The 113,447-nt window shown below is 71.3% G+C and carries 99 protein-coding genes, 1 tRNA gene and 1 pseudogene (1 of these 101 running past the window's edge); 43 read left to right on the top strand and 58 right to left on the bottom strand.

Annotation, left to right across the window (positions count from 1 at the left end; translation table 11 throughout):
• Positions 1-763: the 5' portion of a Bug family tripartite tricarboxylate transporter substrate binding protein gene (locus ACWCPI_RS27730; RefSeq protein WP_451040695.1), read on the bottom strand. Its footprint begins 242 nt before the window's first position; only the first 763 of its 1,005 coding nucleotides appear in the window; it begins with the start codon at positions 761-763; its stop codon lies beyond the left edge, outside the window.
• 97 nt (positions 764-860) lie between these two features.
• On the opposite strand from ACWCPI_RS27730, the gene ACWCPI_RS27725 reads away from it, so the two are divergent.
• Both ACWCPI_RS27725 and ACWCPI_RS27720 read left to right on the top strand, forming a co-directional pair.
• On the top strand, positions 861-2,543 hold the full coding sequence (locus ACWCPI_RS27725) for an ATP-binding protein (protein WP_451040694.1): 1,683 nt from the start codon (positions 861-863) through the stop codon (positions 2,541-2,543).
• On the top strand, positions 2,540-3,220 hold the full coding sequence (locus ACWCPI_RS27720; protein ID WP_451040693.1) for a response regulator: 681 nt from the start codon (positions 2,540-2,542) through the stop codon (positions 3,218-3,220). Before ACWCPI_RS27725 ends, ACWCPI_RS27720 begins: the two co-directional genes overlap by 4 nt.
• A gap of 63 nt (positions 3,221-3,283) precedes the next feature.
• Here the strand turns inward: ACWCPI_RS27720 and ACWCPI_RS27715 are convergent, their stop codons facing one another.
• The 4 genes from ACWCPI_RS27715 to ACWCPI_RS27700 all read right to left on the bottom strand — a co-directional run bounded on the left by ACWCPI_RS27715 (position 3,284) and on the right by ACWCPI_RS27700 (position 8,178).
• Positions 3,284-3,547, bottom strand: coding sequence for a DUF1876 domain-containing protein (locus tag ACWCPI_RS27715; protein ID WP_451040692.1), 264 nt, complete (start codon positions 3,545-3,547; stop codon positions 3,284-3,286).
• Positions 3,548-3,989: 442 nt separating this feature from the next.
• Positions 3,990-5,024 carry a rod shape-determining protein gene (locus tag ACWCPI_RS27710; protein WP_451040691.1) on the bottom strand — a complete coding sequence of 345 codons (1,035 nt, stop codon included), beginning with the start codon at positions 5,022-5,024 and terminating at the stop codon, positions 3,990-3,992.
• A 351-nt stretch (positions 5,025-5,375) separates the two neighbouring features.
• Entirely contained in the window at positions 5,376-6,737 is a 1,362-nt protein-coding gene (locus ACWCPI_RS27705; RefSeq protein WP_451040690.1) for a carboxyl transferase domain-containing protein, read from the bottom strand.
• On the bottom strand, positions 6,730-8,178 hold the full coding sequence (locus ACWCPI_RS27700) for an acyl-CoA synthetase (protein ID WP_451040689.1): 1,449 nt from the start codon (positions 8,176-8,178) through the stop codon (positions 6,730-6,732). Before ACWCPI_RS27700 ends, ACWCPI_RS27705 begins: the two co-directional genes overlap by 8 nt.
• A 416-nt stretch (positions 8,179-8,594) precedes the next feature.
• Here ACWCPI_RS27700 and ACWCPI_RS27695 point away from each other — a divergent pair, with 416 nt between their 5' ends.
• Complete coding sequence (locus ACWCPI_RS27695) at positions 8,595-9,464, top strand: ATP-grasp domain-containing protein (protein WP_451040688.1); 870 nt, start codon at positions 8,595-8,597, stop codon at positions 9,462-9,464.
• Positions 9,465-9,475: 11 nt separating this feature from the next.
• On the opposite strand, the gene ACWCPI_RS27690 is transcribed toward ACWCPI_RS27695, so the two are convergent.
• From ACWCPI_RS27690 to ACWCPI_RS27640, 11 genes are all read right to left on the bottom strand, one after another.
• Entirely contained in the window at positions 9,476-9,736 is a 261-nt protein-coding gene (locus ACWCPI_RS27690) for a hypothetical protein (RefSeq protein ID WP_451040687.1), read from the bottom strand.
• 61 nt (positions 9,737-9,797) lie between these two features.
• Complete coding sequence (locus ACWCPI_RS27685; RefSeq protein WP_451040686.1) at positions 9,798-10,415, bottom strand: hypothetical protein; 618 nt, start codon at positions 10,413-10,415, stop codon at positions 9,798-9,800.
• Positions 10,381-11,208 (bottom strand): FkbM family methyltransferase, encoded by an 828-nt coding sequence (locus ACWCPI_RS27680; RefSeq protein ID WP_451040685.1) that lies wholly within the window; start codon positions 11,206-11,208, stop codon positions 10,381-10,383. Before ACWCPI_RS27680 ends, ACWCPI_RS27685 begins: the two co-directional genes overlap by 35 nt.
• Positions 11,205-11,450, bottom strand: a complete 246-nt coding sequence (locus ACWCPI_RS27675) for a Trm112 family protein (RefSeq protein ID WP_451040684.1) — start codon at positions 11,448-11,450, stop codon at positions 11,205-11,207. The genes ACWCPI_RS27680 and ACWCPI_RS27675 overlap by 4 nt, the downstream gene beginning before the upstream one ends.
• Positions 11,447-12,373 carry a hypothetical protein gene (locus ACWCPI_RS27670; protein WP_451040760.1) on the bottom strand — a complete coding sequence of 309 codons (927 nt, stop codon included), beginning with the start codon at positions 12,371-12,373 and terminating at the stop codon, positions 11,447-11,449. The genes ACWCPI_RS27675 and ACWCPI_RS27670 overlap by 4 nt, the downstream gene beginning before the upstream one ends.
• A 25-nt stretch (positions 12,374-12,398) precedes the next feature.
• The gene (locus ACWCPI_RS27665; protein ID WP_451040683.1) at positions 12,399-13,136 is read right to left on the bottom strand and encodes a class I SAM-dependent methyltransferase; all 738 of its coding nucleotides are present in this window, start codon (positions 13,134-13,136) and stop codon (positions 12,399-12,401) included.
• Positions 13,133-14,521 carry a condensation protein gene (locus ACWCPI_RS27660; RefSeq protein WP_451040682.1) on the bottom strand — a complete coding sequence of 463 codons (1,389 nt, stop codon included), beginning with the start codon at positions 14,519-14,521 and terminating at the stop codon, positions 13,133-13,135. The genes ACWCPI_RS27665 and ACWCPI_RS27660 overlap by 4 nt, the downstream gene beginning before the upstream one ends.
• Complete coding sequence (locus ACWCPI_RS27655; protein ID WP_451040681.1) at positions 14,518-19,005, bottom strand: alpha-(1->3)-arabinofuranosyltransferase domain-containing protein; 4,488 nt, start codon at positions 19,003-19,005, stop codon at positions 14,518-14,520. Before ACWCPI_RS27655 ends, ACWCPI_RS27660 begins: the two co-directional genes overlap by 4 nt.
• Positions 19,002-19,679 carry a class I SAM-dependent methyltransferase gene (locus tag ACWCPI_RS27650; RefSeq protein WP_451040759.1) on the bottom strand — a complete coding sequence of 226 codons (678 nt, stop codon included), beginning with the start codon at positions 19,677-19,679 and terminating at the stop codon, positions 19,002-19,004. Before ACWCPI_RS27650 ends, ACWCPI_RS27655 begins: the two co-directional genes overlap by 4 nt.
• Before the next feature lie 88 nt (positions 19,680-19,767).
• Positions 19,768-20,931 carry a glycosyltransferase family 4 protein gene (locus ACWCPI_RS27645; RefSeq protein ID WP_451040680.1) on the bottom strand — a complete coding sequence of 388 codons (1,164 nt, stop codon included), beginning with the start codon at positions 20,929-20,931 and terminating at the stop codon, positions 19,768-19,770.
• A 222-nt stretch (positions 20,932-21,153) separates the two neighbouring features.
• Positions 21,154-22,140 (bottom strand): DUF3068 domain-containing protein, encoded by a 987-nt coding sequence (locus ACWCPI_RS27640; RefSeq protein WP_451040679.1) that lies wholly within the window; start codon positions 22,138-22,140, stop codon positions 21,154-21,156.
• 227 nt (positions 22,141-22,367) lie between these two features.
• On the opposite strand from ACWCPI_RS27640, the gene ACWCPI_RS27635 reads away from it, so the two are divergent.
• Positions 22,368-22,520, top strand: coding sequence for a hypothetical protein (locus ACWCPI_RS27635; RefSeq protein ID WP_163016988.1), 153 nt, complete (start codon positions 22,368-22,370; stop codon positions 22,518-22,520).
• 29 nt (positions 22,521-22,549) lie between these two features.
• Positions 22,550-23,770, top strand: coding sequence for a PucR family transcriptional regulator (locus tag ACWCPI_RS27630; RefSeq protein WP_451040758.1), 1,221 nt, complete (start codon positions 22,550-22,552; stop codon positions 23,768-23,770).
• Between the two features lie 106 nt (positions 23,771-23,876).
• On the opposite strand, the gene ACWCPI_RS27625 is transcribed toward ACWCPI_RS27630, so the two are convergent.
• Positions 23,877-24,422, bottom strand: coding sequence for a DUF2269 domain-containing protein (locus ACWCPI_RS27625; protein WP_451040678.1), 546 nt, complete (start codon positions 24,420-24,422; stop codon positions 23,877-23,879).
• Positions 24,423-24,576: 154 nt separating this feature from the next.
• Complete coding sequence (locus ACWCPI_RS27620; protein WP_451040757.1) at positions 24,577-26,643, bottom strand: TerD family protein; 2,067 nt, start codon at positions 26,641-26,643, stop codon at positions 24,577-24,579.
• A 256-nt stretch (positions 26,644-26,899) separates the two neighbouring features.
• On the opposite strand from ACWCPI_RS27620, the gene ACWCPI_RS27615 reads away from it, so the two are divergent.
• Positions 26,900-27,673, top strand: a complete 774-nt coding sequence (locus ACWCPI_RS27615; RefSeq protein ID WP_451040677.1) for an IclR family transcriptional regulator — start codon at positions 26,900-26,902, stop codon at positions 27,671-27,673.
• Entirely contained in the window at positions 27,670-28,521 is an 852-nt protein-coding gene (locus tag ACWCPI_RS27610) for an SMP-30/gluconolactonase/LRE family protein (RefSeq protein WP_451040676.1), read from the top strand. The genes ACWCPI_RS27615 and ACWCPI_RS27610 overlap by 4 nt, the downstream gene beginning before the upstream one ends.
• Positions 28,522-28,543: 22 nt before the next feature.
• Here the strand turns inward: ACWCPI_RS27610 and ACWCPI_RS27605 are convergent, their stop codons facing one another.
• The 3 genes from ACWCPI_RS27605 to ACWCPI_RS27595 are packed head-to-tail and all read right to left on the bottom strand — an operon-like array spanning position 28,544 to position 31,759.
• Positions 28,544-29,938, bottom strand: a complete 1,395-nt coding sequence (locus ACWCPI_RS27605; RefSeq protein ID WP_451040675.1) for an FAD-dependent oxidoreductase — start codon at positions 29,936-29,938, stop codon at positions 28,544-28,546.
• On the bottom strand, positions 29,931-31,157 hold the full coding sequence (locus tag ACWCPI_RS27600) for an MAB_1171c family putative transporter (RefSeq protein ID WP_451040674.1): 1,227 nt from the start codon (positions 31,155-31,157) through the stop codon (positions 29,931-29,933). The genes ACWCPI_RS27605 and ACWCPI_RS27600 overlap by 8 nt, the downstream gene beginning before the upstream one ends.
• The gene (locus tag ACWCPI_RS27595) at positions 31,154-31,759 is read right to left on the bottom strand and encodes a toxin-antitoxin system, toxin component family protein (protein WP_451040673.1); all 606 of its coding nucleotides are present in this window, start codon (positions 31,757-31,759) and stop codon (positions 31,154-31,156) included. The genes ACWCPI_RS27600 and ACWCPI_RS27595 overlap by 4 nt, the downstream gene beginning before the upstream one ends.
• Positions 31,760-32,070: 311 nt before the next feature.
• On the opposite strand from ACWCPI_RS27595, the gene arfA reads away from it, so the two are divergent.
• The 3 genes from arfA to ACWCPI_RS27580 all read left to right on the top strand — a co-directional run bounded on the left by arfA (position 32,071) and on the right by ACWCPI_RS27580 (position 35,082).
• Complete coding sequence (gene arfA / locus ACWCPI_RS27590) at positions 32,071-33,585, top strand: arabinosylfuranosidase ArfA (protein ID WP_451040672.1); 1,515 nt, start codon at positions 32,071-32,073, stop codon at positions 33,583-33,585.
• A gap of 226 nt (positions 33,586-33,811) precedes the next feature.
• Entirely contained in the window at positions 33,812-34,471 is a 660-nt protein-coding gene (locus tag ACWCPI_RS27585) for a DUF4360 domain-containing protein (RefSeq protein ID WP_388798722.1), read from the top strand.
• Between the two features lie 389 nt (positions 34,472-34,860).
• Positions 34,861-35,082, top strand: a complete 222-nt coding sequence (locus ACWCPI_RS27580) for a hypothetical protein (RefSeq protein ID WP_451040671.1) — start codon at positions 34,861-34,863, stop codon at positions 35,080-35,082.
• A gap of 61 nt (positions 35,083-35,143) precedes the next feature.
• On the opposite strand, the gene ACWCPI_RS27575 is transcribed toward ACWCPI_RS27580, so the two are convergent.
• Together ACWCPI_RS27575 and ACWCPI_RS27570 are read right to left on the bottom strand one after the other, a co-directional pair.
• A complete protein-coding gene (locus ACWCPI_RS27575) occupies positions 35,144-35,347 on the bottom strand; it encodes a DUF397 domain-containing protein (protein ID WP_451040670.1) in 204 nt (67 codons plus the stop codon).
• Complete coding sequence (locus ACWCPI_RS27570) at positions 35,344-36,192, bottom strand: helix-turn-helix domain-containing protein (protein WP_451040669.1); 849 nt, start codon at positions 36,190-36,192, stop codon at positions 35,344-35,346. The genes ACWCPI_RS27575 and ACWCPI_RS27570 overlap by 4 nt, the downstream gene beginning before the upstream one ends.
• 130 nt (positions 36,193-36,322) lie before the next feature.
• Between ACWCPI_RS27570 and ACWCPI_RS27565 the strand changes: the two genes are divergently transcribed.
• Positions 36,323-36,799 carry an ATP-binding protein gene (locus tag ACWCPI_RS27565; RefSeq protein WP_451040668.1) on the top strand — a complete coding sequence of 159 codons (477 nt, stop codon included), beginning with the start codon at positions 36,323-36,325 and terminating at the stop codon, positions 36,797-36,799.
• 56 nt (positions 36,800-36,855) lie between these two features.
• On the opposite strand, the gene ACWCPI_RS27560 is transcribed toward ACWCPI_RS27565, so the two are convergent.
• The 10 genes and pseudogenes from ACWCPI_RS27560 to ACWCPI_RS27515 form a co-directional block, all read right to left on the bottom strand.
• Complete coding sequence (locus tag ACWCPI_RS27560) at positions 36,856-38,661, bottom strand: Hsp70 family protein (protein ID WP_451040667.1); 1,806 nt, start codon at positions 38,659-38,661, stop codon at positions 36,856-36,858.
• Entirely contained in the window at positions 38,655-39,944 is a 1,290-nt protein-coding gene (locus ACWCPI_RS27555) for a KAP family P-loop NTPase fold protein (protein WP_451040666.1), read from the bottom strand. The genes ACWCPI_RS27560 and ACWCPI_RS27555 overlap by 7 nt, the downstream gene beginning before the upstream one ends.
• An 85-nt stretch (positions 39,945-40,029) precedes the next feature.
• Positions 40,030-41,673 carry a pyridoxal phosphate-dependent aminotransferase gene (locus ACWCPI_RS27550; protein ID WP_451040665.1) on the bottom strand — a complete coding sequence of 548 codons (1,644 nt, stop codon included), beginning with the start codon at positions 41,671-41,673 and terminating at the stop codon, positions 40,030-40,032.
• A 187-nt stretch (positions 41,674-41,860) separates the two neighbouring features.
• Positions 41,861-42,922: pseudogene (locus tag ACWCPI_RS27545) on the bottom strand (aldose epimerase family protein); the annotation flags it as partial.
• A gap of 48 nt (positions 42,923-42,970) precedes the next feature.
• Entirely contained in the window at positions 42,971-44,215 is a 1,245-nt protein-coding gene (gene mmsB / locus ACWCPI_RS27540) for a multiple monosaccharide ABC transporter permease (RefSeq protein ID WP_451040664.1), read from the bottom strand.
• On the bottom strand, positions 44,212-45,762 hold the full coding sequence (mmsA, locus tag ACWCPI_RS27535) for a multiple monosaccharide ABC transporter ATP-binding protein (protein ID WP_451040663.1): 1,551 nt from the start codon (positions 45,760-45,762) through the stop codon (positions 44,212-44,214). Before mmsA ends, mmsB begins: the two co-directional genes overlap by 4 nt.
• A gap of 32 nt (positions 45,763-45,794) precedes the next feature.
• On the bottom strand, positions 45,795-46,907 hold the full coding sequence (gene chvE, locus ACWCPI_RS27530) for a multiple monosaccharide ABC transporter substrate-binding protein (RefSeq protein ID WP_451040662.1): 1,113 nt from the start codon (positions 46,905-46,907) through the stop codon (positions 45,795-45,797).
• Positions 46,908-47,052: 145 nt separating this feature from the next.
• Positions 47,053-48,021: a hypothetical protein gene (locus ACWCPI_RS27525; protein WP_451040661.1), complete on the bottom strand. Its 969-nt coding sequence runs from the start codon at positions 48,019-48,021 to the stop codon at positions 47,053-47,055.
• A gap of 123 nt (positions 48,022-48,144) precedes the next feature.
• The gene (locus ACWCPI_RS27520; protein ID WP_451040660.1) at positions 48,145-49,149 is read right to left on the bottom strand and encodes a zinc-dependent alcohol dehydrogenase; all 1,005 of its coding nucleotides are present in this window, start codon (positions 49,147-49,149) and stop codon (positions 48,145-48,147) included.
• Between the two features lie 133 nt (positions 49,150-49,282).
• Positions 49,283-50,446 carry a mandelate racemase/muconate lactonizing enzyme family protein gene (locus ACWCPI_RS27515; protein ID WP_451040659.1) on the bottom strand — a complete coding sequence of 388 codons (1,164 nt, stop codon included), beginning with the start codon at positions 50,444-50,446 and terminating at the stop codon, positions 49,283-49,285.
• Positions 50,447-50,976: 530 nt separating this feature from the next.
• Between ACWCPI_RS27515 and ACWCPI_RS27510 the strand changes: the two genes are divergently transcribed.
• From ACWCPI_RS27510 to ACWCPI_RS27460, 11 genes are all read left to right on the top strand, one after another.
• Positions 50,977-52,017, top strand: a complete 1,041-nt coding sequence (locus ACWCPI_RS27510) for a LacI family DNA-binding transcriptional regulator (RefSeq protein WP_451040658.1) — start codon at positions 50,977-50,979, stop codon at positions 52,015-52,017.
• A 157-nt stretch (positions 52,018-52,174) separates the two neighbouring features.
• Entirely contained in the window at positions 52,175-53,173 is a 999-nt protein-coding gene (locus ACWCPI_RS27505) for an ABC transporter substrate-binding protein (protein WP_451040657.1), read from the top strand.
• Between the two features lie 98 nt (positions 53,174-53,271).
• Entirely contained in the window at positions 53,272-54,810 is a 1,539-nt protein-coding gene (locus ACWCPI_RS27500) for a sugar ABC transporter ATP-binding protein (protein ID WP_451040656.1), read from the top strand.
• Positions 54,807-55,904 carry an ABC transporter permease gene (locus ACWCPI_RS27495; protein WP_451040655.1) on the top strand — a complete coding sequence of 366 codons (1,098 nt, stop codon included), beginning with the start codon at positions 54,807-54,809 and terminating at the stop codon, positions 55,902-55,904. Before ACWCPI_RS27500 ends, ACWCPI_RS27495 begins: the two co-directional genes overlap by 4 nt.
• Complete coding sequence (gene yjfF, locus ACWCPI_RS27490) at positions 55,901-56,941, top strand: galactofuranose ABC transporter, permease protein YjfF (protein ID WP_451040654.1); 1,041 nt, start codon at positions 55,901-55,903, stop codon at positions 56,939-56,941. Before ACWCPI_RS27495 ends, yjfF begins: the two co-directional genes overlap by 4 nt.
• Before the next feature lie 208 nt (positions 56,942-57,149).
• The gene (locus ACWCPI_RS27485) at positions 57,150-58,217 is read left to right on the top strand and encodes an SCO2400 family protein (protein WP_451040653.1); all 1,068 of its coding nucleotides are present in this window, start codon (positions 57,150-57,152) and stop codon (positions 58,215-58,217) included.
• 197 nt (positions 58,218-58,414) lie between these two features.
• On the top strand, positions 58,415-59,851 hold the full coding sequence (locus ACWCPI_RS27480; protein ID WP_451040652.1) for a DUF2252 domain-containing protein: 1,437 nt from the start codon (positions 58,415-58,417) through the stop codon (positions 59,849-59,851).
• 107 nt (positions 59,852-59,958) lie between these two features.
• Positions 59,959-60,378: a DUF7144 family membrane protein gene (locus ACWCPI_RS27475; RefSeq protein ID WP_451040651.1), complete on the top strand. Its 420-nt coding sequence runs from the start codon at positions 59,959-59,961 to the stop codon at positions 60,376-60,378.
• 17 nt (positions 60,379-60,395) lie between these two features.
• Positions 60,396-61,673 (top strand): hypothetical protein, encoded by a 1,278-nt coding sequence (locus ACWCPI_RS27470; RefSeq protein ID WP_451040650.1) that lies wholly within the window; start codon positions 60,396-60,398, stop codon positions 61,671-61,673.
• Between the two features lie 90 nt (positions 61,674-61,763).
• Positions 61,764-62,165 (top strand): SHOCT domain-containing protein, encoded by a 402-nt coding sequence (locus ACWCPI_RS27465; protein ID WP_451040649.1) that lies wholly within the window; start codon positions 61,764-61,766, stop codon positions 62,163-62,165.
• A 267-nt stretch (positions 62,166-62,432) separates the two neighbouring features.
• Entirely contained in the window at positions 62,433-62,834 is a 402-nt protein-coding gene (locus ACWCPI_RS27460) for an SHOCT domain-containing protein (RefSeq protein ID WP_451040648.1), read from the top strand.
• Between the two features lie 67 nt (positions 62,835-62,901).
• Here the strand turns inward: ACWCPI_RS27460 and ACWCPI_RS27455 are convergent, their stop codons facing one another.
• The 3 genes from ACWCPI_RS27455 to ACWCPI_RS27445 form a co-directional block, all read right to left on the bottom strand.
• Complete coding sequence (locus ACWCPI_RS27455; RefSeq protein WP_451040647.1) at positions 62,902-63,099, bottom strand: hypothetical protein; 198 nt, start codon at positions 63,097-63,099, stop codon at positions 62,902-62,904.
• Positions 63,100-63,185: 86 nt separating this feature from the next.
• A complete protein-coding gene (locus ACWCPI_RS27450; RefSeq protein WP_451040646.1) occupies positions 63,186-65,780 on the bottom strand; it encodes a LuxR C-terminal-related transcriptional regulator in 2,595 nt (864 codons plus the stop codon).
• A gap of 180 nt (positions 65,781-65,960) precedes the next feature.
• Positions 65,961-66,428, bottom strand: a complete 468-nt coding sequence (locus tag ACWCPI_RS27445; RefSeq protein ID WP_451040645.1) for a MarR family winged helix-turn-helix transcriptional regulator — start codon at positions 66,426-66,428, stop codon at positions 65,961-65,963.
• A gap of 93 nt (positions 66,429-66,521) precedes the next feature.
• On the opposite strand from ACWCPI_RS27445, the gene ACWCPI_RS27440 reads away from it, so the two are divergent.
• Together ACWCPI_RS27440 and ACWCPI_RS27435 are read left to right on the top strand one after the other, a co-directional pair.
• On the top strand, positions 66,522-67,520 hold the full coding sequence (locus ACWCPI_RS27440) for an NADP-dependent oxidoreductase (protein ID WP_451040644.1): 999 nt from the start codon (positions 66,522-66,524) through the stop codon (positions 67,518-67,520).
• A 116-nt stretch (positions 67,521-67,636) separates the two neighbouring features.
• Positions 67,637-68,056, top strand: coding sequence for an organic hydroperoxide resistance protein (locus ACWCPI_RS27435; protein ID WP_451040643.1), 420 nt, complete (start codon positions 67,637-67,639; stop codon positions 68,054-68,056).
• Between the two features lie 53 nt (positions 68,057-68,109).
• Here the strand turns inward: ACWCPI_RS27435 and ACWCPI_RS27430 are convergent, their stop codons facing one another.
• Both ACWCPI_RS27430 and ACWCPI_RS27425 read right to left on the bottom strand, forming a co-directional pair.
• Complete coding sequence (locus tag ACWCPI_RS27430) at positions 68,110-69,264, bottom strand: serine hydrolase domain-containing protein (RefSeq protein ID WP_451040642.1); 1,155 nt, start codon at positions 69,262-69,264, stop codon at positions 68,110-68,112.
• Positions 69,261-71,822, bottom strand: coding sequence for a M14 family zinc carboxypeptidase (locus tag ACWCPI_RS27425; RefSeq protein WP_451040641.1), 2,562 nt, complete (start codon positions 71,820-71,822; stop codon positions 69,261-69,263). Before ACWCPI_RS27425 ends, ACWCPI_RS27430 begins: the two co-directional genes overlap by 4 nt.
• Positions 71,823-72,006: 184 nt before the next feature.
• On the opposite strand from ACWCPI_RS27425, the gene ACWCPI_RS27420 reads away from it, so the two are divergent.
• Positions 72,007-72,816, top strand: coding sequence for an EI24 domain-containing protein (locus tag ACWCPI_RS27420; protein WP_451040640.1), 810 nt, complete (start codon positions 72,007-72,009; stop codon positions 72,814-72,816).
• On the opposite strand, the gene ACWCPI_RS27415 is transcribed toward ACWCPI_RS27420, so the two are convergent.
• Positions 72,806-74,062 (bottom strand): pyroglutamyl peptidase, encoded by a 1,257-nt coding sequence (locus ACWCPI_RS27415; protein WP_451040639.1) that lies wholly within the window; start codon positions 74,060-74,062, stop codon positions 72,806-72,808. The genes ACWCPI_RS27420 and ACWCPI_RS27415 overlap by 11 nt on opposite strands.
• A 205-nt stretch (positions 74,063-74,267) precedes the next feature.
• Between ACWCPI_RS27415 and ACWCPI_RS27410 the strand changes: the two genes are divergently transcribed.
• Positions 74,268-76,709, top strand: coding sequence for a beta-glucosidase H (locus ACWCPI_RS27410; RefSeq protein ID WP_451040638.1), 2,442 nt, complete (start codon positions 74,268-74,270; stop codon positions 76,707-76,709).
• A 76-nt stretch (positions 76,710-76,785) separates the two neighbouring features.
• Here ACWCPI_RS27410 and ACWCPI_RS27405 read toward each other — a convergent pair whose 3' ends face one another.
• Both ACWCPI_RS27405 and ACWCPI_RS27400 read right to left on the bottom strand, forming a co-directional pair.
• Positions 76,786-77,763 (bottom strand): aldose epimerase family protein, encoded by a 978-nt coding sequence (locus tag ACWCPI_RS27405; RefSeq protein WP_451040637.1) that lies wholly within the window; start codon positions 77,761-77,763, stop codon positions 76,786-76,788.
• 10 nt (positions 77,764-77,773) lie between these two features.
• Positions 77,774-78,658 (bottom strand): SGNH/GDSL hydrolase family protein, encoded by an 885-nt coding sequence (locus tag ACWCPI_RS27400; protein ID WP_451040636.1) that lies wholly within the window; start codon positions 78,656-78,658, stop codon positions 77,774-77,776.
• A gap of 255 nt (positions 78,659-78,913) precedes the next feature.
• Here ACWCPI_RS27400 and ACWCPI_RS27395 point away from each other — a divergent pair, with 255 nt between their 5' ends.
• Positions 78,914-79,408: a DUF3145 domain-containing protein gene (locus tag ACWCPI_RS27395; RefSeq protein ID WP_388798605.1), complete on the top strand. Its 495-nt coding sequence runs from the start codon at positions 78,914-78,916 to the stop codon at positions 79,406-79,408.
• A 79-nt stretch (positions 79,409-79,487) separates the two neighbouring features.
• Here the strand turns inward: ACWCPI_RS27395 and fabF are convergent, their stop codons facing one another.
• The 5 genes from fabF to fasR form a co-directional block, all read right to left on the bottom strand.
• Positions 79,488-80,759, bottom strand: a complete 1,272-nt coding sequence (gene fabF / locus ACWCPI_RS27390; protein ID WP_451040635.1) for a beta-ketoacyl-ACP synthase II — start codon at positions 80,757-80,759, stop codon at positions 79,488-79,490.
• 86 nt (positions 80,760-80,845) lie between these two features.
• The gene (locus ACWCPI_RS27385; protein ID WP_004001566.1) at positions 80,846-81,094 is read right to left on the bottom strand and encodes an acyl carrier protein; all 249 of its coding nucleotides are present in this window, start codon (positions 81,092-81,094) and stop codon (positions 80,846-80,848) included.
• Between the two features lie 112 nt (positions 81,095-81,206).
• Positions 81,207-82,208, bottom strand: coding sequence for a beta-ketoacyl-ACP synthase 3 (locus tag ACWCPI_RS27380; protein WP_451040634.1), 1,002 nt, complete (start codon positions 82,206-82,208; stop codon positions 81,207-81,209).
• Positions 82,209-82,223: 15 nt separating this feature from the next.
• The gene (locus tag ACWCPI_RS27375) at positions 82,224-83,135 is read right to left on the bottom strand and encodes an ACP S-malonyltransferase (protein WP_451040633.1); all 912 of its coding nucleotides are present in this window, start codon (positions 83,133-83,135) and stop codon (positions 82,224-82,226) included.
• An 89-nt stretch (positions 83,136-83,224) separates the two neighbouring features.
• Entirely contained in the window at positions 83,225-84,430 is a 1,206-nt protein-coding gene (gene fasR / locus ACWCPI_RS27370; RefSeq protein ID WP_451040632.1) for a fatty acid biosynthesis transcriptional regulator FasR, read from the bottom strand.
• An 85-nt stretch (positions 84,431-84,515) separates the two neighbouring features.
• Here fasR and ACWCPI_RS27365 point away from each other — a divergent pair, with 85 nt between their 5' ends.
• Positions 84,516-85,169, top strand: a complete 654-nt coding sequence (locus ACWCPI_RS27365; RefSeq protein WP_451040756.1) for a pirin family protein — start codon at positions 84,516-84,518, stop codon at positions 85,167-85,169.
• A 167-nt stretch (positions 85,170-85,336) separates the two neighbouring features.
• Positions 85,337-87,589 (top strand): MMPL family transporter, encoded by a 2,253-nt coding sequence (locus ACWCPI_RS27360; RefSeq protein ID WP_451040631.1) that lies wholly within the window; start codon positions 85,337-85,339, stop codon positions 87,587-87,589.
• On the opposite strand, the gene ACWCPI_RS27355 is transcribed toward ACWCPI_RS27360, so the two are convergent.
• Both ACWCPI_RS27355 and ACWCPI_RS27350 read right to left on the bottom strand, forming a co-directional pair.
• Positions 87,555-88,376 carry a serine hydrolase domain-containing protein gene (locus ACWCPI_RS27355; RefSeq protein ID WP_451040630.1) on the bottom strand — a complete coding sequence of 274 codons (822 nt, stop codon included), beginning with the start codon at positions 88,374-88,376 and terminating at the stop codon, positions 87,555-87,557. The two genes, ACWCPI_RS27360 and ACWCPI_RS27355, sit on opposite strands and share 35 nt — an antisense overlap.
• Before the next feature lie 19 nt (positions 88,377-88,395).
• A complete protein-coding gene (locus ACWCPI_RS27350; RefSeq protein ID WP_451040629.1) occupies positions 88,396-88,866 on the bottom strand; it encodes a GNAT family N-acetyltransferase in 471 nt (156 codons plus the stop codon).
• A 98-nt stretch (positions 88,867-88,964) separates the two neighbouring features.
• Here ACWCPI_RS27350 and ACWCPI_RS27345 point away from each other — a divergent pair, with 98 nt between their 5' ends.
• Together ACWCPI_RS27345 and ACWCPI_RS27340 are read left to right on the top strand one after the other, a co-directional pair.
• A complete protein-coding gene (locus ACWCPI_RS27345; RefSeq protein ID WP_451040628.1) occupies positions 88,965-89,438 on the top strand; it encodes a MerR family transcriptional regulator in 474 nt (157 codons plus the stop codon).
• A complete protein-coding gene (locus ACWCPI_RS27340; protein ID WP_451040627.1) occupies positions 89,435-90,448 on the top strand; it encodes an aldo/keto reductase in 1,014 nt (337 codons plus the stop codon). Before ACWCPI_RS27345 ends, ACWCPI_RS27340 begins: the two co-directional genes overlap by 4 nt.
• Positions 90,449-90,465: 17 nt before the next feature.
• Here ACWCPI_RS27340 and ACWCPI_RS27335 read toward each other — a convergent pair whose 3' ends face one another.
• From ACWCPI_RS27335 to ACWCPI_RS27325, 3 genes are all read right to left on the bottom strand, one after another.
• Positions 90,466-91,326, bottom strand: a complete 861-nt coding sequence (locus ACWCPI_RS27335; protein WP_451040755.1) for a DUF4429 domain-containing protein — start codon at positions 91,324-91,326, stop codon at positions 90,466-90,468.
• A 57-nt stretch (positions 91,327-91,383) separates the two neighbouring features.
• Entirely contained in the window at positions 91,384-92,601 is a 1,218-nt protein-coding gene (locus ACWCPI_RS27330; RefSeq protein ID WP_451040626.1) for an alpha/beta hydrolase, read from the bottom strand.
• A gap of 93 nt (positions 92,602-92,694) precedes the next feature.
• A complete protein-coding gene (locus ACWCPI_RS27325) occupies positions 92,695-93,321 on the bottom strand; it encodes a TetR family transcriptional regulator (RefSeq protein ID WP_451040625.1) in 627 nt (208 codons plus the stop codon).
• Positions 93,322-93,387: 66 nt separating this feature from the next.
• Here ACWCPI_RS27325 and ACWCPI_RS27320 point away from each other — a divergent pair, with 66 nt between their 5' ends.
• A complete protein-coding gene (locus ACWCPI_RS27320) occupies positions 93,388-95,013 on the top strand; it encodes an MFS transporter (protein WP_451040624.1) in 1,626 nt (541 codons plus the stop codon).
• A 291-nt stretch (positions 95,014-95,304) separates the two neighbouring features.
• Complete coding sequence (locus ACWCPI_RS27315; protein WP_451040623.1) at positions 95,305-95,610, top strand: small hydrophobic protein; 306 nt, start codon at positions 95,305-95,307, stop codon at positions 95,608-95,610.
• A gap of 70 nt (positions 95,611-95,680) precedes the next feature.
• Here ACWCPI_RS27315 and ACWCPI_RS27310 read toward each other — a convergent pair whose 3' ends face one another.
• Together ACWCPI_RS27310 and aceE are read right to left on the bottom strand one after the other, a co-directional pair.
• The gene (locus ACWCPI_RS27310) at positions 95,681-96,430 is read right to left on the bottom strand and encodes a potassium channel family protein (protein ID WP_451040622.1); all 750 of its coding nucleotides are present in this window, start codon (positions 96,428-96,430) and stop codon (positions 95,681-95,683) included.
• A gap of 88 nt (positions 96,431-96,518) precedes the next feature.
• On the bottom strand, positions 96,519-99,266 hold the full coding sequence (gene aceE / locus ACWCPI_RS27305; RefSeq protein WP_451040621.1) for a pyruvate dehydrogenase (acetyl-transferring), homodimeric type: 2,748 nt from the start codon (positions 99,264-99,266) through the stop codon (positions 96,519-96,521).
• Positions 99,267-99,628: 362 nt separating this feature from the next.
• Here aceE and ACWCPI_RS27300 point away from each other — a divergent pair, with 362 nt between their 5' ends.
• The 6 genes from ACWCPI_RS27300 to ACWCPI_RS27275 all read left to right on the top strand — a co-directional run bounded on the left by ACWCPI_RS27300 (position 99,629) and on the right by ACWCPI_RS27275 (position 104,083).
• Positions 99,629-100,066 (top strand): DUF3052 domain-containing protein, encoded by a 438-nt coding sequence (locus ACWCPI_RS27300; RefSeq protein ID WP_019757723.1) that lies wholly within the window; start codon positions 99,629-99,631, stop codon positions 100,064-100,066.
• A 120-nt stretch (positions 100,067-100,186) separates the two neighbouring features.
• Complete coding sequence (locus ACWCPI_RS27295; RefSeq protein ID WP_451040620.1) at positions 100,187-100,645, top strand: peroxiredoxin; 459 nt, start codon at positions 100,187-100,189, stop codon at positions 100,643-100,645.
• Between the two features lie 147 nt (positions 100,646-100,792).
• A complete protein-coding gene (locus ACWCPI_RS27290; RefSeq protein WP_004001584.1) occupies positions 100,793-101,368 on the top strand; it encodes a calcium homeostasis/redox stress adaptation protein in 576 nt (191 codons plus the stop codon).
• 100 nt (positions 101,369-101,468) lie between these two features.
• Entirely contained in the window at positions 101,469-102,044 is a 576-nt protein-coding gene (locus tag ACWCPI_RS27285; RefSeq protein WP_451040619.1) for a TerD family protein, read from the top strand.
• 49 nt (positions 102,045-102,093) lie between these two features.
• Complete coding sequence (locus ACWCPI_RS27280; protein ID WP_451040618.1) at positions 102,094-103,242, top strand: DUF475 domain-containing protein; 1,149 nt, start codon at positions 102,094-102,096, stop codon at positions 103,240-103,242.
• Between the two features lie 103 nt (positions 103,243-103,345).
• Positions 103,346-104,083 carry a TerD family protein gene (locus ACWCPI_RS27275; RefSeq protein ID WP_451040617.1) on the top strand — a complete coding sequence of 246 codons (738 nt, stop codon included), beginning with the start codon at positions 103,346-103,348 and terminating at the stop codon, positions 104,081-104,083.
• 40 nt (positions 104,084-104,123) lie between these two features.
• On the opposite strand, the gene ACWCPI_RS27270 is transcribed toward ACWCPI_RS27275, so the two are convergent.
• Positions 104,124-104,927, bottom strand: coding sequence for a TerD family protein (locus ACWCPI_RS27270; RefSeq protein WP_451040616.1), 804 nt, complete (start codon positions 104,925-104,927; stop codon positions 104,124-104,126).
• A gap of 188 nt (positions 104,928-105,115) precedes the next feature.
• On the opposite strand from ACWCPI_RS27270, the gene ACWCPI_RS27265 reads away from it, so the two are divergent.
• Genes ACWCPI_RS27265 through ACWCPI_RS27255 form a run of 3 tightly spaced genes read left to right on the top strand, consistent with a single transcriptional unit; the run spans position 105,116 to position 109,720 of the window.
• Positions 105,116-106,285, top strand: coding sequence for an HpcH/HpaI aldolase/citrate lyase family protein (locus ACWCPI_RS27265; RefSeq protein WP_451040615.1), 1,170 nt, complete (start codon positions 105,116-105,118; stop codon positions 106,283-106,285).
• Positions 106,286-106,319: 34 nt separating this feature from the next.
• Positions 106,320-108,902, top strand: coding sequence for a phosphoribosyltransferase (locus ACWCPI_RS27260; RefSeq protein ID WP_451040614.1), 2,583 nt, complete (start codon positions 106,320-106,322; stop codon positions 108,900-108,902).
• On the top strand, positions 108,902-109,720 hold the full coding sequence (locus ACWCPI_RS27255) for an HAD family hydrolase (protein WP_451040613.1): 819 nt from the start codon (positions 108,902-108,904) through the stop codon (positions 109,718-109,720). The genes ACWCPI_RS27260 and ACWCPI_RS27255 overlap by 1 nt, the downstream gene beginning before the upstream one ends.
• Positions 109,721-109,917: 197 nt before the next feature.
• Here the strand turns inward: ACWCPI_RS27255 and ACWCPI_RS27250 are convergent, their stop codons facing one another.
• The 3 genes from ACWCPI_RS27250 to ACWCPI_RS27240 form a co-directional block, all read right to left on the bottom strand.
• On the bottom strand, positions 109,918-110,133 hold the full coding sequence (locus ACWCPI_RS27250; protein ID WP_451040612.1) for an FmdB family zinc ribbon protein: 216 nt from the start codon (positions 110,131-110,133) through the stop codon (positions 109,918-109,920).
• An 18-nt stretch (positions 110,134-110,151) separates the two neighbouring features.
• Positions 110,152-111,630: a hypothetical protein gene (locus ACWCPI_RS27245; protein WP_451040611.1), complete on the bottom strand. Its 1,479-nt coding sequence runs from the start codon at positions 111,628-111,630 to the stop codon at positions 110,152-110,154.
• 75 nt (positions 111,631-111,705) lie between these two features.
• Positions 111,706-112,533, bottom strand: a complete 828-nt coding sequence (locus tag ACWCPI_RS27240) for a DUF4097 family beta strand repeat-containing protein (RefSeq protein ID WP_451040610.1) — start codon at positions 112,531-112,533, stop codon at positions 111,706-111,708.
• A 207-nt stretch (positions 112,534-112,740) separates the two neighbouring features.
• Between ACWCPI_RS27240 and ACWCPI_RS27235 the strand changes: the two genes are divergently transcribed.
• Positions 112,741-112,812 (top strand) — tRNA-Val (locus tag ACWCPI_RS27235).
• 65 nt (positions 112,813-112,877) lie between these two features.
• Here the strand turns inward: ACWCPI_RS27235 and ACWCPI_RS27230 are convergent.
• Positions 112,878-113,219: a hypothetical protein gene (locus ACWCPI_RS27230; protein WP_388798523.1), complete on the bottom strand. Its 342-nt coding sequence runs from the start codon at positions 113,217-113,219 to the stop codon at positions 112,878-112,880.
• Positions 113,220-113,447: the final 228 nt, after the last annotated feature.

Raw genomic sequence — 113,447 nt, 5'->3', positions numbered from 1 at the left:
GGTCCTTGAGCGTCGGGGCGTCCTTCAGTGCCTCGACCGGCTTCTCGCTGCTGACCGCGAGGACCCGCACCTGGCCGGCCTCGACCTGGTCGAGGAACTCACCGAAACCGCTGGCCCCGAAGGCGATCTTGTTGCCGAGGATGGCCGGCAGCAGCTCGCCGCCGCCGTCGTAGGAGACGAAGTTGACGTCCTTCGGCTTGATGCCGACGGCCTTCGCCAGCTGCATCGGCAGCAGGTGGTCGGGGCCGCCAGGCGACGAGCCGCCGCCGACGGCGAGCTTCTTCGGATCCTTCTTCCAGGCGGTGACGAGGTCGTCCATCGTCTTGTACGGGGAGTCCTTCGGCACGACGATCGCGCCGGCCTCCTCGATCAGCTTGGCGATCGGCGTGGTGTCGGTCAGCGTCGCCTTGGACTTGGAGGTGTACGAGGCTCCGACGACGCCCAGGCCCATCTGCATGGCCAGCTTGCCGTTGCCCTTCTCGTTCACCAGCCGCTGCAGACCCACCGTGCCGCTGGCGCCCGGCAGGTTGAACACCTGGACCCCGGAGGCGACCTTGGTGTCCTGCATGACCTGGGAGACGGTGCGGGCGGTGAGGTCGTAACCGCTGCCCGGGGTGTTGGGGACCATCAGACGCAGGCCGGTCACGGGCTTGCCGTCACCGCCACCGCCCTCCTGCTTGTCCGCGGTGGCACCACAGGCGCTGACCGCGATCATCGACACGGTGGCAAGAGCTCCGACAAGTGCGGCTCGTCGAGTTCTCATGGCTCATCTCTTTCGCTCGGCCCGTTCCGGCGCCATGATTGTGCGGTTCCTGAGACACCCCGTCTCGGTTGTGTGACCATTGAAGGTTGAGTTCATAGTGGTCATAACGTCACGGTCGCAACGGCGTCAGACGCTCGCGGGCGAGCTGCTGGTATGGCAGCTCGCCATCGTCGTGATCGTGCTGGTCGCGGTCGCCGCCGTCTCACTGGCCCAGTCCAAGGCGACCTTCGACCGGGTCGAGGGGCGCCGGGTGACCGCGCTCGCCGAGGAACTGGCCGGCAACCCCCTCGTGCGCATCCAGCTCGTGCGGCCCGCCCCGGCGGAGATGCTCGCCCCGCTGCTGCAGTCCACACGGACCAGGTCCGGCATCAGCTCCGCCACGGTCGCGGACGCCGACGGCACGATCGTGGCCTCCACCGACCCCACCCTCCTCGGGACCCGGCTGCCGGTCTCCGGCGCGGATGCCGCCGGGGGGCGCGGCTGGTCCGGTGAGCTGCCGGTGAACGGTGTCACCGAGCTGGCGGCGCAGGCGCCGGTGCTCCAGGCCGAGGAGGACGAGGAGCGCGGCCTGCGGACCGGGGAACACCTCGGCACCGTGATGATCGGGCGGGCCTCGCCGTCGGTCGGGCAGCGGCTGGTGGGCGCCTCCTCGTACCTGCTCGTCTACCTGGGTGTCGCCAGCGTCCTCGGCGTGGCCGGCTCCTGGCTGCTGGCCCGGCGCATCAAACGGCAGACCTTCGGCATGGAACCGCGCGAGATAGCCGGGCTCGCGGAACACCGCGAGGCGATGCTCTTCGGGATCGCCGAGGGCGTGGTGGCTCTCGATCCGCAACAGCGGCTCACCCTGGTGAACGCCGTCGGCCGCAGGCTGCTCGACCTCCCGGAGAACTGCGTCGGGATGAGCCTGACCGACCTCGGGATCGAGGGACGGCTCTACGACGTCCTGGCCGGGACCGCGCCCGACCCGGACTCCGGCGACCTCGCGCGGCGCGACGAGGTGGTCGTACGCCGGGGCCGGGTCCTGGTGATGAACCGGATGGACGTCACCAAGGACGGCCGTCGCCTCGGCTCCGTGACGACGCTGCGTGACCGTACCGAACTCGCCCAGCTGGAACGGGAGTTGGGGTCCTTCCGCAGCAGCGCCGAACTGCTGCGGGCGCAGGCCCACGAGTTCTCCAACCAACTGCACACCATCTCCGGGCTCATCCAGATCGGCGAGCACGACGAGGTCGTACGGTACGTGCGCGCCCTGCGCAAACACCGCGAGTCGCTCGATCTGAACCTCACCAGCCGGGTCCGCGACCGGGCCGTCGCCGCGCTGCTCATGGCCAAGTCGTCGCTCGCCGCGGAACGCAAGGTACGTCTGAAGATCTCCGAGCGCACCGCACTGGAACGGCTGGAGCCGACCGACTCGGCGGACGTGGCGACCGTGCTCGGCAACCTCGTGGACAACGCGGTCGACGCCGCCGTCGCGGGGGACGACGACCATGACGCGTGGGTGGAGGTGGAACTGCGCCAGGACGCCTCCAGCGTGGAGATCGTCGTACGCGACTCGGGGCCCGGGGTGGCGCCCGAGCTGGCGCAGGAGGTGTTCTCGCACGGGTTCACGACCAAGGCCGCACAGGGCGGCGACCGGGGGATCGGCCTGGCACTCACCCGGCTGGTGTGCAAACGCCGCGGCGGAGAGGTGTCGGTGACCAACACGCAGGAGGGCGCCATGTTCACCGCCCGGATGTCCGTCGGCCGCCCGGCCGACCGAACGACGGAGAGAGTCCGATGATCGACGTGCTGATCGTTGACGACGACTTCATGGTGGCGCGGATCCACCGTGGATTCGTGAACGACGTCGACGGGTTCCGGGTGATCGGCACGGCGAACTGCGGGGAGCAGGCACTCACCGCCGTCGCCGAGACGCAGCCCGACCTGGTGCTGCTCGACCTCTATCTGCCCGACATGTTCGGGCTGGAGATCATCCCGCGGCTGCGCACCGCCGGGCACGACTGCGACGTCATGGTGATCAGCGCGGCACGCGAGTCGGAGGCGGTGCGCGGCGCCGTACGGCAGGGCGTCGTCGACTACCTGCTCAAGCCGTTCGACGCCGACGACCTCAGGACGCGCCTGGAGCAGTACGCGGCCCGGCGGAGCAACCTGTACGCGGCGGTCGTCAGCGGGCAGTCCGACGTGGACCGGGCACTGGCGCGGGGCGCGGCGCCGGTCACCGCCGCGGCGCCGCTGCCCAAGGGCATGAGCGTGGAGACCGCCGAGCTGATCGAACGCGAGCTGCGCGCCGCCGACGGCAGCCTCTCCGCCGCCGAGTGCGCCGCCCGGCTCGGGGTGTCGCGGGTCAGTGCCCGCCGGTACCTGGAGCACTTCAGCGTCACGGGGCGGGCGGAGGTGTCGCTGCGCTACGGGCAGGCGGGGCGGCCGGAGCGGCGCTACAGCTGGCTGGACGACTGACGCCGGGGCAGCCGTCCGGCGCGGGGCGGCCGGCACGGGGCCGGCCGCCCCGCGCCGGACGTGTCACCGGTCGACGGGACCGGTCAGCTGGACGATGTCGTCGGACGCCATGTCGTGCAGCCTGATGGCCAGGTCCTCCAGAGCGCGGCTGGCGGCGAGTTCGTCGCCGATCTCGGGGATCGGCCGGTCGATCGGATTGCGGTGGGCCACACCCCGGCCGGTGACGGTCGCGGTGTCGGCGTCCTGGGCGTTCAGCACGGCCTCGGCGCGGGTGTCGTCGCCGTCCTCGGTGATGTGGATCCGGACGGTCCAGTGCTTGTCTTCCATCGAGATCACTTCCGTACGGGGTGAGGAGAACGGGCTTCCCCCACTGTCGAGCGTGCGCCTGTTCCCGGGCCGGGTCCAGCGCGAGCCGACACCCCGGTGCCGCGCTTCGACGCGTGCGTGCCGCTCGGTCACGGGCCGGTGACCGCACCGCCGACGTGACCCGGCTGCACCCCGAGAAGCGAGCTTCCGCGCAACCGCTCCGGGCGCGGAGGCATGACAAGTGCCTCGGTGGGCACGATGTGCCGAAAGGTCGCGGAGACAAGGCTGGTTCCGACGGACCCGGCCGGCCATGAGGAGGGCGCCATGAACCGCCAGACACACGTCCGCGTTCGTGTCACCCGCCGGCCCGCGGCTCCCCGCGACACCAGGGGCGAGATCGACCGGCGCACGCCGTCGGGGCGGATTCTGCCGTACTGACGGGCGCGGCGGCCCGCAGGCGGGCTCACTCGGCCGGGTCCAGCTCCAGCGGCGCGATCTTGCCCTCCAGCATGGTGCCCAGGCCCTGCACGGCGCAGACGTCGGGGCGCTCGGCGATGTGCACGGGCATCCGGGTGGCCTGCTTCAGCATCTGGTCGAAGCCGGGCAGCAGCGCACTGCCGCCGACCATCGTGATCCCGCGGTCGGCGAGGTCGGCCACGAGGTCGGGCGGGCACTCGCGCAGCACCTTGCCGATGGCGTCGAGCACGCCGGTCAGCGGGGTCTGGATGGCCTCCCGTACGGCGGCGGTGTCCACCTGGACACTGCGGGCCAGGCCGGTGCAGACGTCGCGGCCGTGGATCTCGGTGGAGGCCGGTCCGTGCGGCGTGAGCCCGTTGCCGGAGAGCGCGAGCTGCAGGGGCCGTACGTTCTGGCTGGGCAGCATCAGCTCGTGTTCGTGCCGCAGGTGCTGCACGATCGCGTGGTCGACGGCCTCGCCGCCCACCCGGATGCGTTCGGCGGTGACGATGGCCCCGAGCGAGAGCACGGCGACCTCGGTCGCGGCGGCCCCGCACACCATGATCATGCTGGCCTCGGGCTGCTCCACGGGCAGTCCGCAGCCGACGGCGGCGGCGATGAGGGTGTCGACCAGCTCCACGCGCCGGGCACCGAGGCCGACGAGGGTTTCGATGGCGGCGCGCTGCGCGAGCGGGTCGGCGTCGTGCGGGGTGCAGGCCGCGGCCCGCAGGAACGGCTTGCGGCGCAGGGTGCGGCGCATCTTGTCGCCGAGGAGGTGCCGCAGCATGCGCTGCGCCATCTCGATGTCGACGACGGTGCCGCCCGAGACGGGCCGTACCACGCGGATGTAGGGCGGGGTGCGTCCGGTCATCCGCTCGGCGAGCTCGCCGACCGCGATGAGGGCGCCGGTACGGGTGTTGACGGCCGCGGCGGAGGGCTGGTCGACGACGAGTCCGGCGCCCTTCACATAGACGCGGGTCCTGGCAGCCCCCAGGTCGACGGCGAAATGGCAGCGGCGCAGCTGCTCCAGAGTGGCGGTCATGGCGGATCCTCCCGAGAACGCAGACCGTGGGGGCCGGTGGGTGGGTGGCGGGCCTTGCGCATGGGGTCGTGTGGGGGGTGTGCATGCGGGGCCGCCCGGTGGGGGGCCTCTCTGGCATCGTGCGCGCGGCCTGGTGGGGGGCGCCCGCTGGAGGGGGCCGGGTGGGGTGCGGCCGAATGGGGGTTTGTCCGGCGGTCTTCGGCGAGTCGCCTGCGTGGACCCGACGACTCGCCGGGTCCGGGCGGCCGTGAGCAGCGGCCGTGAGCAGGGGACGGAGGGCGGGCGGTGGTTGCGGTCGTGGGTGCGTCGGTGAGGGGCGCGGTTGTCTGCCGAGGGACGGGCGGGGGTCGTTCAGGGGGGAGGGGTGCCCGGGTCCGGGGTGCGGTGGACCGTCGCCCGGATCACTCCGAGGTCGACCAGGTCCTGGGGCCGCAGGCGGAGTCGGTCCGCCGTCGCCTCCACCTCCTGCGGTGGCCGCTTCAGGATCGCCGCCGCCGACTCCGGTGCTATGACCGAGAAGTAACTGTCCGGCGTGGCCCAGGTGTTGCCGGGCGCCGCCAAGGCCAGCGCCCCGCCCGAGCCGCCCTCCCCGATCACCAGCGTCGTGATCGGGACGCGGGCCGCGGCCACCGCGCCGAACAGGTCCGCGATCGCCGCCCCCACGCCCTGCCGCTCCGCCTCCGCGTCGTTCGCCGCGCCCGGGGTGTCCACCAGGGTCAGCACCGGGATGCCGAGCCGGTCCGCGAGGCGGATCAGACGGGTGGCGGTGCGGTACCCGGCGGGACGGGTGGCGGTGCCGGTCTGGGCGGCGTACGCGACCGTGCGGCCCTCGTGGTCCCCGAAGCCGCACAGCATGCCGTCGGGGTCGGTGCCGCCGCAGCGGTCGCCGCTGATGGTGACGCGGTCGGTGAAGTACGCGTCCAAGTAGCGGGCGGCACGGGGACGTTCGGGTGAGCGGGCGCGCCGGACCGCGTCCCAGCCGGTGGCGGGCGGGTCGGTGGCGCCGAGCGGGCGCGGCGGCGGGGCGGCTTCGGTGCCGGATGCCGTGAGCAGCCGTAGCCACCGGCCCAGTTCGGTCCGCAGCGCCTCGGGCCGCACGACCGCGTCCACCGCACCCGCCCTCACCTGCGCCTCCGCCGTGTAGGCGGCCGGGTCCGCGTCAGGTGGGCGGACCCGGGAGCCCGCGAAGCCGACCTGGGCGCCGGGAAGGGCAAGGGAGACGTCGGCGCCCGCGCCGAGGGTGGCCCAGCCGCCACCGGTCGTCGGATCCCGCAGGACCGCTATCTGCGGCAGCCCGGCCGCGCGGGTCAGTTCCGACTGGCGGGCCACCCGCTGGAGTTGGGTCAGGGCGAGCATGCCCTCCTGCATCCGGCTGCCGCCCGTCGCGACCAGGGGGACCACCGGAAGACGCCGGTCCCGGGCGTACGTGTACGCCGCCTCCAGCCGGTCGCCGGTGCGTTCGCCGAGCGAGCCGCCCAGGAAGCCGAACTCGAAGGCGATCAGGACCGCGCGGGTGCCCTCGACGGTGGCGGTGCCGCAGAGCACCGACTCCTCCTCGCCGGTGCGCTGGGCGGCGCGGGCGCGCGAGGCGTCGTAGCCGGGCCAGCCGAGGGGGCCGTCGGGCATCGGGTCCCGTACCGGGCGGGGGAGTTCGGTGAAGTCGTCGGCGAGCAGGGCGACGGCCTCCCGCGCGGTCGCGCGCCGCTCAGTCACGGCTCAGCGCCCGCTTCATGACCTTCCCCATGTCGTTGCGGGGGAGCGCGGTCAGGTGGTGGACGACGCGCGGGCGCTTGTGCGGGGCGAGGCGGCGGGCCACGTGGTCGGCCAGTTCCCGCGCGCTCGGCGGCGCCTGGGGGTCCTCCGCGACGATCCACGCCACGATCCGCTCACCCAGGTCCGCGTCCGGCTCGCCGGTGACGGCCGCCTCCCGTACCCCCGGATGTTCGAGGAGCGCGTTCTCGATCTCACCCGCCCCGATCTTGTACCCGCCGCTCTTGATCAGGTCGGTGGCCTTGCGGCCGACGATGCGGACGTACCCGTCGGGATCGCGCACCGCCATGTCGCCGGTGCGGAACCAGCCGTCCTCGGTGAACGCCGCCGCCGTGGCGTCGGGGCGGCCCAGGTACCCGCTGAACAGGTTCGGGCCGCGCACCTGGATCTCGCCCACGGTCTCGCCGTCGTACGACGCCACCGGCACCCCGTCCTCCTCCACGAGCCGCAGTTCCACGCCCGGCAGTGGCACGCCGACCGTCCCGGCCCTCGGCTCGCCGTCCGCGCGCACGCTCGTGTTCATCAGCGTCTCGGTCATGCCGTACCGCTCCACGACCCGCTGCCCGGTCGCCGCGGTGATCCGCTCGTGGTCGTGCACCGGCAGCGCCGCCGACCCCGAGACCAGCAGCCGGGCCCTGCCCAGCGCCTTCGCCAGCAGCGGCGTCTCCGGGAGGGCCTGGGCGATGCGGTGGTACATCGTCGGCACGCCGAACAGCATGGTCGCGCCGTCGGTCAGCTCACGCGCCACGGCCTCGGTGTCGAACCGGCCGAGGTGCCGGACGGATCCGCCGCGGCGCAGCGGGCCCAGGATGCCCAGGACCAGGCCGTGCACATGGAACAGGGGCAGGCCGTGGACGAGGACGTCGTCGGCGGTCCACTGCCAGGCGTCGGCGAGCGCGTCCAGGGTGTGCGCGACGGCGCGGCGCGGGATCACTGCGCCCTTGGGCGGGCCCGTGGTGCCGGAGGTGTAGACGATCAGGGCGGGGTCCTCGCCACAGGCGGGCGGGTCGGGAAGAGCGCCGTCTGCCTGCGCGTCGACGTCCACGCGCGCCAGGCCGAGCAGCGGGGCGGGGAGTTCGTCGGCCGGTGCGGCGAGGACGAGGCTCGGCGCGCTGTCCGCCAGGATGTGCCCGAGTTCCTTCTCCCCGGACTTGGGGTTCAGCGGCACGGCGGGTACCCCGGCCTCCAGCGCCGCGACCACCGCGACGGCCGTCTCCAGCGTGGGGGTCGCCCACACGGCGACCCGGCTCGCGCCGGCGATCCGGTCCGCGAGGGCGCCTGCCGCGGCGGCGAGCTCCGCGTAGGTCAGGGCCCTGTCGCCGAACCTCAGGGCGGTACGGCCGGCCGACGGAGCGGCTGTCAGACCCGGGAAGAGAGAGGACACGCGTCGTACTCCTTGGCTGTCGCTGCCTGTCGTGACTTGGTGTCGCCTGTGATCGCCTGTGATCGCCTGTGCTCCATGGTGGCCTACCCGCAACCCGCTGCGACCACCGAGGGCCGCACAACCGCGGGCACCACCGCCACCCCGACTTCTCCGTACACCATCGACTGCCGGGAGAAACACCCGCGGTCGGCGCCGCCCACCCGAGCGGCCGCCGCGAAGCGCAGCCCACCGCCGCCACGGCGGCCACCGCGACGCGCAGCCCACCCCCGCCTCGCCGCGCGCCGGTGGACCCCGGCGGTTCCTCGCGGTCCGGTGCCGCGGCTGCCCCGACGGTGCGGGCCGAGCGGGCCTGTCCGAGTCGGGCAAGCGCTTGTTAGCCTGCGCGGTGCCTCGCCGTCCCGCCCGGAGGAACCGCCGTGCCCCGCATCGCCCTCGTCACCTGCCGTCCCGGACCCGAGGTCGCCGTCGACCGCGACCTCCCGGTGCTCGTCGAGGCGCTGCGGGCAGCCGGGGCCGAGGCCGACGCCGTGGCCTGGGACGACGACGCGGTCGACTGGGGCGGTCACGACCTCGCCGTGCTCCGCTCCACCTGGGACTACAGCTGGCGTGCCGCGGAGTTCCTGGGGTGGGCGCGGCGGTGCGCCGAGGCGACCCGGCTCGCGAACCCGGCCGACGTGGTGCGGTGGAACGCCGACAAGCGGTACCTCGGCGATCTCGCCGGGGCCGGCGTGCCCGTCGTGGCCACCCGGTACATCGCGCCGGGTGACTGTGCCGAGCTCCCGGACGGCATCGAGTACGTCGTCAAGCCCACCTCCGGCGCGGGCGCGCGGTTCGCCGCCCGCTACACACCCGAGGACCACGACACGGCCGTACGGCAGCTCGCGCGCATGCACGCGGAGGGGTTCACCGCGATGGTGCAGCCCTACCTCGGGAACATCGACGTCAGCGGGGAGCGGGCCCTGCAGTTCTACGGCGGCCGCCTGCTGCACGCCAGCCGCAAGGGCGCCGTCCTCACCCGCGGGACGCCGTACGACGAGCGCAAGGTCGCCCACCCCGGCCTGGAGCCCTGGACCCCGACCCCGGCGGAGCTCGCGGTCGCCGAACGCGCCCTGGCCGCCGTACCGCGGACTGCCGAGCTGCTGTACGCGCGCGTGGACCTGGTCGACGGGGAGGACGGGCGGCCCCGGGTGATGGAGCTGGAGCTGGTCGAGCCGAACCTCTTCCTGTCGCTGCACCCGGGATCGGTGCCGGCGGTGGTGCAGGCGATCCTGGCGGCGGCCGGGTAGCGCGCCTCGGGTCAGTCGCCGAACTGCTGCTCGTGCCGGTGGGTGCCGCGGGCCAGCTCCTGCAGGATCTCGTGCTCGGTCCTCCCGGTCTCCCGTGCGATCTTGCGCAGCAGCAGCGCGCAGAGGGCCGCGGCGCCGTCCATCAGCACATCGGACGCCGAGGGGTCGTCGCGGCGCCGCTCCGCCACGTACGCCGCCAGGAGGTCGTTCCCGGACACGTAGGCGGTCATGAACTCGATGCCGGTACGGATGCGGTCGTAGTCGCCACTCATGAGCCGAACGATCGCACACGGGTGCCGCCGGGTGTACGGCGCACTCCCCCCGGCGCGCGGGTCAGCCGGTGACAGCCGTCCGCTGCAGCAGCCCCCACGTGAACTCGGCCACCACCTTGTGCCGCACGCCCTCCCCGTCCGGTGCCGAGAACGCCAGCCCCCACCGGGTCGGGGCCGTCCCCTCCAGGGGCCGGGCGGGGGCGAAGGCGCGGGCGGCCTCGTCGACCGTGCAGGACCAGGGGGTGAGGTCGGCGACCGTGCGCAATTCGGGGGCGGGGGCGCCGGGGGCGCGGACCAGCCACTCGTTCCACACCGTGCCGTTCGGGGCGAGCAGCGCCTCGAAGCGCAGGTCGGGCCAGAGCGGGACGGGCCACAGCCAGGCCTCGCACTCCAGGTCCCCCACCGTGCGGGAGACGACCGACTCGGGCTTGCCGAGCACCGAGCGGTACCGCGTCGCAGCGGCGCGGGACCGGGGAGAGCGCACCATCGCCTGCCACCGCTTGTTCGCCTCGCGCATCTCGGCGAGGGAGACACCCAGGGTCCGGCGGGCGTCCTCCACCAGGTCCGGGTTGTGGTCGGCCATGCGGCGCAGCAGCACCAGCTGGAAGTGGAGCGGCGTGAAGGGTCCGGCGGCGGCGTGACCGCTAGCGGGGGGCTTTCCGGAGGGCATGGGGACCATGCTCGCGCACCCGCCCGCCCGGTCGGCGGCCGTCGGGCAGGAAGAGCACGGAGTTGACGTAACGGGGACCTCGCAGCGGGCCGATCGGCAGGACCCGCCGGAGCAGGCCCTGGGACACGACATGGGAGGCCTGCGCCTGATGGCTCTCCAGCGGGAACGCAGACAGCGGCACCCAGCTGCCGCCGGGCAGCACCCAGCCGTCGTAGCGCAGCATCGACAGATACGTCACCACCGGGCCGATCGGCTGGATACGGGACTCCAGCTCCACGAACAGCGCCGGCCGGTCGCGGGCCAGGATCGCCGTCGCGCCCCGCAGCACGGCCAGCTCGTTGCCGTCGACGTCGATCTTCATGAAGCCGACGTCCCGCAGTCCGAGGTCGTCCAGGGCGACGCAGGACACGTGCAGCGCGCGCTGGTGGATGTTCCTGCGCACCAGGGACGACACCCCGCGGTCGCCCGCGTCGCCCTGGGGCAGCCAGAGCCGGGCCGTGCCGGGCCGGTCGGAGGCGGCGGCCTGGATCACGCGTACGTTCGGCCGGGTCCCCGACGCGAGCAGCCGTGCCAGATGGGGGACCGGTTCGACCGTCACCACCTGCCGCGCCCGTCTGCTCAGCCGGTGCGTCCAGGGGCCGTACCAGCCGCCGACGTCCACCGCGGTACCGCAGCCGGACGGGCACAGGTCGGCGAGCCGGGCCAGCTCCGGTTCGAAGCGCGGGTAGACGGCCCGGGCGGTCGCCGCGACCAGGCGGACCGGGAGGTACGGGGCCAGGCGGGCCGCGAGGGTGGTGGTCATGGGGCCATCCGCTTGAGAAGGGCCTCGTGCTCGTCGTCGGAGACCTGCTCCCCGGAGGCCGGCAGCAGCTGCGGGATGCCGTCCACGATCGGGTAACGGCGGCGCAGACGCGGGTTGTACAGCGCCACGGCCGTCTCCCCGGTGTCGGCGGGCGCGTCGGAGGCGTCCGGTGCGACGAGGTGCAGCGGGCCTTTGTCGAGGGGACACGCCAGGATCTGCAGCAGTGGGTCGTCGGGGTTCACGGTGGGGTCAACTCCTTGGCTTCCATGGGGGGTCGAGGGGAGGGTGGGGCCGGCGGGTCGTGCCGTGGCATCGCCAGCAACACCCCGAGGGCGAGCGCCGTGCCCGCGACGCGCAGCGCCAGCCGCAGCGGGTCCTCGGGCAGCGTCTCGCCGAACGACAGCGTGCCGAGCACGGCCGTGTACACGCAGGTCACCGTCGTGCACACCGGCACGATCAGCGAGGCCCGGCAGCGCTGCAGCGCCGCCTGCGACATGACCAGCCCGAAAGCGCCGGTGAACAGCAGGAGGTAGGGGTACGGGGACCGGAGCAGGTCCAGCAGGGCGCCGCCGATCCCGCTCGCCGTCAGATAGCTGGACACCCCCTTGATCGCGAGCGAGCTGACGCCGTACAGCAGCCCCACCGCGACGCCGTACTCGACGCCGGTCGTCGGCAGCCGGTGCCGGTGCCGGGTCCTGCGCTCGGCGGAGTTGTACAGCCACACCCCCAGCGCCAGCGACGGCACGCACACCAGCAGGATCAGCGGGTACGGGGCGGCCCGGCTCACGGCGTCCCCCGCGTCCCGGCCCTCGCGCAGCGACAGCACGACCATCAGCAGCGCGGCGAGGATCGCGGCGAGCGAGTACCGTTCACGGCCGCTGGTCTCCTCGCCCAGCAGCCGGGCGGAGAGCAGGACGAGCAGGACGAGCCCGGAGACGAAGATGCCCTGCGCGGCGGCGATCGGCAGGGTGCGGTAGACGACGAGTTGGGCCGCGAAACCGGCGGCGAGGGCGAGTGAGCCGCCGATCCACAGCGGGCTGCCGAGGACCAGGCGCAGCAGCCGGGCGGGTTGCCTGACCGTCACCTCCGGGAGTGCGGTGAGCGCCCGTTTCTCCAGGACGAAACCGAGGCTGTACAGGGTGTTCGCCAGCAGGGCCGCGGCCACTCCCCACCACATCGTCCAGGCCCTCCTATGTCCGGCGCGCGTGCAGCAGCAGGATCGACGCGAGCGGTGGTCTGGCGCAGGCCAGCCGGTCCAGGGCGCGCAGCGGGCGTGGCACGCCGTGGAAGGGCGCGCCCGCCAGCCGTACCACCTCGAAGCCGGAGGCGGCCACGAACTCCCTGAGCGCGCGGGCGGTGTAGAGCCGCAGATGCCCCACCACCTCCCGCCCCGGCCGGCCGTGGATCGCCCGCAGGCTCACCTCCGAGAACACCGGCTGCACCCCGGCCAGCAGCAGGCCGCGGTTGTACCAGGCGGCCAGGTTCGGGGTGGACAGCATCAGATGGCCGCCGGGGCGCAGCACCCGCCGGATCTCGTCCAGGGCGGCGTCCGGGTCGACGAGGTGCTCGATGACCTCGCTGAACAGCACGGCGTCGGCGGAGCCGGCCCTGAGCGGCAGTCCGCCGTCGGTGAGTTCACCGCGGACCGCGTACGGGATGCGGGTGCGGGCCCGGCGCAGGGCGTCCTGGGACCAGTCGATGCCGACGATGCGGTGGCCGGGCAGGTAGGGGGCGGCCGTCGCCGCGGCGGTTGCGTCGCCGCAGCCGATGTCGACGATCGTTCGCGTACGACCGCCGTCCGCCGGCCCCAGGGCGTCGGCGAGCATACGGGCCTGGCGGCGGCTGCGGGGGGTGCCGGACGCGACGGGAACGGCCGGGTTCTCGTAGAAGTCACGCAGCGCGGGGGGTTTGACCGGTGCGGTCGTCACGGGGTCACCTCCGTGGTGTGCAGGTAGTGCTCGAAGAGGTCCCGCAGGTGGGCGCCGTCGCCGTGGCTGAGCAGGGCGCGCGACCAGCGCAGGGCGAGGTGCAGACGGCCCGCGGTGGAGGCGGTGGTGACGGTGAGGCCGCGGGGCATCCGGGCGGGTGCCGAGAACCACACCGCGTGCGCGCGGCCGGCGTCCTCGCCGAAGTCCAGCGGGTACGGGATCCGGCCGATGTTGCTGAGCAGGGTCGTGGAGGTCCAGGGCGCGGCGGCGCCGCGCAGTGCGCGGGTGAGCGCAGCACGGACGGCGACGGGGGCCCAGGGGGCGGTGAGCAGGGAGGCGCCGTGGCCGAGCTGGGGGCGGGGCAGGGACTTCAGGGCGCGGGTCCGGGTGGCCGTGCGGTGCAGCAGGGCGGGCATGCGGTCCGGGCCGTGCTGCGCCAACTCGTCGACGGCGAAGGGGACTTCGACCAGTCGGGTGCCGTTGCCGATGGGCATGGTGGCGTCGCGGGGGCGGTCGTCCACGGGCATGGTGATGCGCAGGGGGCGGGGGCGGGTGCCGTGTTCCCTGTTCCAGTGGGCGATCGTCAGGGCCGTGCTGACCATGAGCTGGTCGTTGACGGTGTAGGGGGCGCCCTTGGGGCGGTGTGGGAGCGGCAGTTCGGTGACGAGCATGCCGTTGCCGGGGGAGGGCTCGGGCGTGCCGGGCGCGACCCGCGCGGGGCGGGACCAGTGCGAGGGGGTCTCTTCGGGCGGGGGCGGGGTCGTCGCCGTGCGGACGGGGGCGGCGGCGGGCGAGTTGTCCCGGCCGCCGTACACCTCCGCGGCCGTGGCGAGCACGCGCATGCAGGCGGGCCCGTCGAGAGCGGTGTGGTTGATGGTGAGGAACAGGACCGTTCCCCGCGCCGGACCCGGCTGGGGGCCGTCGGTTCCCCGGAGCCGTACACCTACGGCGTCCGTCGCCTCGCTCCCCGCGACCGGTCCCGCTCCCTCCACCACCTCCACCCGGATCGGCGGCGACAGGGAAAGCGGCGGCGCCTCGGTCAGTGCCCGGGTCCGCGCGCCGCGCAGCGCGTCACGTCCGCCGGACGTGAAGCTCACCACCTCCACGTCCGGCTCCGCCGTCAGCTCCCACTCGTACCGGCGCCGGTACCACCGCCCCGGCGCCTGACGCATCAGGATCCGCGGGTGCCGGCGCAGCGCCTCGGCGAACGCCGCCCGCAGCCGGCCCTGTTCCAGCCGCCCCGGCAGATGCACCTCGATGTGGACGGTCTCCGGCTCCTCCTCCTGGAGGCAGTGCCGGGAGACCTCGTCCACCACGGGGAACGGGACGCGTACCGCGGGCCGCGGCGTACCGTCCGCGCGTGCGGGCTGGTGCAGTGCGGTCATGTGGCTTCGCCCTTCCCCGTGTCCTCGGGCTCCGTCGCCTCGCCGGGGCGGGTCGCCCGGAACCTCGGCTTGCTGAACCTGATGCGTGCGGTCGGCGGGTCCGGCTCGGGGCCGCCGGGGCCGCGCGCGGAGACGGTCGGTCCCGACTCGGGCCGCGGGCCCGCCGGGCCGGCGGGCGGCTCGGCCCCCAGCGGAGCGCGCCCCCGCTCCCGCTGCGGCAGGCCGGGCAGCGGACGTGTCGGCGCCTGCGGCGCGGCGGACCCCGGCACACCGCCCGCCGCGACCGGCGCCGGCACGGCCGTGGAGCCCGGCCCGGCCGGTCCGCCCTGCGGGACGTGCCCGGAGCCACCCGCTCCGCCGGCTGTGCCCGCGGGCTCCCGCACCGCCACCACACCGGCGAACAGCCCGATCAGCGCGAGCAGTTGCGCCACCGGACCGAAGGAGCCCCGCCCCGCGCCCACCGGCTCCCCGGCCCCGGTCGCGGCGGCGATCCCCGCACCCGCGAGCGCCACCAGCGCGATCGGCACGAGCAGCGTGTGCCGCCGCCACGCCACCAGCGCCAGCACCGGCACCAGCAGTGCGAACCACCCCGCGATGAGCACACCCACCACCGTCAGGGCCACGGTGCCGAGCCACAGCCCCGGCAGCGGCGGCACCGGCTGCGGCTCGTCGGGGTTCGGCGCCCGCCGGCGCCACAGCACCAGCCCGGCCAGCAGCGCGAGCGCCACCGCACTGCCGATCAGCCCGCCCTCGTAGGTGACCGCCGGCTCGTAACTCAGCTCGACCGTGCCGCCCGACCCCGCCGGGATCCGCCAGCCCTGCTGCCAGCCGTCCAGCCGCACCGGAGTCAGCTCCCGGCCGTTCAAGGTGGCGCGCCAGCCGTCGTTGAAGTTCTCGTACGTCGTCAGATAACTCGCCGCCCCCGACCCGACGGTCACCGCGCGCCGGTCGCCGAGCCAGTCCCGTATGCCCAGCTCCCGTCCGGCGGTCGCGGCCTCGGCGACCGTGCCGCGGGTCAGCGTCACCTCGGTCGCCGCGAGCGGTCCGGCGTCCCCGGCCTCGACCCGGTGCGGCCCGGCCGACAGCCGCAACTCGCCGTCCTCCCGACCGCCCTGGCAGAGGGTCACCTCCACCTGCCGCCGCTCCACGAGATCGCGTACGGTCCCCCGCACGGCGCTCTGGTACAGCTCGCCGTCGATCGCGAGCACCGGCCCCTTCCCGCACGGCAGCGAGAAGGTCCGGGACGCCCTCGGCTGCGGGGTCCGGTACTCGTCGAGGGCCGGGACGTACGCCTCGGTCAGGCCGACCGGCAGCCGCAGGTCCTCGTCCACCATCGGGTTGTACAGGGTCAGCGGGGCCGTGCCGGTGATCGTGATGTCCAGGCGGTCGGTGGTGATGGGCGGGAAGCGCACCCAGCCGTTCTCGTCGACTCCGGCGATCACCGCGCCGTCCGGAGAGCTGATGTGCACCTCGGTCGGCCGGGTGGCGAGACCGCCCGCCGGCGCCAGCACGATCTCGCCCACCGCCTGCTTTCCGGGCCAGCGCAGATGGATCCTCGGCCGGTCGCCGGCGATCCAGGCCGTGGTCAGGTCGCCGTCGGTGAGGTTGCGCGGCGACAGCCCCGCGCCCAGCCGGGCCGTGGAGTCGGCGGTGGCGACGATCCGGTTCCGCTGGTCGGGCGCCACCTCGTACAGCAGCTCGTCCAGTTCCCCTCCCGCCACCGGAACCGCGCTCATCCGCACCTCGTAGGTGCCGGCCGTGGACGTCGTGAAGCGGCGGTGCAGGCCCGCCTCCGTGCCCGTCGCCGACAGCCCGGTGGGGTCGGCCGTCCGGGACAGGGAGACGATCTGGGCCGCGGCACCGGAGTCCTCGGCGTCGGCCGGCAGCCGCAGCAGCCGGGTCACCTGCACGTCCGGCAGGCCGATCTCGGAGAAGCCGGCCCCGGTCAGACCGGGCCGCCGGGACACGGAGTCCGTGATCGTCAGCTTCATCCAACCGGTCGTGCCCGCGGGCGCCTCGACCCGCTGCGTCGAGCCGTCCGGGCGCAGGGAGGAGCTCACCGCCCCTTGCTCCGTCTCCACCCGCACCTGGGTCGCCGCCTCCCGCACACCCTCCTGCGGCAGCGGCGTGACCTTGAAGGACGACGGCATGGTGTACGGGCCGCCCGCGAAGGCGATGCGCAGCCACTCCCCGTCCGGCGACCCCGGCGAGCCCTCGGTCCAGGCCGTGTCCGGGTTGCCGTCGAAGGCGTTCACGGGATCGAACTGCGGCAGATGGAAGAGCCAGCTGCCGTACGACGAGGCCGTCACCGACCGTGCCCCGCGCAGCTCGGCGACCGTCTGGTGGCCGAGGCCCGTGGTCGGCAGGATCTGATGCGGTTGCTCCCCCGCGTCCTGCGCGGCGTCGGGCGCGTTGCGCTCGTCGCGGGTGTACGTGTACGACGTGTTGGCGTTGACGAGCCCGAACCGTGTGTCCGCGCGCCGCAGCCCGTCCCCGACCACCTGCACCGGCGGTGAGCCGAGCCCCGGATGGTTGTCGCCGGTCAGCACGCTCGCCCGGCCGCGCAGCCGGGAGGCCAGCGGCAGCAGCGCCTCCGGTCCGCCGGAGACCACGGCCGTGTCGGCGACCGCCTGCAGCCCGGCCTGGTGCGGGCGCGGCACGTCCGTGCCGGTCGGCTGGTAGATCTCCACCGCCCGCTGCCGCGGGTACAGCCCCTCCACCTGCAGCGGGGTGCCCGGGGCGATCTTCCCGCCGGTCATGACCGGTCCGAGGCCCGTCACCCGCTCGTAGCCCGACTGTTCGAGGGTCCGCTTGACCGTCGTGGTGGGCATGTGGCCGATCTGGTCGGGGTCGAGGTCGTTGCGGACGACGACGTAGTGGATGCCCGCCCGGCTCAGGTAGTCGGCCAGACCCGGCACCTCGCCGCCGCTCACCAGCGCCTGCTCGACGGCGTCCATGGCCCGCCGGTTGCCGGGGGTGCCGAAGGGGACGTAGTCCCGCTGGGCCCAGCGGGAGCGGGCGAGGACGTCGAGGGGCTGGTCGATGGTGGAGCCCCAGGTGTGGATGCCGTGCGCGGTCGCCGGGACGACCAGGGCGCGGGCGTCGGGCGAGTACTTCTCCAGCCAGTCGGCCGTGGCCCGCCAGTAGGTCGGGATCTCCTTGAAGGAGCCCGGGTTGAGGATCGATCCGTTGAGGTACGGCCACATCAGGCCCGGCAGCACCAGCACGGCCGCGGCCAGCGGCGCGAACCGCCGCCCCCGCACCGGCCGCGTGCCCCGCGCCTGGGCAGCCACGCCCACCAGATGGGCGAGCCCCAGCACCAGCGCCAGGGAGAGCCCCGGCTGGAACTTGTAGATGTTCCGGAAGGGCACCAGCCCGCCGTCCAGCCAGTCCCGCACGAGCCCGTGGAAGGGCGCCCCGAACGCCCCGCCGTACCCGGCGAGCAGGACCAGCGCCACCGTCACCACGGTCAGCGTCAGCCACCGCCGCTCCGGCATGTCCCGGCGGGCCAGCCCGGCGAGCCCGAGACCGGCCGCGAGGGCCGAGCAGACGATCACGACCACCGAGGAGGCGACGGTCCAGCCGGCCGGCAGCCAGGCCTCACCGAAGTGCAGATAGGCGACCCAGTTCCCGGCGCCGCGCAGCGCCTCCGTCGCCGCCATGGTCTCGGTCGTGGTCTCGGAACTCTCCACGTACGGAAGGAAGTTCTCGCCGTAGGTGCCGAGCAGCAGCAGCGGGACCACCCACCAGGCGGTCGCCAGGATCACCCCGGGCACCCACCAGGCGATCAGCTTGCGCTGCCTCGGCCCGGGCGGCCGGGACAGCAGATAGAGCCCGACGGGCAGCAGCGAGGCCAGCGTGGAGGCCGCGTTGACGCCCCCCATGAACGGGATGATCAGGGCCGACCGCAGCGCGGCGACCCGAGCGGCGTACCGCTCGTCGGTCAGCGGCAGCAGCACCCACGGCAGGAACGCGCCGGGCAGCGCGGCGGCCGACGTGGAGCCGACCACGGTGGTGAAGACCGGCCACAGCGCATAGGCGACGGCCGCCACCAGTCGTGACCCGCCGCTTCCCACCCGCAGCCGCTCGGCCAGCCGCAGCGCGCCCCAGAAGGCCACCGACACGATCAGCGACAGCCACAGCCGCTCCGCCAGCCACACCGGCAGCCGTACGGCGTCCGCCAGCCAGTAGAACGGCAGCATCGGCCACAGATAGCCGGCGTACTGGTTCTGGATCCCGCCGAAGCTGCCCTCGTCGTGCCACAACTGCCCGAGGTCGGCGAGGAACCGCCCCGGGTCGACGGTCACCCCCAGCTTGGTGTCGAAGGTCTGCCGCCCCGGCTGCACCGCCAGCAACAGGACGAACACCACGGCCCAGAACCCCAGCAGCAGGCGCCGAGAGCGCGGGCCCTCCGGCGGACCCGAGGCGGGCGCCGCGGAGGGCACGGCTGCCGGGGGTGGAGCCTGGACCGTGGTCGTCGTCATGGTGGACACCGCCGGAGGATGAGGAGGAGGTTCCAGGTGGCGAACTCGCGCAGACCGGGCACCTTGACCACGGTCTCTGCGAGGAAGGGCCAGTAGCGGGAGCGCGCGGCGACGATCTCGACGTCGTCGCGGGCGCGCACCTGCCGCAGGGTGGTGCCGACGTGCACGGCGAAGAGGTTCTCGCCGAGCGTGTGCTTGGCGGCCCGCCCGGTACGCCGCCGGTAGCGGGCACGGGCCCGCTCGGCACCGAGATAGTGCCAGGGGGCCCACTCATGACCGCCCCACGGGGACAGCCAGTTGGTGAACGACACGTAGACGAGCCCGCCCGGCCTGGTCACCCGGGCCAGCTCACTCAGGAACGTCTGCGGATCGGCCACGTGCTCCAGCACGTTGGAGGAGAAGGTGACGTCCGCGACGCCGTCCCGCAGGGGCAGCAGGTACCCGTCGGCGACGACGGCCGACTCGGGCGGCTTCTCGCCGAGTTCGGCTGGGTCCGGCTCGAAGAGGAAGGCGTCGGCACCCCGCCGCCGGAACTCCTCGACGAAGTACCCGCTGCCGCCGCCGACGTCCACGACGGTACGCCCGGCGACCGGCCCGCCGTAGGCCTCCACCTGGTCGACGGCGTCACGGGCGAGCAGCGAGTAACAGGCGTCGGGGTCCTCCTGCTCCCGCAGGAACGCACGGAAGAGGGCGAGAGAGCGCCGAAGCGAGGGGTCCTTGCCGGTCCGGGCCTGCGCGGCCCGCCCGACGGGACGCGCGGCACTACGGCGTAGGGACGCCACGGCCCCTCACCGCCTCCGCCGCGACCGCCCGGAACTGCCGTACCGTCCGGTCCCAGCGATAGCGCGCCGCCCGGTCCCGCGCGGCCTTGCCCATCAGCTCCCGCCGATGCCCCGACAGGGCGAGCGTGCACCAGGCGGCCGCGAACGACGACTCCCCGCGGGCCAGCACGCCGGTCTCCCCGTCCACGACGGAGTCCCGCAGTCCGGGCACGTCGAAGGCGATGGTCGGGGTCTGACGGGTGGCGGCCTCGGTGACCACGAGCCCCCACCCCTCCACGGCCGAGGGATGAAGCAGCAGCCACGCCGCACACAGCAGCCGATGCTTCTCCGCCTCGGACACATGGCCCGCGAACTCGACGCCGGGTCCGGCGAGTTGCTCCAGCCGAGCGCGTTCGGGCCCGTCCCCGACGATCACGAGCCGGCCTCCGGTCACGGGCCGGACCCGTTCCCAGAGCCGCAGCAGCAGGTCGATCCGCTTGTACTCGACGAGCCGGCCCACGGCCACGAACAGGGGCTCCGGTGAGCGCTCGCCCAGGGGCCCCGGCTCCTCGACCCCGTTGTGCACGACCCGGATCCGGTCGCGCTCGACCCCGATCGCCCGCAGCGCATGCGCGGTGGACGGCGACACGGCGACCAGCAGACTCCGGTGCTGCGCACCGGTCAGCGCCCAGTGCTCCAGTCTTCGGCCGAGCCGCGCCGCCGGGGCCAGCGGCCCGTCGAAGCGCATCTGCCACAGGTCCGTGTGCACATGGTTGACCAGGCACACCGTCGGTCCGCGATGCCACAGCGGCGCGAAGTACGGCATCCCGTTGCAGACCTCCACCAGCAGGTCGCAGTCACCGACCTGACGGGTGAAGGCGGATCTGGCGCGCAGATAGTGGCCGTAGGAACCGCCTGCGGACACCACCCGGTAGTCGCGGTAGGCCGCCGGGCCCCCGCACAGCAGGGTGACCTGGTGGCCGAGTCTCGTGAGGCCGTCGGCGAGCCGGTCGACCAGCAGCTCGGAGCCGCCGGCGGACCGGTTGCCCAGGTCTCGGTGGGCGAGGAAAACGATTCGGCGCGGATGTGGGGGGAGCGCCGGAGGGTGCTGCTGCGACGCCCAGGGGAGGGATGCGCGCAGCGGGGAGGGCACGTGCTGGGGCATGGGTGCTCCAACTCGTCTCAGGGTGCGGAACTCAGCGTGGGGGAGGGGAGGGTTGTGTTCCGGTGGGGATGGGGATTCGGTCGTTCTCGAACTGTCTACGGTCGTCCTGCGAGGGGTGTGGACAGGCTGTGTCCGGGTGGGGTTGGACAGTTTTCGCCCAGCCGTTCGTCAGGGCTACTCACCGACGTGACAATTTCCGGCTTTGTTAGAGCTGACGTCACGTCACATCGTGAGTGAGGGCTGGGGCATCTCGGTCGTACTCGATGATTCCGGCCGCTTTCGCCCGCGTACCACCAAAACGCCACCCACCGCCGCAAGGGCGAATCCCGCCACAGCCGCCCCGATCGGTGCCGTTTCGCCCACCATGCGCAGCATTCCGCTGTCCCGCTTCGCCTGCCGCACGGCCTCCTTCTGCGTCGCCGCGGTGAACGCGATCTTCTCGCTGTCCAGGAGCACCGTCGCGTCCTTCTCGCCGCCGGGCGCCCGCAGGGTACGGCGCGGACCGGTCTGCGCGTAGATCACCCGGCCGGTGCGCTGGTCCACGACCAGCTTGAACCCGTGGTTGGAGTACCACTCCTCGGCCAGCACCTGCGGACGGTCCGGCTCGTCGACGAGCCTGCCGGGCACGAGCCGGGTGTCCACCTTGCGGGGCGCGACCGTGCCGGTGAACCGGTACCCCGTGTACCCCTGGACCTTCTCGGTGCCGTCGTAGCGCATGGTGACCGTCGTCCCACCGGTGTTGTCCCACCACTGGTAGGACCGTTTCCGCACGTCGAACGGGAACTTCAGATACGCCTCGCCCTCGATGTACGGGCTCTCCTCGCAGCAGTGCACCGGCCTGGTGGTCCTGCGGTCCATCACCCAGCGGTGCGGGGTGAAGTCCAGGGCGTCGTGCGGGTCCGCGGCCGGCAGCGACTTGTCGGTGTCGACGGTCGTGATCACGTCCCAGACGGCGTTGCCGCTGCGCTCGCTTTCCGCCACATCGCCGCGCACCCGCTGGGTGACGGTGATCTTCTGGTCCGGCACGGTCTCGATCTTCTCGGTGTCGAAGACGCTGCCGGTGCCGGTGTAGACGGCGGTGGTGTCGATGTCGACGGGGTTCAGGGCGGCACGCGGGGTCACGTACCACGCCAGCATGGGCGCCAGTACCAGCAGAAACGTGCCGAGGCCCAGCAGGATCAGCGAGAGAGGTGAGGCTGTACGGCGCATCCGGCACTCCTGGGGTTTGACGCATGGTCGATGCACCGGTCGGTGCACGGTCGTTGCCTGGCCGTTCTTGGGCCGGGAACCGTAGGCGTCCATTGACGGAGTGTCAATGTCTTGACGGGTTGTCCCAGCTTGTCGAGACTGGGCACACAGGCAGGGGTTGAATCGGGCTGGCGCACACCGGGGTGGGGACGACCTCCGGGATCTCGGACAGAGAGGCTGACCCTGCGATGCCCAGACTGCTCGCCGCCGCGCTGACCGTCGCGCTCGCCGCCGTACTCGCGGTGGGCGCCGCGCTCGGCGTCGTCGCGCTGCTGGAAGCCACGCCCGACCAGCCGAACACACCTTTGATCACGTACGAGCAGGCGGGCCAGGGGAGTTGACCGTGGCCACGACCCGCTTACCGGCCTCCATGGCCTCCGCCACCCGCTCGGCCTGGCGCGACGTCCCCCGCTACCAGGTCCGCCGTTTCGCGGAGCTGGCCATGGCGGACGCCCCCGCCCTCGCCGAGGAGATCCTGCACGAGATCCAGCGTGAGTACCCGCATCTGCCCGTCGTCCTCGACGAGTCGGGCGAGCCGATGGCCCTGGTCGGCATCCGGCGCGCGATCGAGGTCTTCGTCCAGCACCTGGAGACCTCGGAGGGCCGGCCCACCGTACCGCCCGGCGTCTTCCAGGAGTTCGGCCGCGGCGAGGGCCTCAACGGCCGCTCCCTGGACTCCCTCCAGGCCATCTACCGGTTGGGCGTACGGCTGGCCTGGCGCCGTTTCGCGGAGATCGGCCAGCGCGTCGACATCCCGCCGCCCGCCATGTACGAACTGGTGGACGCGGGCTACGAGTACCTCGACGGCCTCGTCGACCAGTCCGTGCGCGGCTATGCCGAGGCGGCGGCACGGCAGGCCGGCGAGCGGCTGCGCCTGCAGCGCCGCCTGATGGAACTCCTGCTGGCCGAACACCACCGGGGCGACCCGGCGGAGGCCCTCACCGAGCGGGCGGCGCGGATCGGCTGGCCGCTGCCCGAGAAGGTCGCGGTGGGCGTGCTGCTGCGCCCGGCGCGCGAGGCGATGGCGCCCGCGGTCGGACAGGGGGTGCTGCTCGACATGGAGTACGAGCGGCCGCGCATGGTCGTTCCCGAGCCGGACGCCGGCGGCCGTCCCGAACTGCTGCACCGGGCGCTGACCGGCTGGTCCGGCGCGATCGGCCCGCCGGTCCCGCTGGCCGAAGCGGCGAAGTCGCTGCGCTGGGCGGAGGCGGCCGTACACCTGATGGAACGGGGCCTGCTGCCGGCCGGTGACGTCCTGTACTGCACCGAGCACACCGAGGCGCTGGTGCTCCTGCAGCCCGAGGAACTGATCGACGACCTGGCCCTGCGATGCCTGGCGCCCCTGGCGCACTGCGGCCCCACGCACGGCCGACGGCTCGCTCAGACGCTGCTGGCCTGGCTGGAGACCAGGGGCGGGGCGCCCGAGGTGGCGGCCCGTCTCGGGGTGCACCCCCAGACGGTCCGCTACCGGCTGCGGCAGATCCGGGAGCTGTGGGGCGACGAGATGGACGACCCGGACCGGCGGTTCGAGCTGGAACTGGTGCTGCGGGCGCAGCGGTTGAAGGGGGAGCTGGGGGAGCCGCGCCGCTAGATGCGCTGTCCGGGGACGTGCGAGGTGCCCCGACGTGCACCGGACGTCGGGACTTCGCGGACACGGCCTGGCGCGGCGCCGGTCGTCGGCTCGCTCCCGCGTCCTGTCAGCCGCGGGGCGGGGCGGCGGCGCGCAGGCGGCGGCCGCGGCGTGTCGGCCCCCAGGGCTTGAGGACCGAGATCACGGTCATGAAGACGTACGCGCACAGCGACACGACCGGCCCGAACAGCACGTCCCCCGCGTCGGGCAGCGCACCGCCCGAGGCGACGGCGCCGACGGCGGCGTTCACCCCGGGGCGCAGGGCGAGGACGGTGGCGGTCGTCGTCGCCAGGGTCACCCAGAACTTGACCTGCACCCACCGGTGCCGGGCCAGCCCCCACTGCGTGCCCAGCGCCAGCACCAGCCCGCTGACCAGCGTGAGCGACGCCACGGGCAGCAGCAGCCAGTCGGCGAACAGCTTCATGCCCCGCACGGACCCCTCCACGGTCACCGCGGCCCCGGTGGAGGCCGCGGTGACCCCGAGCGCGAGCAACCCCAGCGTGAGCCCCAGCCAGCTCGCGGAGGCGACGACATGGACGACGAGCCAGGCCCGGCGGGCGGGCCGGCGCAGTTTCACGGACGAGGCGGACGTCGGCGAGGAGAGGGAAGACATGGCAACACCGTGCCGCCCCGGGACGGCGAGCACGTCTGACGGCGGGAGCAACGCCTCGTACTCACGCCGGAGTACCCGGCCGCCCCCGACCCCGGGGTCGGCTGCACCCGTCCGTCGGCCCCTGGCGCCCTCCGAGCCGCCGACGCCCGCGCTCCTACACGCCTACGGACTCCTTCCGAGCGGCTCGTCGTGGTGCGGGCCGGTCCAGATGGGCCACCACCGTCGTGTAGAAGCGGTGCACGGCATCGTCCACGCTGCGGATGAAGCCGGACTCGGCATTGCCCCGGGTACTTCCCATCCCCTTGAAGAGGGACAGGCGGAAGCCGGTGATCCGCGTCGCGGTGTTCTTCGGCAGGAGGTCCCCAGGCTCGGGGCGCAGACGTTCCAGGGTGCCTCGGGGGCCGCCGCTCTCGCCTTCGACCAGGGTTTCGATGTGCAGGTCCGCCGGCGCTTCGCCGAGGTGGCGCACCAGGCGCTTGGCCCAGGTGAGGGGGTAGCCCTGTTCGGGCGCGGGGATCTCGACGGACGTGCGCAGCTTGCCGGTGCGCAGATCAGCGCTGATCGTGAGCAGTCCGGGAGCGTTCTCGACGCGGAGATCCGAGTGGAGCTTCCCGTCGCGGCACAACTGGTCGGCCAGCTGAATGCGGCGCGCTCCCGGATCGGTGCCTCGCCTGGCGCGCTGAGTCGGCAACACCTTCTGTCCGAGCTCGCCGCCGAGCCTGAGACACACCTGGCGGATGAGCCTCTCCCAGTTCTCGACCACCTCAAGGGCGCGCGGGTCGCCCTCGCACAGGGTCTCGTCGTTGATGCCGTTGCGTACCGGCACCCACGCCGAGCCCATGTTCTGGAAGCCGTGACAGCCGGAGTTCTCGTGCTGGAGGTAGTGCAGCAGCTCCTGCAGCAGCCACGTGCGGGCCGCGTTGCCGACTCCCTCGTGCCGGATCAGCAGTTGTGCCTGATGGGCCACCTCGGCCCACGAGAGATGCCAGAGAGCCACCTTGTGCTTGCGTCGCCGGTCGATCTTGACATCGACCAGTGGACTGCCCTCCAGCGCGACGTCGTTCGACACCGTGATCACAGCCTCGTAGCCGCGCCGGGCGGCGATGTCCATGTACGCCTGCACCTGATCGGCCTTGAGAGCGTTGCCGTTGGTCTTGGTCTCGACGAGTGCCGTCCACAGCTTTCCGGCACGTTCGATGCGGATCACCCCGTCCGGGCGCCGGGGCGTGTCGCCGTGGGGGAGTGACACCTCGGTGAACGTCTCCATGCGGCCGGACGGCGCCCCGAACGCGGCGGTCAGCCGCCTGCCGAACCGTGGCACCTGCGCCATGACCGACAACAGCACCGAGGTGGCGCGGGTCTCGCGGTCCCGGTCGCTCTTGAGAGCCGACACGGGGAAGAGCCGCGCGGGCTTCCAGGAGTCGTTCTCCGCCAACGACTTCTGCGGTGTGCTCGGCAGGGGGGCCTTCTTCTTCGCGGTTCGCGGTCGGGCAGTTCGTCTGCGTGGCTCGGCCCCGTCGACGGACCGGCGGGGGGCGGGTACTGCGTCCAGCGAGCCGACCGGGCTCGCCCCGGGGGCCTGGCCCGGCGGCACGGCGACCGCCTCACCGGCACCGGCCGGGTCCGGCGCGGTCCCGGCCGCCGCGCCTTCCATGCCGGCGCGCTCCTCGTCGGCGTCCTCCGGGTCGTCGTCGATGTCCACCCCGAAGTCCGTCGCCAAGCCCGCCAGCCCGGAGTCGTACCCCTGTCCCACGGCACGGAACTTCCAGTCCTCTCCGCGTCGGTACAACTCGCCGAAGATGATCGCGCTCACCGATCCGGGGTCGCTCACCGAGAAGCGAAGAAGGTTCTCGCCGGCCGCATCGGCCAGCGTCACCCTCAGGTCGTCCAGTTCTCCGAAGCGGGCCTCGCCGTACCGGCTCGCCGCGACGACGATCCGCTCGATGTCCGGTGGGACCGCTGTCAGGTCGAAGCACATGCGGTCCTCGTTGCCGTCCTGCGTCGGCGTCTTCCCCAGAAGCTGCACGCTGCCGTCGGCGGCCACCGGGTTGTTGTAGAAGTAGAAGTCGGCGTCGCTGCGGACCTTGCCGTTCGTGTCCAGAAGCAGGACGGACACGTCGGCGTCGCCCTCACCTGTCGGGCTGACCCAGCCCAGGCTGACGATGACCGAGCCGACGTCGTCGCTGAGAGCCGCCAGCGCCACGTTCGAGCCCATGACCATGTCGTGCACAGAACCCCCCATATCGCTCGCCTGAGCGCGTGCCTACGAGACCGCCCCAGGCGCCTCCCCGTGCGGCAGAGTGTGACGAGCCGCACACGGCAACGGTACTGGCCGCAGATCGCGCCCGGGGTGCATTCGAGTCGGACCCCGCCCGGCCATTGCCCGGGGCAAGCCGTTCTGAGTAGCCTGTGTTCGTTATTACGATCGGCTGTTGAAATCTCGAACGCAGCCTCACACCCAAGGGAGGGGGCCGGACGTGGGACGCCTCGTACCAGCCGTGACCCGGGCTCTCGACATTCTTGAGCTCTTCCTCGACGGGGACGGCACGCTCTCCGCCCCCGACATCGTGCGCAAGCTCCAGCTGCCGCGCACCACCGTGCATGAGCTGGTCACCACCCTGGCCGCGCGGTCGTACATCGTCCAGGTGCCCGGTCAGCCGGGTCGGTACCGGCTCGGTGTGCGGCCTTACCAGCTCGGCAGCCGGTACGCCGAGCAGCTCGACCTCGCGGCCGAGGGGCAGCAGGTCGCCCGGTCCGTCGCTGAGACCTGCGACGAGACCGTACACGTGGCGATCCTGGAGGGCACCGACGTCATCTACATCGCCAAGGTGGACTCGACACACGCCGTACGCATGGTGTCCGCCGCCGGGCGCCGCCTGCCCGCGCACTGCACCTCCGTCGGCAAGATGCTGCTGGCCTCCCTTCCCGAGCACGAGCTGACCGCACGCGTCCCCGACGACGCCGAGCTCGTCGCCATGACACCGAACAGCATCACCGACCCCGGCGCCCTGCGCGAGGCCCTCGCGCAGATCCGTGAGCGGGGGATCGCCGTCGAGAGCCGGGAATCCAACCCGGACGTGTCGTGCGTGGCCGCCCCGGTGCGGGACCGTGCCGGTCAGGTGGTCGCCGCCCTCTCGATCTCCGTGCCCATGATCCGCTGGAGCGACGACCGGCGCGCCGAGCTGGAGCAGCTCGCCGCCAAGGGCGCCGCGGAGCTGTCGGAGCGCCTCGGCCACCGGAGCGTGGCATGACGGGGACGGCGTACGAGGTCGCCGTGCGCGCCGAGGCGAAGCTCGGCGAGGGGCCGACCTGGGACGCGGACAGCGGCCGGCTGATCTGGATCGACATCCTGGGGTCCCGGATCCACACGTACGACCCCGTCTCCGGGCGTCGCTCGGTGCGTACGACGCACCAGCACATCGGCGCCGCCAAGCCCCGCGCCGGTGGCGGCCTCGTGCTCAACCTGCGGGACGGCGTCGGACTGCTGGACCCGGACCACTCCTTCCGCTGGCTGCACCACGACCCCGTCCCCGGCCGCCGCGCCAACGACGCCGCGGTCGCCCCGGACGGCTCCCTGTGGGCGGGCACCATGCGCTACGACGAGGCACCGGGCGGCGGCACCCTGTCCCGGCACACCGGTGACGGCACGGCCGAGGTGGTCCTCGACGACGTGGCGGTGAGCAACGGCACGGGCTGGAGCCCGGACGGGCGGCTGATGTACTACGTCGACTCGCCGACCCGTCGCGTCGACGTCTTCGACTTCGCGGACGGGCGGGCCGTGAACCGGCGTCCGCTGGTCGAGATCGAGGACGGCGCCGGGTTCCCCGACGGCCTCACCGTCGACGCCGAGGGTTGTGTGTGGGTGGCCCTGTGGGAGGGCGCGGCGGTACGCCGCTACACGCCTGACGGCGAGCTGGACCGGGTGGTCCCGCTTCCGGTGCCCCAGGTGACCGCCTGCGCCTTCGCCGGGCCCGGCCTGACCGACCTGTACATCACGACCGCCCGCGTGGGGCTCGCGTCGCCGCCCACGCTGGCGGGGGCGCTGTTCGTGGTGCCGGGCGCGGGCAAGGGGCTGGCGCAGCCGGCGTTCGCCGGCTGAGGCAGCCGCCCGCGGGCCGAGGTCACCGCAGCCCCGCCGCCTTCAACTCCTGCGCCGTCAGCGGCGGCCCGCTCAACGCCGGCTTGAGCGGGCCGACCAGGGCGGCCAGCAGCACGGACGGGGCGAGCAGCACCTCGGCCCCGCGCTCCAGGGACGTCACGTCGGTGACGCGCCGGGCGATCCGGCCGTTGCCGGTGGCGGTGTGGAGCAGCCGGCCGACATACGCCGCCACCAGCCGGTCGCGCGGGGTGGGGCCGTTCTCGGTCGCCCCGGGATAGAACACGTCCATCCCCAGGGCCAGATCCCATGCCGCCGACGCAGGCCGCGCCACCGCCCGCTGGATCCGCCGGGCCAGACCGGCCGAACCCCAGCCGTGGCGCCGTACCGTCTCCCGCAGGGCGAGCGCGCCCTGGGCCGCGACCGACATCCCGTGTCCGTAGATCGGGTTGAGCGCGCACAGGGCGTCGCCGAGCACGGCGAAGTTCTCGGGCCAGGCCGGCGTCCGCTCGTAGTAGTGGCGCCGGTTGGCCGTGGTGCGGGTGTACGCCACCTCCGTCAAGGGCTCGGCGTACGCGAGCAGTTCGGCGATGACGGGGTGCCGCAGCTCCTCACGGGCGTACCGGAGGAAGTCCTTCGACCCGGTGGGCGGTTCACCGCCGCGCGAACCGAAGAGGGTGACGATCCACCGCCCGTCCTCGATGGGCAGCAGCACCCCGCCGCACCCGGGTCTCCCGGCGCGCGGGTCCGGTTGGACGTTGACGACGGGGAAGCCTTCCCGGGCCCCCTCGGGCGCCCGGAACACCCGGCTCGCGTACGCCACCCCGGAGTCGACCACACGCTGCTCGACGGCCGGTACCCCGAGCCCGGTCAGCCAGCCCGCCGCACGGGAGCCCCGTCCCGTGGCGTCGACGACCAGGTCGGCCGACAGGGTTCGCTCGGCGGCGTCCCGCGTCCGGATCCGTACGCCCGTGACGGCCGAGGCGGTACCGACCGGTCCGAGCGCCTCGGCCCCCTCGACCAGCTCGACGCGCTCGTCGGCGAGGACGTCCGCCCGGACGGTCGCGTCCAGCAGGTCCCGGCTGCACAGCAGCATGTGGTGGGATTCGGCCCACCGCCGGTACCAGCCGTACGGCGACAGGGCCACCATGTCCGTGGTCACGGGCAGTCGGTGCGCCCCCGCGTCGCGCAGCCGTCCGACGACGCCCGGCAGCAGCTCCTCCAGGGCGTGCGCCCCACCCGACCACAGCTGGTGGACGTGCCGGGCCTGGGGCAGGCCCTTGCGCGGCGCGGGCCCGGACGGCAGCACGTCGCGTTCGACCAGGGTGACGTGGTCGGCGACGTCGGCGAGCGCGCGGGCGGCGAGCATGCCGGCGAGGGAACCGCCGAGGACGACGGCGGTCGTGGGGCGTTCAGTCATGTACGGGCACGTTCTCTGCCGGGGCGGCCGCACGGGCACGGACCGCCTGGATGTCGGTGGGGTGGCGCAGGGCTCGGGAGACGGCCCCGATCTCCTGGAGGAGGTCGGTGGTGTCGGGACCGCCGCTGCCGCCCCCGTCCGGGGCCCGGCTCTTGCGGTCGATGGCGTCCTGGATGGTCACGGCGGAGGCGAGCGCCTTGGCCCGTACGGGTGCGAAGCCGAGGGCGAGCGCGGCGGTGTACGACCGCCCGCGCAGATCCTCGTCGATGTGCCGTGCCAGCGACAGCAACACATCGCGGATGAAGGTCTCGCGGCGGATGAGCCGCAGTTCCGGGGTGGCGCGCAGGACGAAGCGCACGCCGGAGCCGTTGACGGACCTCATCAGCAGGTACAGCGGACGCAGTCGGTGGTGGGCGAGGCGGACCCGCCAGCGGTCGTGCAGGTACTGCCCGGCGTGCGGGAGGATGAAGCCCACCGCGATCAGGATGGCGGACAGGCAGGCCACCGGCGGCGCGAGGTCCGTGCTGAGCCAGTCCAGGTCGTTGCCCGTCCAGCGGGCCGCGACGGCGGTCAGCTTGGCCGCGTCGAAGATCAGGTTGAGCGCGTAGCCGACGCCCAGGCAGACCAGTCCCCAGCGCAGCCAGGCGTCGAGGCCGTCGGTGCGTACCCAGTTCCAGATCAGGCGGGACGTGATGAGCACGGCCGTGCAGTGCGCGAGGAGATAGAGCAGGGTCTCCTCGCGCATGAACGGGGTGTTGGCGTAGTAGGTGTCCAGGTCCCGCACCCGCTCCACCGGCGCGTCCGCGAGGGCGAACAGCACCCACAGCGCCACGATCACACCGGAGTACGCGCAGATGACGAAACGCATGGCGCGGCGGGTTTCGGCGCTGCGGTCGGACAGGCCGCTGCGCCAGGCGATGATCAGCAGCAGGCAGGAGCCGCAGAACGCGGTGAGGAGGGAGTACACCAGGGGCGCCGCGAAGTTGGGCACGCCGGTGACGCGGTTGACCCAGGCGATCGTCGCCGGAGCGGCGGAGACGAAGACGAAGCAGGCGAGCAGCAGCAGCCCGCCGACCGCGCGCAGCAGGGGGTCCCGCCACAGCCGGATGATCGTGGGCAGTTTGATCGCCAGCGCGGCGGTCAGTACGACGGTCGGGATCCAGAACGAGATGTACACCTCGCTGAGCAGCCCGGCCGGGTCCAGTGCCAGCCCGGTCATCGCACCGTCCTCCCACTCCCGCGGTACCCGAGCGACCGCTGCAGGGGCCCGAGCGGCTCGTCGAGGTCCTGCCCCGACAGCAGCGGCCGGAACGCCGCCGCCAGCCGGTGCCCGAAGTCCTCGGCCTCGGCCTCGTCCTGCTCACGGGAGCCGTTGCGGGCGGCCACCGCGAGGGCGAGGTCGTCCCAGTCCGGCCGGCGGGCGAGGGCGTGCGCGGCTGCCGCGCCGACCGTGTGGTGGTGGCCGTGCCCGGCGTGCAGGTGCCACAACTCATGGCCCAGGATGACCAGTTGCTGCATCGCCTCGGCCCGCTCCTCCACGATGACCAGGTCGAAGTCCTGGAACTCCACCCACAGCCCGGTCACTTCGATCTCATCGGGGAACCGCTCGAAACGCAGTTCCAGGGGCCGTCCGCCGCGCCGTGCGCTCATCTCCTCGCACAGCGCCTGGCACACCTCGCGCACATCGGCCGGGGGTCGGGGCCCGGCCCGCAGAGCGGCGCTCAGATCGGAGGCCAGGTCGCGCATGGCCGAGGCGCGTGGCGAGCGCCGTGACCGCAGCGCCCGAGCGACCGCCCTCATACGCGCGCCCGCGATGCCCATCGCACCCCCTGTTCTCCCGCCGTTCGGCAGGCCGTTCGAGCCTACGCGGCCCGAAGTGTTCGCGTCATGTGCTCCATCGACCGTAGTTCAAGCGGGAACGATCGTCGGCGCCAGGAATTCATGCACAGGGCATTGACGGGAAAACGCTTCCATCCTACGGTCCCGTCCGAAGTTACGGTCGCCATTCGATGGATCGAACGGACAAGGCAGGGGAGGGGACGACCTGACCTGAATCGCAGGCAACTTCCGGCCACCGCTCCGCACACCCGCAGCCGCCACCGAACCCGAACCACCCACCCCGAAAGGCGACCATGGACACCGCCCGCTTCACCCTCGATCCCGCCTTCACCGTCGGCGAGGTCAACCCCCGTCTCTTCGGCAGCTTCGTGGAGCACCTCGGCCGCTGCGTCTACACCGGCGTCTTCGAACCCGACCACCCCACGGCCGACGACAAGGGCCTCCGTCAGGACGTCCTGGAGCTGGTCCGGCAGCTCGGCGTCACAGCGGTCCGCTACCCCGGCGGCAACTTCGTCTCGGGCTACAAGTGGGAGGACTCCGTCGGCCCCGCGGCCGAGCGGCCCCGCCGCCTCGACCTCGCCTGGCACTCCACGGAGACGAACCGTTTCGGCCTCTCGGAGTACATCGACTTCCTGCGCAAGATCGGCCCCCAGGCCGAGCCGATGATGGCCGTCAACCTCGGCACCCGCGGAGTGGCCGAGGCCCTCGAACTGCAGGAGTACGCCAACCACACCGAGGGCACCGCGCTGTCCGACCTCCGTGTCTCGCACGGCGACAAGGACCCGTTCGGCATCAGGCTCTGGTGCCTCGGCAACGAGATGGACGGCCCCTGGCAGACCGGCCACAAGACGGCCGAGGAGTACGGCCGGGTGGCCGCGGAGACCGCGCGGGCCATGCGCCAGATGGACCCCGGTGTCGAACTCGTCGCGTGCGGTTCCTCCAGCCAGTCCATGCCGACCTTCGCCGCGTGGGAGGCGACGGTCCTGGAGGAGACGTACGACCTCGTCGACCACATCTCGCTGCACGCCTACTACTGGCCCGAGAACGGCGACGTCGACTCCTTCCTCGCCTCCGCCGTGGACATGGAGTCCTTCATCGACAACGTCGTCGCGACCGCCGACCACGTGGGCGCCCGGCTGAAGTCGAAGAAGCGGATCAACCTCTCCTTCGACGAGTGGAACGTCTGGTACCTGCCGGAGTGGGAAGCGCGCGCCAAGACCTTCGAGCAGGACGACTGGCCCGAGGCCCCGCGCCTGCTGGAGGACAACTACAGCGTCCTGGACGCGGTCGTCTTCGGCTCGCTCCTCGTCGCACTGCTGCGGCACGCGGACCGCGTCACCGTCGCCTGCCTGGCCCAGCTGGTCAACGTCATCGCGCCGATCATGACCGAGCCGGGCGGACCGGCCTGGCGGCAGACGACGTTCTTCCCGTTCGCGCAGGCGAGCAGGTACGGCCGCGGCCAGGTCCTGGACGTCCGCGTCGACTCCCCGACGTACGAGACGAAGAAGTACGGCGAGACCGACCTGCTGCACGCCACCGCCGTGCACGCCGAGGACGGCACCGTCACCGTCTTCGCGGTCAACCGCAGCCGCACCGAAGGCCTTCCGCTCGACGTCACCCTGAACGGCCTCGACCTGACGCGGGTCGTCGAGCACAGCGCCCTCGCCGACGCCGACCCGGACGCCCGCAACACCCTCGACGACCCCGAGCGGGTCACGCCGCACCGGGTCGAGGGCACGGCGCTGACGGACGGCCGTCTCACCGCCGTACTGGAACCGCTGTCCTGGAACGTGATCCGGCTGGGCTGACGGACATGTGCGTACCGGGCCCCGAAGCAGCGCTCTGCTCGGGGCCCTGCTGTCGTTGCCCACTCAACTCGGCTGTAAATGGCCGGACTTCGCCCTGGCTGACCCCCACGCGGCTCCCTACGATGCGAACGCCTCCGGCCTTCACAGAAACCTCACCCTTTCTTCAAGGATTCAACAGGGTGGAAGGGGTCGGGGCACAGCCACCCCCCAACCCTAGGAGAGCTCCATGGCACGTGGACTCCTGCGCCTCCTGCTGAGCGGAGGCGCGCTGGCCGCCCTGCTCACCGGGGCCCTGCCCGCACAGGCGGCCCCCGCGTTCGACAACCCGCCGCCGGACAAGATCGTCATCAAGGTCGCCACGGTCAACGGCTCCGGCTGCCCGCAGGGCACCACGGCCGTCGCCGTGTCCGAGGACAACACCGCCTTCACCGTGACCTACAGCGACTACCTCGCCAAGGTCGGCGGCAACGCGGATCCCACGGACTTCCGTAAGAACTGCCAGCTGAATCTGGTCGTCCACGTCCCGCAGGGCTTCACGTACGCCATCGCCAGCGCCGACTACCGCGGCTTCGCCGCACTCCAGCCCGGCGCCAGCGCCATGCAGAGAGCCTCGTACTACTTCCAGGGCTCCCCGAACACGCAGTTCCGCAGCCACCCCTTCAGCGGCCCCCTCAACGACAACTGGCAGGCCACCGACAGCACCGACTGGGCCCAACTGGTCTGGGCGCCCTGCGGAGTCCAGCGCAACTTCAACATCAACACCGAACTGCGGGTGAACCTCGGCTCGTCCTCGCCGAGCAAGGTCAGCTTCATGACCATGGACTCGACCGACGGTGACATCAGCACGGTGTACCACCTGGCGTGGAAGGAGTGCCCGGGCAAGTAGGTGCACCGGCACGCGGCTCCGCCGGCGCCCCGGGCCCACGGTCACCTGCCGTGATCGGGGCCTGGATCCAAACCTCCGGCAAATGTCCACACCGCGGCACCGGGAGGCCGTGCCGGGGCCCGGTCGTCCGTCCGGAACCGGGGCCGCAAGAGCCGGGCTCGCGACAGGGCGACAGGTCCTGTGAAGAAGTTGGCGTATTCGGTGACCCGGTGGTCATAGGGGTGAAGCCGGTCTCCCGAATTCGCCGTACCACGAGGCGGATTGATTGGCCGTCTTCTTCTGGGCGTGCTTTGATCCTGCGCAACGGCAGGGGTCCGGAACCCGTCCCGGCAGGGAAATTCGGGCACCCGCGGCCGTGAAGAATGTTCACTCGAAGGGAACCGCAGGTTATGAACTTCACCCCGCAGGTCGAAACGGCTGAGCTGACCGACGCCGCCCTGGACCAGGTCTCCGGCGGTCAGGCGGGCGGTGCCTCCGCCGGCCTGGCGGGCAACCTGACCAGCGGTCTCTCCGACTCCCTGAACGCGGTGGCCTGCGCCGACGTGTTCGCCGCGGTCTCGCCCGAGGGCGTCGCGCTCGGCCTGCACGCGCACGCCGCCGCCAGCCACTGACGCATACCGCGCAACGGGCCCCGGAATTCGATTCCGGGGCCCGCTCGCTTTCTGCGCGGCGCTATACCGACGCCGCGTTCCGTATGGTCGTGCAGTGAGAGACGAACGCATGCCAGGCGTCGGGGGAGAGTGCCATTTGGCGTGCCTGCGGGGCCTTGGAGTCGCGTACGTGGATGGCGGCGGGGGTGAGGGCCACCTCGACGCAGTCGCCGTCGCCGCCGCTGCTGTAGCTGCTCTTGAACCAGACCAGTTCGCTGGTGCTCATAGCTCTCCTCGCATCCGCTGCAACAGGCTCACGGAATCGTCAAGGGTGAGAGCCTGCGCACGCATCCTGGCATACCGCCTTTGGAGAACGCTGACCTCTTTTGCGTCGGAGATGAGCAGGCCGCCTCGCTGCCCTTCGCAGTAGGCGAACCAATTGTTCTCCGGGGTCTCCAGCAGTTGCATCGGGCCGTCCAGGCCCGCATGCGTCTCCCGCACCGTAGGCATGATCTGGATCTCCACGTTCCGTAGTTCGGCGATCTCCGATACGTGGTCGATGAGCTCACGCGTGGCTTCGACACCACCCATCTGTCGCTGGAACAGGTGCTGCTCCAGGACGAAGGCGAAGGCCGTGTTCGGCCGCTCCCGCAGCAGCCGTTGCCGTTCCGCCCGCGCGATCCACTGCGCCTCGACCTGCTCGTCGCTCAATGGCGGCAGCTGGTTCGTGAAGAGCGTCCGCGCGTACGCCTCCGTCTGTAACAGCCCTGGAATCAGGCGGCATTCGTACGTGTACAGCGTGATCGCCGTAGCCTCCAACCGCGCCCACCGCCGAAACCAGGCCGCCAACCCCGGCTGCCGAGCCAGATGCTGAGCCGCCTTCTGCAGCGCCCCCGTGTTCCCGAGAACCCTCTCCGCCCGCTCGGCGAACCTCGGATCAGGCATCCGCCGCCCCAACTCCACGGAAGCCACGGTGTGCTTGGACAGCCCGACCCGGTCCCCGAACTCCTCCCGGCTCAGCCCCGCATGCTCCCGCAGCGCCTGCACGACCGCCCCGAACGTCCGCAGGCTGTCCGACGACTCCGGCTCGCCACCCGTACCCGCGCCCGCGCCCACCGCACCATCGACCACAGTCGGTCACCTCCCGCGGCCATGGTCACGGTTGGTCACGAGTACTGTCCACCCCGTCACCGCGTACGCTGCCGCAGCGTACGCGGCGCTCACCTGGTGAAGTGCCCCGAAAGCCCGCCAGATTGGGCCCATGCCCGCACCCCTCACCCCCCAACCGCCGGTCACCGTACGTATGTTCTGCCAACGCTTCAGTGCCACCCCTCGCGGCGCCCGTCTCGCCCGGCACCTCGCCCTGAACCAACTCGACGCCTGGGGCGTCCCGCACGGCAGCGACGCCTCCGAGGCCGTCGCCGTGATCGTCGCCGAGCTGGCGGCCAACGCCGTGACCCACGGCCGGGTCCCCGGCCGGGACTTCGAGCTGCGGCTCTCGCTTCCCACGGGCGGCATCCGCGTCGAGGTCAGCGACACCCGTACCGATGAACGCCCCCCGAAGCCCGGCGACGTACGGCCCCCGCACCCCCTCGACGAACACGGCCGGGGTCTGCTCCTCGTCGAGGCGATGGCCGACCGGTGGGAGGTGGTGGACCGGAACGCGCCGCCCGGCAAGACGGTACGGGCGGAGGTCGACCTGCCCGGATGGCTGTCCCTGGGCAAGCGCCGCCCCTGACGGGTGAGGCCCGTCCGCCTGGCCTCCGGCACCGACGCGACGGCCCCGGGCGCCTGTCAGAAGATGAGCTTCTCGATCTCGGTCAGGCGCCCCAGCAGCTGGTCGCGGATGTGCGCGCGGATCTTCTCCACCAACTCGTCGACCTTGCCCTCGTCGAGGGAGAGCGCCTCGATCTCCTTGACCATCTTGCGTACGGACATCTGGTTCGCTGCCTCCAGGATCACCGGACCGCCCCACTCCCATGTGAGCCGCGCGATCTCCAGATAGGGGTTGCCGGATCGGGCCGGCTGAAGGGCGTTGCCGCGTTGTCGCTCGATCAGGCGCCGCTTGGTTTCGAGTGCCCAGTGGATCCGGCTGGTCTTGAGGCTCCGCTGACGGTTCACGTAACTCAGCAGGCGGTCGGTGAGGGTTTCGGCGACGCTGAGCGGAAGCTCGAACTTCAGGTCCAGGGCGTCGTGGGGCACCCCGTGGTCACGGCACAGGGAGCTGACGCGCTCGCCCAGGCGCTGGTTCAGGGCCGCGCGCAGGTCCATGACGGCCGGGGGTTCGTCCCCGTCGTCGACCAGCCCCTCCACACTCGTCCCGCTGTGGACCGTCGTGTCGCGTACTCGCCGGGCCAGCCGCCGCTTGAGCTCGGTGAACCCCTCCGAGATGTGCTCTTCGCACATCTCTCCCAGCTCCGGCTCGTCCAGCAGCGCGTCCAGGGCCGTCCGGAACCGCTCCAGACGCAGTTCCGTGTAGCCGGCCAGGGCCAGCCCCCGGGCCACCGAGAAGGCGGGCTCGGGGTCGTTGTGCACGACCGCGTCGGGGAAGATCTCGCCGCAGATCCGCCGGGTGAACGGCATGCGGGAGCCGCCCCCGGTGAGTACCACCTGGTCGGGGTCCTGGTCCTCCATCAGCCGGCGTGCCCGTGCCAGCAGCGCGCGGAACTCGTCGGCCCAGCCGCCCGGGGCGGCCACCAGCGCCGGGATCTCCAAGGAGCGCAGCCATCCCCAGGCCAGTTCCACGATGGGCAGGAAGCGCGGGTTGAAGGGCTGGTTCAGGATCTCCGCCTGCGTCCCGGTGAACTGCGCCTCCTTGGCCCGGCGGCAGGCCAGCAGGAGGAACTCCCGGCCGCCGTCCGCCGAGAGCGCTGCCCTGAGGATCTCGTTGTCGTGGAGGCGCTCGGTGACCAGGTCGGCCACCTGGAAGTCGATCCGACGGCAGCCGAAGTCCGACCCCAGGGGGAGGCTGCGGGGCTCCATGTCCGTGATGAGGGTGAGGTCGGTGGTGGAGGAGCCGATGTCGACGACCAGGACCCGGCTGTCGCGGGGCTGTTCGGTGATGCTGCGGTCCGGGTCCGGACGGCGGACATGGACGAGTGCCGCCTGCGACTCCGGCAGCAGCCGGATGCCGATCCCGCGGATCTTCAGGAACTCCGCGTAGGTGTCGACCACTTGGGGGTCCCAGCCGGCCGGATGACCGACGACCATGAGGGGCCGGGCGGCTTCCTCGCCCGGCTCGGACTGCTCGGACGGCTCCGACTGCTCGGTGCGCTCGGCCTGAGCGGCGAGGAACTCCGCGAGCAGCGCCTGGACGAACAGCACCGCCTCCGGTGTCTCGAAGCCCGCGGGGTCCGGACCCTGCTTGAAGTTCAGGCTGAACTCGGCGGCCCCCGCCGCGTAGACGGCCTCCTCGCCGAGCAGCCGGCGCCGGTCGGTGGCCGCGCGGGCCATGGCGGTGAGCACGCTGCGTTCCCCGGTGGTCCGGCGCTGAAAGATCCGGATGCCGCCGTCGCCGTTCCGTGTCGTCCAGGCGAGGGTGGTCTCGCCGTCGCCGAGGTCGAGCCCGATCACCAGGCCGTCGGGGGCGGTGTTCACCACGGGTTCGTCCCGCGCACCGGGGCGTCGTCGGGACCGGGATCCGTCGCCCCGCCGCTGGTCACGCTCAGCACCTCGGTCAGGGTGTCGATCTCGCTCTTTCCCGGCGGTGGCGGGAAGTCCAGCTCCACACGGCTGCTGGAGGTGGCGTGAAGCAGATCCACGAGGTCCTGCTCCCGCTGGAAGAGGTACAGCTCTTCCTGACGCAGTGTGCTGCTGTTGCCGTTGGCGGCCTCGTCCATGCGCTGCCATGACTCGGGGGTGCGGTTGACCATGGCGTAGAACGCGGGGTGCTGCAGCCGGATGGTGAGCAGGATCGCCGCGTGCAGCATGCGCGCGCGACTGGGCGCGGAGTGCAGCCGCAGTGAGATGACGGTGAGGTTGAGCGCGTTGATGAAGCGGCGTACCCGGCGGGGGTTCTGGCCGTAGGCGACGCGGATCAGTTGCCACAGCGCCGGGTCGTCGCCGAGGCCGACGACCTCCTCACGCAGGTGGCTGAACATGGACTCGAAGGTCACATGGGGCAGGTGGTACGGGAACTGGATCAGCTTCTCCAGGTACCGCCGGCCCATCTCCTCGTCGTTGTCGAACCGCTGGGCCATGGCCTTGGCGATCACCTGCTGGTCCATGGCCAGGACGAACACGCACGAGGCCTCACCGAGGAAGAGTTTCAGCGAGTCGAGGACGGTGGTCGCGGCCTCGGGGGTGCAGCGGTCCAGGTCGTCGATGAGAATCACCAGGCGCCCGCCGCCGGTGAACTCTTCGACGACCTCCGCGAAGTCGTGCTCGAACTGGTTGACGTGCCGGTACTCCAGGGGATTGCCCTCGTCCCAGGCCTCCTTGAGCGCATCGGCGTCACTGGTCGAGACGAGCCCGCCGCTGAGCGGCACCACCGCCTTGCGGGTCATCAGCCAGGCGGCGGTACGGCTCAGGGTGGCGGCCTTCTGCAGGGCATGCTGGAGCCGTGTGCTCCGGTCGGCCTCCGGGTTTTCGGTGATCTTGGACGCGATCTCGTCCAGGATGGTCTGGATCAGCGCGTGCCAGATCTCCTCCCGCTGGTCGTACTTCCAGGGGTTGAACGACACCACCGGTATGTCCTGCTCTTCGAACAGGGAGCGGCAGATGTTCATGAAACTGGACTTGCCGGTCCCCCAGGCGCCGTAGAGCGCCACGCTGAGGGGGAGGTCGCGGGTTGCCTTGATCGCGTCGCACAGGACCCGGGCGTGCGGGAGGAAACCGAAGCGGTCGCCCTCCGAGCCGTTCACCGGGTTGTCGGTCAGCAGCATTCACACATGGTGACAGTCTGCTTCCCCTGTGTCAGGAGATCGTCGGGAAATCAGACCGCCCGGCTCCGGGCGCGGGCACGCCGAGTCAGGCTCCCGCCGCGCTGGGCCAGCTCTGGCTGTTCGGCCACCCGGTCGCCGGGGCCGGTGCCAGGCCGGGTCCTGTCGTCCCCCGCACCTGCGCGGCCGTCAGCCCGCCGCGTGCCGGGACCCCCGGAGGCGTGGGGCCGGGCGGCACCACCGTCGCGGCCGGCGCCACGGGCGAGGGGAAGGGCATCGGCGCGGGGGTGGGGACGGCCGGAATCGGTGCGGCCGGAATCGGTGCCGGGGCAGGAGCCGGAGCAGGCGCCGGGGCGGCTGGGGCCGGAGCGGCCGGGACGGGGGCGGGGGTGGCGGCAGCGGCCGGTGCCACCGGGACCGGCGCCGGCATGGGCATGCCGGTGCTCTGCGGGGCGGCCTGCGGCTGGGGTGCCGCGGGCATCCCGCCCCCCAGGGCCTGAGCGGCAAGGCCCTGCGTACCCGCGCCGTTGGTGGAGCTGACCAACCGGTCCACGGCCGCCGTACCCGAGCTGTAGTTGATTGCTGCACCCAGCTCGGGTACGGCGGCTCCCCTCCTGGACGTCCCGTAGAGCACCTGCTCCAGGCCGGACACCAGGCGACGCACGTCCACCTGGGGGCGCACCACGAGACGCAGGAAGCGGCTGGACGAACCGATCTTGTTTCCGCACTCGCGGACCAGGATCCGGTGCTCGGTGAGCAGCCGGTCCCGGACCACCGTGCCCTCGGCGCCGACGGGGAGGCGCACGAAGAGGAAGTTGCCCTGGGACGGGTAGACCGTCAGACCGGGCAGCGCGGAGAGCTGACTCGCCATGTCGAGGCGGTCCTTGCGTACCTGATGGAGGCTCTGCGCGTACTCGGCGCCGTGGTTCTTCAGCATGAACACCACGTGCTCGGCGAAGGCGTTGAGGTTCCACTTCGGCAGCATCGAGCGGACCATCCCGGCCAGGGCCGGGTTGGCGACCAGGTAGCCGAAGCGGATGCCGTGCAGACCGAAGTTCTTGCCGAGGCTGCGCAGCACGATGACGTTCGGCCGCAGCATCGCCTCCTGGACGACCGACGGCTCCTGCTCGGCGTCGGCGAACTCCAGGAAGGACTCGTCGATGACGACCAGGTCCAGGTCGGCCATCGCGTCCATGAACTGCACGAGCGCGTGCTTGTGGAGGTAACCCCCGTCGGGGTTGTTGGGGTTGCAGATCACCGCCACGCGGGTGCCCCTGGCCCGGATGAACTCGGCGTACTGCGCGAGGTCCAGGGCGAAACCGCTGGACTCCTGGAGCGGGAACATGTCGACCCGCTTGCCGGTCTCCATCGGCTGGTCGGTCCAGCGGCCGAAGGTGGGGACGGGAACGGCGAGCGACTCACGGACCATCAGGTGGTCGATCCAGGTGATCAGTTCCGTGGAGCCGTTGCCCATCGCGACGCACTGCGGGGGGAGCTGGAGCAGGCTGCACAGCTCGGCCGTGATCGTGTCGGCACTGCTCGGGTAGTACGTGATGATGTCCCGCAACCGCGCCGCCATGTCCTGGAACATCTCCGGCGTCGGGAAGTACGGATTGCACGGAATGCAGAAGTCCACCGGCCCGGCCCCGTCGCCGCCCTCCCGCGTCAGCGCCGCCATCGACGGGCTGTGCGCCGCGGTGCTGCGGAACAGCGAGGTGACGTTGTCGGCCATGGAACCTCCGTATGGGGCGAACCCGGTGGGGGCGAGGACCGGGCCCGTCGTCTTTGGGTGGCCCGCGCGGGGGAGCACGGGCCACCCGTACATACGGAGGCTGGGGGGACACTGTTCAACCACCGGGAAATCGCACAGGACTTGTGTGCCGTCTGTGAAGATCCGTCGGTGGGGCGGCCGCCGGGCCTCAGCAGCTGAACGAGTGGACGGTCGTCGACCGGTACGTCCGCCCCGGTCGCAGCAGGGTCGACGGGAACTTCGGCTGGTTGGGCGAGTCCGGGAAGTGCTGCGTCTCCAGACACAGCGCGTCGCCCTGCCGGTAGGCACGTCCGCTCGGGCCGACGAGGGTGCCGTCGAGGAAGTTGCCTGAGTAGAACTGCAGACCCGGCTCGGTCGTCGCCAGCCGCAGGGTCCGGCCGGAGGACGGGTCCTTCAGCGTGGCGACCCACTCGGGGCGCGGCGAGATGCCCTTGTCCAGCACCCAGTTGTGGTCGATGCCCTTGGCGTACAGAAGCTGCTCGTGTGCCTCGCGGAGGTTCTCGCCGATGCGCCTGGTACGGCGGAAGTCGAAGGGGGTGTCCGCGACGGGGGCCGGCTCACCGGTGGGGACGAGGCCCGCGTCGACGGGGGTGTAGCGGGACCCGGCGATCTTCAGCTCGTGGTTCTCGATCGTGCCGCTGCCCTCGCCGGCGAGGTTCCAGTACACGTGGCTGGTGAGGTTGACGACCGTGGTCCTGTCGGTGGTGGCCTCGTAGTCGATGCGCCAGTCGCCGTGCTCGGTGAGGGTGTATGTCACCTTCGTCCTCAGCGTGCCCGGGTAGCCCATCTCGCCGTCGACGGAGGTGTAGTACAGGTGCAGGCCGACGTCGGAGCCCTCGGTGAACGGCTCGATGTCCCACACGCGCCTGTCGAAGCCCTCGGCGCCGCCGTGCAGGCTGTTCACGCCGTCGTTGACGTCGACCTGGTGGGCGTGGCCGTCGAGCGTGAACCGCCCCTTGCCGATGCGGTTGCCGAACCGGCCGATCAGGGCGCCGAAGTACGGGCTCCCGGCGACGTAGTCCTCGATGCTGTCGAAGCCCAGGCAGACGTTGGCGAGCCGGCCGTGGCGGTCCGGGACCTCCAGGGACTGCACGATGCCGCCGTAGGAGAGGACCTTCAAACGGGTGCCGCCGTTGGCCAGCGACCAGCTGTGGATCTCCGTGCCGTCGGCGAGGGTGCCGAAGAGGGACTTCACCGGCGTGTTGCCTCCGTCGCTGAAAGGGACAGGGCCCCGCCTTCCGACGGGGCCCCGCGGTACTTACGAACCGACCTTGCGCTTGTTCCATACGTCGAACCCGACCGCCGCCAGCAGCACCAGGCCCTTGATGACCTGCTGCCAGTCGGTGCCGATGCCGACGAGGTTCATGCCGTTGTTCAGCACGCCCAGGACCAGGCCACCGATGATCGCGCCGAGGACGGTTCCGACGCCGCCGCTCATCGACGCGCCGCCGATGAACGAGGCCGCGATCGCCTCCAGTTCGAAGTTGAGGCCGGCCTTGGGAGAGGCCGCGTTGAAGCGGGCGGCGAAGACCAGACCCGCCAGGGCCGCGAGCATGCCCATGTTCACGAAGATCAGGAAGGTGACCTTCTTGTCCTTCACACCCGACAGCTTGGCCGCGGGCAGGTTGCCGCCGATGGCGTAGATGTGGCGGCCGATGATCGCGTTGCGCATCACGTAGCCGAAGCCGACGAGGAGCACGCCCAGGACGAGCAGCACGATCGGGGCACCCTTGTAGCTGGCGAGCAGCATCGTCAGCGTGAGGATGGCGGCGGCGAGCGCGACCAGCTTCAGCAGGAACAGGTTGAAGGGCGGGACTTCGAGGTTGAACTCCTGCTGGCGGCGGCGGTCACGGAACTCCTGGAAGACCACGAACGCGATCATCGCGAAGCCCAGCAGCAATGTGAGGTTGTGGTAGTTCGTGTTCGGGCCGACCTCCGGCAGGAAGCCGTTGGAGACCTTCTGCAGCCCCTCCGGGAACGGACCGAGGGTCTGGCCCTCCAGGAAGATCTCGGTCAGACCGCGGAAGATCAGCATGCCCGCCAGGGTCACGATGAACGACGGTATGCCGCCGTACGCGATGAAGAACCCTTGTACGGCACCCGCGAGGGCGCCCACGGCCAGGCACAGCAGCACGGCGACCGGCCACGGCATGTCGTTCTTCACCATGAACACGGCGGCCATGGCGCCGACGAACGCCGTCAGTGATCCCACCGACAGATCGATGTGGCCCGCGATGATGACCAGCATCATGCCGATCGCGAGGATCAGGATGTAGCTGTTCTGCAGCACCAGGTTGGAGACGTTGCGCGGCAGCAGCAGGTCGCCGTCGGTCCACACGGCGAACAGCGCCACGATCAGGCCGAGGGCGATCAGCATGCCGTACTGCCGCATGTTGCGGCGCATGCCGTCCAGGACCAGCTGGAGCAGGCCGTCGCCCGCGGCTCCTCCGCTCTTGCCCGGCGGCGCGGGGGCCGGGCTCTTGGCGGTCACATCCGTGCTCATCGGGTTACCTCTTTGTCCTTAGTCATCTGACGCATCAGCGATTCCTGCGAGGCCTCGGCCCGCGAGAACTCGCCGGTCAGCCGCCCCGCGGCCATCGTGTAGATGCGGTCGCACATGCCGAGCAGCTCCGGCAGCTCGGAGGAGATGAAGACGACCGCCTTGCCCTGGGCGGCCAGCTGGTCGATGACCGTGTAGATCTCGTACTTGGCGCCGACGTCGATGCCGCGCGTCGGCTCGTCCAGGATCAACACGTCCGGACCCGCGAAGATCCACTTGCTGAGGACGACCTTCTGCTGGTTGCCGCCGGACAGCTTGCCCACCGGCTCGAAGACGGTCGGCGCCTTGATGTTCATGGACTTGCGGAAGCCCTCGGCGACCTGCCGCTCCTCGTGCTCGTCGACCACGCCCCGCTTGGCGACCTTGCCCAGCGCGCTGAGCGAGATGTTGCGGTTGATGGTGTCGATGAGGTTGAGGCCGTAGTGCTTGCGGTCCTCGGTGACGTACGCGATGCCGTGCTTGACCGCCTCGGGGACGGTCTTCGTACGGATCTCCTTGCCGTCCTTGAGGACCGTGCCGCCGTGGTACCGGCCGTAGGTGCGCCCGAAGACGCTCATCGCCAGTTCGGTGCGGCCGGCGCCCATGAGGCCCGCGATGCCGACGATCTCGCCGCGCCGGACCTGGATCGAGACGTCGTCGACGACCTTGCGCTGCTGGTCGATCGGGTGGTGCACGGTCCAGTTGCGGATCTCCAGCGCGGGGGCCGCGCCCTCCTCCGGCTCGTGCGGGGTGCGCTCCGGGAACCGGTGCTCCAGGTCCCGGCCGACCATGCCGCTGATGATCCGGTCCTCGGTGGTCTCCGGGGCCTTCACATCGAGCGTCTCTATGGTCTGGCCGTCCCGGATGATCGTCACCGAGTCGGCGACCTTGCGGATCTCGTTGAGCTTGTGGGAGATGATGATCGAAGTGATGCCCTGCTTCTTCAACTCCAGGATGAGATCCAGGAGTTTGCCGCTGTCCTCGTCGTTCAGGGCCGCGGTCGGCTCATCCAGGATGAGCAGCTTGACCTTCTTCGACAGCGCCTTGGCGATCTCCACCAGCTGCTGCTTGCCCACGCCGATGTCGGCGACGCGGGTGTCAGGATGGTCGCTGAGCCCGACCCGCCGCAGCAGCTCGGTGGCGTGCCGCAGGGTCTCCCTCCAGTCGATGAACCCGCTCTTGGCGTGCTCGTTGCCGAGGAAGATGTTCTCCGCGAGGGAGAGGTACGGCGACAGCGCCAGCTCCTGGTGGATGATGACGATGCCGCGCTGCTCGCTCGCCCGGATGTCCTTGAACTCGCAGACCTGGCCCTCGAAGAGGATCTCCCCTTCGTAGGTGCCGTGCGGGTGGACGCCGGAGAGGACCTTCATCAGGGTCGACTTACCGGCGCCGTTCTCCCCGCAGATGGCGTGGACCTCGCCCTGCTGGACGGTCAGTGTGACGTCCGACAGCGCTTTGACGCCGGGAAAGGTCTTGACGATCGAGCGCATTTCCAGGACGGGTCCCGCCATGGTCGTGCCTTCCAATCAGAGTGTGCCGGCGGTTACTTGAGGTCGCTCGCCTTGATGTAGCCGGAGTCCACGACTTCCTTCTGGTAGTTGGTCTTGTCGACCGCGACCGGCTCCAGCAGGTAGGCCGGGACGACCTTCGAGCCGTTGTCGTAGGTCTTGGTGTCGTTGACCTCGGGCTTGTTCTTGTTGAGCAGGGCGTCGACCATGTTCGAGGCCACCTTGGCGAGTTCGCGGGTGTCCTTGTAGACGGTCATCGCCTGCTCGTCGGCGATGATCGACTTCACCGAGGCGACCTCGGCGTCCTGGCCGGTGACGACCGGCAGCGGCTTGTTCTTGGAGCCGTAGTCGTCCGACTTCAGGGCCGACAGGATGCCGATGGAGATGCCGTCGTACGGCGAGAGGACCGCGTCGACGCGCTCGCTCTTGTACGACGAGGTCAGGATGTCGTCCATGCGCTTCTGGGCGGTGCCGCCGTCCCAGCGCAGGGTGGTGACCTGGGTCAGCTTGGTCTGGCCGGAGCGGACGACGAGCTGCTTCTTGTCGATGTAGGGCTGCAGCACCTTCATCGCGCCGCCGAAGAAGTACCGGGTGTTGTTGTCGTCGTTGGAGCCGGCGAACAGCTCGATGTTGAAGGGACCCTTCTTGGAGCCGTCCTTCAGGCCGAGCTTCTCGACGATGTAGTTGGCCTGGAGCTCGCCGACCTTCTCGTTGTCGAAGGAGGCGTAGTAGTCGACGTTCGGCGTGCCCAGGATCAGGCGGTCGTAGGAGATGACCGGGATGTTCGCGTCCTTGGCCTGCTGGAGCACGTTGTTCATCGACTTGTTGTCGATGGCCGCGACGATCAGCGCCTTCACGCCCTGGGTGATGAGGTTCTCGATCTGCGAGACCTGCTGGTCCGGGTCGTCCTCGCCGTAGACCAGGGTGGTCTTGTAGCCCTTGGACTCCAGGTCCTTCTTGACGTTGTTGCCGTCGGCGATCCAGCGCTCGGAGGACTTGGTCGGCATCGCGATGCCGATGGTGCCGCCCTTGGCGTCGCCCGCCTCCTCCTTGCTGCCGCCCTCACCGCTCTGGCCGCAGGCGGACAGGGTCAGGGCGAGGGAGGCGGCGGAGGCTATGGCGGCGATTGCGGCTCGGCGAGTGCGCATGGTCATACATCCTTGATGTGGTGGGGCGTGGGCTCGGTCCGGCCGTGCGGGGCGTCCCTGCGGGGGTGGGTGGGACCGAGGAGAAGGGGTGTGTCGGATTGTGTGCGACTACGTCTTGTTCTGTGAAGGGGACTTGTCCGGAACGTTATGCGGGAATTTCGAACCGCTTCAGCGTCCCGGGCAGCCGTGAGCCGAGAGGCGCCATGTCGCCGTCGGCTCCGTGCCGTGCGAGGAGGTCCAGCGCCAGGCGTCCGCGCCGGACGCGCTCCTTGGCGGTGGCCAGTGTCAGGTCTCGCATGTGGTGCCCGTAGGGGTAGATCCCCGGGGCCTTGGAGAGCCCGAACTTCAGGTAGAGCGGTGCGCCGCGCCGGATCAGCTCGGCGACCTCGTACATCCGGATGTAACCGCCCAGATCGTCGGGGGCCTCGATGTACATGTCCATCGGGGCGCCGGAGACGCGGCGGATCTCGGTGAGGTGATCCAGCGTCAGGTCGCTCGGCACGTTGATCGAGTCGCCGCCGAGGTTCTCGTACACGGCGTACGCCGTCGGGTTGACCGGACCGATCAGCGCCGACACCTTGAACGTCGTGTCGGCCGGCAGGATCCCCGCGACCCGCGCCCGGTGCAGCGTCCACAGCACGCCCTCGTCGGCGACGAGGAGGCACTTGACGCCCAGCTCGGTGGCGCGCACGGCGTCCTCCACGCACCCGGCGACCGCGTCGTGGCCCCGGGCGCGCAGCCCGCCGCCCTTGGAATCGGTACGGGTGGAGCCGCCGATGTCCCAGGTGCCGCGCGGGCCGGTGAACAGGCACAGCTCGATGTCGCGTTCGGCGGTCGCCTCCACCATCTCGGTGATCTCGGCGTCGCTGAGCATCCAGATACCGCTGCCCTGGCTGATCCGGTGGATCGGCACATCGAGCCGCGAGGACTCCTTGAGGACCACGGCGAGCGCCTCGGGGCCCTCCACGGAAGGAACCTCGGTGCGCCAGCGGCCACCGCCGGGGAAGGTGTGCGCAGAGGCGTCGGACGGGTCCAGGGCGGGTGCCGCCAGGCCGAGTGCGGCGAGCGCCTGCTCGCCGGGTCGGCGCGGCGTCGGAGGAGTGGTGTCGGTCACAAGCTGTCCTTCATGTTCGATATTTCGGACGACGGTCGCGGCTCTGGGCGTGCGGGGCTGTGGATGTACGCCGGTACGAAGTCGTCAGGTGTACCCCGTACCGGCGTACGACTCAGGGGTGTGTCATGGCCGCAGGAGCACCTTTCCGACCTTCGGGTCGCCGGACCCCACCAGCTCGATGGCCTGCGCGAACTCCTCCAACGGCAGCTCGTGCGTGACAAGCGGCAGCGGGTCGAGGAGTCCCGCCCCGAAGACCCGCACGGTGTGTGCCCAGGCCTCCGGCGCCGCGCCGAACACGGTCTGCACCTCCAGCTGCCGCACGACGAGATCGGTCGGGTCGAGCCCGTCCGCGCCCGGCGCGGGGATGCCCGTCAGGACCAGCCGTCCACCGCGGCGCAGCAGGGCGGCGGCGGTGCGCGCCGCGTCCGCGGACCCGGCGGTCTCGATCACGACGTCGAAGTCGCCGGGAAGTTCCTCGTCCTTGGTGCGGAAGTCCGTGGCGCCGAACCGCTTCGACAGCTCGGCCCGGTCCGGACGCGTTCCCACGACCAGCAGTTCGGCCGGCGAGCCCGCCTTCAGGAACTGGACGGCGAACATCCCGAGCGTCCCCGTGCCGACCACGGCCACCCGCTCGCCCGGCACCGCGTTCGCCTTGAGCGCGGCGGCCGCGATGCACGCGGCCGGCTCCAGCAGCGCCGCCGCCGTCAGGTCCGCGTCGTCCGGCAGCACGTGCAGCAGCCGGGCGGGAAGCGTGAGTGTGGTGGCCATGGCGCCCGGCTGGGTGAAGCCGGTCTCCTCGTAGCCCGCCGTGCACAGGGTGGTCTCGCCCGCGTGGCAGCGGTCGCAGACCTGGCAGTTGCGGAAGCCCTCGCCCACGACCTTGCGGCCCACCAGGCTCGAAGGGACGCCGTCGCCGACCGCCGCCACCGTTGCGGACCACTCGTGGCCCGGCGTGAGCGGGTAGCGGACGTACCCCTGCGGGCGGGTGCCCTGGAAGACCTCGCGGTCACTGCCGCAGATCCCCGAGGCGTGCACCCGGACCAGGGCCTCGCCCGCTTCCGGCTGCCGGGGCTCGTGCGGGACGAGCCGGTGCTCACCCGGAGCCTCGATCACGACGGCAGTGCTCACTGGGTCCTCCCGGGGCCTGGGTCGCAAGTGGCGTCGTCCGCCCGGCGGGCGGGCCGTGCGGCGGCGGTGGGGGTCCTCCCGAGCGTGCCACTTGCGACCCGTGCCCCGATGCCGGGCCGACGGGTGTGGGCGCTCACACGGTGCCCTTGGGCTTGCGCTGCTCCCAGCCCTCGGCCCACAGGTCGAACCGGGCCTGCTGCTGCGGGAACTCCGCGGCGGCGTCGACGTCCAGCTCCACGCCGAGACCGGGCTCGTGGGAGAGGTGGAAGCAGCCGTCCTCGGGGTTCACCTGGGGGGCGCCCTTGACGACCTTCTTGATCTCGGCGTCCGCGAAGTCGTTGAAGTGTTCCAGGATCTTGAAGTTGGGGGCGGTGAAGCCGACCTGGAGGGAGGCGGCGGTCAGCACCGGCCCGCCCACGTTGTGGGGCGCGACCAGCATGTAGTGCGTCTCTGCGGTGGCGGCCAGCTTGCGGGTCTCCCAGATGCCGCCGATGTGGCCGACATCCGGCTGGATGATGTCCACGGCCTGGCTCTCGAAGAGCTCCCGGAACTCGATGCGGTCGTGGATGCGCTCACCGGTGGCGACCGGCATGTCGACCTTGGCGGCGACCTTCTCCAGCGCCTTCAGGTTCTCCGGCGGCACCGGCTCCTCCAGCCACGCCGGCTTGAAGGGCGCCAGCTCCTTGGCCAGGCGGACGGCGGTGGCGGGGGAGAACCGGCCGTGCATCTCCAGCATCAGCTCGGCGTCCGGGCCGATGGCGTCGCGCACGGCTTCGATCAGGGAGACCGCGTACAGGCTCTGCTCGTGGTCGAGCTCGAAGTGGCCGGTCCCGAAGGGGTCGATCTTGAGCGCCCGGTAGCCGCGCTCCATGACCCCCTGGGCCGCCTTGTGGTAGGCCTCGGGCGTCCGCTCGGTGGTGTACCAGCCGTTGGCGTACGCCTTGACCTTGTCGGTGACCCTGCCGCCGAGCAGCTGCCAGACCGGCACGCCGAGCGCCTTGCCCTTGATGTCCCAGCAGGCCATCTCGATCACGGCGATGCCGGACATCACGATCTCGCCGGCCCGGCCGTAGTCGCCGTACTTCATGCGCTTGACGAGATCCTCGACAGCGAACGGGTCGGAGCCGAGAATGTGATTGGTCTTGGCCTCGTGCAGATAGCCCAGCAGTGCGTCGGTGTGGCCCAGCATGCGGGTCTCGCCGACGCCGGTGAGTCCCTCGTCGGTGTGCACCTGGACGTAGGTCAGGTTTCGCCACGGCGTTCCGACCACGTGTGTGCTGATTCCCGTGATGCGCACGGTACTCCCTGTCCTCTTCGGTCTGTTCGAAATTTCGACACTCGTTCGAAATGCTGGTCGCGACAGTAGGGACGACCACATGCGAGTGTCAATGGGTCTACAAACAACGGTTCTGATGCGGCGGCGGAAGCGGCCGGTGATGCGGATGCGGCGGGGTTCGCCAGGGCGTCGCGGGGCTCTTCGAAGGCATCCGTACGCCTCCCTCGGTGGGCGCTCAGAGCACTCCTGACCAGGTAGGACGCCCGTGTCACCGCAACCTCGGCCGCCCGTTGCGTTATTCAACCGTGACGACTTCCCTGACGCAGCCCTCTTGACCGGCATGAATTGTTAGCGCTCACAATACGTCCGCATTCACCAGTCGGCCCCGACGGCATGCAAGGAGGTATGAGCGTCGTGTCAGCAGTGCATCAACTCGCCTTCCCGCCCCGTGCCGTTGGCTCCTCCGGAACACCCGCATGACGCGGCCGGCGCCGAACCGTCGGCCCCCGGCACAGGTCTTATCGGCAGACGACCGTCAAGGAGGTGTGGCCGTGCCCCACTCGCGGCTCCGGCCGCCCACCATGGCCGACGTCGCACGCCAGGCCGGTGTGTCCCACCAGACCGTGTCCCGCGTGCTGGGGGACCACCCCAACGTGCGGGACGAGACACGGGCCAAGGTGCTGCGCGCGATCGAGGAGATGGGCTACCGCCGCAACTTCTCCGCACGGGCCCTGGCGACCCGGCGCACCCGGACCCTGGGAGTGGTCGCCTCCAACACCACGCTCTACGGTCCGGCCAGTACGTTGTTCGCGCTGGAGGAGGCGGCGCGCGCCGAGGGCTATCTGGTCTCGACGGTCAGTCTGCGAAGGCTGACGGTGGAGACGCTGTCCGAGGCCCTGGACCGCCTCAGCGAGGGCGGGGTGGAGGGGGTCGTCGCCATCGCCCCGCAGCGGTCGGCGGTCGAGGCCCTCGCCGAGCTGCGCCATCCGTTCCCGGTGGTGGCCGTGGGCACCGGCTCGGGCGCCGGAGTCCCCAGCGTCAACGTGGATCAGCATCTGGGCGCACGGCTGGCCACCGGCCATCTGCTCGCCGCGGGCCACCGCAGGGTCTGGCATCTCGCCGGGCCCGAGTACTGGCAGGAGGCGGTGGACCGGGTCGACGGCTGGCGGGCGGCCCTCGAAGAGGCGGACGTGGAACCGCCGATGCTGCTGCGGGGGGACTGGAGCCCGCTGTCGGGCTACCGGGCCGGCCAGGAACTGGCGGGCTGGGTCGGTCGCGGCCTGACCGCCGTCTTCGTGGCCAACGACCAGATGGCCCTGGGGGTGTTGCGGGCACTGCGTGAGGCGGGCGTGCGGACGCCCCAGGACGTCGCGGTGGTCGGCTTCGACGACATTCCGGAGTCGGAGTTCTTCGCCCCACCGCTCACCACCGTCCGGCAGGACTTCGCGACGGTGGGCAAGCGGAGCATCGCCCTGCTGCTGGACCTGATCGAGGGCCGTACCCCCGCCGGGACGTCCCAGATCTCCATCGAACCCCAACTCGTCGTCCGCGCAAGCACGTTCCCGTCGCAATCGGGAGCCGCTCCCGGCTGACGCCGCACCACCACACGGTCGCCTTTCCGTCCTCCGGGCCGTGTGGCCGAAATTTCGAACAATGATCGACAGGCTGGACGCAGTGCAGCCGGTCCCTACGAGTACCCCCCGAGTACCAGCGGTCCATCCCCGGGCCGGCTCTTCAAAGGAGAAGAACATGCTCAACAGACGGAACTTCCTCACTGCGGCTGTCGGCGTGGCGGCCACGGCCGGTCTGGCGGCCTGCGCCAAGGAGGACGGCTCCCCCTCCGACTCCTCCGGCGGCAGCAAGGCGATCACCCTCGGCTTCGCCCAGGTCGGTTCCGAGAGCGGCTGGCGCACCGCCAACACCGACTCGGTGAAGGCGGCCGCCAAGGAGGCGGGCATCAAGCTGCAGTTCTCCGACGCGCAGCAGAAGCCGGAGAACCAGATCTCCGCGATCCGCAGCTTCATCGCGCAGAAGGTGGACGTCATCGCCTTCTCGCCGGTGGTCGTCAAGGGCTGGGACGCCGTGCTCAAGGAGGCCCAGGCGGCGAAGATCCCGGTCATCCTGACCGACCGGTCCGTCGAGAGCGACGACTCCCTGTTCGTCACCCTGGTCGGCTCCGACTTCACCGACGAGGGCCGCCGCGCCGCCAAGATCCTGGAGAAGGTCCTGGAGAAGGCCGGCCACAAGGGCAAGGTGAAGATCGCCCAGTTGGAGGGCACCACCGGTGCCGCACCCGCGATCGAGCGCGCCAAGGGCTTCAAGGAGGTCATGGACGCCGAGCACAAGGACGACTGGGAGATCGTCGCCAGCCAGACCGGTGACTTCACCCGGGCCGGCGGCAAGCAGGTCATGGCGGCCTTCCTGCAGTCCAACCCGGACATCGACGTGCTGTTCGCGCACAACGACGACATGGGCCTCGGCGCCATCCAGGCCATCGAGGCGGCCGGCAAGAAGCCCGGCAAGGACATCCTCATCGTCACGGTCGACGGTGTGAAGGACGGCTTCATCGCCATGTCCGAAGGCAAGATCAACGCGATCGTCGAGTGCAACCCGCTGCTCGGCCCCCAGCTGATGGAGGTCGTGAAGAAGGTCCATGCCGGCGAGAAGGTCGAGCGCTGGATCAAGACCGAGGAGAGCGACTTCATGCAGGACCAGGCCAAGGACGCGCTCCCCAGCCGTAAGTACTGACCGACCGCACCCACCGGCAGGGAGCCTCCGGCCGACCGGCGACCATCCGGCCCGGAAGGCTCCCTGCGGGCCTGAACCATTTCAAGAGGAGCGCTGCCATGGCAGAGCCGCGGCCCGTCCTGGAGATGACGGGCATAGTCAAGGAGTTTCCGGGGGTACGGGCTCTGTCGGGCGTCGACTTCCGGCTCTTCCCCGGCGAGATCCACGCCCTCATGGGCGAGAACGGAGCCGGGAAGTCCACCCTCATCAAGGTGCTGACCGGGGTCTACGCCCTGGACGGCGGCACCATCACCCTCGACGGCAAGGCCGTGCGCATCGGCAGTCCGCTGGAGGCCCAGCACGCCGGCATCAGCACGGTCTACCAGGAGGTCAACCTCTGCCCCAACCTCTCGGTGGCGGAGAACATCTTCATCGGCCGTGAACCCACCCGCGCGGGCCGCATCCAGTGGAAGCAGATACGCAAGCAGGCCGCGGAGATGGTCGACCGGCTCGGCCTCGACATCGACGTGACGGCGCCGCTGTCCTCGTACCCGCTGGCCGTGCAGCAACTGGTCGCGATCGTACGGTCGGTGGGCCACGGCGACAGCGACGGCGAGGGCTCCGGCACCAAGGTGCTCGTCCTGGACGAGCCCACCTCCAGCCTCGACCGCGACGAGGTCCTCGAACTGTTCCGCCTGATGCGGCGGCTGCGGGACGAGGGCGTCGCCATCCTCTTCGTCTCGCACTTCCTCGACCAGATCTACGAGATCTGCGACCGCATGACCGTGCTGCGCAACGGCACCCTGGTCGGCGAGCACATGGTGGCCGACCTCGACCAGGTCCAGCTGATCGAGCTGATGATCGGCAAGGCCCTGGACCAGCTGGAGGAGCTGCACGAGCACCAGCTGCGCTCCGACGTCGGCGAGACGCTCGTCAAGGCCGAGGGCCTCGGCCGCACCGGCGGTATCGCCCCCTTCGACCTGGAGATCAAGAAGGGCGAGGTGCTCGGCCTCGCCGGACTGCTCGGCTCGGGCCGCACCGAACTGGCCCGGCTGCTGTTCGGCGCCGACCAGCCCGACAGCGGCAAGGTGAGCGTCGCAGGCAAGCAGGTCTCGATGAGCGCCCCCAACGACGCCATCGGCGCCGGCGTCGCGTTCTGCTCGGAGAACCGCAAGACCGAGGGCCTGGTCCCCGATCTCACGGTGCGCGAGAACATCATCCTCGCCCTCCAGGCGTCCCGCGGCTGGACCCGGCCCATCCCGGCCTCCCAGCGCGACGAACTCGTCGACAGGTACATCAAGGCCCTGGACATCCGCCCCGCCAACCCCGAGGCCCGCGTCGGCCAGTTGAGCGGCGGCAATCAGCAGAAGGTGCTGCTCGCCCGCTGGCTGATCACCCAGCCGAAGCTGCTGATCCTCGACGAGCCCACGCGCGGCATCGACGTGGGCGCCAAGGCCGAGATCCAGAAGCTCGTGGTCTCCCTCTCCGAGGACGGCATGTCCGTGCTGTACATCGCGGCCGAACTGGAGGAGGTGCTCCGGCTCAGCCACACCATCGGAGTGCTGCGCGACCGCAAGCTCGTGGCCCGGCTCGCCAACGGGCCGGAGATCACCACCAGCAGGATCCTGGAGACCATCGCGAGCGGAGAGCACCAGTGAGTACCCCGGCAGTGACCACCCCCTCCCGCTGGCGAGCACTGACGCACCACCACCTGTTCTGGCCGGTCGCGGTCCTGATCACCCTGCTGCTCGTCAACGTCCCCTTCACACCCGACTTCTTCGCGATCAGGATGACCGACGGCCACCTCTACGGCAGCCTCGTCTCGATCGTGCTGTACGCCTCGCCGCTGATCCTGGTGGCGGTCGGCATGACCCTGGTCATCGCCACCGGCGGCATCGACCTCTCCGTCGGCGCCGTGGTCGCCATCACCGGCGCCCTGACCTGCTCGTACATCAGCGACCAGGCCGACCAGAACGCGGTTGCGGGGGTCTTCCTCGCCATGGGCCTCGGCCTGGTGGCGGCCGTGGTCTGCGGCCTGTGGAACGGCTTCCTGGTCGCCCGGATGGGCATCCAGCCCATCATCGCGACCCTCATCATCATGGTCGCCGGACGCGGTGTCGCCCAGCTGATCACCGACGGCCAGATCATCACCATCAACAGCGAGCCGTACAAGCTGATCGGCGGCGGCTACTGGCTGACCCTGCCCTTCTCCATCTTCGTGGTGGCCGCCGTCGTGGCCGTCACCGTGGCCCTGACCCGCCGTACGGCGCTCGGCCTGCTCGTCGAGTCGGTCGGCGGCAACGCCGAGGCCAGCCGTCTGGTCGGCATCCGCTCCCGGCGCATCAAGATCATGGTGTACATGTTCTGCGCCCTGTGCGCGGGCATCGCCGGCCTGATGATCAGCTCCAACACCTCGGCCGCGGACGGCAACAACGCCGGCCTGTGGATCGAGCTGGACGCGATCCTCGCCGTCGTCATCGGCGGCACCTCGCTGCTCGGCGGCCGGTTCTCCATCGGCGGCACCGTGATCGGCGCCCTCGTCATCCAGACCCTGACCACCACGATCTACACCATCGGCGTGCCCACCCAGACCAACCTGGTCTTCAAGGCCGCCGTCGTCATCGTCGTCTGCCTGCTGCAGTCCCCGAAGTTCCGGGCCAAGGTCCTCGGCGCGAAGGGCGCCCGGACCACCGCCCCGGCAGTGCCCGCCACCCCGGCCGACGCCGCCCCGAAGATGGAGGTGTCGCGATGAGCGCGACCACCAAGACCCGTACGGCAGCGGAAGGCCGTACGGCGTCCAAGCCGGCACAGGCGTCCGCGACCGCGCGTCTGCTGGGCGACCGGCGGCTGCCCGTCCTGGTCACGGCCGGACTGTTCCTCGCGATGTACATCGGCGGTCTCAGCCGCTACCAGAACTACGGTTTCGGCGAACCGCAGGTCTTCCTCAACCTGTTCATCGACAACGGCTATCTGCTGGTCGCCGCCGTCGGCGCCACCTTCGTCATCATGTCCGGCGGCATCGACCTGTCCGTCGGTTCGCTGATCGGCTTCACCACCATGTTCACGGCGTGGCTGGTGGAGCGGCAGGGCCTGCCGCTGCTGCTGGTCATCCCGCTCGCCCTGGGGGTGGGCGCGTTCGGCGGCTTCCTCATGGGCTATGTGATCCACAACTTCGAGATCCAGCCGTTCATCGTGACCCTCGCCGGCCTCTTCCTCTTCCGGGGCCTGTGCCTGGTCATCAACAAGGAGTCCATCTCCATCAGCGACTCCACGGTGAGCACCATGGCCCAGACCCGGGTGCCGATCGGACTGGGGGAGCTGTCGATCGGCGCCCTCGTCGCCCTGGCCGTCGTCGCCGCCGCCTTCTACGTCCTGCACTACACGCGCTTCGGCCGCCGGGTGTACGCCATCGGCGGCAACGAGCAGTCGTCCCTGCTCATGGGTCTCCCGCTGGGCGGCACGAAGATCGCCGTGTACACGGTGAGCGGCTTCTGCTCGGCGCTGGCCGGCCTGCTGTTCATGCTGTACATCCAGTCCGGTGACCCGCTGCACGCCGTCGGCATGGAACTCGACGCGATCGCCGCGGTCGTCATCGGCGGCACGCTGCTGACGGGCGGGTCCGGTTACGTCCTGGGCACCCTGTTCGGTGTCCTCGTGCTGGGCCTGATCAAGAGCATCATCCAGTTCGAGGGCACGCTCAGCTCCTGGTGGACGAAGATCGCCACAGGTGTGCTGCTGTGCGCGTTCATCCTGATCCAGCGGGCGATGACGACGCGCAAGCAAACGTAGCCCGGACCTGGGCACTTGGGCTGACGCGGCCCGTCGCACGGCGCACGTGCGACGGGCCGCGCGGCGTTGTCGTACGGACGGTGCGGGGGATCGCGCCGAATAGTCGGGCTTGACCCCCACCGACCAAACCGGAAAGAACAGTTCCGCACACAACCTTCACAGCAGCCGCTAGGAAAGGTGCGCGTCGGTTCCTTAGTCTTCCCGCGTCATGGACTACTGCCACCCGTGCCGCAGGCACCTCAACGGCGCCCTCGCCTGCCCGGGGTGCGGCGCCGTGGTCGATGAGCCGGGCGGGTACACGGGCGCGCCCGGCGAGGTGTACCCGCAGATGGCCGAGCGGCCCGTACAGACGCCCGCGGGGGCCGTGGGGAGCCAGGACCCGTATGCGGCGTACGGGATGCAGTACGGGAGTGACACGGGGCAGTACGGCGGCGGTGCGGGGCAGTACGGCGGCGGTGCTGGGCAGTACGGCGATGCGGGCCAGTACGGCGATGCGGGCCAGTACGGCGGCGGTGAGTATGGCGAGGGCTACGTCGACGCGTACCCCGGGGAGTCCGGCGCCGACACCGAGGCCCCGGATTCCGGTGAGGACGGTCAGGTCGTCGAGACGGCGTCGGCCGCGCCGGTCGGTGGACGGGCCGCACGGCGGGCGGCGCAGCGGCGTGGACGCACGCGCGGTCACGACGAGCGCGACGAGGACGCCGAGCACGCCGAGCAGGGCGAGTACGACGAGGGGGACGACCGCGACCTGGGCGAGGAGTCCGGCGCCAGCCGTCGCGATCGCAAGGCCGCCGCGCATCGGCGCCGCCGTCGCCGCACCCTGCTGATCGCCGCGGGCTTCGTCCTGGCCGCCGGAGGGCTGAGCCTGGCGGAGCTCGGCATGGACGCCCAGGGGCCCGGCCCGAAGCCGGCGGCGGCCGGGGACGAGTCGGCGGAGGGTGCGGCGTCGAAGGAGGTGACCGTGTCACCCGACGCGACCAACGGCACGACGAGGACGGGCGGGAGCTCGCCGTCGCCAGGCCGCTCGGCCTCCCCCTCGGCCTCGAAGTCGCCGAAGGACGAGGACGAGAAGAAGGACGACGACAGGACCCCCGACAAGGACCGGCAGTCCGCGACCACCGGCAGTGGCAGCTCCGACCCGGTCACCTCGGCCCCCACACCGACGTCCGAGCCCGAGGCCCCGGCGCCGACGGCCGAACCGACCACCTCGGACCCCATCCCGGAACCGACGCCCTCCGCGACGGAGTGCGACCGGTTCCTGTGGTGGTGCACGTGAACCGTTCGCGGGCGTTCGAGGTCCAGGCGCCCCGCCCGCTGCGGAACCCCCGCCGGGGCTGATCGGCCCGGCCGGGCTGCCGTACGGCTTCCGCGTACCGTCCACCGGGCTCCGCCGCGCTCCGGCCCGCATCACCTGTTCCGGGTGATCCCGCCCGCGGGCAGCAGCTGTGACGATGCGGGCAAGGAGGTCCGGTCATGGCCACACTGCACGACGCTCCACGCTCCCCGGCGGCCGAGGGCGCGCTCTCTCCGACCGAGCGTGCGCAGATCGGCAAGGAAGCACGCGAGCGTGTGCCGCGCTCCCACCACGCCCTCTTCGAACCCGGCCGGAAGCGACCCGATCCCGTCGGGATCATCGAGCGCCAGTCCGCCGCCCGCGTCCCCGAACTGGTCCCCGTCCGCTACGGCCGGATGCTCGAATCGCCGTTCCGCTTCTACCGCGGGGCCGCGGCGATCATGGCGTCCGATCTCGGCGCCGGCCCCCACACCGGGCTGTACGCCCAGCTGTGCGGCGACGCGCACCTGCTGAACTTCCGGCTCCTCGCCTCCCCGGAACGCCATCTCGTCTTCGACCTCAACGACTTCGACGAGACCCTGCCGGGCCCCTTCGAGTGGGACGTCAAGCGGCTCGCCGCGAGCCTGGTGATCGCCGGCCGGGCCAACGGCTTCCCGGTGAAGGACAGTGAGGACGTCGTCCGCGCCGCGGTGGCGGCCTACCGCGAGCGCATGCGGGAGTTCGCAGGGATGCGCACCCTCGACGTCTGGTACGCCCGGGACGACTTCGACCGGATCGCGGAGCTGCTGCCCGAGCCGCCGGGCGGCAAGGACGAGCGGCGGGCCGCCCGCGCCGCGGCGAAGGCCCGTAGCCGCACGGGTCTCCAGGCGGCCGGGAAGCTGACCCGGGTGGTGGACGGCAGGCACCGCATCATCTCCGACCCCCCTTTGATCACACCCGTCGCGGAGCTGCTGCCCGGCGCCCGGGGCGAGGAGCTTTCCCGCACCCTGCGGGACCTGGTCGCCGACTACCGGCACAGCCTGTCGTCGGAGCGCAGGCACCTGCTGAGCCGGTTCCGGGTGGCCGACATGGCGCGCAAGGTCGTCGGGGTGGGCAGCGTCGGCACCCGCTGCTGGATCGTCCTGCTGCTCGGCCGCGACGACGAGGACCCGCTGCTGCTGCAGGCCAAGGAGGCCGGCGAGTCGGTCCTCGCCCCCCACTGCGGGCCGAGCGGCTACGACAACCAGGGCGAACGGGTGGTCGCCGGGCAGCGGCTCATGCAGGCCGCCGCCGACATCTTCCTGGGCTGGGAGCGCGTCACCGGCCTCGACGGCCGCGAACGGGACTTCTACGTGCGGCAGTTGCGCGACTGGAAGGGCATCGCCCGCCCCGAGACCATGGACGCCGGGACCCTGGCGCTGTTCGCCCGGCTGTGCGGCGCCTCGCTGGCCCGGGCCCACGCACGCTCGGGCGACCCGATCGCCATCGCCGCCTACCTCGGCCGGGGCGACTCCTTCGACCGGGCCCTCGTGGAGTTCGCCGGGGCCTACGCCGACCAGAACGAACACGACCACCACGCACTGGCCGACGCCGTGGCCACGGGCCGCGTCACCGCCCGGACCGACCTGGCGGCGTGACCCGTACGCCCCCTCACCCTCCGAGGGTGACGACGAGCCCGCCTCCGTGGATCAGGCTCGATGGTGTACGGCTGCGCGTCGCAGCCCGGTGAGGAAAGGGGCCGGACATGGCCACCAGCGCTCGTCCCCAGCACCGAGAGGGAATGCAGACCGCCGCGAGCGGCCTGACGCTGTTCGCCGGAGTGATGCTGTTCATCTCCGGGCTCCTCGACGTCTTCCGGGGAATCATGGCGATCGCCGAGGACGACGTCTACGTCTCCACCCCCAACTACGTCTTCAAGTTCGACCTGACCAGCTGGGGCTGGATCCACCTGCTGTTCGGGGCGATCGCCGTGATCGTGAGCTTCGGTCTGTTCACGGCGAAGACATGGGCCCGGGTCGTCGGCATCGGCATCGCGGCACTGCTGATCATCGCCAACTTCCTGTCCATCCCGTACTACCCGGTCTGGTCGCTCACGCTGATCGCGCTGTACGCGTTCATCATCTGGGCGCTGTGCGTGGTGCGCCGGGACCCCATGGGTGAGTAGCCGGGGCGGCTGATCACATGAGCACCGCCCACCGGCCCTCCGCGCCCGGGCGCATCACCCGGGCCGTGGTCTCCGCTGTGCTGCTCGTGGTCACCTGCGTGCTCACACCGGTCGCGCTGATCACGGTGTGGGTCCACGACATCGCGCTCGACACCGACCGCTATGTGACCACGGTGGCTCCGCTGGCCACCGAGCCGGCCATCCAGGCCGCCGCCGTGGACCGGATCTCGGGGGCTGTGGACGTCCGGGTCGACGGTGACCGGGCCGCCGACCAGCTCGGCGACTGGCTGCAGTCGCAGGGCCTGCCGCCCCAGGCCGCCGCCGCCGTACGAGGGCTGGGACCGCAGATCGACGCGGCCGTGGACGAGGCGGTGACGAAGATCGTCACCCGGATCGTGCACAGCGACCGCTTCGCCGGCGTGTGGGAGAACGCCAACGAGCGGGCCCACAGTGCCGTCGTGGACGCCCTCACCGGCGAGGGCCGGGGCGCCGTCGGGGTCTCGGGGGGCACGGTCACCCTGGACGTCGGCACCATTGTCGAGCAGGTGAAACAGGACCTCGTCGACGCGGGACTGTCCCCGGCGTCGAAGATCCCCGACGTCGACAAGCAGTTGGTGCTGTTCCAGTCCGAGGAGCTGGAAAAGGTCCGCGACGGCGCTCACCTGCTGGACGTGGTCGGCTACTGGCTGCCCGTCCTGACCGTGGTCATCGGCGCGGCCGGGGTGCTGGCCGCCCGGCGGCGACGGCGCGCGCTCGCCCGGACCGCGCTGGGCGCCGCCTTCGCCTGTCTGGTCGTGGCCCTCGGGCTGGTCGTCGCACGCCGCTACTACCTGGACCACCTCCCGGCCGCCGTCCAGTCCGACGCGGCCGCGGCGGCCGTCTTCGACACCTTGTTGCGCTTCCAGCGGGACGCCCTGCGCACGGCGATCGTGCTGGGGATCGTGGTCGCGCTCGGCGCCTACCTGACCGGGCCCGGCCGCCTCCCGGTGGCGATCCGGCGCGGCTCGGACCGCACAGCGGACTCCGTGGCCGGCTGGGCCCTCCGGCACGAGATCCGGGCGGGACGGGCCGGCGTCTGGGCGCAGGCCCATCGCCGGTCGATCGCCCTGTCCGCCCTGGCGGTCCTGGCCTTCGTCTTCGCCGTGTGGAACACCCCCACCGCGCTCACCATCCTGGTCTTCGCGCTCGTCCTGCTCGCCGTCCTGGCGGTCCTGGCGCTGCTCGCGGCCGGGGGCCGCGCCGAACTCGCCTCCGAGGACCCGGCCGCGGGCGCGCCGCCCACCCGTGAGGGGTGATGCCGGACGGACCGGTCCGGTGGATCGTGAGGGTCTCGGGGGTCCGCGGGCCGTGCGGTGGGGCGCGGCAGCCGACAAGAGGAGACAGTCATGGACTATCCGCTGCTCGATGTCTTCCTGACCATGCTCTGGTTCTTCCTGTGGATCATGTGGATCATGCTGCTGTTCCGCGTGATCACGGACGTGTTCCGCGACGACGCGCTCAGCGGCTGGGGGAAGGCGGGCTGGACACTGATGGTGTGTGTGCTGCCGTTCCTCGGTGTCTTCGTCTACCTGATCGCCCGCGGTCGCGGAATGGGCGAACGCGAGCTGCGGCAGGCCCACGAACGGGAGCGGGCGTTCCGTACGTACGTGCAGCAGGCCGCCGCCGAGCGGCCCAGGCCGCAGGGTGCCAAGGCCGACGAGCTGGGCAAGCTGGCCGCGCTGCACGACCAGGGTGCCATCACGGACGCCGAGTACGAGCAGGCCAAGTCCAAGGTCCTCGCGGCCTGACACTCGCCCGAGAGCCGGGCGGCCCGGGGAGGAGACCCGCGCCGCCCGGCACGGTGGGTACGGCCGTGATGCCGCAGGTGACCGCGGCTGGACGCACTCGCACAGCCGGCTGATCGGCACGATGGTCCGCATGATCTTCATCGTGGGCCCACCGTGACACCCACCCGCCGCGGGTGATGCCGCCCATGGCCGACCGGCGCACAGTGGGCATGTCAGGTCAACGGGCACCGCCGCGGAACTCGCGGCGGCCGGCATGTGGAGGCGACCGTGGACTACCCGCTGCTCAACGCGTTCCTGACCATGCTCTGGTTCTTCCTGTGGGTCATGTGGTTCGTGCTGCTCTTCCGGGTGATCGGGGACATCTTCCGGGACGACGGCATGGGCGGCTGGGGGAAGGCGGGCTGGACGGTCTTCGTCTGTGTCATGCCGTTCCTCGGGATCTTCGTCTACCTGATCGCCCGCGGACGCGGGATGGGTGAACGTGCCGTGCGCCAGATGCAGCGCCAGGAGCAGGAGTTCCGCTCCTACGTCCAGACGGCCGCTGCCGAGACCCCGGCGACCGGGGCGACCAGCGCCGACGAACTGGCCAAGCTCGCCGGACTGCACGACCACGGCGACATCACCGACGCCGAGTACGAGCGGGCCAAGGCCAAGGTGCTCGCGGGCTGAAGACGTACGGCGCGGGCTGAAGACGTACGGCGCGGGCTGAAGACGTACGGCGCTCACGACCGCCGGCTCACGACGTGAGCCGGCGGAACTCCAGGACGTGCAGGCCCAGCGACTGGAAACGGAGCAACAGGCCGTACAGGTGCGCTTCGTCGTCGACCTCGCCGGCCAGCACGGTCTGGTGAGGGACGACGAAGGTGTCCCACTCGGGGAACGCCGTGGTCATCTCCTTCGACATCTGCCCGTCGACACGGATCTCGTAGCGCATGTCCTCATCCTGCGGCGCCGGGGGGACGGTGGCATCACCCGGGCGAGGTGACAGGGGCGTGGCCGGCGCCTGTTCGGCACCGGGGGTCAGAGCAGCCCGAGTTCGCGGGCCCGCCGGACCGCCTCGCCGCGCCGGGTGGCGGCGAGCTTGCGGTAGATGCTCTTCAGGTGGGTCTTCACCGTGTTGACGGACACATGCAGGTCGGCGGCGATCTCCTCGGTGGACATGAACTGCGCCAGCCGTACCAGGACGTCCTGCTCCCGTGCGCTGAGCGGCTCCGGGCGGGGGCCCGCCGGCTCGTCCCGCGGTTCGGTGCCGGCGGGCTCCCGCGAGAGGGCGTCCGTCAGCCAGGCGTGCCCCCGGGTGAGTGCGGGCCGACGCAGCAGCAGGCGCCTGAGCCACGGCCCGGCCTCCAGGAACGGCCGCCTGAGATGGTGCGGACGCGCCGCCGTCAGGGCCCTGACGACCAAGCCCTCCGCGGCCGCGGGCTCGCCGAGCGCGTCGACGGCCTGCGCGCGGGTGAGCAGCGTCCACACGTCGGCGACCGTTCCCAGGCCCTCGTGGTCGGGAAGCTCGTCGAGAAGACGCAGCGCCCGCTCGCTGTCCTCCGCGGCCAGCAGGGCCCGTGCCTCGGCCACCAGGGTCTCCGGACCGCGGTCGCCCAGTTCCTCGAACACCCGCACGGCGGCCTTCGGGTCTCCGTCCGCCAGATACGCCGCCGCCGTCGCCATCGCGAGACGGTCGCTCACCCACGGGGAGGGCTCGGTGTGGACCAGGGACCGCCCGGCCAGGTCGTCGAGGACCGCGAGCGCCGCCTGGGCGTCACCCCTCGCGCACAGCAGCCGGGAGCGCAGGATCGCCAGCCACACGGCCACCACGGGGTCCCGGGTGGCGGTGGAGGTCGCGGCGGCCAGGTCGAGATGGTCCTGCGCCGCCGCCAGGTCGTCGCGGTCGATGGTCACGGCGGCCAGGACGAGCCGCGCCATCCCGGTCCGGTCGGCCACCGGCAGCCCCGAGTGCTCGGCCTCGGTGAGCGCTTCCCTGGCGTGCGACTCGGCCTGGCCCGGTCGGCCGTTCAGGAAGTCGATGAGGGCCAGTCGGCTCAGGGCCTCATGCCGGGGACAGGACGTCAAGGGCCCCTGGGCGGCATCGGCGGCGGCCGACAGCGTGGCGCGCGCGGCGTCGAAGCGTCCCGCCCACAGCTGGGCCGAGCCCAGGTCGGTCAACATGAGGGCGGTCAGTTCCGGGCGCTGGTCCAGCCGGCCCTCGGGCAGGGCGCTCTCGGCCTCCGCGGCGTCCCTCGCCGCCGTCTCCGCCAGGTCCGCGGAGCCCGCCATCCTGGCGGCCAGGACCCGCAACAGCGCGCACGTCAGTCGTACCCCCGGGCTGGCGCCGTCCGGTAGGCGCTGCTCGGCGCGACGCAGATGCGTGACACCTCGGTCGATGTCATGACGGGTCAGCTCACGAGCCGCCCGCACGAGGTCGGGGGCGGGCCCGGACGCCTCCGGCGCCATCCTGGCGAACAGGCTGTCCAGACGCTCGGCGGACAGACCCGTACGGAGCCGGCCGATGGCGAGGTGGTCGATGAACTCGGCGGCGGCCAGTTCCCAGTCGCCCGCGTCCGCGGCGTGCGGCAGGGCCTCGTCGAGCAGGCCCGCGGCGCTCAGCCACCTGGCGGCCGTACGGTGCAGCTCCGGCTCCATGCCGGGGTGACGGACGCCGAGGTGCACCCGCAGGATTTCGGCGAAGAGCGGGTGCAGCCGGTACCACGAGTGCCCGATGGGCTCGACGAAGGCGTTCGCCCGCTGGAGTTCCTCGAGGATCGGCTCGGCGTCGTCCCGTCCGGTGAGGGCGTTGGCCAGGTCCGGGTGGGTCTCCTCCAGGATGCTGGTGCGCAGCAGCAGGTCCTGGGTCTCGGCGGGGTGGGCGCGCAGCACCTCGCGCAGCAGGAAGTCGGCCACGGTGCTGTGCCCGGGCTCGAAGTCCCTGAGGAAGTTCTCCGGGTCGCCGTCCCGTTGTGCGGCCAGGGTGCACAGCCGCAGCCCCGCCGCCCAGCCGCCGGTGCGTTCGGTCAGCAGGCGCGCGGTCTCGGCCGACAGCGGCACACCGTGCCGGTCCACCAGTGCCGCGGTCTCCTCGACGCGGAAGGCGAGGTCGTCGGCGCGGATGTCGACGAGTTCCCCGGCGGCCCGGTAGCGGTGCAGCGGCAGCAGCGGTTCCGTACGGCTGATGATCACCAGGCGCAGTCCGTCTCCGGCATGGCGGAGCACGAACTCGAGTCCGTCGGCCACCTCCGCGCAGCCGGCCACCCGGTCGTAGTCGTCCAGCACCAGGACCACCCGGGCGGCCTGTCCGTTCAGCCAGGCCGCCAGCCGGGCCAGCAGCGAGTGGTCCACCTCGCCCGGGCGGGCCGGGCTGCCGATGTACTCGGGCGGGGCGATGCCGTGGTGCCGCAGGGCGTGCAGCACATAGGCCCAGAAGACACCGGGGGCGTTGTCCTCGGGCTCCACCGTCAGCCATGCGGCGGGCCCCGGTTCCCGGGCCCTGAGCCAGTCGGCGACCAGCAGCGTCTTGCCCGCCCCCGCGGGGCCGTTGACCAGGGTCAGCGGGGTCCGGGCGCCCTCGGTCAGCTGATCGGTGAGCCGGTCCCGGCGCACGAACGTACGGGGGACCTTCGGCACGGTGAGCCGTGCGGCGAGAACCGGATCCCCGCCGGGAGTCACTGCCTCGGGACCGCAATCGCGAGGGCCCTCACCGGGAGAGTGCGACGCCACACCCATCACACACCCCGTGGACGCCCGAGCGGTATATGACCCACGATCCGATCCTCGCCCGGCCCCGGGCCGCCCGCAAGCGAGCCCTCAGGAATCGGACGGCCCCGGGGACGCGGGGGCCGCGCCCAGCATCCGGCGCAGCAGATCCCGCAGGACGAGCCGCTCGTCGTCGGAGAGCCCGGCGAGCGGCTCCCTGGCGAACCGCAGGGACTCCCGCAGGCCGCGCGCCACCTGCCGGCCCTCCTGGGTGGCCGCCGCCAGCTTCACCCGGCGGTCCGCCGGGTCGGGACGGCGCTCCACGAGGCCGCGGGATTCGAGGCGGTCCACGATGCCGGTCACGTTCGAGGGCTCGCAGCGCAGCTTCTGCGCCAGCTTGCGCATCGGCAGCGGCTCCAGGGACAGCAGGCTCAGCAGCTTCGCCTGGGCGCCGGTCAGTGCGTGCTCGGCCGCGGCCTCCTCGTACTCCTCGTGGTAGCGGCCCACGACCGCGCCGATGAGGTCGACGACTTCGAGGGTCAGCTCATCGGGGCGGTGGGTTCTGTGCGGGGTGGCCATGCCCTCAGGGTACCCGTGTTACTTGACATCATGAAATATTCAGGCGCATCGTTGTTTCAGGTACTGAAATAAAAGAGGAAAGGCCCGCCCCCCATGAGCAACCGCGAATGGCACCTTCTGTCCCGTCCCGTCGGCTGGCCCAAGGCCGAGGACTTCGCCCTGGTCGAGGCCGAGCTGCCGACGCCCGGGGAGGGCCAGGTTCTGGTACGGAACAAGTACCTCTCCGTCGACCCGTACATGCGCGGCCGCATGTCGGCTGCCAAGTCCTACGTCGCCCCCTTCGAGCTCGGCAAGGTGATGCAGGGCGGCGCCGTCGGCGAGGTCGTCGAGTCCAACGCCGAGGGCATCGCCGTGGGCGACCACGTCCTGCACTTCCTCGGCTGGCGCGAGTACGCCGCCGTGGACGCGAAGAACGCCGTCAAGGTCGACCCGGAGGCGGCGCCCCTGTCCACCTACCTCGGCGTCCTCGGCATGACCGGCCTCACCGCCTACGCCGGCCTGCTGCGCACCGCCGCCTTCAAGGAGGGCGACGCCGTGTTCGTGTCCGGCGCGGCCGGTGCCGTCGGCAGCCAGGTCGGCCAGATCGCCAGGCTCAAGGGCGCCTCCCGGGTGATCGGCTCCGCCGGCTCCGACGAGAAGGTCAAGCTCCTCGTGGAGGAGTACGGCTTCGACGCCGCGTTCAACTACAAGAACGGGCCGGTGGCCGAGCAGCTGCGCGAGGCCGCGCCGGACGGGATCGACGTCTACTTCGACAACGTCGGCGGGGACCACCTGGAGGCGGCCATCGGCCGGCTCAACCGCGACGGCCGGATCGCCGTCTGCGGCATGATCTCCGTCTACAACGACACCGAGCCGGCCCCCGGTCCGAGGAACCTCGCCCGCCTCATCCAGACCCGCGGCCGTATCGAGGGCTTCCTGGTGGGCGACCACTACGACCTCCAGCAGCAGTTCGTCCAGGAGGTCGGCCCCTGGGTCGCCTCGGGGCAGCTCAAGTACCGCGAGACGGTCGTCGAGGGCATCGAGAACAACCTGGAGGCGTTCCTCGGGGTCCTGCGCGGCGACAACACCGGGAAGATGATCGTCAAGCTCTGACGCGGACGCGGACCGTCGGAGCGGTTCCCTGGATTTCCGGCATGCGGTAACTTCTTTCCGAATTCCGTCGCGATCGTGGGCGCGAGTCGCGGCGGGCCGAGGAGGAAGACAACCGCATGTCCATCCAGCACTCCGACGTCCTGTACACCGCGGTGGCCACCGCCGAGAACGGCCGCGACGGCCGGGTCGCCACCGATGACGGCAAGCTCGACGTGGTCGTGAACCCGCCCGAGGAGATGGGCGGCAGCGGCGCCGGCACCAACCCGGAGCAGCTGTTCGCGGCCGGCTACAGCGCCTGCTTCCAGGGCGCCCTGGGCGTCGTCGCCCGCCAGGAGAACGCCGACGTCTCCGGCTCGACCGTCACCGCGAAGGTCGGCATCGGCAAGAACGACGACGGCTTCGGGATCATCGTCGAGATCTCGGCCGAGATCCCGAACGTCGACGTGGAGACGGCGAAGGGGCTGGTGGAGAAGGCCCACCAGGTGTGCCCGTACTCGAAGGCGACGCGGGGCAACATCAGCGTGACCCTCGTCTGAGGCTGTCCCGACGCGGGCCGCACCCCGCATGCGCGAGGTGCGGCCCGCCTCGGCTACCGGCTCGCCAGGGCCGCCGTGTGGGCCGCCTTCACGAAGCGTTCGTTCTCCGGGGCCGCCCCGCCCGGGAAGGCGTAGCGCCGGCGGGCGTAGCCGTAGGCCAGGCCGCTGCGGGGATCCGCGAAGGCCTGGGAGCCGCTCGCCCCGCTGTGACCGAAGGCGCCCGCGCCCAGGAAGGGGTACCAGGGGTCGCTGACAGCGGCGAAGCCGAGGCCGAACGACTTGTGGGTGCGGGACACCAGGTCGTAGCCGGTGGAGTGGATCTGGCCCACCTCGGCGATCGTGTCCGGCTTCAGGAGCGGGGGGCGTCCGTCGAGCTCGCTGATCGCCGCCGCGTACATCCCGGCCAGCCCGCGGGCCGCCGCGACCCCGCCCGCCGACGCGGGGCCCTTGGCGCGTACCGTGCGGGAGTTGGCGTGGTCCACCAGCTCGGTCGGGTTCGGCGCATGGGTGTTGAACGCGATCGCCGCCAGCGTGTGCGGGCCCGTCGGCTCGGCGTCCAGCTCCGCCTGCTGCTCCGGCGTCGGGGCCATCGGCAGCACCGAGCGGAACCGGGGTTCCAGCGCCTCCGGGAGACCGAGGAAGAAGTCCAGGCCGTACGGTGCGCGGACGCGTTCCTCGTACACCTCCTGCAGGGTGCGGCCCGTGGCCCGGCGGACGACCTCACCGGTGAGCGCCCCGATGACGAACGCGTGGTAGCCGAAGGCGGTGCCGGGGCGCCAGAACGGCCGCTGGTCCGCGAGCCGTTCGGCGATGGCCTGGTCGTCGGCCAGCTCGGCCTCGGTGAAACCGGCGTCGAGGCCGATCAGGCCCGCACGGTGGGCGAGGAGGTCGCGCAGGGTGACGCCGGCCTTGCCCTCGGCCCCGAACTCCGGCCAGTAGTAGGTCACTTTGCGGTCGAGTTCCAGCGTGCCCTCCTGCACCAGAAGCGCGACCACGAGGTGGGCGGCGCCCTTGGTCGAGGAGAACACGCCGTAGAGCGAGTCCGCCTCGCAGCCGTCGCCGGCCCACAGGTCGACGACCCTGCGGCCGTGCACGTAGGCGCACAACTGCCCCTCGTAGTCGGGGCGTTCCCCGGCGACGAACGCGGCGAACTCCTCACGCACCGCCTCGAAGCCGTCCGCCACCGTGCCGTGGATCTCCTGCGTCATCCGCTCTCCTCACCTGAACCGCCTGCCGGTGCCATGATGAACAATGCCCGCCCCACCTGGGCGAATTCTCCCTTGGGATGATCCCGGAAGAGTGGTTCCGTGCCGAACAGGACGGCCTTCGGGCCGCTCACCACCGACGCCTGGCCCGCCGCGTCGGCCGGACCGCCGAAGCCGTCCGGGGACGGTCGCCAGTGCCCGGAGACGAGCGGGTCGCCGGGCGCGTACGTCTGCTCCACGCGGACGTCCGGCCCCAGGTCGGTGAACCACACCGGCGCGTACACGAAGCCGTGGTCCGGGGCGCCGGTCATCAGGGCACCGGCCGAGTTGCGCACCCGCACCACGCCGTTGGCGTCGCCGTTGCCCTCGACCGGCTTCGCGGCCAGCGACCCGGTCGCCGAGGCCAGCGCGGCACCCGCGGCGCCGCGGCCGACCAGCCCGTGTCCGGCGAGGAAGGAATCGAGGGCGGTACGCGCCCCGGTGCCCAGGTCGTCGCGGTCCAGGCCCGTCGACACGAACAGCACGTCCACCGACGACCAGTCGAAACCGGCGTTCAGGACGCCCGTCGAGACCGGCTGGACGTCGAAGTTCATCTCCCGCAGCGCGAACAGCTCACCCGCGGTGACGGCGGCGGCGACGCGGGTGCGGCGCAGCGGGGTGCTGCCGGTGCGCTTCGTGGCGTGGAAGGCGACGTCGTGAGCGCGGGCCGCCGCCGCGGCCTGCCGGCGCGCCGAGCCCGGCACGATCGCGCTGCCGTCGGCCGCCAGGCGTGCCCTGACGCCCTGCCCCAGCAGTGAGTTGAGCGCGGCGACCTCGTTCGGGTCGTCGAGCCGCAGCCGGAGATCGCCGTGCGGCGCGACGTACGCGACGGGAGCCGCCGCACGCACCGGGCGCAGGACGCCGTACGGCACCCTCGGGAGGGTGGCGACGGTGGCGCCCCACAGCCGGCCGAGGCTCCATCCGGAGATGTCGTACATCACCGAGACCTTGTCGCTGATGTCCCGCCCGTCCGCGAGGAGCGCGTTGGCGAGGCCGCGCTTGGGCTGGTGCATGTCGATCACATGGGAGCCCGCGGGGTACGTCCGTCCGTCGAGCCGGAAGGGGTGCGCGGCGCGTGCGACGCGTACGTCGTTGGCCAGGAGGTGGTCGACGAGGCGGGCGCCGGCCGTGCCCGAGGGCGGGATGACGTAGGCGCGGGGGAACCTGGTCGTGTAGACGTCCTCGGGGCCGATGCCGGGGACGCCGGGGACGGTCCGCGAGGACACCGGCACCTGCGCGGCGCCCGCCGCACCGCGCCGGAACACCTCGATCTGGTCGGCGAGCAGTGATGTGCGCCTCGCCCGCACGAAGTCGAGGGTGGCGCGCAGCGCGGCACCGGCCACGCCGACGTTGATCGCCGAGCGGCGGCGCAGTTCGGTGACGGACAGGGTGTCGTAGGAGGCGTTGTTCACCCGCATCGGGATCTCCACCGTGTGCGCGGCGACCGTGCCGTGGTAGGCCGCGTACTGCGGGGTGAAGACCGGCGGCCAGTCGTCCCAGCCCTCCTCCTGGTCCCGGAACGGGATCTGCGCGGGCTGCACCCCGTCCTTCGCGGGCGTGTGACCGAGGCCGTTGACGGCCGACTCCATGCCGAGGGCGTTGGCGTAGGTGTTCTTCAGGAACAGGTCGTACTCGTAGTTCTCGCCGTGCGGGGGAGTGGTCGGCTCGATCAGGGTGCCGTTGACGTAACCGTGCAGGTCGAGCATGACGGCCGGCTGCTTGGCGATCATGATCTGCCGCATCGCCCGGACCTCGGGCTGCGAGGCGGTGACGAAGTCCCGGTTCATGTCGAAGCCGTTCGCGTTCGCGCGGGTTCCGGCGATACGGCCGTCCGGGTTGGCGGTGACGTTGAAGTACAGGCGGCTGTGCGCGAGCAGGTCGCGGGTGCGGGCGTCCTCGGCGCGGGCGAGCTTCTCGATGAGCTCCAGGGAGGCGTCGGTGCCCTCCCACTCGTTCCCGTGGATGTTGTTGTTGAAGAAGACGGGGGTCTTGTACGTCTTCCTGATCTCGGAGGACTTGGCGGCGAGGGCGGGCGCGCGCTCGATCAGGTCGCGCATCCGGGCCTGGGCGCGGGACTGGCGGGCGCTCTCCGGGGCGGTGACGGTGACGAGGTACAGCCGGTGCCCGCCGGCCGAGCGGCCCGCGACCTCGACGCTCACCCGGTCGCCGAGGGACTGTAAGGCGTTCAGCTTCGGCGCGATCGCGTGGTACGGGGTGAGGCCCAGCTTGAGGGACTTGTCGGCCGGGTTCTCCGGGTCGGGGGCGAGGACCTGGCGGCGGGGGTAGCCGCGGCTGTCGTCGGCGATCACCCCCGCGGCCGTCCCGGCGGTGCCGAGGGACCGCTGCGCGGCGCTCGCGGGCGTCCGCGCCGCGTGCCGGTCGAGCGCGGCCTCGCGGTGGACCGGAGGGCCGGGGTCCGCGGCAGCCGCGGTGTGCGGAGCGAGGAGCAGGGAACTCGCCGTGGTGACGGCGAGGGCGGTGAACGGAACGGGTCTCGCAGGAACGGTTCTCGTGGTGCGCACGCGTACCTCCTCGGGACTTCCTGAGATCGGTACGGCGAGGTGTACCTGCTCGACTCAACGGCAACAAGGGGGACTTGACGCCACGGATGCCCCGGACGGCCCACGCCGGGACACCGTACGGCGGTCACCGGCCCCCGAAACGGCTGTGACGCCCGTGTGACAAGGCCCGGCTAGAGTGCCCTGCATGCGTGATCTCGGGGTCGGTTTCAGATATCTGCTCAAGGGCCAGCGATGGGTGGCCCGGCACGGCAAGCAGTACGGATTCGGCTTGATTCCCGGCCTGATCACCCTTGTCCTGTACGCGGCCGCGCTCATCGCGCTCGTGCTGTGGGGCGAGGACTTCGTGGCCTGGTCGACACCGTTCGCCGACGACTGGGCGAGCCCCTGGCAGGGCCTGTTCCGCGGCCTTCTCACCGCCGTCCTGTTCGCCCTGGGCCTCCTGCTGTCCGTCATCACCTTCACCGCGGTCACACTGCTGATCGGCCAGCCCTTCTACGAGATCCTCTCCGAGAAGGTCGACCGGGACGTCTCCCCGGACGGCACCGCCCCCGAGTCCGGCCTGCCGCTCTGGCGCGAACTGTGGATCTCCGGCCGCGACAGCCTGCGGATCGTGCTGCGCGCCGCGGTGTGGGGCGTGCTGCTCTTCGCCCTCGGTTTCATCCCGGTCGTCGGGCAGACGGTCGTACCGGTGATCGGTGTCGTCGTCACCGGCTTCTTCCTCACCGAGGAACTCACCGCGGTCGCCCTCCAGCGCCGCCGGGTGGAGCTGCGCGACCGCCTCGCGATGCTCCGCTCCCGCAAGACCCTGGTCTGGGGCTTCGGCACCCCTCTCGCCGCGGCCTTCCTGGTGCCGTTCGTCGCGGTGTTCCTGATGCCGGGCGCGGTCGCGGGGGCGACGCTGATGGCGCGCGAGCTGTCGGGCGAGGAGACCGAGGCAAAGACCGAGGAGGAGAGCGTGACGACCGCGCCCGACGCGAAGAGCCTCAGCCGGTGACCGGGTTGCCGGCCGCCACCCTCAGGATCGTCCGGACCTGGGCGATGATGTCCAGCCGGTTGCGGACGAACTCCGGGTCGCTCACCGATCCGGACGCCGGGTCCGTGTTGCCCGCCCCGAACTGCAGCACCGGCGTGTGCACATGCCCGCCCGGCAGCGAGTCGTGCAGCCCGAGCCGGTCCCGCAGCAGGGTCGCCCGGTAGGCGATCTCGTTCGACAGGTAGTCCCCGCCGCCTCCGGCCCGTGCGGTCGAGCCGGGCGTCGGTCCGTCCGGCCGCACGACGGCCTGCGTGCCGCCCGCGGGGATCTCGGTCACGCTCGTGTTGTCGTACACGGGGAAGCGGCCGGTGTCAGCGGCGGCGATCTTTGCGTACGGCAGGGTCGTCGTCGTCCACTGCGGCTGCGAGGCCGGGTCGGTCACCGGGATCGTCCCGGTGGCGGAGAGGTTGTCGTTGTCGGCGAAGCCGCCCCGCCAGGCCCCGTTGGTCCGCTCGATGTCGAACCGGCCCACGCGCCCCTGGCTTATGGTCGTGAACAGGTCGGCCTTCCCCAGGTACGGCCGCAGCGTCCGCTCCACGGTGCCCTGAGCGAAGTCCCGCCAGCGCACCGGGAACACGGCCGCCTCCACCCGTGCCGGACCCTCAGCGGTCTGGATCACCGTGCCGTCCAGGGCCAGGGCCGTGGCACCGGACGGGTTGGAGATGCGGATGTCCCGGTCGAGGGTGAAGGGGTCGAAGCCGGTGACGAGGATGCGCCGGGTGTGCCGGCCGTCCGGGTACCGAAGGTCGCCCTGGCCGCGCGAGACCCGCTCCAGCGCGTCGAGCAGCTCGGCCCGCCGGGCCTCGCTCAGCCCGAACCCCGGCTCCCAGGTGCGCACCTGGCGCGTCATCGCCAACCGCGCCCAGTACAGCGGCCGGTCGTCGTCCCGGCTGATGTCACCGCCGGCCGGCCCACGCCCCTGCGCCCGGTCGACGGCCCGCCGCCACAGCGCCGAACCCTCGCGTACGACGACGCGGTGGGCCTGCGCGTAGGAGTGCGCGGCGCCGAGTTCGCGGGTGAACTCCTGTGTCACGGTGTCGAATCCGGACCGGCGCAGGATCTCCTGGGGGACGGCCCGGTCGAGACGCTGCTCCTCGACGGTCGGCGCGGGCGCCGTCTCGGCAGCCGCCGCCCCGGTCGTGGGGGCCGAGATGCCGGCCAGCAGGGCCAGGCCGAGGACGCCGACACGAACGCATAGGGAATTCAAGGCGGTTACGGTCCTTCCGTCACTGTGGGGGAGCGTGGTGCGGGACGCCGGAAGTATCCCGTGACGGACGTGGTCCACGCCATGGACGGGGAGGATCTCCGTGGCAGCCGCCAGGACCGCCCGGGCGACGGTCGCGGTTTCGCGGCCCCCGCGGCGGCCGAGGAAGAACTGTGACATGCCCGGACTCCGACGAGGAGGCACCTCCATGGCGGGAACGCACACCCAGGCCGACCAGGCGCGCGAGGCGGTCGTCGAGGCGGCGCTCGCCCGGCTCGACCTCGACGCGAAGGCACGGCTGCTCTCCGGCCAGGACATGTGGACCCTGCCGGCGCTCCCCGGGATCGGCCTGCGGTCCCTGGTCATGTCCGACGGCCCGATCGGCGTCCGGGGCGTGCGCTGGACCGCCGACGACCCGTCCGTCGCGCTGCCCTCACCCACCGCCCTGGCCGCCGCCTGGGACCCGGAGCTCGCCCGCAGAGCAGGGGTGCTGCTGGCCCAGGAGGCCCGCCGCAAGGGCGTCCACGTGCTCCTCGCGCCCACCGTCAACCTGCACCGCTCCCCGCTCGGCGGCCGGCACTTCGAGGCGTACAGCGAGGACCCGTACCTGACGGGCACGATCGGCGCGGGCTATGTCAGCGGCGTCCAGTCCGGCGGCGTCGGCACCACCGTCAAGCACTTCGTCGCCAACGACGCCGAGACCGAGCGCTTCACCGTCGACAACAGGATCGGCCAACGCGCCCTGCGCGAGCTGTATCTGGCACCCTTCGAGATCATCGTCGCCAAAGCCCGCCCGTGGGGCGTGATGACCGCCTACAACACGGTCAACGGCACGACGATGACCGAGCACCACCACCTCGTGAACGAGGTGCTGCGCGGCGAGTGGGGCTTCGACGGCTGCAACGTCTCCGACTGGGTGGCCGCCCGGTCCACCGTCGGCGCCATCGAGGGCGGCCTCGACATCGCCATGCCGGGCCCGCGGACGGTGTACGGCGAACCCCTCGCCCAGGCCGTCCGGGACGGGAAGGTCGCCGAGGCCAGGGTCGACGACGCCGTACGCAACGTCCTGCGGCTGGCCGCCCGCGTCGGCATCCTTCAGGGCGCGCAGCCGGCCGTCACCGAACTGCCCGAGACCGTCGACGGCCCGGGCCTGGCCCGCGAGATCGCCCGCCGCTCCTTCGTCCTGGTCCGCAACGAGGGCGGCGCGCTCCCGCTGCGGCCGAACTGCAGGGTCGCGCTCATCGGTGCCGCCGCACGCGACGCCCGCGTCCTCGGCGGCGGCTCCGCCACCGTCTTCCCCGACCGGACCGTCTCCCCGCTCGACGGTCTCACCGCCGCCCTCCCCGAGGGCGCGCTCACCTACGCCGTCGGCGCCGATCCGAACACCGAACTCTCCGTCTTCGACACCGGCTTCGAGCTGCGGGCCGTCTGCCGGGACGCCGACGGCACCGTCCTCGGCTCGGACTCCGCCCCGGGCGGCCAGCTCAAGTGGATGGGCCCGTCGGCGCTGCCCGAGGGCGTCACCCACGAGCGGCTGCACACCGTCGAGCTGACCGGCACGTTCACTCCGCGCGAGAGCGGCCTTCACACCTTCGGCATCCAGGGCGTCGGCTCGTTCACCCTCGCCATCGGCGGCACGACGTACTTCGACGACGTCCAGAACCCCGCGAAGGACGACCCGTTCACCACCTTCTTCGGCGCGCCCGTCCCCCGGGCCGAGGCCGTGCTCACCGCGGGCGAGCCGGTCGAGGTCTCCCTCACGTACGTCGTCGAGCTGCCCGCGGACGTGCCGATGCAGGCGATCATCTTCGCCCTCGCCCACCAGGACCCGTACCGCGACCCAGACGACCTGATCGCCGAGGCCGTCGAAGCGGCGCGCGAGGCCGACACGGCCGTCGTCGTGGTCGCCACGACCGAGCGCGTCGAGTCCGAGGGCTTCGACCGAAGGGACCTCACCCTGCCCGGCCGCCAGGACGACCTGGTCCGCGCCGTCGCCGCCGCCAACCCCCGCACCGTCGTGGTCGTCAACTCCGGTTCCCCGGTGGAGCTGCCGTGGCGCGAGGACGTCGCCGCGGTCCTGCTGAGCTGGTTCCCCGGCCAGGAGGGCGGCGCGGCCCTGGCGGAGGTCCTCACCGGAGCGCACGAGCCGGGCGGCCGCCTGCCCACGACCTGGGGCTCGCTGGCCGACGCCCCCGTCAGCCAGGTGATGCCCTCGGCCGGTGAACTCCACTACCGCGAGGGCGTCTTCATCGGCTACCGCGCCTGGGAGAAGGAGGGCCGCGTCCCGTCGTATCCGTTCGGGCACGGCCTCGGCTACACCGACTGGGCGTACGAGTCGGCCGAGGCCGACGGCTCGACGGTCACCGTACGCGTCCGCAACCGCGGTGAGCGGGCGGGCCGTGAGGTCGTGCAGGTCTACCTGGCCCCGAGCGCGCCGGACGCCGGCCGCCCGGCACGGTGGCTGGCCGGGTTCGCGGGTGTGCAGGCGGGGCCGGGGGAGACGGTCGAGGCGGTCGTCGAGCTTCCGCGCCGCGCCTTCGAGATCTGGGACGAGAGGACCAACCGGTGGACCTTTGTGAAGGGTTCGTACGAGATCCAGGCCGGGCGCTCGATCGCCGACCGCCGGGTGACGGCGACCATTAACGTCTGACCCGGGAGAAGTACCCAGGGACAGCCCCGGCCCAGGACCCTGACACCTGGGCCGGGGCTCGTACCGCCAGGGCCGGTCAGCGCACCGAGAACCCGTACACCGTCTCCGACCGGAACACCTCGCCCGGCCGCAGCACGGTGCTCGGGAACTCCGGCCGGTTCGGGGAGTCGGGGAAGTGCTGGGTCTCCAGGGCGATACCGTCGCCCGGGGTGAAGGGCGCGGACAGGTGGTCGGCCGTGTAGAGCTGGAGGCCGGGCTCGGTGGTCGCCAGCGTCAGCACCCGTCCCGTGGACGGGTCGTACAGCTCGGCCACTTCCTCCGCTCCCCGCGTCACGCCTTTGTCGAGCACGAAGTTGTGGTCGTACCCGGACCCCACCTTCCGTGCCGCCCGGAAGTCGAAGCGGGTGCCCGCGACCTCGGCCGGCGAACCCGTCGGAATGAGATGGGCGTCCACCGGGGTGAACCGCGAGGCCGCCAGCCGCAGTTCGTGGCCACCGGCGTCGCCCGCTCCCGCACCGGCCAGGTTGAAGTAGCTGTGGTTGGTCAGGTTCACCACGGTGGGCGCGTCCGTCACCGCCTCGTACGCGATCCGCAGCGCGCCGTCGGCCTCCAGCGTGTAGGTCGCCGAGACCTCCAGACGCCCGGGGAAGCCCTCCTCGCCGTGCGGGCTGACCCGGTCCAGACGTACACCGTGCTCGACCGGCGTCCCCTCCCACACCCGCTTGTCGAAACCGTGCTCGCCGCCGTGCAGGGAGTTGGGCGGGTTGTTCGGCGCGAGCGCGTACGGCACGCCGTCCAGCGTGAAGCGTCCGCCCGCGATCCGGTTCGCGTACCGGCCGATGAGTGCGCCGAGGTAGGGCCCCGGGTGGTCCAGATAGCCGTCCAGGCCGGCGAACCCCAGCACCACGTCCGCCGTACGCCCGTCGCGGTCCGGCACCTGAAGCGACTGCACGATCCCGCCGTACGACAGGATCCGCACCTGTACACCCGAGCGCTCCAGGGTCCAGCGGTGCACCGGGGTGCCGTCGGAAAGTGTGCCGAAGTGTTCGCTCATGAGCGGAACACTAGTTCGTGACCGTCCGGTAGGCGATCTCCGCCAGCCTCGCCTGACCGTTCACGCTCGGGTGGAACCAGTCCCACTCGCTCAGCTGCTCGGCGCCGAAGCGGAAGTCGTGCACCGCGCCACCGTCGAACCGGCACCGGCGGTCCTCGGCGCAGACCTCCTTCAGCACCGTGTTGTACGCCTCGACCCGCTTCTGCACCGTCTCGCGTCGCAGGTTCGCCGCCGCGCTGAGGGACTCCGGTTCGCTCAGCATCGACGGGCAGATCCCGAGCCCCCACACCCGCTTGCTCAGCGGGTTGGACCGGCCCTGCTCCCACAGCCGCATCAGGTTCGGCACACTCGCGACGAACACCTGTGCCCGCGGCGCGGTGTCCCGCAGCGCGGCCATGGCGTCCTCGAACTGCGCCCGGAAGTCGGCCACCGGAGTCATCGCGGCGGTCGTCGCGCGACAGGCGTCGTTCGCCCCCGCCATCACCGTCACCAGCTGCGGCCTGCGCGCCGCCGCCCGGGTCATCTGCTCGGCGACGTCCGCCATCCGCGCCCCGGTCACGGCGTAGTTCCAGCTCCGCTCGGCCGCCTTCGACCTGCCCAGCAGCCGTACCGCGAGACTGTCGACCCGGGCACTGGTGCCGGTCGCCCAGGAGGCCTCGGGGCAGTCCGAGAGGACCGCACAGGCGTCGAAGCCGGTCGTGATGGAATCACCCACCGCCGCGATCGAGTCGGGACTGCGGTCCCAGGCCGGGGTCGGCTTCGGCCGCGCGCTCCGCTCCTCGGTGCCGGCCGGTGCCGGCGAGTCGCCCCCGACCGCGTCGCAGCCGGCGACACCGAGAACGGCCGCGGCCACGGCGGCGAAGACAGCGCGTGAAACGTGCCGTCGCTTGCGCATGCCCGGTCCATCCCCTCGTTCGGCCCTGTCATGGTCTTCAACCCATGACAACGCACAAGGGTTCCCACCCGGCTCATGCAACGGCTCACACCCGTACAAGCGTCCTGCCGGGTGAATGCCGGACGTTTGGCGGCACCTGGACCGACGGTACGTCACACTCCTTGCGCCGCCGCACGGTAGCCTCGCCATCAACGTGGCTGCCCGGCCACGATCGTCCGCCAGTTCGCAAGATGTCCGCTCTGCCCGGAGGTCCAGGTGACGACACGTGGAGTTCTGTACGTGCACTCCGCGCCGCGTGCGCTGTGCCCGCACGTCGAATGGGCCGTCGCCGGGGTGCTCGGCACGCGCGTCAACCTCGACTGGATCCGGCAGCCGGCCGCGCCCGGCACCTGGCGCTCGGAGTTCTCCTGGCAGGGCCAGGCGGGCACGGCGTCCAAGCTGGCCTCGGCCCTGCGCGGCTGGCACCTGCTCCGCTTCGAGGTGACGGCCGAGCCCTGCCCCACCGCCGAGGGCGAGCGCTACAGCTGCACCCCCGACCTGGGCATCTTCCACGCGGTCACCGGCATCCACGGCGACATCCTCATCCCGGAGGACCGCCTGCGCGCCGCGCTGACCCGCTCCCAGCGCGGCGAGACCGACCTGGAGGCGGAGATCGCCAAGCTGCTGGGCAAGCCCTGGGACGACGAGTTGGAGCCCTTCAGGTACGCGGGTGAGGGAGCGCCGGTGCGCTGGCTGCACCAGGTGGTGTGAGGCCGGGACGGACGATCGGAACATGTGAAGGGCCCCCACCTCGAAAGGTGGGGGCCCTTCACGTACGGACGGTCGCCGCTCAGATCGTCCTGAACGCCAGGACCACGTTGTGCCCACCGAACCCGAACGAGTCGTTCAGCGCGGCGATCCGGCCCTCGACGGGCAGCTTGCGCGCCTCACCGCGGACGACGTCGGCGTTCGCCTCGGCCTCCGGGTCCAGGTTCTCGATGTTGATCGTCGGCGGAGCCACCCGGTGGTACAGGGCGAGCACGGTCGCGACCGTCTCCACGCCACCGGCACCACCGAGCAGGTGCCCCGTCATCGACTTGGTGGCCGACACGGCCATGTGGTCGGCGTCGTCACCGAACACCTTGCGCAGCGCCTTCAGTTCGGCGATGTCACCGGCCGGCGTCGACGTCGCGTGCGCGTTGACGTGCACGATCTCCGCCGGGTCCAGGTCGGTGCGGTCCAGCAGGTTCTGCAGGGCGTGCGAGATGCCGCGGCCCTCGGGCTCCGGCTGCACGATGTCGTGGGCGTCGGCGGAGATGCCCTGCCCGACCGCCTCGGCGTACACCCGGGCCCCGCGCTTGGCGGCGTGCTCGGCGGACTCCAGGACGATCACGCCGGCGCCCTCACCGAGGACGAAGCCGTCGCGGGCGACGTCGTAGGGACGCGAGGCACCCTGCGGGTCGTCGTTGTTCTTGGACATCGCCATCATGTTGCCGAACGCGGCGATCGGCAGCGGGTGGATCGCCGCCTCCGTGCCACCCGCGACCACGATGTCGGCGCGGCCCGTGCGGATCATCTCGATGGCGTAGCCGATGGCCTCGGCACCCGACGCGCACGCGGAGACCGGGGTGTGCACGCCCGCGCGGGCGCCCACGGCCAGACCGACGTTCGCCGAGGGGCTGTTCGGCATCAGCATGGGGACGGTGTGCGGGGAGACGCGGCGGACGCCCTTCTCCTTGAGCACGTCGTACTGGTCGAGGAGCGTCGTCACGCCACCGATGCCGGAGGCGATGACCGCGCCGAGGCGGTCCGGGTCGACGCTGGAGTCCTCACCGGCCTTCGCCTCGAACCCGGCGTCCTTCCAGGCCTCCTGCGCGGCGATCAGCGCGAACTGCGCCGAGCGGTCCAGGCGGCGGGCCTGCGGCCGCGGGATGACCTCGGTCGGCTCCACGGCGACCGGCGCGGCGATACGGACCGCCTGCTCGGCGGCCCACTCCTGCTCCAGGGGCTTGACGCCGGACTTGCCGGCGATCAGGCCCTCCCAGGTAGAGGCTGCGTCGCCACCCAGCGGTGTGGTTGCGCCGATACCGGTGACGACCACGGTGCGATTGGTCGAGCTCACGGGAATTCTTTCTCCAAGGAATGGGGATTCAGCGGCGCCACCGCCGGGTGGCGGGGCAGTTCAGCCCTGGGGCCTGATCGGGGGGATCAGCCCTGGTGCTTGAGGATGTAGTCGGTCGCGTCGCCGACGGTCTTGAGGTTCTTGACGTCCTCGTCGGGGATCTTGACGTCGAAGCGCTCCTCGGCGGCGACGACGACCTCGACCATGGACAGCGAGTCGACGTCCAGGTCGTCGGTGAAGGACTTGTCCAGCTGGACGTCCTCAACCGGGATGCCGGCGATCTCGTTCACGATGTCGGCGAGACCGGCGACGATCTCTTCCTGAGTGGCGGCCATCTTGGCGCTCCTTCGTAGTTGTTCAGGTTGTTCAGGCAGTTACGGCGCCCGCCGCGGCAGCGGCGGGTGGTGCTGTTCCCGTGCCGGATCACGAGGATCCGGCACGGAGTGCCTAGGGGAGAGTAACGACCGTGGCGGCGTAAACGAGACCCGCCCCGAATCCGATGACGAGCGCGGTGTCGCCGCTCTTCGCCTCGCCGGTCGCCAGGAGCCGCTCCATCGCGAGCGGGATCGAGGCGGCCGAGGTGTTGCCGGTGGTGCGCACGTCGCGGGCGACCGTGACGTGCTCCGGCAGTTTGAGAGTCTTCACCATCGAGTCGATGATCCGCTCGTTGGCCTGGTGCGGAATGAAGACGTCGAGTTCGTCCGAGGTGATCCCGGCCGCGTCCAGCGCCTGCTGGGCGACCTTCGCCATCTCGAACACGGCCCAGCGGAACACCGCCTGGCCCTCCTGCGTGATCGCAGGGAACTTCTCGACCTCGCCGGAGCGGTAGTCCGTCCACGGCACGGTCTGCTTGATCGTCTCGGACTTGTCGCCCTCGGAGCCCCAGACGGTGGGGCCGATCGCCGGCTCCTGGGCCGGGCCCACGACGACCGCGCCGGCGCCGTCGCCGAACAGGAAGGCCGTCGCCCGGTCCTCCAGGTCGGTGAGGTCGCTCAGCCGCTCGACGCCGATGACGAGGACGTACTCGGCGGACCCCTCGACGATCATGCCCTTGGCGAGAGTCAGACCGTAGCCGAAGCCCGCGCAGCCGGCCGAGATGTCGAAGGCGGCGGCCTTCTTGGTGCCGAGCTTGTCGGCGATCTCGGTGGCGACGGCCGGGGTCTGCTTGAAGTGCGAGACGGTCGAGACGATCACGCCGCCGATCTGCTCGGCGGAGATCCCGGCGTCGGCGATCGCCTTGCCGGACGCCTCGATCGACATCGCGGCGACGGTCTCCTCGTCGTTCGCCCAGTGCCGCGTCTCGATGCCGGAGCGCGAACGGATCCACTCGTCGGACGAGTCGATCTTCTCCAGGATCACCTCGTTCGGCACGATCCGCGTCGGACGGTAGCCGCCGACACCGAGGATGCGCGCGTACGGGGCGCCCTTGCTGGGCTTCAGCTTCGCCATGCTCCGGGCTCCTTGTCAGGCGTGCTCTGCGATGAGCTCGCGAGCAGCGTCCAGGTCGTCGGGGGTCTTCAGCGCCAGGGTCTTCACTCCCGGCAGCGCGCGCTTGGCCAGACCGGTCAGCGTGCCGCCCGGGCACACCTCGATCAGGGCCGTGACGCCGAGCTCCTTGAAGGTCTCCATGCACAGGTCCCAGCGGACCGGGTTGGCGACCTGCCCGACGAGGCGCTCCAGCACCTCGGTGCCGGTGGCGACCGCCCGGCCGTCCTTGTTGGAGACGTAGGTGGCCTTCGGGTCGGCGGGCACGAGCTCCTTGGCGGCCTCGGCCAGCTTCTCCACCGCGGGGCCCATGTGGTGCGTGTGGAACGCGCCCGCGACCTTCAGCGGGACGACCTTGCGCACACCCTCGGGCTTGTCCTCGTTCAACGCGGCGAGCTGCTCCAGCGTTCCCGCCGCCACGATCTGACCGGCGCCGTTGATGTTCGCCGGGGTCAGGCCGAGCTTCTCCAGGTGCGCCACGGAGGTCTCCGGGTCGCCGCCGAGCAGCGCCGACATACCGGTCTCGGTGATCGCGGCGGCCTCGGCCATGGCCAGGCCACGCCTGCGGACGAGGGTCAGCGCGGCGGTGTCGTCGAGGACGCCCGCGAAGGCGGCCGCGGTGATCTCACCGACGCTGTGGCCCGCGACGGCGCCGGGCGAGGTGTCACCCAGTGCCGCGGCGGACAGGAGGCCGGCCGCCACGAGCAGCGGCTGCGCCACGGAGGTGTCCCGGATGGCGTCCGCCTCGGCCTGGGTGCCGTAATGGGCGAGGTCGAGTCCGATGGCCTCCGACCAGGCGGCGACACGGTCGGCGGCACCGGGCAGTTCGAGCCAGGGAGTCAGGAAGCCGGGCGTCTGGGCGCCCTGGCCGGGAGCGACGAGTACGAGCACTCTCACACTCTCTCTTGGGGACGGCCGACGCCGCCCGTGAGGACAAGGACGAAGAACACGAAGGGGTTTTGTGGATCCCCGACAAAAGCCTAGAGCTGAAGATCCCCGTCGACCAGACGCCCCAGGATCAGGGCGATTCGCAGGGTGAACGCGGAGCGTACATCGGAAGGCGACCAGCCGGTGACGTCAGTCACACGTCGAAGCCGGTAGCGCACGGTGTTGGGATGAACGAACAGCATCCGCGCGGCCCCCTCCAGACTGCTCGCCTGTTCGAGATAGACCGAGAGCGTCTCCAGGAGAGCGGACCCCGCCTCCTCCAGCGGTCTGTAGATCTCCTCCACCAACTGCTCGCGCGCGCTGGGATCTCCCGCGATCGCGCGCTCCGGGAGCAGATCGTCCGCGAGCACCGGCCGCGGGGCGTCCTGCCAGGCGGAACACGCCTTCAGACCGGCCGCCGCGGCCTGCGCGGACCTGGTCGCGGCCAGCAGGTCGGGCACGATCGGTCCGGCGACGACGGGCCCGGCGGCGAACGGCCCGATCAGCGACTTGGCGACCGCGAGCGGGTTGTCGCTGCCCCCCGCGATCACGACGAGCCGGTCCCCGAGCACCCCCGTGAGCACCTGCAGCTTGGCGTGCCGGGCGGCCCGCCGGATGGCCTCGACGGTCAGCTCGCTGTCCCCGTCGGGCGCGGTCCCCAGCACGACGCACACATGCTCGGGCGAGTTCCAGCCGAGGGCGGCGGCCCGCGACACGGCCCCCTCGTCGGCCTCCCCGCTGAGCACGGCGTTGACCACCAGTGACTCCAGCCGCGCGTCCCAGGCACCGCGTGCCTCGGCCGCCTGCGCGTAGACCTGGGCGGTGGCGAAGGCGATCTCACGGGCGTAGACGAGCAGCGCCTCGCGCAGCACGCTCTCGTCCCCGGGAGCGGCGACCTCGTCGATGGCCGACTCCATGACCTCGATGGTCGTGCGCACCATCTCGACGGTCTGCCGCAGTGTGATCGCGCGGGTCAGCTCGCGCGGCGCGGTCCCGAACACATCGGTGGAGATCGCCTGGGGCGCGTCGGGATGCCGGAACCACTCGGTGAAGGCGGCGATACCGGCCTGGGCGACGAGACCGATCCAGGAACGGTTCTCCGGTGGCATGGCCCGGTACCACGGCAGCGTCTCGTCCATCCGCGCGATGGCCTGCGCGGCGAGAGAACCTGAGGATTTCTCCAGCCGCCTCAGGGTCGCGGCATGGGCGTGGACGTCGTGCGCGGCGGCTTGGGACTTGCGGGCTTCGGGTTCGGGCACGGGGACAAGACTGCCTTATCCGGACCAGAGCGCGTGCCGGAGGGTCGCCGGTGAGCTCGCAGGTGGGTCTACGGTGGTGCCCGTGATGGACGTACGGCGCGCCGCGGAGCGCTATCCCGGAGGGGATCCGGCAGCGGGCATCGAGTCACGCCACGCCTTCTCCTTCGGCCCGCACTACGACCCCGACAACCTCCGCTTCGGCGCGATGATCGCCTGCAACGAGGAGCGGCTCGCACCCGGCGCCGGCTTCGACGAGCACCCGCACAGCCACACCGAGATCGTGACGTGGGTCGTCGAGGGCGAGCTGACCCACCGCGACTCCACGGGCCACGAGACCCGGGTGCGCGCCGGGGACGTGCAGCGGCTGAGCTCGGCGGGCGGTGTACGGCACGTGGAGCGCAACGACGCCGGCACGCCCCTGACCTTCGTCCAGACCTGGCTGGCCCCGCTGACGCCGGGCGGCGACCCGTCGTACGAGATCGTCCACGGCATCGCGGACTCGACGCCGTACGCCGTCCCGGAGGCGGGCGCGCTGCTCCATGTGCGCCGGCTCGGGGTGGGGGAGCGGACGGCGGTACCGGACGCGCCGTACGTCTACCTCCATGTCGTGCGGGGTGAAGTCCGCCTGGTAGGCGCCGAGTTGGGGGCCGGGGACGCGGCGCGCATCACCGGGGCCGAGGGCGTGGAGGTGACCGGGGTGAAGGCGGCGGAAGTGCTGATGTGGGAGATGGCCGGCTAGGCCCGACGACGCCTGCCGCCTGGGCGGCCCCACCCTGCTGCTGCTCCGAACGGCAGGCCCAGCGGTGTGGCCCGAGATGCCGGAGTGATTCAGGAGGCGTCCAATGGAGGTGTCCAGCGGAGGTTCCGACGCTTGCCCGGTGCCGACCGGCGGAGAGAGCCGAGGCCATGGCCAGACGCACAGCCACGGGGAAACGGGAGCGCGCTCCCAAGGGGGTGCTGCAACGGCTCGGTGAGGGCTGCGCCCGCCACTTCGTGATCGTGATCATCGCGTGGCTCGTGGCCCTGGGCGGGCTGCAGACCCTGAACCACCTCTACGGCGGGGAGTACTCCGACGACTTCACCCTGTCCGACGTGCAGTCCCAGGAGGGCCTGGACATCCTCCAGGCCCATGATCCGCAGGCCGGGGGCTACAGCAGCCCGATCGTCGTGCACGACGACAAGGCACTGACCTCCCTGTCGTCGCAGCTCGACACCACCGTCGCCGACCTCCGGAAGCTGCCGGACGTCCTGTCCGTGCAGAACCCGCTGGACGCCACCTCCACGAAGGCGGGGCCGGTGTCCTCCGACGGCCGGACCGCCTACCTCACCGTCCGCTTCGACAAGCAGCCCTCCCTCCTGGGCGACGGCTACCTCGACGGGGTGGACGACGCCGTGCAGCCGCTGCGGGACGCCGGCGCGGACGTCGAGTACGGCGGATCGCTCGGCGAGCTGGCCCGGCCCGAAGCCGACGACCGGGTGAGCGAGCTGATCGGCTTCGCGGTCGCCGTCGTCGTCCTGCTCATCGGCTTCGGCAGTGTGATCGCCGCCGTACTGCCACTGGTCACCGCGCTGATCGCGGTGGTCGGGGGGCTGGCCTGTCTGGGGCTGCTCGCCTCGGCGTTCGTCTTCGCCACCGTCTCGCCCACCCTCGCCACGATGATCGGCATCGGCGTCGGCATCGACTACGCCCTCTTCCTGATCACCCGGCACCGGCAGAACCTCATGAACGGCGCGGACCCGGTGCGCGCCGCCGGCCACGCCGCCGCCACCAGCGGACGCGCCGTGCTCGTCTCCGGTACGACGGTGATCGTCGCCCTGATGGGACTGTGGGTGTCGGGCGTGAGCTTCATCGGCAAACTCGGTGTCGCCGCGGCCGTCACCGTGGTCTCGGCCGTCCTCGGCGCGCTGACCCTGGTCCCCGCCATGCTCGGGCTGATCGGCCACCGCCTCGACCGCTACCACCTGCGCCGCCCGGTCGCCGAGACCGACGCCGAACCGGGCACGCAACCCACGGGCACCTGGCATCGCTACGCCCAGCGCGTCGAGCGCCATCCGCTGCGGTACCTCGCCGCGGGCCTCGTCACCGTCGCGGTGCTGGCCATCCCCGTGTTCTCGATCCAGCTCGGCCACATCGACGACGGCGCCGACCCGACGTCCTTCACCGACCGGCGGGCCTACGACCTCATGAGCGACGCGTTCGGCCCCGGATCCAACGGGCCGCTCACCGTGGTCGTCGACCAGAGCTCCGTACCGCAGTCACAGCGCTCGGACGTGTCGTCCAAGGCCCAGCAGGCCCTGAACAGCGCGTCCGGAACGTCGTTCGTCACCCCGCTGTCGCCCACCCAGGACGGGGACGTGCTGGTCGGCACCGTCTACCCGGCGCAGCGCCCGCAGAGCGCGGACACCACCGACCTCACGAACCGGCTCGTCGACGACACCCTGCCCGACGCGCTCTCCGGCACCGACGCCAAGGGTTACGTCACCGGGACGACGGCCGCCCAGATCGACTTCCGCGACATCGTGTCGAGCCGACTGCCGCTGATCATCTGTGTCGTCGTCGCCCTGGCCTTCCTGATCATCCTGGCGGTCTTCCGCGGCCTGCTCGTCGCCCTCAAGGCGGCCGTCCTCAACGTGCTGTCGATCGCGGCCTCGTACGGCGTCGTCGTCGCCGTCTTCCAGTGGGGGTGGGGCGGCCCCGCGCTCGGCGTCAGCGGCAAGGTGCCCATCGAGAGCTATGTGCCGATGATGATGTTCGCCATCATCTTCGGGCTGAGCATGGACTACGAGATCTTCCTGCTGTCCCGGGTGCACGAGGCCTGGCTGCGCACCGGGGACGCCAAGGCCGCGGTCGCCCACGCCCTGGAGATCACCGCGCGGGTGATCACCTGCGCGGCACTGATCATGGTGAGCGTGTTCGCGGCCTTCATCATCAGCGACAACATCGTGGTCAAGATGCTGGGCCTGGGCCTCGCCGTCAGTGTGCTCGTCGACGCCACCGTGGTGCGCCTGCTCATGGTGCCCGCCGTGATGACGCTGCTGGGCCGGCACGCCTGGTGGGCACCCCGGTGGCTGGACCGGATCATGCCTCACATCGACGCCGAGGGAGAGGGCGAGAGCCTGAAGGCTACGGCTTCGGCTCCGCCAGTACCGCGTCCGTGAAGGGTGGCCACGCCTCGATCGCCCACGGCCCGAACGCCCGGTCCGTCAGCGCGACGCAGGCCGCCCCCGCATCCGGGTCGATCCACAAAAACGTACCTGACTGCCCGAAATGCCCGAAGGTGCGCGGCGAGGACGACGAGCCCGTCCAGTGCGGGGCCTTGCCGTTGCGGATCTCGAAACCGAGCCCCCAGTCGTTCGGGTTCTGGTGCCCGTACCCCGGCAGTACGCCCTTGGTGCCCGGGTACTGCACGGTCATCGCCTCGGCGACGGTCCGCGGGTCCAGCAGGCGCGGGGCCTGCACCTCGGCCGCGAACCGCAGCAGGTCCTCGACCGTCGACACCGCGTCCTTCGCCGGGGATCCCTCCAGCGAGGTGGCCGTCATGCCCAGCGGCTCCAGCACGGCCTGCCGCAGGTACTCCCCGAACGGGATGTCCGTCGCCTTGGCGACATGGTCGCCGAGCTGCTCGAACCCGGCGTTGGAGTACAGCCGCCGCTCACCGGGCGCCGCCGTCACCCGGTGCTCGTCGAAGGCCAGCCCGGAGGTGTGCGCGAGCAGGTGCCGGACGGTCGAGCCCTGCGGCCCGGCCGGCTCGTCCAGCTCGACGGCGCCCTCCTCGTAGGCGACGAGCACCGCGTAGGCGGCCAGCGGCTTGGTGACCGAGGCGAGGGGGAAGCGGTGACCGACGGGACCGTGCGTGCCGAGGACCGTGCCGTCCGCCCGCACGACACCCGCGGCGGCGGTGGGGACGGGCCAGTTCTCGATCAGTGCGAGGCTCTGCAAGGACATGCCTGTGAGCCTAAGCCGCTCACAGGTGCAGCCGCATCGAGGGGTCGTTGTCACGGGTGAAGCCGAGCGACTTGTACAGGGACTCGGCGTCGGCGGACGCGGTGAGCATGACGTGCCCGGCGCCCCGCTCGCGGAACCAGGCCAGCAGTTCCGCCATGCACGCGCGCGCGTACCCGCGGCGCCGCGCGTCCGGGTCGGTGGCGACGCTGAAGACGTACCCGACCAGTCCGTGCGGGTTGCCGGCCCGTCCGATCCGGTAGTCCAGGGTCCCCACCACCACCGCCGCCAGGGCACCCGGGCGCTGCGGATGGTCGACGACGAACGCCGCGAAGTCCCCGTCCGGCTCGGCCAGTGCTTCCCGCAGGGTCGGCAGGGACTCAGCCTGCCACTCACTGGGACCGGCCGCCGAGGCCATCGAGTCGATCATCACCTGACGCAGGCGCAGCACTTCCCGCGCGTCCTCGGGCGTGGCACGGCGTACGAGACTCATGGCCCCGCACGCTAGCGGCGACGATCGGGCCATGTCCCGTGCTTTTCTTACCGTTTCCGCTTGCTTGGAGCGCACTCCAAGGCCATAGCGTGGAGCGCATGACGGTGATGGAGACCACGAGTACCAGGACCGACAGCTGCGCCGCCCCGCCGCACCCGCACCGACGGCCGGAAGGCCAGGACAACTACACGATCAGCGAGGTCGTCGCCTTCACCGGCCTGACGGCCCACACCCTGCGCTGGTACGAGCGGATCGGCCTGATGCCGCACATCGGCCGCTCCCACACGGGCCAGCGCCGCTACAGCAACCGCGACCTGGACTGGCTCGACCTCGTCGGGAAGCTGCGGCTGACCGGCATGCCGGTCGCCGACATGGTGCGGTACGCCGAGCTGGTGCGCGAGGGCGACCACACCTTCGGCGAGCGCTTCGAGCTGCTGGAGTCGACCCGCCGCGACGTCCTCGCCCGGATCGCCGAACTGCAGGACACGGTCGCGGTACTCGACCGCAAGATCAGTTTCTACGCGGACGCCGGGCGTCTGTACGAACAGAAGAAGACGGAGCAGGCTGGATGACCGACAACCGGATCGCAACGGCACGACTGGGCGCGAACGGGCCCGAGGTCGGCCTCCAGGGCCTCGGCTGCATGGGCATGAGCTTCGCCTACGGTCCCTCGGACGCGGGCGAGTCCAGGGCGACCCTGGAGCGGGCGCTGGAGCTGGGCGTCACGTTGTACGACACGGCGGACGCGTACGGCGCGGGCGAGAACGAGAAGTTCCTCGCCCCGTTCCTCAAGGCCCACCGCGACGAGGTCGTCATCGCCACCAAGTTCGCCCTGTCGATCCCGCCGGACGACCCGACGCGCCGGGTCATCCGCAACGACGCGCCGTACATACGCCAGGCCGTCGAGGCGAGCCTGCGCCGCCTGGACGTCGACGTCATCGACCTCTACTACATGCACCGCCGGGACGTGCGCGTCCCCATCGAGGAGACCGTCGCCACGATGGCGGACCTGGTCCGCGAGGGCAAGGTCAAGCACCTGGGCCTGAGCGAGGTGACGGCGGACGAACTGCGTGCCGCGCACGCCGTCCACCCCATCGCGGCGGTCCAGTCCGAGTGGTCCCTGTTCAGCAGGGACATCGAGCCGAAGGTGGTGCCCGCGGCCCGTGACCTGGGTGTGGCCCTGGTGCCGTACTCCCCGCTCGGCCGGGGCTTCTTGACCGGCTCCTTCGCCAGGGCCGAGGACCTGACGAGCGACGACTTCCGCCGCCAGCACCCCCGTTTCACCGGCGACAACGCGGCGACGAACGCCGAACTCGTGGACGTCGTCCGCGCGGTGGCCGACGCGCACCGCGCCACCCCGGGCCAGATCGCCCTGGCCTGGGTCCAGCAGCGGGCGTCCGTCCACGACCTCCCGGTGATCCCGATCCCCGGCACCCGTAAGCCCACCCGGGTGGAGGAGAACGTGGGCGCGACACGGATCGTGCTGACCGAGGAGGACCTGGCCGCGCTGGAGCCGATCGCCTCGAAGGTCGCGGGCGACAGGTACGCGGACATGCGGTTCGCCTCCGCGGGCAGGGAGTAGCCGCCCTCCGGGCCCGCCTACAACTCCGCCAGCAGCTCGGCCTTCTTCACCGAGAACTCCTCGTCCGTCACCAGCCCTGCCCGGTGCAGTTCGCCCAGGTGGCGGATGCGCTCGGCGATGTCGGCCGGGTCGCGCCGCGGTGCCGCCGCAGGCACCGCGGCGACCGGTCCGCTCCTGCGGACCGCCGCCAGCACGGCCGCGGCGAACGGCAACGACTCGTGTACGGGCCCGTATCCCAGCCCGAACACGACGGCCGCCGGATCCTGGTCGGCCTGCGCGGGCCGGTCGTCGGCGGAGTCCCGGGGAAGCAACCGCAGGTGCCCGTCGAAGATCTCGGGCGACCGCCACTCCACGTCGCTCAACTCGCCGACGGAGAAGCTCTGGTCCCCCGCCTTCCACTTGGCCGACGACGCGCCCGTCCAGAACCATCTGAAGCGCACCGTCTCACCGTCGAAGGACGCCTTCCCGTCGTACGCCTTGAACGACAGCGGTACGTCGGGTGCGGCCACCAGGAACTCGTCCGCCGGTCCGGACCGGGTCAACTGCGCGCGCAGCTCGTCGGCGTAGTACTCGGCCAGCGTCTCCTTGTCGGCCGGCAGCACCAGTCGATACGGATCGCAGCCTTCCTTCAACTGCCCCGCGGCCGCCTCCGACAGCGGATCGGCGCCGGGCCGCGGCTCGATGCGCAGCGCCACGGTCCCGCGCTTGCCGGGCGTCAGTGTCACCCCGGCGATCGCCTCAAGCGGAACGCGTCTCTCCGTAAGCGCCTGGAACAGCTTGGGTGTTCGAATCCCCCGTTCGTAACGGATGAGCACGGAGTCGGACTCGAACTCCCAGGCGGCATGAAATCCGGCCAGTACGTCACCCATGCGGCTCATCGTATGCGGCACGTGCCCCTCCGTCGCCACCCCGCGCAGACCGCGGATCCTGCGCCTCTACGCGCGTCCGGCCGACGCCGTGTCGGACAAACCGTCCCGACAGACCCCGGCATCGTCGGCGCACCGCACCGACTCGTACGCACCGACCCCGATCCCGGCGAAGTTCGCCACACTGTCCGTGCCGGGCTCGAAGTAGCCGCCGTGTCCCTTGGCGTCCCGCGCCGACAGCACCCGTGCCCCGAACACCGCCGACACCGGGTCCTCGCCGTGCCCCAGGCCGCCGAGCTCCAGATACGGCACGTCCTGCACCCAGTCGTCGGCGTCCCGCATCGCCCACACATGCGCCGAGGTGCGCAGCTGGGAGGCCTTGGCGACCCGCATGCCGGGGCTGCCGGCCACCGCTATGTCGGCCACCCGGCCCGGCAGTACGGGCGCGGCCAGCCCGCACAGCACGGAGCCGTAGCTGTGGCAGAAGAGGGAGACGGGCGAGCTGCCGGGCAGCGCCCGCACCAGCGCGTTCAGGCGCACGGCCCCGGACTGCGCGCGCATCGCGGTCGCGGAGTCGATGCCGAGTCCGCTCGGCGAGGTGTAGTCGGCCCAGGCGATCACGGCCGTACGCGTCGAGGGCCGGGCCTCGCGCTCGGCGGCGTACAGCGACTGCGCCATGCCGACCGGCGCGGAGTACTTGCGGCTGGTGCGCTGGAAGGTCAGCAGGTCGGTGTCGACACCGGGGACGACGACCGAGATCCGCTCGGCCTCGTCCAGGTCGCCGAAGACCTCCGCGGCCCGCCCCGCGCCCTCCGGGTCGAACGCGAGGATGTGCCGGTCCGCCCGCATCATCGACTCGAAGCGGTGCATACGGCGGCCCGCCTCGCGCTGTCCGTCGGGTGTGAGCCCGTCGTCGTGCATGCGTTTGCGCTCGACGTCGCGTGCCTCGCGGAGCGCGATGCGGTTGGCGCGGTAGCGCAGCTCGACCGGGGCGCCGTTCATGTTGCCGACCGCGAGCGGATAGCGGTGGGCGAGGTCGGCGCGCTGCCGTTCGGTGAGCGAGCCGAAGAAACGGGTGAGCCGAGCGGGGGAGGAGTTCGCGGCCGGCAGTTGCTGCCCGGCGACGCTGCCCTGCTCCCAGGCGCTGAGCGAGGCCTGGAGCGGTGCCGGGCTCCGGTGGGTGCGCAGGGCGGTCCAGCCGGTGGTCGCCAGCATCACGAACACGACGGCCAGCGCGAGCAGAGCGCGCCAGACGTTCAGTGGCGGGGACGTGTCGAAGGAAGTCACTGAAAGGACACACTAGGAGAACGAGAGGGTCTCGCGTTAACCGAGTGACAGGTATCACGTTTCACTCCGGTCGTCGTGAACACGGCGATGACCTCAGTGTGTTCGCCAGCTCTCGCTGAGTGCCGGTCCCACCTGTTCGAGATGTGAGACGGTCAACGTCCGCATGGTGTCGAGGTCGAGCTTTTCCCCCGCACTCCACTGACGCTCCGTCAGACGCATCACCCCGCCGAACACCGCCACCGCCAGCCGGGGGCGCGGGTCGGCGTCCACGTCGACCCGCTCACGCTCGGCGAGGATGCGTGCGAGGGTCTCCTCGATCTCCACGGACTTGCGCAGGTGCGCGGCGAGCAGGACGGGGGTCGACTCGACCACCCGGTACATCCGCAGGTACAGCTCGACCGGTACGACCGCCTCGATCACGTCGTTCAGGGTGTCCCAGCTCTCCAGCACGGACTGGCGCAGCGCCTGCATCGGGGGTTCGTGCGCCGGCCGCTCGCGCACGGCCTGCACGAAGTGCGCCACCGCCAGATCGCCCACCGCGAGCGCCGCATCCTCCTTGCCGGCGAAATAGCGGAAGAAGGTGCGCTGGGAGACGTCGACGGCCTCGGTGATCTCATCGACGGTCGTCTGCTCGTAACCCTGCGTGGTGAAGAGCTCCAGCGCGGTGCGCAGCAGCGCGTCCCGGGTCCGCTGCTTCTTGCGTTCGCGCAGTGTTTCCATGCCTGTCAGTTACCGACTTGTGAATTGGTTTGTCAATTGTCAGAGGCTGTCACTAGCCTCGAACGCATGACTAGTCAGACCACCATCGAAACGACGGGGTCGGGGGGCAAGGCACCGGCAGCTCCGTCGGACGCGACGCCGGCCAAGGGGCTGCGCGGCCACCCTTGGTTCACCCTCATCACCGTCGCAGTGGGGGTCATGATGGTGGCCCTCGACGGCACCATCGTGGCCATCGCCAACCCGGCCATCCAGAAGGACCTCAGCGCCAGCTTCGCCGAGGTCCAGTGGATCACCAACGGCTACTTCCTGGCCCTCGCCGTCTCCCTGATCACCGCCGGCAAGCTCGGCGACCGCTTCGGGCACCGGCAGACCTTCCTCATAGGCGTGGTCGGTTTCGCCGCCGCCTCCGGTGCCATCGGCCTGTCCGACAGCATCGCGCTGGTCGTCACCTTCCGCGTCCTGCAGGGCCTGTTCGGCGCGCTGCTGATGCCGGCCGCGCTCGGACTGCTGCGGGCGACGTTCCCGGCCGAGAAGCTCAACATGGCCATCGGCATCTGGGGCATGGTCATCGGTGCCTCCACCGCGGGCGGCCCGATCCTCGGCGGCGTCCTCGTCGAGCACGTCAACTGGCAGTCGGTGTTCTTCATCAACGTGCCGGTCGGGATCCTCGCCGTCGTCCTCGGCGTGCTGATCCTGCTCGACCACCGCGCCGAGAACGCCCCGCGCTCCTTCGACATCCCGGGCATCGCCCTGCTGTCGACCGCCGTGTTCTGCCTGGTGTGGGCACTGATCAAGGCCCCGCCGTCCGAGTGGGGCTGGGGGGACCCCAAGACGCTCGCCTTCCTCGGTGCCTCCGTCGCGGGCTTCGCGCTGTTCGCCCTCTGGGAGACGAAGGTGAAGGAGCCGCTGATCCCGCTCGGGCTGTTCCGCTCGGTGGCGCTGTCCGCCGGTGTCGTGCTGATGGTCCTGATGGCCATCGCGTTCATGGGCGGCCTGTTCTTCGTGACGTTCTACCTCCAGAACGTCCACGACATGAGCCCCATCGACGCCGGCCTCCACCTCCTGCCGCTGACCGGCATGATGATCGTCGGCTCGCCGCTCGCGGGCGCCGTGATCACCAAGCTCGGCCCGCGCGTCCCGCTCGCGGGCGGCATGGCCCTCACCGCGATCGCCATGTACGGCATGTCCACGCTGGACACGCACACCGGCAGCGGCGTCATGTCGCTCTGGTTCGCCCTTCTCGGCCTCGGCCTCGCGCCGGTCATGGTCGGTGCCACGGAGGTCATCGTGGGCAACGCGCCGATGGAGCTGTCCGGCGTGGCCGGCGGTCTCCAGCAGGCCGCGATGCAGATCGGCGGCAGCCTCGGTACGGCCGTGCTGGGCGCCGTCATGGCCTCCAAGGTCGACAGCGACCTCGCCGGCAACTGGAAGTCCGCCGGACTTCCGCCGCTCACGGCGGCCCAGGAGGCCCAGGCCTCCGAGGCGGTCCAGGTCGGCGTGGCCCCGCTGGCCCCGGGCACTCCGGAGCAGATCGCCGTGAAGATCACGGACGTCGCACGCGACACCTTCATCTCGGGCATGAGCGCGGCGTCCCTGGTCGCCGCCGGTGTGGCCGTCGTCGCCGTCTTCGTCGCCTTCCTCACCAAGAAGGGCGAGAACGCGGAGGCGGGCGCCGGCGCCGCGCACATCTGACGCGACACGGCTCAACGGAGGGATCGCCGGGGCGAGTTCCCGCCTCGCCCGGAGTTCCCCTATCAGGGTGACAAGGCCGACGATCCCTCCCACCCGGCCCATGTCGCAGGTCACAGTGGGTCAAGCCCTCCGTACGACATGCTTCTCGGGCACATGCGTACGACGCCGGGGGCGGCCCGGGCTGCGGTGCGCTGCCGGAGGGGGGCAGCGCGCCGACGGCCCGAAAGCCGCAGGAATGAAGAGCGCACCGTGGGTACCCGTCGACTCGAACGCCGACTCAGGGAGTTGACGATGGCGGGTTTCGGACACGGTACGCGCAGGCACCCCCGCTCACGTGGCCGGACGTGGTCACGGACCGGGCCGGATCGCGCGACCCTGGGCATCATCGGGGCCATCTGTGCGGTCGCCGGCTTCTTCGTCCTGGGCATCATCCTCGGCCCGGTGGCGATCGCCTGCGGCTGGCTGGCCATGGGCCGCACATGGTCGGGAACCCGTCACGTCCCGGCCCTGATCGCCGTGGTCCTGGGCGCGATAGACACCCTGCTGGCCCTCATATGGCTGGCGGGGACGACCACCCCGGGCAACGGACTGTTCTGACGGGCGCGGCCCGCGGGCAGCCGCGCCGCCGGGCTGCGACCCGCCCGAGCCCAGCCGCTCGGGCGAGCCGCTAAGCCACCGGCTTGTCGCCGACCTTGTCCCCCGACAAGGCGGCGACCTCGGCCCTGAGCGCCCGGACCTCCTCCGTCAGCACCCGTATCGCCTCCGTCTGACGCCGCTCCTCCACGTCGTCCATCTCGAACCGCGCTATGAACCACGCGGCGATGTTCGCGGTCACCACACCCAGCAGGGCGATCCCCGACAGCATCAGCCCCACCGCGAGCATCCGCCCCAGCCCGGTCGTCGGCGCGTGATCCCCGTACCCCACGGTCGTCATGGTCGTGAAGGACCACCACACCGCGTCACCCAGCGTCTTGATGTTCCCGTCCGGTGAGTCCCGTTCCACCGACAGCACGGCCAGCGACCCGAACATCATCAGCCCGGTCACCGCCCCGCCGACGTACGTGGTGAGCCGTATCTGCGAGGCCATCCGCGCCCGCTGCCCCACCAGCAGCAGCGTCGACACCAGCCGCAGCAGACGCAGCGGCTGTATCAGCGGCAGCAGCACCGCGCACAGGTCCAGCCAGTGCGTCCGCATGAACTCCCAGCGCCTCTCGGCGATCAGCAGCCGCACGACGTAGTCCAGCGCGAACGCCCCCCACACCACCCACTCCACCGCGAGACACGCCGAGACCACGTCCTCGCTCGCGTCGGGCTCGACGATCGGCACGGCATAGGCCACGGCGAACGCCAGGGCCAGACCGAAGAGGGGACGCTGGGTGAGCCGTTCCCAACGCTGTTGTGCGGACGCTCGCTTCATGGCCCGCATCGTAGGAAATGTGAAGGGGTGGTGCGCCCGCGGGTCACCCACGGGCACACCACCCCATCGAGCCGTCGCCGCGAGGGCGCTACGCGTCGCCTCCCGCGGCCCCCGGGTCCGCCGCCGACACATCCAGCAGCTGGTAGCGGTCGATCGCCTGCTTCAGCGCCGAGCGGTCGACCTTGCCCTCCTTGGCCAGCTCGGTGAGCACCGCGACCACCACCGACTGCGCGTCGATGTGGAAGAACCGCCGCGCCGCCCCGCGGGTGTCCGCGAACCCGAACCCGTCCGCGCCCAGCGACTGGTACGTCCCCGGGACCCAGCGGGCGATCTGGTCCGGCACCGCCCGCATCCAGTCGGACACCGCCACGAACGGCCCCTCGGCCCCGGTCAGCTTCCGCGTCACGTACGGCACCCGCTGCTCCTCCTCCGGGTGCAGCAGGTTGTGCTCCTCGCACTCCACGGCCTCGCGCCGCAGCTCGTTCCAGGAGGTCGCCGACCAGACGTCGGCCTTGACGTTCCACTCCTCGGCGAGGATCTTCTGCGCCTCGACCGCCCACGGAACGGCGACACCGGACGCCATGATCTGCGCCGGGATCGACCCCGAGGTGCCCTCGCTGAAGCGGTAGACGCCCTTGAGGATGCCCTCGACGTCGACGCTCGTAGGCTCGGCCGGGTGCTGGATGGGCTCGTTGTAGACGGTGAGGTAGTAGAAGACGTCCTCGCCGTGCGGGTGCTCGGCGTCACCGCCGTACATCCGCCGCAGGCCGTCCTTGACGATGTGCGCGATCTCGTAGCCGAACGCCGGGTCGTACGCCACACACCCCGGGTTGGTCGAGGCGAGCAGCTGCGAGTGGCCGTCGGCGTGCTGGAGGCCCTCACCGGTCAGCGTCGTACGGCCGGCGGTCGCACCCAGCACGAAACCGCGCGCGAGCTGGTCCGACATCTGCCAGAACTGGTCGCCGGTGCGCTGGAAACCGAACATCGAGTAGAAGACGTACACCGGGATCAGCGGTTCGCCGTGCGTGGCGTAGGCCGAACCCGCCGCGATCAGCGAGGCCGTGCAGCCGGCCTCGGAGATGCCGTCGTGCAGCATCTGCCCCTGCGGCGACTCCTTGTAGGCGAGCAGCAGATCGCGGTCGACCGCCTCGTACTGCTGGCCGAGCGGGTTGTAGATCTTCGCGCTCGGGAAGAACGAGTCCATGCCGAACGTGCGGTACTCGTCCGGCGCGATCAGCACGAACCGCTTGCCGATTTCCTTGTCCCGCATGAGGTCCTTGAGCAGCCGTACGAACGCCATGGTGGTGGCGATCGACTGCTGACCGGAGCCCTTCTTCACGGTCGCGTACGTCTTGTCGTCGGGAAGCGCCAGCGGCTTCGACCGCACGACACGCGTCGGGACGTACCCGCCGAGCCCCTTGCGGCGGTCGTGCATGTACTGGATCTCCTCGGAGTCCCGCCCCGGGTGGTAGTACGGCGGGAGACCGCTCTCCAGGTCCTTGTCGGCGATCGGCAGGTGCAGCCGGTCGCGGAAGCGCTTGAGGTCGTCGACCGTCAGCTTCTTCATCTGGTGCGTGGCGTTGCGGCCCTCGAAGTTGGGGCCCAGCGTCCAGCCCTTGATCGTCTTGGCCAGGATCACGGTCGGCTGGCCCTTGTGGGCGCGGGCCGCCGAGTACGCGGCGTAGATCTTGCGGTGGTCGTGGCCGCCGCGGCCCAGGTGCAGGATCTGGTCGTCCGTCATGCCCTCGACCATCGCGCGCAGCCGCTGGTCGTCACCGAAGAAGTGGTCCCGGATGTAGGCGCCGGTCTCGGTGGCGTACGTCTGGAACTGGCCGTCCGGCGTGGTGTTCATCCGGTTGACCAGCACGCCGTCGCGGTCCTGCGCGAGCAGCGGGTCCCAGCTGCGGTCCCACACCAGCTTGATGACGTTCCAGCCGGCGCCCCGGAAGATCGACTCCAGCTCCTGGATGACCTTGCCGTTGCCGCGCACCGGGCCGTCCAGGCGCTGCAGGTTGCAGTTCACGACGAAGGTGAGGTTGTCCAGGCCCTCACGGGCGGCGATGGACAGCTGGCCGAGCGACTCCGGCTCGTCCATCTCGCCGTCGCCCAGGAACGCCCACACGTGCGACTTGGAGGTGTCCGCGATGCCGCGCGCCTCCATGTAGCGGTTCATCCGCGCCTGGTAGATCGCGCCGATCGGGCCGAGGCCCATGGACACGGTCGGGAACTCCCAGAAGTCCGGCATCAGCCGCGGGTGCGGGTAGGAGGACAGCCCGTACGGCGCCTTGGACTTCTCCTGGCGGAACGCGTCCAGGTTCTGCTCGTCGAGGCGGTCCAGCAGGAACGCGCGTGCGTAGATGCCCGGGGAGGCGTGGCCCTGGAAGAAGACCTGGTCGCCGCCGTCGCCCTCGTCCTTGCCGCGGAAGAAGTGGTTGAAGCCCACGTCGTAGAGCGAGGCGGAGGAGGCGAAGGTGGCGATGTGGCCGCCGACGCCGATACCCGGGCGCTGGGCCCTGGACACCATCACGGCCGCGTTCCACCGGGTCGCGTTGAGGATCTTGCGCTCGATCTCCTCGTTGCCCGGGAAGAACGGCTCGTCCTTGGTGGCGATCGTGTTGACGTAGTCCGTGCTGCGCATCTCGGGCACGGCCACGCGCTTCTCGCGGGCCCGCTCGATCAGCCGCAGCATCAGATAGCGGGCCCGCTCGCGGCCGCGCTCGTCCACGGCGGCGTCGAGGGAGTCGAGCCACTCCTGGGTTTCCTCGGGATCGAAGTCAGGAACCTGACTCGGAAGGCCGCCAATGATGATCGGGTTGCGATCGGATCCGGAAGCCACGCTGTTCCTTACCTGTCAGAGGGCTGTGTTTCTGGGGTTTCTGGGTGTCTCTACCGCTCCCCATCGTGTACCTCGGGGCGGCAAACGTCATCTCTACTGCGAGGTAACCGGCCCCTGATCAACGGCGGAGTACCCATGGATGGTTCCCAAACGTGCAAAGGGGGCAGATTGGTGTGGTGCGTGTCACCTTGAGACGATGATGGTGTGCGAGGAGTTGGGGTGACACGTTCAGGATCGTCACCGTTTCGGCGGTCTGAACGGCCGGGTACTTGCGCGATCCGCCCCGCCCGTGTGGACTACGGCCAATGCTTCGCGCACGCGCGTGGCTGAGTTATTCCCAAGACATGATCAGGAGGCAACCCGTGAGCGCGACCGCGGACCACGCGGAGGAGCGGACGAACCCTGCCGCAAGGCTGGGGTTCCAGCCCGAGCAGGTGGTCCAGGAGATCGGCTACGACGACGACGTAGACCAGGAACTCCGCGAGGCCATTGAGGAAGTCGTCGGCAGTGAGCTCGTGGACGAGGACTACGACGACGTCGCCGATGCCGTGGTGCTCTGGTTCCGCGACGAGGACGGCGACCTGACGGATGCGCTGGTGGATGCCACCACGTACATCGAAGAGGGTGGCTCGATCCTGCTGCTGACGCCGAAGACGGGCCGTGACGGCTACGTGGAGCCCAGCGACATCTCTGAAGCCGCGACCACGGCTGGTCTGTCGGCGTCCAAGAGTGTCAGCGTCGGCAAGGACTGGAGCGGCAGCCGTCTGGTGACGCCCAAGGCCGCCAAGGCCAAGAAGTAACCGGTGTGGCGGTGCCGGGCCGGGCGGAAACGCCCGGCCCGGCCTCCTGCACGGGCCCCGGGGGTCGCTGCATAGGGTGGACGCCACCCGAACAGCCCCACCGAAGGGACATCCACGACGATGGCGATCCAGGTCGGCGACAAGGCCCCCGACTTCGAGCTCAAGGACAACCACGGCGCCACCGTGAAGCTCTCCGACTTCCGCGGCTCCAAGAACGTGGTCCTGCTCTTCTACCCCTTCGCCTTCACCGGCGTGTGCACCGGTGAGCTGTGCGAGGTGCGCGACAACCTGCCGCGGTTCTCCGACCGCGACACCCAGGTGCTCGCCGTCTCCAACGACTCCATCCACACCCTGCGCGTCTTCGCCGAGCAGGAGGGCCTGGAGTACCCGCTGCTCAGCGACTTCTGGCCGCACGGCGAGGTCAGCCGCGCCTACGGTGTCTTCGCCGAGGACAAGGGCTGCGCGGTGCGCGGCACCTTCGTCATCGACAAGGAGGGCGTCGTGCGCTGGACGGTCGTCAACGCCCTGCCCGACGCCCGCGACCTGAACGAGTACGTCAAGGCGCTCGACACTCTCTGACCACTCAGGGACCCCCTGCCACCGACACCTGGGATTCTTCGGCGTCAAGGCCTGCGGGGCACGGGAACCCGTTACTAGGATCGACTCGTTGATCCGATATCACACGTACGGCGGGGCTCCCCGCCCCTGGACACCAATGGAGGACTCGTGGGAGTCAGCCTCAGCAAGGGCGGCAACGTATCACTGAGCAAGGAGGCCCCGGGCCTCACTGCGGTCATCGTCGGTCTGGGGTGGGACGTCCGCACCACGACCGGCACCGACTTCGACCTGGACGCCAGCGCGCTGCTGCTGAACAGCGCGGGCAAGGTCGCCAGCGACGCCAACTTCGTCTTCTTCAACAACCTCAAGAGCGCCGACGGCTCCGTCGAGCACACCGGTGACAACCTCACCGGTGAGGGCGAGGGCGACGACGAGCAGATCAAGGTCAACCTGGCGGGCGTCCCGGCCGACGTCGAGAAGATCGTCTTCCCGGTCTCGATCTACGACGCCGAGAACCGCCAGCAGTCCTTCGGGCAGGTGCGCAACGCGTTCATCCGCGTCGTGAACCAGGCCGGCGGTGCCGAGATCGCGCGCTACGACCTCAGCGAGGACGCGTCCACCGAGACCGCCATGGTCTTCGGCGAGCTGTACCGGCACGGGGCGGAGTGGAAGTTCCGCGCCATCGGCCAGGGCTACGCCTCGGGCCTGCGCGGTATCGCACAGGACTTCGGTGTGAACGTCTGATTCGAGCACACCACTGGCTGAGTCCGGCGCCGCACCGTTTGGGTGCGGCGCCGGATGCGCAGGACAACCGAAGAGACATCACGCGGGGAGGACCAGCATCATGGGCGTCACGCTCGCCAAGGGAGGCAATGTCTCCTTGTCCAAGGCCGCACCGAACCTCACTCAGGTGATGATCGGGCTCGGCTGGGACGCGCGCTCCACCACCGGAGCCCCCTTCGACCTCGACGCCAGCGCCCTGATGTGCAACGGCGGACGGGTACTGGGCGATGAGTGGTTCGTCTTCTACAACCAGCTCAAGAGCCCGGACGGCTCGGTGGAGCACACCGGGGACAACCTCACCGGCGAGGGCGACGGCGACGACGAGTCGCTCCTGGTCGACCTGTCCAAGGTGCCGGCCCACTGCGACAAGATCGTCTTCCCGGTCTCCATCCACATGGCCGACGAGCGGGGCCAGACCTTCGGTCAGGTCAGCAACGCCTTCATCCGGGTCGTGAACCAGGCCGACGGTCAGGAACTCGCGCGTTACGACCTCAGCGAGGACGCCTCCACCGAGACCGCCATGATCTTCGGCGAGGTCTACCGCCACCAGGGAGAATGGAAGTTCCGGGCGGTGGGCCAGGGGTACGCGTCGGGTCTCAGGGGCATCGCCCTAGACTTCGGAGTCAATGTTTCGTAAAACCGCGTACGGCGCAGGGGAGCCCCGTACACACAGGATTGGGTAGCCAGTGGTTCTGAAAACCTTCGGCTGGTCGTTCGCGGTCACCGCGCTCGGCCTCGTCGCAGCGGTCCTCTTCGGGGGGTGGACCGCCTTCGGCATCGTGGCGATCCTCTCCGTCCTCGAGATCTCGCTGTCCTTCGACAACGCGGTGGTCAACGCCGGAATCCTGAAGAAGATGAATGCCTTCTGGCAGAAGATCTTCCTCACCATCGGCATCCTGATCGCCGTCTTCGGTATGCGACTGGTCTTCCCCGTCGTGATCGTCGCCATCAGCGCCCAGCTGGGACCGATCGAGGCGGTCGACCTCGCGCTCAGCGACAAGGACCGTTACCAGGAGCTCGTCACCGACGCCCACCCGGCGATCGCCGCGTTCGGTGGCATGTTCCTGTTGATGATCTTCCTGGACTTCATCTTCGAGGACCGCGACATCAAGTGGCTCGGCTGGCTGGAGCGCCCGCTGGCCAAGCTCGGCAAGATCGACATGCTGTCGGTCTGCATCGCGCTGATCATCCTGCTGATCTCCGCGATGACCTTCGCGACCCATGCCCACCAGCACGGTGGTACGCACGTCGACAAGGCCGACACGGTCCTGCTCTCCGGTATCGCGGGTCTGATCACGTACATGATCGTGGGCGGTCTCTCCGGCTACTTCGAGGACAAGCTGGAAGAGGAGGAGGAGCGCGAGCACGAGGCCGAGGAAGAGGCCGAGCGCTCCGGCAAGCCCCGTTCGGCGGTCGCCCTGGCCGGCAAGGCCGCGTTCTTCATGTTCCTCTACCTGGAGGTCCTGGACGCGTCCTTCTCCTTCGACGGCGTGATCGGCGCCTTCGCCATCACCAACGACATCGTCCTGATGGCGCTGGGCCTCGGTATCGGCGCCATGTACGTCCGGTCCCTGACGGTGTACCTGGTGCGCCAGGGCACCCTCGACGACTACGTCTACCTGGAGCACGGCGCGCACTACGCGATCGGTGCGCTCGCCATGATCCTGCTCGTCACCATCCAGTACGAGATCAACGAGATCATCACCGGTCTGATCGGTGTGGTCCTGATCGGCGCCTCCTTCTGGTCCTCGGTGCGCCGCAACCGTGCGCTGGCGGCAGCGGAGGGAAAAGCGGACACCTCGGACGAGAAGACTGAGGTCTCGTCCGGGGTGTGACAGCCCTACGGGTGAGGAACGCTCTGTGCGGGGCGGCCGGGCCTCCGGCCGCCCCGCCGGTTTTTCCGAGTGAACGCAGGTCTACGTGGGACGTGGGGGCGCAATGGGCTTCTTGGACGGACTCTGGCGTGGCCGGGCGGCCGAATTCGACTCGGGCAGCGCATCGACGAACTCGATCGAGCTGACGAAGCGGCACGACCGGGTGTCGCTCACCAAGCAGGGCGCCGCCACCGGGCATCTGCGGATCAACCTGACCTGGCGGATGCGGACGTCGGACATCGGGGGATCGCAGCGGGAGAGCCTGCTGCGGCACCCGTTCAAGGCGCTCAAGCCGCCGGAGGTGCTCGGGCACAGCCAGAGCATGGTCAACGTCGACCTCGACCTCGGGTGTCTGTACGAGCTGACCGACGGGACGAAAGGGGTCGTCCAGCCGCTGGGCGGGTTCCTCGGGGACGTCAACGCGCCGCCGTACGTGAAGCTCAGCGGCGACGACCGGTTCGGGTCGGCGTCCGGGGAGACGATCTACGTCAACCTCGACCACCGGGAGAACATCAAGCGGCTGCTGGTCTTCGTCTACATCTACGACCAGACGCCGGCGTTCGACCGTACACACGCGATCGTCACGCTGTACCCGAGCAACGGGCCCCGGATCGAGATAGGCCTCGACGAGCGGCACCCACAGGCCCGGTCCTGTGCGGTCGTGATGATCGAGAACGTGAAGGACGAGGTGTGGGTGCGGCGCGAGGTGAAGTTCGTCTACGGGTTCCAGGCCGAGCTGGACCGGTTGTTCGGGTGGGGCTTGCAGTGGGGCCGGGGCTACAAGACCAAGGCGGAGAAGTAGCCGCCCGAGGCCGCGGCCCAGGCCCGGCGAACGACAGTGCCTAGCGGCCCACGAACTGCGGTCCCTGCGGAGGCAACCGGAACTCCGAGGCCGGCACGGCCGTGACCGGGGGCGGGTAGCCGTAGCCCGCCGGTGCCGTGGCCGGCTCGCCGGCCGGCTGGGGGTAGCCGTACGCCGGCTGGGTGGGCGGGGGCTGCTGGGGATAGCCGTACGACGGCTGCGGCGGGACCGTCGTCGTCGGTTGTTCCGGCGGCAGGGGCTGGGAGACCTCGGGCGCCGGCGTGGGTTCCTGCGCCGCCTCCGACTCGTCCACCGAGATACCGAAGTCCGTGGCCAGTCCCCTCAGGCCGTCCGAGTAGCCCTCGCCCAGCGCGCGGAACTTCCAGCCCTCACCACGGCGGTACAGCTCGCCGCAGATCAGGGCCGTCTCCCGGCCCGTCTCCGGCTTGATGTCGAAGTACGCCAGTGGATCACCGTCGGGGGACGCAGCGTCGTACAGCAGGATGCGTAGGTCCCGGACGCAGTCGAAGGCGACGCCGTCCGCCGAAGCGACCAGCAGAATCTGGCCGACGGCGGGCTCGACATTGGCCAGATCCGTCTGGATCGTGTCGGTGAGGCCCTCGGTGAGTCGCTTCTTGCCGAGCCGCCAGACCTTCCCGGAGGGGTGCCGGGGCTGGTTGTAGAAGACGAAGTCCTCGTCGGAACGCACACGACCGTCGGGGCCGAGGAGCAGCGCCGAGGCATCGACGTCCGGGACCCCCTGCCCGGGCGTCCAGCGCAGCACGGCGCGCACCGTCGTGACTTCTAGCGGGACGTTCGACCCTTTCAACATCGCGTGCGTCATGCCGTCATCCTGCCCTCTCCGTCCTGCTCACGACAACGCGGGGGTGCGACCGGCCGTGCGCGATCGTGTTCACTCGCGTTACCAGGAATTCATGCCCGGTGGGAACCCCCGACATGGGTACCTACGTACTATTACCGGCCACGTGTGAATCGGTCACAGTGGCCACGGAGCCACCACGGGGGAGTTCTATGCGTCATTTCGGGCACATCGCCCCGGAGGTGCGGCAGCGCCTGTTCCACCAGGAGCCGTGCGAGTTCTCCGCCGACTCCCCGGCCCGGCTGCTGTCCGCGGCCCTGGGCGCCACGCTCTACAGCCCGGCCACCCGGCCGCGGCTCGCCGACGACATCGTCAAACAGACCGGACGCGGCGTGGTCTCGATGGTGCTGTGCCTGGAGGACTCGATCGGCGACGAGGACGTGGCGGAGGGCGAGGAGAACCTCGTCCGCCAGTTCACCGACCTGGCGGGACGGCCGGGCACCGGCGACCTGCCCCTGCTCTTCGTCCGGGTCCGCACCCCCGAGCAGATCCCGGATCTCGTACGGCGGCTCGGGCCCACGGTGCGGCTGCTGTCCGGATTCGTACTGCCGAAGTTCACCGAAGAGCGCGGCATGCCCTTCCTGGAGGCCCTCGCCACCGCCGAGGCCGTCAGCGGGCGCCGCCTGTTCGCCATGCCCGTCCTGGAGTCGCCCCAGCTGCTCTACCGCGAGTCGCGCGTGGAGACCCTGGAGGGCATCTTCCGTGTCGTCGACAAGTACCGCGAGCGGGTCCTCGCGCTGCGACTGGGCGTGACGGACTTCTGCTCCTCCTACGGGCTGCGCCGGGCCCCGGACATGACCGCCTACGACGTCCAGATCGTCGCCTCCGTGATCGCCGACGTGGTGAACATGCTGGGCAGAGCCGACGGCACCGGATTCACGGTGACCGGGCCCGTGTGGGAGTACTTCCGGGTGCAGGAACGTATGTTCAAGCCGCAGCTGCGCCGCAGCCCGTTCCTGGAGGGCCAGGCCGAGGAACTGCGCGAGGCCCTCATCGAGCACTCCATGGACGGCCTGCTCCGCGAGATCACGCTCGACCACGCCAACGGCCTGCTCGGCAAGACCTGCATCCACCCCTCCCACGTCCTGCCCGTGCACGCGCTGTCCGTGGTCAGCCACGAGGAGTACAGCGACGCCAGGGACATCCTGCGGCCCGAGCGCGGCGGCGGGGGTGTACTTCGCTCGCAGTACACGAACAAGATGAACGAGGTGAAACCGCACCGCGCCTGGGCCGAGCGGACCCTGCTGCGCGCCGAGGTGTTCGGGGTCGCCAACGAGGACATCGGCTTCGTGGAGCTGCTCGCCGCCGGAATCCCGGCCTGAACCCGGCCGACCGGCCGCTCTATCCAAGGGACGCATGAACAACGCAGTGAACGACGGGGACTGGTCCGGCAGCTGGGTCGCCGAGCGGCTCGGAGTCCAGCTGGAGGGCGACGACGGGCTCAGGGACCTGCTGGGACTCGCCCTGCGCCGCAACCCCAAGCGGGCGCATCTGCTGGTCTCCAACGTGCTCGGCAAGCACGTACCGCAGGCGCCGTCCGTGGTGTACGACGCCGGCTTCGCCCTGGGCCGGCGGGTGCGGGACCTCCTGGGCGCCGACGAGGCCGCCAGGGCGGTCGTCCTCGGCTACGCGGAGACCGCCACCGGCCTCGGCCACTGCGTGGCCGACGGCATCGGGCTCGCCCCGTACCTGCACTCCACCCGCCGCCCCGTCACCGGCGTCGCCCGCGCGGGCGGCTTCGAGGAGTCCCACTCGCACGCCACGTCCCATCTGCTGCTGCCGGAGGATCCGGCCCTGCTGGCCGGTGCCGGGCCGCTGGTGCTGGTCGACGACGAGTTCTCCACCGGGAACACGGTGCTGAACACCGTCCGCGACCTTCATGCCCGGTACCCGCGGCAGCGGTACGTCGTGGTGGCGCTGGTGGACATGCGGTCGGCGGCGGACGCGGGGCGGCTGGAGGAGTTCGCCCGTGAGATCGGCGCCCGGGTGGACCTCGTGGCGGCCGCCGTGGGGACCGTACGGCTGCCGGAGGGGGTGCTTCACAAGGGGCGGGAGCTGGTGGCGCGGTACGAAGCCGGGACCGCCCCGGGCAGCGGCGGCGGCGCCGCCGCGTCCGGGGAAGCGACGGGCGCTCGCGCGCAGAGCCTCGAAGCCGACGCGCCCGACCACCACCCAGAGGTGCGGGGAACCGCGCTACCCACTCCCACCGGCCCGCAGCCGGCCGGCCACCGCACCCGCCCCCACCTCACCCGCGTGGACCTGCGCTGGCCCCCCGGCCTCCCCGACGGCGGTCGCCACGGCTTCACCCCCGCCCACCGGACGCGGCTGGAGAGCGCCCTGCCCGCCATGGCCGCGCGGCTCGCCGAGGCCCTGCCCGAAGGTGCCCGCCGTGTGCACGTTCTCGGCTTCGAAGAGCTGATGTACGCCCCCCTCAGGCTCGCCCGTGAGCTGGAGCGGATCACGGACGCCGAGATCCGCTACTCCACCACGACCCGCTCACCCGTCCTCGCCGTCGACGACCCCGGCTACGCGATACGCACCCGCCTCGTCTTCCCGGCCCACGACGACCCGGCCGACGGCCCCGGCGAGCGCTACGCCTACAACGTCGCCGGCGCCGGCTTCGACGCCGTCGTGGCCGTCGTCGACTCGACCGCCGACACCCCCCGACTGCACGCCCCCGACGGACTGCTGGCGCAGCTCGCCGCCCACACGGACCAGGTCCTGCTCGTGGTGGTGCCGTCGTACGTCCCCGGATCCCCGCACGTTCCCGAAAGGCACTCGATGCTGCCCGAGCCCCTCCGCGGCCCCGCCTTCTCCTCGTACGCCCCGGAGGAGGTCGGCTGGCTCCTCCAGGACCTCTCGGACGTGACCCTCGAGGCACCGACCGAGGAGCGCGAGGAGGCCATCCAGAGCGGCGGCGCGCACTACGCGGAGTCGCTGCCCGTGGAGTACCAGCCCAGCGAGCAGTACCAGGCGTTGTTCCACGCGGCGCTGGAGGAGTCGGCGGCCCGGCTGGCGCAGGCGGCCGGTGCCGTCACCGAGATCGTGCTGGCCGAGCGGTCGCCCCGCCCGGTGCTCGTCTCGCTCGCCCGCGCCGGCACCCCCGTCGGCATCCTCATGCGCCGCTGGGCCCAGTTCCGGCACGGGCTCGAACTGCCGCACTACGCCGTGTCGATCGTGCGTGGCCGGGGCATCGACGCCAACGCGCTGCGCCGGCTGGCCGCTCACCACGACCCGCGGGACGTCGTCTTCGTCGACGGCTGGACCGGCAAGGGCGCCATCACCCTGGAACTGGCCGCGGCGCTCCGCGAGTTCGAGGAGTCCGACGGCATCACCGGTTTCGACCCGGAGATCGCCGTACTCGCCGACCCGGGCTCGTGCGTGCGCACCTACGGCACCCGCGAGGACTACCTGATCCCGTCCGCGTGCCTCAACTCCACGGTCTCCGGCCTGATCTCCCGCACCGTCCTGCGCTCCGACCTGGTCGGTCCGCACGACTACCACGGCGCGAAGTTCTACCGTGAACTCGCCGGCTCCGACGTGTCCGTCGCCTTCCTGGACGCCGTGTCCGAGCGCTTCGCGGAGGTCGCGGACGCCGTCGACGCGCAGGTCAAGGAACTGCTGGCCGGCGACCGCACGCCGACCTGGGCGGGCTGGGCGGCCGTCGAGCGCATCAGTGAGGAGTACGGCATCCACGACGTGAACCTCGTCAAGCCGGGTGTCGGCGAGACCACCCGGGTGCTGCTGCGCCGGGTGCCGTGGAAGATCCTGGCGCGGGCCGGAGCCGGCGCCGACCTGGACCATGTCCGACTGCTCGCCGAGCAGAGAGGGGTACCGGTGGAGGAAGTGGCCGAACTGGCGTACACCTGCGTGGGGTTGATCCACCCCAAGTACACGCGGGGCGCGACGGGCGCCGACGGCAGGGCGGTGAACCTCTGATGCCGGTGCTGGTGGCGAGCGACCTCGACCGTACGCTGATCTACTCCTCCGCGGCCCTCGCGCTGACCATGCCGGACGCGCGGGCGCCGAGACTGCTGTGCGTGGAGGTGCACGAGAGCAAGCCGCTGTCGTACATGACCGAGACGGCGGCGCAGTTGCTGACCGACCTGGGCGACGCCGCGGTGTTCGTGCCGACGACGACCCGGACCCGCAAGCAGTACCAGCGCATCAACCTGCCGGGCCCCGCGCCGACGTACGCGATCTGCGCCAACGGCGGCCATCTGCTGGTGGACGGCGTCTCCGACCCGGACTGGCACGCACAGGTCACGGCCCGGCTGGCCGAGCGGTGCGCGCCGCTGGCGGAGGTGCAGGACCACCTGATGGCGACGGCGTCCCCGGCGTGGGTGCGCAAGCACCGGGTCGCCGAGGACCTCTTCGCCTACCTGGTCGTCGAGCGTGAGCTGCTGCCCGAGGAGTGGGTGAAGGAGCTCGCGGTGTGGGCGGAGAACCGCGGCTGGACGGTGTCGCTCCAGGGCCGCAAGATCTACGCCGTCCCGAAGCCCCTCACCAAGAGCGCCGCCGTGTACGAGGTCGCCCGGCGTACGGGTGCGGATCTGACGCTGGCGGCCGGTGACTCCCTGCTGGACGCCGACCTTCTCCTCGCCGCCGACCGGGGCTGGCGCCCGGGGCACGGCGAGCTGGCCGAGACCGACTTCACAGCCCCGGCGATCAGTGCGCTGCCGGAGCGGGGGGTGCTGGCGGGGGAGCGCATCTTGAGGGAGTTCCTGAAGGCAACCCGCACGGAAGCGCCCCGATAGGGTCGCGGGGAACTGCGCGACAAGCCACGGGGAACCCGCAGCCGCAAGACAACACCAGGCCCCGAGCTCCTAGGTCGTGTCCGCGAAGTCCCGCCTGCCCCGCGACGCCTGGCACGCACTCTCGCCGCACCGGGCGCACGCACCATACGCCGCGGGGCCCGCCCTCCGGGCGGACGACGGGACTTTGCGGACACGACCTAGGCGCAACACCCTCCACCACAACACCCGCCCCCGCCAGACTTCGGCGCGGGGGCGGGAGCCGAAGCCGTGCCGCCCACAGCCACCGTCGACAACAGCTTCACCGTGTCGTCATGTCCGGCCGGGCAACTCGCCGGCGCGGAGGACTCCGCCATCGGACGGTTCAGTTCGAACGTGTCGCCGCAGCTGCGGCAGCGGTACTCATAGCGAGGCATGCGCACAGATTAGCCCCGTCAGTGCGCGCCGCCCCGCTCCTCACGGATCTGCGCGACCACCCGGGCCACCGTCTGCCGCACCGCCTCCGTCTCGGTCAGGAAGTGCCAGTAGTCCGGGTGGCGGCCCTCCAGCGTGCCGATCGCCCGCTCCAGCCGTGCGACGGAGTCGTCCAGCGGACGGGCGTGCCGCGGATCGGGTGTGTTCCGCCCCGCCATGGCCAGCCGCTGGGCGTCCCGGATCGCGAACCGCGTCCGGTCGATCTCCTGCTGCGGGTCCTTCTGCACGGCGTTCAGCCGGCGCAGCCGGTCCCCGGCCGCGGACACCGACTCGTCGGTGCCGTTCAGCAGCGCCCGGACCGTCGACAGCAGTGCGGTGGCGTCCGGCCAGCGCTGGTCCTCGCGCGCGGCCCGCGCCTCCGTCAGCTTCAGCTCGGCCTGCCGTACGTTCTCCGCGGCCCGCTCCGGCACGCCCTGCAGGTCCTGCCAGCAGGCCGCCGTGAACCGCCGCCGCAGCTCGCTCAGCACCGGCTCGACCTGCTCGGCGCGGGTGGTGAGCGCCTGCGCGCGGGTACGCAGCGAGACCAGCCGGTGGTCGATCTCTGCGGCCCGCTCCGGCAGCTGCTCGGCCTCCGCCCGTACCGCCTCGGCCTCCCGCGCGACCCGTTCGGCCCGCTCCAGCGTCTGCGGCACACCGTGCTGTCCGGCGCCCTGGTTCAGCCTGGTCAGCTCCGGGGCGAGCGCGGCGAGACGGGCCGCGGGGCCGTCCGCCCGCAGCCCGGAGGCCCGTACGGCGTCCAGCGCGTTCGAGGCGGCGAGCAGGCCCTGCCGGGCGCGTTCCACGGCCGGTGCGAGGCGGGCCAGCTGGGTCTCGGCCTTGCCGAGCAGCGGCCCGAGTCCGTCCGTGAAGCGGTCCAGCTCCCGCTTGACGTTGCCGAGATCGTCCTTGGCCCTGGCCAGCTCGGTACGGGCGCGGGCGGCGGCCGACGCCTCCAGGTCGTCGCGGTCGAGGTCGTGGGCGTCGACGGCCTGGATGTACTGGTGGCTGACCTCGTCGATCCGCCGCCCGAGGGCCTCGAAGTCGCTGAGCGCGCGGCGCGCGGCAGGGGAGTCGTCGACGGCCGCGATCGTCTCGATCGAGATCCGCAGATCCCGCTGGGCCGTGTCCAACTCGTAGAACGCGGCGGCCGCCGCGTCCTTCGCGGCCTGCGCCTCGGCCCGCTGGCTCTCGGCCCGCCCGCCGAACCAGCGCCGGGTGCCGCCGCCGGCGAACGCGGCGGGCAGTGCCAGCGCGGCGACCACAGGCAGGGCGGCCAGGGTGAGTGCGTCCCGCAGGGCGAGCCGCGCGTCGCGGCGGAGGCGGCGTACGGCCCCTGAGGTGTCGTACGCCGGCTGCGGGCTGTGCTGTCCGGTGCGCCCGGCCCGTGCGGCGAACCGCAGGGGACCGCGCTGTGCGCGCGGCACTGACGGCGAGTTCGGCTGCTCAGGTGTCGCCGTCACATCCCTCTCCCGTGCTGTCATTCACCCTGCCCGGTAGTCATTCTCCCACCGGTACAGGACGAACACACGGGCCGGTCAGTTCGCCGTATCCACCGAAACCGCTCCGTCTCCGGTGTGGACGAAGACCACATGGCGGCTGGCGTCGCTGCGGGGCACGGACACGTCCACCGCGCCGTCGCCGCTCTCGGCCGTCACCTTGTACGTGGCCCGCGGCAGATCGATCGACACGGAGCCGTCGCCGGTGCGGGTCTCCACCAGGTCGGGCACGCGGCCGAGTTCGAGCGAGACCGAGCCGTCCCGGGTCTTCGCCCGCACCTGCCGCGAGGTGACGTCGAAGACGCGGAGGGAACCGTCGCCCGACTCCAGCCTCAGCGGGCCCTCGGCGTCGGAGACCCGCACCGAACCGTCCCCCGTCCTCAGGTCCAGCGGACCGGTGGAGTCGGTGACGTGCACGGAACCGTCCCCGGTACGCACGCTCAACGCGTCCCGGAACCCACGCGCCCGCACGCTGCCGTCCCCGTCCTCGACCCGCACGGTGATGCCGTGCGGAACCTCGATGCGGTGCTTGGCCGAACAGTTGGCGATCATGCCGGAGCACTTCTCCCGCAGCACCAGCCGGTCGTCCTTCATCTCCCAGGTCACCTCGGGATCCGAGCCGACCGCGACCGATCCCTGGAACCACCGGGTCACCTCGACCGTGCCGGCCTCGCTCCGGTCGGTGGCGACGATCTCCAGCGCCGAGTCGCCCGAGTCGACGGTCAGCGTCCGTCCCGCCAGGGCGAAGGACCGCTGCTCGGGGTCCTTGTCGTCCTCGGCGGAGGCTCCGCAGCCGGCCGCTGCGGCCACGAGCACGACGACGGCTCCGGCGACGGCGAGGGCGCGAGCGGTAACGGTACGGGCCATGGCGATCTCCCCCTGGGGCGTGCCCGTGACCGGCTCTCACGGCCCGGGACTTCGATGGTGCTTCCGACCGTACGGGCGCCCGTTCCGCCGCGGGATCCGGACCGCTCCCGGATCCTTGGTGGGGTAAACCCGACGCTGACCGGCGCCATGGGGGATACGGGTTTGCGGGACATGGCCCCGGGCAAGGTAGGCTGTCGACTCGTTCTCGGGTGCGTAGCTCAGGGGTAGAGCGCCTGCCTTACAAGCAGGATGTCGGCGGTTCGAAACCGTCCGCGCCCACAGCAGCTCAGGGCCCCCGCCGTTCGCGGCGGGGGCCCTGAGTGTTTCAGTCCTCTTCGTACGTTTCAGTCCTCTTCGTCCCGCGCCTCATGGGCGTGCTTGAGTTTCATGCGGGCGTCGACCCGCTCGGCCCCGGTGAGCTCCGACCAGTAGCGGTGGCCGCTGACGAAGATCGCGAGTTCGTGTTCGCGGCGGCGGAGCTTCTCGACCTCGGCCTGCTCGTCCTCCGTCCAGCCGGGAGAGGCGGGGCGTTCGATCTTGCGCCAGCCGTTGTCGTCGCTGAAGCCGTCCAGGGGCACGACCGACCAGGGAAGCCGCCTCAGCAGGGCCGACAGCTCGGCCCGGACCTGATGCAGCTCCTCCTGGCCGGCGAGGAGGTCACTCGGGTAGTCATAGGGCGTAGCCACGACCCAATGCTACGCCTGTTCGATTTTGGGTGGCGAGTTTCCCCGGGGGTTCACGCGAACGAGTGTGCGAGTGCCCGAGGGGGAGCGGTTGCCGGGGCAGACGCCCGGCCACCGCCGTCCGAACACCCCCGGGTCGTGTCCTAGGTCGTGTCCGCAAAGTCCCGCCTGCCCCGCGACGCCTGGCACGCACTCTCGCCGCACCGGGCGAAAGCCCACGTACAACCAGTA

The organism is Streptomyces sp. NPDC001920 (assembly GCF_053594495.1).
The sequence above is the reverse complement of the archived record's forward strand: the minus strand, read 5'-3'. Positions and strand labels throughout refer to the sequence as shown.

Bases quoted from the DNA above. Each gene is read 5' to 3' on its own strand.
- ACWCPI_RS27265 (WP_451040615.1), top strand. From the start codon at position 105,116: ATGCGTCATTTCGGGCACATCGCCCCGGAGGTGCGGCAGCGCCTGTTC.
- yjfF (WP_451040654.1), top strand. From the start codon at position 55,901: ATGAGCGCGACCACCAAGACCCGTACGGCAGCGGAAGGCCGTACGGCG.
- ACWCPI_RS27365 (WP_451040756.1), top strand. From the start codon at position 84,516: ATGGACGTACGGCGCGCCGCGGAGCGCTATCCCGGAGGGGATCCGGCA.
- ACWCPI_RS27565 (WP_451040668.1), top strand. From the start codon at position 36,323: ATGCCCGCACCCCTCACCCCCCAACCGCCGGTCACCGTACGTATGTTC.
- ACWCPI_RS27550 (WP_451040665.1), bottom strand. From the start codon at position 41,673: ATGGCCGACAACGTCACCTCGCTGTTCCGCAGCACCGCGGCGCACAGC.
- ACWCPI_RS27320 (WP_451040624.1), top strand. From the start codon at position 93,388: ATGACTAGTCAGACCACCATCGAAACGACGGGGTCGGGGGGCAAGGCA.
- ACWCPI_RS27580 (WP_451040671.1), top strand. From the start codon at position 34,861: ATGAACTTCACCCCGCAGGTCGAAACGGCTGAGCTGACCGACGCCGCC.
- ACWCPI_RS27325 (WP_451040625.1), bottom strand. From the start codon at position 93,321: ATGGAAACACTGCGCGAACGCAAGAAGCAGCGGACCCGGGACGCGCTG.
- ACWCPI_RS27585 (WP_388798722.1), top strand. From the start codon at position 33,812: ATGGCACGTGGACTCCTGCGCCTCCTGCTGAGCGGAGGCGCGCTGGCC.
- ACWCPI_RS27625 (WP_451040678.1), bottom strand. From the start codon at position 24,422: ATGTCTTCCCTCTCCTCGCCGACGTCCGCCTCGTCCGTGAAACTGCGC.
- arfA (WP_451040672.1), top strand. From the start codon at position 32,071: ATGGACACCGCCCGCTTCACCCTCGATCCCGCCTTCACCGTCGGCGAG.
- ACWCPI_RS27315 (WP_451040623.1), top strand. From the start codon at position 95,305: ATGGCGGGTTTCGGACACGGTACGCGCAGGCACCCCCGCTCACGTGGC.
- mmsA (WP_451040663.1), bottom strand. From the start codon at position 45,762: ATGGCGGGACCCGTCCTGGAAATGCGCTCGATCGTCAAGACCTTTCCC.
- ACWCPI_RS27600 (WP_451040674.1), bottom strand. From the start codon at position 31,157: ATGACCGGGCTGGCACTGGACCCGGCCGGGCTGCTCAGCGAGGTGTAC.
- ACWCPI_RS27455 (WP_451040647.1), bottom strand. From the start codon at position 63,099: ATGCGCTACGAGATCCGTGTCGACGGGCAGATGTCGAAGGAGATGACC.
- ACWCPI_RS27630 (WP_451040758.1), top strand. From the start codon at position 22,550: ATGGCCTCCGCCACCCGCTCGGCCTGGCGCGACGTCCCCCGCTACCAG.
- ACWCPI_RS27285 (WP_451040619.1), top strand. From the start codon at position 101,469: ATGGGCGTCACGCTCGCCAAGGGAGGCAATGTCTCCTTGTCCAAGGCC.
- ACWCPI_RS27275 (WP_451040617.1), top strand. From the start codon at position 103,346: ATGGGCTTCTTGGACGGACTCTGGCGTGGCCGGGCGGCCGAATTCGAC.
- ACWCPI_RS27680 (WP_451040685.1), bottom strand. From the start codon at position 11,208: ATGACCACCACCCTCGCGGCCCGCCTGGCCCCGTACCTCCCGGTCCGC.
- ACWCPI_RS27655 (WP_451040681.1), bottom strand. From the start codon at position 19,005: ATGACGACGACCACGGTCCAGGCTCCACCCCCGGCAGCCGTGCCCTCC.
- ACWCPI_RS27660 (WP_451040682.1), bottom strand. From the start codon at position 14,521: ATGACCGCACTGCACCAGCCCGCACGCGCGGACGGTACGCCGCGGCCC.
- ACWCPI_RS27575 (WP_451040670.1), bottom strand. From the start codon at position 35,347: ATGAGCACCAGCGAACTGGTCTGGTTCAAGAGCAGCTACAGCAGCGGC.
- ACWCPI_RS27645 (WP_451040680.1), bottom strand. From the start codon at position 20,931: ATGCCCCAGCACGTGCCCTCCCCGCTGCGCGCATCCCTCCCCTGGGCG.
- ACWCPI_RS27345 (WP_451040628.1), top strand. From the start codon at position 88,965: ATGACGGTGATGGAGACCACGAGTACCAGGACCGACAGCTGCGCCGCC.
- ACWCPI_RS27610 (WP_451040676.1), top strand. From the start codon at position 27,670: ATGACGGGGACGGCGTACGAGGTCGCCGTGCGCGCCGAGGCGAAGCTC.
- ACWCPI_RS27350 (WP_451040629.1), bottom strand. From the start codon at position 88,866: ATGAGTCTCGTACGCCGTGCCACGCCCGAGGACGCGCGGGAAGTGCTG.
- ACWCPI_RS27595 (WP_451040673.1), bottom strand. From the start codon at position 31,759: ATGGGCATCGCGGGCGCGCGTATGAGGGCGGTCGCTCGGGCGCTGCGG.
- ACWCPI_RS27620 (WP_451040757.1), bottom strand. From the start codon at position 26,643: ATGGTCATGGGCTCGAACGTGGCGCTGGCGGCTCTCAGCGACGACGTC.
- ACWCPI_RS27445 (WP_451040645.1), bottom strand. From the start codon at position 66,428: ATGGCCACCCCGCACAGAACCCACCGCCCCGATGAGCTGACCCTCGAA.
- ACWCPI_RS27505 (WP_451040657.1), top strand. From the start codon at position 52,175: ATGCTCAACAGACGGAACTTCCTCACTGCGGCTGTCGGCGTGGCGGCC.
- ACWCPI_RS27475 (WP_451040651.1), top strand. From the start codon at position 59,959: ATGGCCACCAGCGCTCGTCCCCAGCACCGAGAGGGAATGCAGACCGCC.
- ACWCPI_RS27250 (WP_451040612.1), bottom strand. From the start codon at position 110,133: ATGCCTCGCTATGAGTACCGCTGCCGCAGCTGCGGCGACACGTTCGAA.
- ACWCPI_RS27400 (WP_451040636.1), bottom strand. From the start codon at position 78,658: ATGCGCAAGCGACGGCACGTTTCACGCGCTGTCTTCGCCGCCGTGGCC.
- ACWCPI_RS27420 (WP_451040640.1), top strand. From the start codon at position 72,007: ATGCGTGATCTCGGGGTCGGTTTCAGATATCTGCTCAAGGGCCAGCGA.
- ACWCPI_RS27690 (WP_451040687.1), bottom strand. From the start codon at position 9,736: ATGAGTGGCGACTACGACCGCATCCGTACCGGCATCGAGTTCATGACC.
- ACWCPI_RS27260 (WP_451040614.1), top strand. From the start codon at position 106,320: ATGAACAACGCAGTGAACGACGGGGACTGGTCCGGCAGCTGGGTCGCC.
- ACWCPI_RS27430 (WP_451040642.1), bottom strand. From the start codon at position 69,264: ATGACGCAGGAGATCCACGGCACGGTGGCGGACGGCTTCGAGGCGGTG.
- ACWCPI_RS27355 (WP_451040630.1), bottom strand. From the start codon at position 88,376: ATGTCCTTGCAGAGCCTCGCACTGATCGAGAACTGGCCCGTCCCCACC.
- mmsB (WP_451040664.1), bottom strand. From the start codon at position 44,215: ATGAGCACGGATGTGACCGCCAAGAGCCCGGCCCCCGCGCCGCCGGGC.
- ACWCPI_RS27410 (WP_451040638.1), top strand. From the start codon at position 74,268: ATGGCGGGAACGCACACCCAGGCCGACCAGGCGCGCGAGGCGGTCGTC.
- ACWCPI_RS27385 (WP_004001566.1), bottom strand. From the start codon at position 81,094: ATGGCCGCCACTCAGGAAGAGATCGTCGCCGGTCTCGCCGACATCGTG.
- ACWCPI_RS27500 (WP_451040656.1), top strand. From the start codon at position 53,272: ATGGCAGAGCCGCGGCCCGTCCTGGAGATGACGGGCATAGTCAAGGAG.
- ACWCPI_RS27435 (WP_451040643.1), top strand. From the start codon at position 67,637: ATGTCCATCCAGCACTCCGACGTCCTGTACACCGCGGTGGCCACCGCC.
- ACWCPI_RS27470 (WP_451040650.1), top strand. From the start codon at position 60,396: ATGAGCACCGCCCACCGGCCCTCCGCGCCCGGGCGCATCACCCGGGCC.
- ACWCPI_RS27710 (WP_451040691.1), bottom strand. From the start codon at position 5,024: ATGACCGCCACTCTGGAGCAGCTGCGCCGCTGCCATTTCGCCGTCGAC.
- ACWCPI_RS27720 (WP_451040693.1), top strand. From the start codon at position 2,540: ATGATCGACGTGCTGATCGTTGACGACGACTTCATGGTGGCGCGGATC.
- ACWCPI_RS27685 (WP_451040686.1), bottom strand. From the start codon at position 10,415: ATGGTCCCCATGCCCTCCGGAAAGCCCCCCGCTAGCGGTCACGCCGCC.
- ACWCPI_RS27440 (WP_451040644.1), top strand. From the start codon at position 66,522: ATGAGCAACCGCGAATGGCACCTTCTGTCCCGTCCCGTCGGCTGGCCC.
- ACWCPI_RS27465 (WP_451040649.1), top strand. From the start codon at position 61,764: ATGGACTATCCGCTGCTCGATGTCTTCCTGACCATGCTCTGGTTCTTC.
- chvE (WP_451040662.1), bottom strand. From the start codon at position 46,907: ATGCGCACTCGCCGAGCCGCAATCGCCGCCATAGCCTCCGCCGCCTCC.
- ACWCPI_RS27480 (WP_451040652.1), top strand. From the start codon at position 58,415: ATGGCCACACTGCACGACGCTCCACGCTCCCCGGCGGCCGAGGGCGCG.
- ACWCPI_RS27405 (WP_451040637.1), bottom strand. From the start codon at position 77,763: ATGAGCGAACACTTCGGCACACTTTCCGACGGCACCCCGGTGCACCGC.
- ACWCPI_RS27240 (WP_451040610.1), bottom strand. From the start codon at position 112,533: ATGGCCCGTACCGTTACCGCTCGCGCCCTCGCCGTCGCCGGAGCCGTC.
- ACWCPI_RS27255 (WP_451040613.1), top strand. From the start codon at position 108,902: ATGCCGGTGCTGGTGGCGAGCGACCTCGACCGTACGCTGATCTACTCC.
- ACWCPI_RS27640 (WP_451040679.1), bottom strand. From the start codon at position 22,140: ATGCGCCGTACAGCCTCACCTCTCTCGCTGATCCTGCTGGGCCTCGGC.
- ACWCPI_RS27270 (WP_451040616.1), bottom strand. From the start codon at position 104,927: ATGACGCACGCGATGTTGAAAGGGTCGAACGTCCCGCTAGAAGTCACG.
- ACWCPI_RS27605 (WP_451040675.1), bottom strand. From the start codon at position 29,938: ATGACTGAACGCCCCACGACCGCCGTCGTCCTCGGCGGTTCCCTCGCC.
- ACWCPI_RS27295 (WP_451040620.1), top strand. From the start codon at position 100,187: ATGGCGATCCAGGTCGGCGACAAGGCCCCCGACTTCGAGCTCAAGGAC.
- ACWCPI_RS27485 (WP_451040653.1), top strand. From the start codon at position 57,150: ATGGACTACTGCCACCCGTGCCGCAGGCACCTCAACGGCGCCCTCGCC.
- ACWCPI_RS27635 (WP_163016988.1), top strand. From the start codon at position 22,368: ATGCCCAGACTGCTCGCCGCCGCGCTGACCGTCGCGCTCGCCGCCGTA.
- ACWCPI_RS27360 (WP_451040631.1), top strand. From the start codon at position 85,337: ATGGCCAGACGCACAGCCACGGGGAAACGGGAGCGCGCTCCCAAGGGG.
- ACWCPI_RS27335 (WP_451040755.1), bottom strand. From the start codon at position 91,326: ATGAGCCGCATGGGTGACGTACTGGCCGGATTTCATGCCGCCTGGGAG.
- ACWCPI_RS27555 (WP_451040666.1), bottom strand. From the start codon at position 39,944: ATGCTGCTGACCGACAACCCGGTGAACGGCTCGGAGGGCGACCGCTTC.
- ACWCPI_RS27340 (WP_451040627.1), top strand. From the start codon at position 89,435: ATGACCGACAACCGGATCGCAACGGCACGACTGGGCGCGAACGGGCCC.
- ACWCPI_RS27715 (WP_451040692.1), bottom strand. From the start codon at position 3,547: ATGGAAGACAAGCACTGGACCGTCCGGATCCACATCACCGAGGACGGC.
- ACWCPI_RS27380 (WP_451040634.1), bottom strand. From the start codon at position 82,208: ATGGCGAAGCTGAAGCCCAGCAAGGGCGCCCCGTACGCGCGCATCCTC.
- ACWCPI_RS27310 (WP_451040622.1), bottom strand. From the start codon at position 96,430: ATGAAGCGAGCGTCCGCACAACAGCGTTGGGAACGGCTCACCCAGCGT.